The sequence below is a fragment of the Kocuria salsicia genome (assembly GCF_007681555.1).
In the GTDB taxonomy this organism is placed as follows: Bacteria; Actinomycetota; Actinomycetes; order Actinomycetales; family Micrococcaceae; genus Kocuria; species Kocuria salsicia.
Genome location: NZ_VELE01000010.1, coordinates 1 through 114375, shown reverse-complemented (window position 1 = coordinate 114375; position 114375 = coordinate 1). Strand labels below are relative to the sequence as shown.

Sequence of the window (114375 nt, the reverse complement as noted above, 5' to 3'; positions counted from 1 at the left end):
GGGGAGCTGGGGCTGCGTCCTGTCTGCCCTGCGGTTGCAACAACGGAGCAAACGCAGAAATGGCGGCGGATTTCTGCACTGACGGAGCAAACGCAGAGGGACAGGGTGACAGAAGGGGCAGAGGGGGAGCAGCGGAGCGGGGTCAGTCCCTGCCCGTGAAGGTCGGCTTCCGCTTCTCCTGGAAGGCCTTGAAGCCCTCCCGGTAGTCGGCGGTGGCGGTCAGCGCGGCCTGGACCGCGCTCTCGCTGGCGATGGAGTCCCACAGGCCCGCGCGCTCGTCGCGGACCTGCGCCACGAGACGTTTGGAGGCCACGAAGGACTGGGTGGCCCCCCGGGCGGCCTTCGCCACGCGCTCCTCGGTGAACGGGAGCAGCTCCTCCGCCGGCACCGCACGGGAGAACAGCCCGGCGGTCACGGCCTCGGTCCCGCTCATCATCTCCCCGGTGTAGATCAGGTCCAGGGTGCGGTGGGCCCCGAGACGCTCGGTGAACAGCGCGTGCCCCCCGGAGTCCAGGATGGCGCCAAGCGCGGCGAACGGTGAGCCGATCTTTGCGTCCTGCGCCACGTAGACCACGTCCGTGGCGATCGTCAGGCCTAGCCCCACACCCAGGCACGCGCCCTGCACCGCGGCGAACGTGGGAGCGGGGAAGCTCGACATCTGCTGCATGAGGGGCAGCAGGGTCCCGGTGAGGTAGCCCTCGGCGTCGTCGGTCGCGGGGTCCACGGCTGAGATGTCGCGACCGGCGCAGAACACGCGGCCCTCACCCGTGAGCAGCAGCGCGCGGACCCCGGCGGCCTCGGCCTCCGTGTACGCGGCGGCGAGCTCCTGCAGGGCGCCGAGGTCCAGTGAGTTCCGCTTCTCGGGCGCGTTGAGCACCACGCGGGCGATGTCATCCTCGATGGTCAGGTCGATCACGGTGTTCTCCTCGGGTTCGGGTCCACCGGGCGCAGTGCCGGCGGGAATCGGTGTGCTGCGGCGCCCGGGCGGACCGGCATGCCGTGCCAGCGACGGCGCGGCAGCCAGGTGCGTGGTGTCGCCGTGCGGAGCGCGGTCGTGCGATGTCGCGCGTTCGCCGCAAGCGGGCGCAGACGGCGACGACGCCGCCCGGGGCGGGTGCGGCGTCGTCGCCGTCCGGGTGGGTCAGGCGTCGAAGTCCACACTCAACCGGTCGGAGGTGGGGCGCGTCTGGCAGGTGAGGACGTATCCGGCGTCCAGTTCGTCCTTCTCGAGCGCGAAGTTCTCCTCCATCTCGAACTCGCCGGAGGTGACCTTGGCGCGGCACGTGCCGCACACCCCGCCGGCGCACGCGAAGGGGACGTCCGGGCGCACGCGCAGGGCGGCGTTGAGAACGGTCTCCGCGGCGGACTTGGGAGACTTCACCTGGGCGGAGGTGCCGTCCAGGTTGAAGATGATCTCGTAGTTCTCGCCCTTGGGGTCCGCCTTGACCACGCGGCCCTGCTGGCCCTGCGGGGTGGTGGGCTTGCCGGTGGTGAACAGCTCGAAGCGCACGCGGGACTCGTCCACGCCGCGCTCCTTGAGGACGTCCCGGCACAGCTGCACGAGTTCGAAGGGCCCGCACAGGAACCACTCGTCCGTGGAGTCCACCTGGACCACGTGGTCCAGCAGCTCCTCGAGCTTGTCGTGGTCGATCCGCCCGGACATCAGCGGCGAGATCCGCTGCTCCCGGGACAGCACGTGGTGCACGGCCAGGCGGGAGGGGTACTTGTCCTTGAGGTCGCCCAGCTCCGCCGCGAACATCACCTCCATGGACGAGCGGTTGGCGTAGATGACATCCATCGCGGCGGTGTCCGAGGCGCGCAACAGGGCGCGGGCGATCGCCATGATGGGGGTGATCCCGGAGCCGGCGGCGAAGGCCACCAGGTGCACGTTGCGCTTCTTGGCCACCTCCCGCTCGGCGAGCTTCTCGGGGTCGTTCATGGAGGTGATGTTGACCTTGGAGGTGAACGCGCCCTGCGGGTTCATCACGTCCAGGGTGTCCCCTGCGGCGAGCTGCTCGTTCGCCCACGTGGAGAACACGCCGCCCATGTCCTTCTTGATGGCCACACGGATCTCACCCGGGGTGGGGTCCGCGCAGATCGAGTAGGAGCGGCGCACCTCGTGCCCGTTGATCTGCGCGCGGATGGCCACGTACTGCCCGGGCAGGTAGTTGTAGTCCGCCATGAGGTCCTCGGGGACCTCGAACGTGACCTCCACGGAGTCGGCGGTCAGCGTGCGCACCTCGGAGACCGCGAGGGTGTTGAACGTGGCGCGGCGCTTGCCGTCACCCGCGCTGGCCTCGGTGGCTTCCTCCACGGCAGAGGTGTCCGGCGTTTCGCTCATGATCAGTGCACCTTGAAGTAGTCGAAGGGTTCTTTGCAGTCGTTGCAGGCCCACAGGGCCTTGCAGGACGTGGACCCGAAACGGGTCATCTCGCGGGTGTCCAGGGAACTGCAGTGCGGGCACTTCACGGCCAGGCTCAGTCGCACCGGCCCGGAGTTGTGCCCGGCGGCGGTGCGCCCGGTGGGAGGCGCGATGCCGTACTCGTTGAGCTTGGCGCGGCCCTCGGCGGACATCCAGTCCGTGGTCCACGCCGGGCGCAGCACCTGCACCACGCGCACGTTCTCGTAGCCGGCGGCGGTCACGGCCGCCTCGAGGTCCGCGGCCATGGTGTCCATGGCGGGGCACCCGGAGTAGGTGGGGGTGATGACGACGACGTTCTCGTTCTCCCGCGCCACGGCGTCCCGCAGCACCCCGAGGTCCTCGAGCGTGAGCACCGGGATCTCCGGGTCGCACACGGTGGCGGCGACGTCCCACAGGGCGGCGTCGCGCGCATCGTCCGGGCGCCGGGACGGCCCCAGGGGGACCTCCCGGGGCGCCACGCCGCCCGTGGGCGGTAGCGAACGGGGCGGAACGCGGGAGAACACGGTGCTCACCACGTGGCGCCGGGATGCTGGCGGGCGAGCCACTGCATCTCGGCGAGGATGTACCCGCGGTACTCGGAGTAGGAGCCGTCACGTGGTGCGGCGGAGAGTCGGGCCTGGGCCACGTTCGGGACATCGAGCTCGGCCTCCGCCAGCAGGGCGGTGACGCGGTCCACGGTCCGCTCGCGCAGGCTGGAGGGCCGCACGGCGGTGCCCTCGAGCTCGTCGTGCAGGGGCTCGTCCGCGAACAGCTCGTCCAGGTAGGGCCACATGTAGTAGAGGCCCTCCTGGATGCGCCGCCTGGACTCCTCGGTTCCGAGGCCCAGGCGCAGGATCCACTGGGCGGCGTGGTCCTGGTGGTACTCGACCTCCTTCAGCGCCTTGTCCGCGATCGCGGCCAGGGTCTGGTCCGTGGAAGACTGCAGCGCCGAGTAGAGCTCGTACTGGTAGAAGGAGAACAGCAGCTGACGCGCGATGGTCTGACCGAAGTCCCCGTTCTCCTGCTCCACGAGGCGCACTGAGCGGAACTCCTCCTCGTTGCGGAAGTACGCGAGCTCGTCCTCGGTCTTGCCCCACGCGGAGCCCGCGTAGGTCAGCAGGAAGCGCGCGTGGCCGATGAGGTCCAGCGCGATGTTGCCGAGGGCGATGTCCTCCTCGAGCTCGGGGGCCCGGGAGATCCACCAGCCCAGGCGCTGGGACAGCATCAGGGCGTCGTCGCCGAGACGCAGAGCGTACTGGGCCACGGCCTCCGAGGCCTTGCCGCCGGTCTCCGCGATCTCCTCGGCGGTGATCGCGTCACCCGCGGACTGCTTGGTGGCGGAGTCGTGGGAGGCGAACGCGCTCACAGGTGCTTCACCCCTTCGCTCTTGGTGTAGTACGTGGCGTGGCGGTAGCTCTTGCCCTGCGCCGACTCGAAGTAGCCGCCCTTGGAGTCCGGATCCGAGGCCGTGATGGCGTCCGCGGGGACCACCCACACGCTCGTGCCCTCGTTGCGCCGGGTGTAGAGGTCACGCGCGTTGCGCACGGCCATGGTGGCGTCCGGGGCGTGCAGGGAGCCCGCGTGCACGTGGGACAGCCCGCGCGACGAGCGCACGAAGACCTCCCACAGGGGCCAATTACCGTTCTGGTTCTCGCTCATGCTCACGCTCCGATCAGCTCGGCCGAGCCGCGGCCCGCCATCACAGTGGTCTCGTCGATCGCCACGGCGGCCTCGGGGGACGACGCCGCTGCCTCCACCTCGGCAGCCTCGCGCGCCTGCCGCTGGGCATAGGCCTCGGCCGCCTCGCGCACCCACGCGCCGTTGGCGTGCGCCTCGCGGCGGCGCTTCATGCGCTGGACGTTGCAGGGCCCGGAGCCCTTGATCACGGACATGAACTCGTTCCAGTCCAGCTGGCCGTAGTCGTAGTGCCCGCGCTCCTCGTTCCACTTCAGGTCCGGGTCCGGCAGGGTCAGGCCCAGGGCCTCGGCCTGCGGGACGATCATGTCCACGAAGCGCTGGCGCAGCTCGTCGTTGGAGAAGCGCTTGATGTTCCACTCCATGGACTGCTGGGAGTTGGGGGAGTCGGCGTCCGGGGGGCCGAACATCTGCAGGGCGGGGCCGTAGAAGCGGTTCACGGCGTCCTGCGCCATCTGCTTCTGGGCCTCGGTGCCGTGGGAGAGCTCGTAGAGGATCTCCCAGCCCTGGCGCTGGTGGAAGGACTCCTCCTTGCAGATGCGCACCATCGCGCGGCCGTAGGGGCCGTAGGAGGCACGGCACAGCGGGACCTGGTTGCAGATCGCGGCGCCGTCCACGAGCCAGCCGATCGCACCCATGTCGGCCCACGTGCGGGCCGGGTAGTTGAAGATTGAGGAGTACTTGGCCTTGCCGCTGAGCAGCTGCTCGTTGAGCACGGAGCGGGGAGTGCCCAGGGTCTCCGCGGCGGAGTAGAGGTACAGCCCGTGGCCGGCCTCGTCCTGGACCTTGGCCATCAGCACGGCCTTGCGCTTGAGGCTCGGGGCGCGGGTGATCCAGTTGGCCTCCGGCTGCATGCCGATGATCTCGGAGTGCGCGTGCTGGGAGACCTGGCGGGTCAGGCTCTTCCGGTAGGCCTCCGGCATCCAGTCCCGGGGCTCCACACGGGAGTCCTCGCTGAGGAGGTGCTCAAAGTGCTGCTGCTCGGCGGTGGGCTCCGCCTGGTCCGCAGAGGTGGTCTGCTCAGTCATGGTGTGTGTCCTCGGTTCGCGGGTGAGATGGGAGCGGAGGATGAACTCTGTACGCTGCCGGCAATAATAACTGACCGCTCGTTCAGAATATAGGCCCCCGGTGTGGTCGTCAACACATCTTCCGCCCGGGAGGCGGGGACCCGTCAATGGATGTGCAGGGGTGGCGACGCCGCGGCGGAGCCCTGGACTTGTTGACACACGTCACATTTCGCGGTTACCTACTGACCGATCGTTCTGAAAATCTGAGGAGCCCTCCCGTGCCACACCATCCCGTCCTCACTGGCGACCGTGCCTCCGAGTGGTTGGGGATCACCGTGCAGCGCGCGGACCCCGGGCACTGCGTGATCTCCCTGGCCGTGCGGGAGGAGATGCTCAACGGCTTCGGCATCGTGCACGGCGGGATGATCTTCGCGCTCGCGGACTCGTGCTTCGCCATGACGTGCAACGACCCGGAACCGGACGGCACCTCCATGACCGTGGCCCAGGGCGTGGACATCAACTTCCTCAGCTCGGCCCACCCGGGCCAGACCCTCGTCGCGGAGGGCCGTCAGATCGCCACCACCGGGCGCAGCGGCCTGTGCGACATCACCGTCTCCACTCAGGGCGGGGACGTCGTCGCCCAGTTCCGCGGCCGCAGCCGCACCGTGCCCCTTCGCCAGAAAGCGTGAACCCATGACGTCGTGCTCCGTGCCCAGCCCGTACCACCCCGTGGCCTCCGAGGGCTCCTCTCAGCCGGATCCCGAGGAGCTGATGAGCCGGGACCAGATCGAGGCGCTGCAGACGGAGCGCCTGAACTGGACCCTGCACTACGCGTACGAGAACGTGCCCGCCTACCAAGAGCTCTTCGACGAGCACGGGGTGCACCCGGACGACTTCCGGGAGCTCGAGGACCTCGCGAAGTTCCCTTACACGGACAAGGAATTCCTGCGCAAGGCCTACCCGTTCAAGTCCTTCGCCACGCCCATGTCCGAGATCCGACGCATCCACGCGTCGTCGGGCACCACCGGGCAGCCCACCGTGGTGGCCTACACGGAGGAGGACCTGCAGACGTGGGGGACCCTCGTGGCACGCTGCTTCCGGCTCTCGGGAATGAAGCCCGGGGACAAGGTGCACAACGCGTACGGCTACGGGCTGTTCACCGGCGGGCTGGGCGCCCACTACGGTGCGGAGCGCCTGGGATGCGCCGTGATCCCGATGTCCGGAGGGCAGACGGAAAAGCAGGTGCAGCTCATCCGAGACTTCGAGCCGCAGGCCATCCTCTCCACCCCCACCTACCTGCTCACCATCGCGGACGGCTTCCGCAAGCTCGGTCTCGACCCGCGCGAGACCTCCCTGCGGCACGCGGTACTCGGGGCGGAGCCGTGGACCGAGGAGATGCGCCACGAGATCGAAAAGACGTTCAACATCTCCGCGTGCGACATCTACGGACTCTCCGAGGTCATGGGCCCCGGCGTGGCCGGCGAGTCCTGCGAGACGAAGGATGGTTCGCACATCTGGGAGGACCACTTCCGCCCGGAGGTCATCGACCCGTTCGACGACACGGTGCTGCCCACCGGGCGCCCCGGCGAGCTCGTGTTCACCGCGCTGACCAAGCAGGCGCTGCCGATCATCCGCTACCGAACCCACGACCTCACCCGCCTGCTGCCGGGCACCGCCCGTCCGGGCCACCGGCGCATGGGCCGCATCACCGGGCGCTCGGACGACATGATCATCCTGCGCGGCGTGAACCTCTTCCCGTCCCAGATCGAGGAGCTCGCGCTGAAGATCCCCGCGCTCTCCCCGCACTTCACGCTGGAGATCACCCGGCCGCACCGCATGGACCAGATGACCATCCACATCGAGCGCCGCGAGGACGCCACCCGCGAGGAGGCGGGGGAGGGTGCTCGTCGGCTGCTGCACGAGATCAAGACGAAGATCGGCTCCAGCGCCACGATCGACATCGCCGAGCCGGACACCCTGGCCCGTTCCTCCGGGAAGCTGCGGCGCGTGTACGACCACCGCGACAAGTGAGTTCCGGCGTTGCCGGGGCCCGCTGTGGCGGTGGAGCCCAGGTGACGAGCCGGTAGCCTGAGGTTCTCCGTTCCCGACAGCCCGACAGAAGGTCGAGGTCCCCGTCCATGTCCCCCGCGAGCACTTCCCCCGCCTCCGACGGCGCCGCGGCGGCCCCCAAGCGGGGCCGTCCCGGGTACGACCGAGAGACCCTGCTGTCCGTGTGCGTGGACGTCTTCAACCGCTACGGCTACGACGCCACCTCCATGGGGACCCTCTCCAAGCACCTGGGGATCTCCAAGTCCGCGATCTACCACCACGTGGAGTCCAAGGAGGCGATTCTCGGCCAGGCACTGGACCGTGCGCTGGACTCGCTGGAGGCGGTCTTCGAGTCCGTCCTGGCCTCGGACCACGGGCCGGTCAACAAGCTCGAGGCGATCCTCGACGGCTCGGTGCGGGTGCTCGTGGACCAGATGCCCTACGTGACCCTGCTGCTGCGGCTGCGTGGGAACTCGGAGGTCGAGGAGGCCGCGCTGCAGCGTCGCCGCACCCTGACCCGCACGGTCGAGGACTTGGTGCGCGAGGCGCAGGAGCTGGGGGAGCTGCGCACGGACATCTCCGGGAAGTCCGCACCGCGTCTGATGCTGGGCATGGTCAACTCGATCGTGGACTGGTACCAGCCCGGCCGCTCGGGCACAGTGGACCAGCTCGCGGCGACCGTGGTGACGATGGTCTTCTCGGGCCTGCGGGCTTAGCCGTCCTCGCGGGTACCCCGAGGATCCGCGGGGATCCGCGCACCCGCTCACGATCGCGGGCGAACGGGCAGGCGCGCCCGAGGATCCCGTGCGACCCGGCAGTCTGGGACCCGCCCGGCGGCACCCGCGTCAGCTGCGGCGCGCGGAGAGGATGCAGAACTCGTTGTCCTCGGGGTCGGCGAGGACGGCGAACGTGGCGTCCTCCGGCTGGCCCACGTCCGCGCGGCGGGCTCCCGCGGCGAGGAAGCGCTCGACGATGGCGTTCCAGTCCTCCGTGACGTGCGGCGCGAAGTCCAGGTGGATCCGGTTCTTGACCGTTTTCGGCTCGGGCACCGGGACGAAGCAGATCCCCGTCTGCACGGCGTCGAACTCCCGACGGTCGTCGATGTCCCCGGTGGGGCTGCTGCGCGGGGCAATCGCCGCCTCGTCGGCGTCCTCGTACACCACCTCCCAGTCGAGCACCTGGGCCCACCAGTGCGCCTGGGCGTGGAGGTCGCGGCAGTCGATCACGGCGGTGTAGAGACGCATGGTGTGCTCCTTGAAGGGTGTGGCGCCAGTCCTGCAGACGGCGGCGGAAGGCGCCGGGGGCCGCCGCAGTCCCGGGAGCACCGGAGCCCCACGACGTCGTGCCACGGGGCTCCGGAGGTTCAGGTCGCCGTCAGACAGCACCGCCGTCAGACCGTGCTGCCGGCACCCCCGAACGGGCGGGGACTCACGCCTCCGGCACCGGCCACCGCTTGGCCACCAGCGTCAGGACGTCGTAGGTGGCCACGATCTCGTCGTTCTGGTTGGTCAGGCGGGCGTCCCACGCGACCTCGCCGTACTCGTCCGTCACGCGCGGGGTGATCTTCTTGGCAGTCAGGGTGACCCGGATGGCGTCATCATACGTCACGGGGGTGATGAACCGCAGGTTCTCCAGCCCGTAGTTGGCGAGAACGGGCCCGGGTGCGGGCTCCACGAACAGCCCTGCGGCCCAGGAGACCAGCAGGTAGCCGTGGGCCACGCGGCGCGGGAAGAACGGGTTGGCCGTGGCGGCCTCCTCGTCCGTGTGCGCGTAGAACGTGTCCCCGGTCTTCTCCGCGAACTCCAGGATGTCCTCGAGCGTCACGGTGCGCAGGTCCGAGACGAACTGGTCGCCGATCCGCAGCGTCTCCAGCGACTTGCGGAACGGGTGCTCGCCGGTGCCGTCCGCCACGTCCTCGCGGGTCACCGTGTTGGCGCTCGCGCCCCAGTGCCACTGGCCGGTGATGCCGGTCAGCAGGTCCGGGGAGCCCTGCACAGCGGTGCGCTGCATGTAGTGCTTGACCGCACGCACGCCGCCCAGCTCCTCGCCGCCGCCTGCGCGGCCGGGGCCGCCGTGGACCAGGTGCGGCACGGGCGAGCCGTGGCCCGTGGAGGTCTTGGCGTCGTCGCGGTCCAGGAAGAGCACGCGCCCGTGGTACGCGCCGATCCCGGAGGCGAACTGTGCCGCGAGCTCGGGGGAGTGGGTGCACACGGTGGCCACCAGGGAGCCGCCACCCATCGCAGCGATCTGCACGGCGTCCGCGACGTCCCCCGAGTAACCGAGCACGGAGGTGACCGGGCCGAACGCCTCGACCTCGTGCACGACGGGGGTGCGTGCGTCGTCGAACGAGAGCACGGTGACGGGGAAGAACGCGCCGTGCTGGGGTACGGAGGAGAGCTCCTCGGGTCCGCCCAGCTCCACGGTGGCACCGGCGTCGACCAGGGTGCGCACGGAGCGCAGCACCTCGAGGTACTGGTCCTCGGACGCGAGCGGGCCCACCGTGGTGGCGGCGTCCCGCGGGTCCCCGACGACGGCGCGCTGGGCCACCCGCTTGCGGATCGCCGTGACCACGGCGGCCTTGACCTGCTCCGGCACGACCACTCGGCGGATCGCGGTGCACTTCTGCCCGGCCTTGGCGGTGATCTCCAGGACCACGGACTTCACGAACGCCTCGAACTCGGGGGAGTCCTCGGTGACGTCCGGGGCCATGACCGCGGCGTTCAGGGAGTCGGTCTCCGCGGTGAAGCGCACACCGTTCTCCGCCACGTTGGTGTGGCCGCGCAGTGAGCGGGCCGTGGCTGCCGACCCCGTGAACGCCACGTGGTCGCGGGCGTCCAGGTGGTCGAGCAGGTCCCCGGCGGAGCCGGAGACCAGCTGCAGGGATCCCTCGGGCAGCAGCCCGGAGTCCAGCATGAGCCGCACGCACGCCTCGGTGACGTAGCCGGTGGGGGTTGCGGGCTTCACGATGGTGGGTACCCCGGCGATGAACGCGGGCGCAAACTTCTCGAGCATGCCCCACACGGGGAAGTTGAACGCGTTGATCTGCACGGCCACGCCAGGCAGGCGGGTGTAGACGTGCTCGCCCAGGAACGAGCCGTCCCGGGAGAGCTGCTCCACGGCGCCGTCCACGATCACGTTGGCATTGGGCAGCTCGCGGCGGCCCTTGGACGAGAACGTGAACAGGGTGCCGATGCCGCCGTCGACGTCGATCAGGTGGTCCTTCGCGGTGGAGCCGGTCGCGTAGGAGAGCTCGTACAGCTGCCCCTTGTGCTCCCCGAGGTGCTGCGCGAGCTGCTTGAGGATCAGCGCGCGGTCGTGGATGCGCAACTGCCCCAGCGAGGCCTGGCCCACGGTGCGGGCGTACTCCACGGCCCCGGCGGTGTCGAGGCCGTCCGTGCTCACGCGGGCCACCAGCTCGCCGGTGGCGGCGTCCTTCACGTCCGTGACCTTCTGCGGGTCGTCCGGGCGCCACCACTGGCCCCTCACGAAGCTGGGCAGGATCTGCGGGGCGCTGGTCTCGGGCGCCTGGGTCTGGGTGCTCACGCTGGGTCCTCCGGGTGTCGAGGCGGTAGCCGAACGATCGGTCAGTATTTGGACCAGGATAACCTAGGTCACACAGAGTCACCATGGCCGTTCGTCCCGCTCCACCGGGCCCGACGGCGCTGCGGCACCTTCCCCGCGCGGGCGCGCGGGCGGCGTCGTGCCACCACCACGAGGAGTGAACATGCACGAGGACCCGACCCCCGCGGACGCACGCGTGGAGAACCGGCGGCGCGCGGCGTCGTCCGACGAGCAGAAGGGCAAGCCCTTCGACGCCCTGAACCTCGAGCTGGGCGAGCTGGACCGCAAGATGGGCGTGGAGGTGGAAGAGCGTTCCGCCGAGCGCCTCGTCGCCACCATGCCCGTGGAGGGCAACCGGCAGTCCCTCGGGCTGCTGCACGGCGGCGCCTCCGTGGCGCTGGGCGAGATGCTCGGATCGTGGGCCGCCGTGATCCACGGCTCCACGATGGGCAAGGTGGCCGTGGGCGTGGACATCAATGCCACCCACCATGCCTCCGCCACGAGCGGCCGGGTGCGCGGCGTGGCCACGGCCATCCGCCTGGGCCGCACCATGACGAGCCACGAGGTGGTCATCACCCACATCGACACCGGCCGCCGGCTGTGCACGGTGCGGATCACCAACTACCTCAAGGACGCCCCCTCGCAGTAGCCGCGGCAGGCGTGCCCCGCGCACGGAAGAACCGCCCCGGCGGCCGCGTCATGGTGCGGTGCCGGGGCGGTTCTGTGTCCGCCAGAGGTCTGAGCAGACCCCTCCATCACCCGCGGATGAGGTGAACGCGGAGGCCGGGTGCCCGGAGTACTTTGGCCTCGGTGACCGTGCACCGGCCTCCGCGAATCTGTGTCAGCGCTGCCGCGCGGGGCGGGTCAGAACTGGGCGCTTTCGGTGGAGCCCTTGAGGGCGATGGTCGAGGAGTTCGGGTTGACCACCTGCGAGACCAGGTCGAAGTAGCCGGTGCCCACCTCGCGCTGGTGCTTGGTGGCGGTGTAGCCGCGCTCCTCGGCGGCGAACTCCCGCTCCTGGAGTTCCACGTAGGCGCTCATCTGGTTGCGGGCGTAGCCGTGTGCCAGGTCGAACATCGAGTAGTTCAGGGCGTGGAAGCCCGCCAGGGTGATGAACTGGAAGCGGAAGCCCATGGCGGCCAGCTCGCGCTGGAACTTGGCGATGGTGTCGTCGTCCAGGTGCTTCTTCCAGTTGAAGGACGGCGAGCAGTTGTACGCCAGCATCTGGTCCGGGAACTCCTCGTGCACGGCCTCCGCGAACTGCTTGGCGAGTTCGAGGTCCGGGGTGCCGGTCTCCATCCAGATGAGGTCGGAGTACGGCGCGTACGCCTTGGCTCGGGCGATGCAGGGCTCGATGCCGTTGCGGACCTTGTAGAAACCCTCCGCGGTGCGCTCGCCGGTGATGAACTCGGCGTCCTGCTCGTCGATGTCCGAGGTGATCAGGGTGGCCGCCTCGGCATCCGTGCGGGCGATGATGATGCTGGGCACGTCCTCCACGTCCGCCGCGAGGCGGGCCGCGTTGAGGGTGCGGATGTGCTGCTGGGTGGGGATCAGCACCTTGCCGCCCAGGTGGCCGCACTTCTTCTCGGAGGCCAGCTGGTCCTCCCAGTGCACGCCCGCCGCACCGGCGTCGATCATGGACTTCATGAGCTCGAACGCGTTGAGCGGTCCGCCGAAGCCGGCCTCCGCGTCCGCGACGATCGGCGCCATCCAGTTCTCCACGGTGTGGACGTCCTCGGCGTGCTCGATCTGGTCCGCACGCTTGAGCGCGTTGTTGATCCGGCGCACCACCTGGGGAACCGAGTTCGCCGGGTAGAGGGACTGGTCCGGGTAGGTCTGGCCCGCCAGGTTGGCGTCACCGGCCACCTGCCAGCCGGAGAGGTAGATGGCCTTCAGGCCCGCCTTGACCTGCTGGACCGCCTGGTTGCCCGTCAGAGCGCCCAGAGCATTGATGTAATCCTCCGAGTTGAGCAGGTACCAGAGGCGCTCCGCCCCGCGGCGGGCGTTGGTGTGCTCTTCTCGAAAGGAGCCCTGCAGACGCAGGACCTCCTCGGGCGCGTAGTCACGGGTCACACCCGCCCAGCGCGGGTTCTCCTCCCAGTCACGGGCCAGTTCAGCGGCGCTGCGGAGGTTGCTGTTCTCGTTGCTCATCTCGGTCTCCTTTGATCGTTCGAGCCGGCGGCCTCGGTGGAAGCTCCGCACGGGTAACTTGATGTGTTCCACTTTTGCCGCGATCTGCACCCTCGCATAGAGGTTTTTCGGATGAAGAATTGAATTTCTTCACGTTTGAGAAAAATCTGCCTAAACTCGGACTATGACCCTGGACACAGGACCCCGCAGGCACCGTCGCACCGTCGACGCCGCTCCCACCCATTCCACGACCGAGCGCACCGCTCCCGCGGGACACGGGAGGGCGGGCACCCGAGGTGGCCGCGCGGCGTCGTCGTCCTCCGAGGTGCCGCCCGAGGAGTCGGGGGACCCGGCGGACCCGATCGTGCTGGGCCGGCGCATCCGCTACCGCCGCAAGCGCCTGCGAATCACGCTGGAGGAATTGGCGCGCACCGCGGGAATGGCGCCGTCCGCGCTGTCACTGATCGAGAACGGCAAGCGCGAGCCCAAGCTCAGCGCGCTGTCCGCGATCGCTGCGGCCCTGGACATGGGGGTGGAGCAGCTGCTGGGCTCCAAGGCGCCCTCTCGGCGCATGGAACTGGAGATCCAGGTGGAGCGGGTCCAGCGCGGGCCCATGTACTCCGCGCTCGGGCTGCCCACGGTGCGGGTGGGGCCGGGGACGAGCACCGAGACCCTCGAGGCGCTCGCCGCACTGCAGCAGCAGCTCGGTCAGCGGCTCGAGGAGCAGGCCGCCACCCCGGAGGAGGCCCGGCGCGCCAACACCCAGCTGCGGGCGCGGATGCAGAGCGTGAACAACTACTTCGAGCGGATCGAGACCATGGCCGCGGAGCTGCTCGCCGCCATCCGGCACACCGGCGGGCCGCTGTCCGAGCACCACATCTCCCGGCTGGTGGAGCACGTGGGCTTCGAGATCCACCAGGTCCCGGACCTGCCGCACTCCACGCGCTCCGTCACGGACCTGCGCAACCGGCGCTTCTACCTGCCCGCCAGCACGGCCGGCGGATCCCCGTGGTCCGTGCTGCTGCAGGCGGTGGGCCACCACCTGCTGGGGCACGGACGGCCCGCAAGCTACGGCGAGTTCCTGGAGCAGCGGGTGGAGACCAACTACTTCGCCGCCGCGCTGATGGTTCCCGAGGCCTCGGCGGTGGACCTCCTGGCCCGGGCCAAGTCCCAACGGGAGCTGTCCGTGGACGACCTCCGGGACGCGTTCGCGGTCTCCCACGAGACGGCCGCGCACCGCATGACCAACCTGATGACCCACCATTTCGAGATCCCCACGCACTTCGAGAAGGTGCACTCCTCCGGGATCATCCACAAGGCCTGGCAGAACGACGGCCTCCAGTTCCCCACCGACCACAGCGGGGCGGTGGAGGGTCAGCGGGCGTGCCGTTTTTTCTCCGCGCGCCAGGCCTTCTCCGGGACCAACCGGCTGCTCTCGCACTTCCAGTACACGGACACCCCGCACGGCACGTTCTGGTGCTCCGCCCGCGTGGAGGGCTCCGAGCACGGCGAGTTCTCAATCTCCTTCGGGGTTCCCTACGAGCACGTCAAGTGGTTCCGGGGCCGGGCCACGAACTACCGGCGCACCTCCACCTGCCCGGACCCGGCGTGCTGCCAGCAGCCCTCGCCCGCGCTCTCGGAGCTGTGGGACGGACAGGCGTGGCCCTCCGCGCGCCCGGCCACCCACATGCTCGCCGCAATGCCCGCCGGCGCGTTCCCCGGGGTGGACGAGACCGAGGTGTACCGCTTCCTGCAGCGCCACGCGCCGGCCGTTGAACTCGATGCGGACCTCGCGTAACGTCCGTCACGTTCCTACTGCTGCGTAGGTTGTCGTTCTCGCGGCGCGGGGCGAGCTTCCGCAGTGCGCCGCCCACCCGACGACGACGCCGCGCGGCCCCCTTGTCCGCGACGAAAGGCCAGTGCCATGTCCATCTCCACGTGCGACCTCTACGACGAGCGCGGCGACGAGCTGCAGTCCGTGACCACCCAGTTCATCTCGGTGGGAGGCGCCCACCAGTTCGCCGGCCCCATCCGCACCGTGCGCTGCTTCGAGTCCAACGTGGACGTCAAGAAGCTCGTGGCCACCCCCGGTGACGGTGCCGTGCTGGTGGTGGACGGGCAGGGCTCCATGAACTGCGCGCTGCTCGGCGACAACGTGGCCCGCACCGCCATGGAGAACGGCTGGGCGGGGCTCGTCATCAACGCCCCGGTGCGCGATCGCGTGGAGCTCGGAACCCTGCAGATCGGCGTGAAGGCCCTGGGCACCAACCCCCGCAAGTCCTCGCCCAACGACTTCGGCGAGACGGACGTGATCCTCAACTTCGGAGGTGTCACCTTCCGTCCGGGCAAGACCCTGTGGGCGGACGAGGACGGGATCCTCGTGGAGCGCTGAGTCCGGCACGGCCCCATGAGGACAGCTCCGTGGCCGCACGGCTGACGCCGGGTGGCCGAACCGCTGGAGGTCCGGTTCACGGCCGGTCGAGCGCACGAGCACCAGAACACACAGGTATCGGACGTGAAGGGCGCGACCCCTCGGGGTCGCGCCCTTCACCGTTGCCCGCACGGCGTCGTGTCAGCTACTTTCCTGCGTGCCTACGTGCTCGGCACGAAGGTGGAACCGTCCCAGGTGTACTCCAGGGTCTTGCCCGTTGGGGCGCCGCCCGGGGCGACCTCCTTGACCAGGATGGTCGGTTCGCCGGAGGCTTCGATCCGCAGCCCGGCCGGATCGGACGGGTACGGCGGGATCAGGTTGGCCTCGGGAATGGTTCCGTTGGACGAGTAGCCCTCGTCGGCGGGGGAAATGACGGTGACGCCGCGGCTGCTGCTCAGGTAGAGGTTCCCGTACCTGTCCACGGGGCTGCTCCCGGCCACGTCCCACACCTGGTCCCCGATCACGGGGGCCGGTCCGAACGAGACCAGGTCCCCGGCGTCCACGTTCACCTCGTAGCGCACGGGCTCGTTCCCCTGATAGACGGCGAAGCTGGGCTGCTTGCCCTGGGGAGCGGTCTCCGGGTGCACGATCCGTTCGTGGGACACGATCTCCATGGGGCCGTAGGCGGGGTGATTCATCTGGAACCGTCCCGTGGCCGTGCAGACCCCCGCACAGGGGTCCTCCACCGCGGGGAGCGTGGAGTGGACGGCGGGTGCTGAACTGGAAGGCTCCGGTGGCGGCGTGGTGGTCTCTGCAGTCGCAGTCGGCTCCGTGGCCGGGGTCTCCGCGCTCTCGTCGGGGGGCGCCGCCTGGGTGCTCGGCGCCGTACTCGGGGTGCTGCTCGCCGCCGGGGCCGTGCTCGCGGCGGGCGACGACGCGGCGTCGGCGGCCTGCGAGGGCTCGGCGCTCTGCGCGCAACCCACGAGCAGCGGGACAGCCAGAACAGCGGCGGTCAGGGTCTTGGTCTTCGTGGAGCACATCTCGTTCACCTCGTCGGTTGGGGGAGATCTCTGAGATCACCAAGGCATCCACCCTCCCCCCCCCATCGCATTTGCGATTGCAACCAGGTGTGATCGAACCGCGACCCCAGTCTTCTGCCGGGCGGTCAGGCCCGCACCAGGATGGCCAGGCACGCACGAGGGCGGCTCCGCCGCAGCGGGGCCGCCCTCGTGGGACCGTGCGGTGGGACCGTGACCTACTTGCGGGCCGCGAACTTCGAGCTATCCCAGGTCCAGTCCACGGTCTCTCCGGTGTCCGCATTGCTGTCGTTCTTGTCCCTGACGTGCTGGACGACCGTCGGCTCACCGGAGGAGGCGATCCTCACGTCCGCGTTCTGGAAGGGGTGCTGCGGGTCCTCGGCTCCCGGCAAGGTGCCGTGGGAGTCGAAGCCCCCGCCTGAGGGGCTGATGACCGTGACGCCCGAGTTGGAGGGGAAGTGCACGTTGCCGTACCTGTCCACGGGGTTCTTCTGGTCCACCTCCCAGAGCTGGTCCCCGATGGCCGGGCCGTTGCCGAAGGTGATCACCGAGGAGCTCTCGGGGAAGGACACGGAGCCCACCGGGTTGCCGTTCTGGTGGACGGCATAGCTGGCCCGCTTGCCCTGCGGTGCGGTGTCCGGGGTGGTGGTCAGCGTGCAGGTCACCACCTCCATGGGCCCGTACTCCGGCGGTCTGCCTGCCCTGCCCGCAGACCGCGAGCAGGGGGGCGCCACAAGGGCAGTGGTCAGGGGCGGCGTTCGGGTGGAACGCATGTCGTTCACTTCTCCTGGACGAACGTGGTGTTCTCCCACGTCCAGTTCACGGTCCTGCCGGTCTCGGTGCCGTCCTTGTCCACGACCTTCTGCACCACCGTGGGCAACCCTGCGGCGTCGAGCTTCAGGCCCGCGTGGGAGAACGGGAACTTCGCGTCCTTGGCCGGAGGCATGGTGCCCTGGGAGTCGAAGCCCATCTCGGTGGGCGTCAGCACGGTCACGCCGGTGTCGTAGGAGATGTAGACGTTGCCGTACCGGTCCACGGGGTGTTCCTTGCCGACCTCCCACGTCTGTCCGGCCAGTGCCTTGCGGTCGGAGAAGTTGACCGCCTTGGTGCCCTCCGGGGAGGCGACGTAGCCCACCGCGTGGCCGTTCTGGTACACGGCGTAGCTCGGGACGCCCTCGGACGGGGCCGCGCCGCCCGAGGTGACGTGGAGGTACGTGACGATCTCGAGATCGCCGTACTTAGGGTGCTCCACCGGGATCCTCGAGGTCTCGGCCTCCGTGCCGGCCAGCGGGTCCGTCACCTCCGGCAGCGTGGTGCCCTCGCCGGCGGCAGCCTGCGTGCTGGCCTCACCGGTGGTCGTGGCCGCCGGGTCCGCGGTGCTCACCGCACTCGAGCCTGTCGCGGGTGCCTGCGAGCTCTGGGCCGATGCGGCCGTGCTCGCCGTCTGCCGCGTCTGTGCCGTCGTCTCGCCGGCCTCGGCAGTCTGGGAGGGCTGAGCGCTCTGTGCGCACCCCACCAGCAGCGGGGCGGCCACGGCCGCGGCGGTCAGGGTCAGGGTCTTCTTGGACTGCATCTCGATCACCTCTCGATGTGGGAGCCGTCTGTGCTCTGCAACACGCCCCACACTTCACGGGAGCCGTTTGCTAGTGCAACCCCCTGTGATCGAATTGTGATGGACGACGGCCCGCCACCCGGGGGTTCTGGGTGGCGGGCCGTCGGGGGAAACCTGTGCCGACCAGCTGTCATGCGGTCAGCGTCGAGCGGCAACTCTATGAATAGTCATAAAAACCCCTTCCGGACTTCTTGCCCAGCTCGCCGCGCTCCACCATGTCCCGCATGAGCTGTGGGGGCGTGAAGCGGGGTCCAAGCTCCTTCTCCAGGTACTCGGCGATGCCCAGGCGGACGTCCAGTCCCACAATGTCCGTGAGCGCCAGCGGACCCACAGGGTGCTTGTAGCCGAGCACCATGGCGTTGTCGATGTCCTCGGCGGAGGCCACACCCTCCTCGACCATGCGAATGGCCTCCAGGCCCAGGGCCACGCCCAGGCGGGACGAGGCGAACCCGGGGGCGTCCTTGACGGTCACGGGGGTCTTGCCGAGCCCCGCGACCCACTGCAGAGTGAGGTCCCGCAGCTCCTGCCCCGTGCGCTCGCCGATCACGATCTCCACGAGCTTGGAGGCGGGCACCGGGTTGAAGAAGTGCATGCCGCAGAAGCGCTCCGGGCGCTGCAGCTGCGCGGCGAGCCCGTCCACGGACAGCGAGGACGTGTTCGTGGCGAGCCAGGCGCCCTCGGACAGGTTCGCCTCGACCTCCCGGAGGGAGGAGACCTTGAGGTCCCAGATCTCCGGGACGGCCTCGACCACCAGCTCGCAGTTCGCAAAGTCCGCGTAGTCCACGCTGACCGCGAAGTTCTCGGCCCACACGTCCAGGTTGCCGTCGATCTTCCCGCGCTCCAGGGACTTGGCGAGGTCCGACTCCACGCGCTCCTTCGCGGCCTCCGCGGCCTGGGCGTCCACCTCCACCACGGTCACGTGCGCGCCGGAGATCAGGAACGCGTGGGCGATTCCCGCGCCCATGCGGCCCCCGCCCAGCACGCCCACGGTGGAGGGGACGGTTGACGTGGTGCTCTCGGTCATTTCTTGTGCTCCTTCTTGCGGTCCAGGAACGCCTGCATGCGGTCGAACTTGGCCTGGGACTCGAACAGGACGGCCTGCGCAAGCTCGTCCACGTGGGGGTGGGCCTCGCGCGGCATGGCGAAGACCCGCTTGGAGATCCGCACGGCCAGCGGATCCTGTGCGGCGATCCGGTCCGCGAGAGCGTCCGCGGCCGCCAGCAGCTCGGAGGGCTCGTGGATCTCCGTGATCAGCCGGGCCTCCAGGGCCTCCTGCGCGGAGAGGATGCGCCCGGCCATCAGGATGTCCTTGGCCAGGGCCTCACCGGCGAGCTCCTTGAGCCGCCACAGCGCACCGGCCGCGGCGATGATGCCGAGCCCGGTCTCGGGCTGGCCCACCTTCAGGCGGGGCGTGCCGATGCGGAAGTCCGCGGCCCACGCGAGCTCCGCGCCACCGCCCAGGGCGTAGCCGTCCAGGGCGGTAACGACGGGCATGGGCAGCTTGGCGATCCGGTCGAAGATCTGCGAGTTCACCCCGCGCAGGGCGTCCTCGCGGCGCCGCTCGCGCAGCTGGGCGATGTCCGCCCCGGAGGCGAAGATCCCCTTGCCCTTCACCTCGGTGCCGCTGAGCACCATGATCTTCGGCTCGCGCTCCAGGTGCCCGCACACCGTGTGCAGCTCGTCCACCATGACCTCGTCGATGGCGTTGCGCACGTCCGGGCGGTCCAGGGCCACGTGCAGCCGGTCCGGGCGCTCGGTGACGCGCAGGGCCGAGAAGTCCGCGGCCCAGGTGGGCGTCCGCCCGTTCTCGGGGAACGACGGCGCGGCGGCGCCGTCCGCGCGCGGGTCGCGGGCGGCGTCGTCGTGGCTGGGGTTCGTGTCCGTCACGGCCGGATCACACCCGCTCCACGAGCAGAGCCGCGCCCTGGCCCACGCCGATGCACATGGTGGCCAGGCCCTTGGCGGTGCGCTCGCGCTCCATACGACCCATCAGCGTGATCACGATGCGCGAGCCGGACGAGCCGAGCGGGTGCCCCAGGGCGATCGCGCCGCCGTCCCGGTTCACGATCTCCGGGTCCAGGCCGAGACGGCGGATGGAGCCGAGGGACTGGGTGGCGAAGGCCTCGTTGATCTCCACCGAACCGAGGTCGCCCACGTTCCACCCGGCCCGCTCCAGCACTTTCTGCGAGGCCGGGACCGGGCCGAGGCCCATGATCTCCGGGGCGAGACCGGCTGAGGCGCCGTCCACCACGCGCGCACGGGCGGTGAGACCGTACTTGGTCACGGCCCGCTCGCTCGCCACGATCACGGCCGAGGCGCCGTCGTTGAGGGAGGAGGAGTTGCCCGCGGTGACCACGGAGCCGCCCGCGACCACCGGGCGCAGCTTGGCGAGCACCTCGGTGGTGGAGCCCTCGCGGGGGCCCTCGTCCGTGTCCACCACGGTGACCGCGCCCTTGCGGCCCTTGACCTCCACAGGGACGATCTCCTTCTCGAAGTGCCCGGCGCGGATCGCTGCCAGCGCCTTCTCGTGGGACTGCGCGGCGAAGGCGTCCGCGTCCTCGCGCGTGATGCCGTCCACGCGCGCGACCTCCTCCGCGGTCTCCGGCATGGAGTAGGTCATCTTGCCGTCCCGGGACAGCGGCCCGTCCAGGAAGGCGGGGTTGGTGAAGCGCCAGCCGATCGAGGTGTCGAACGCGTCCCCGGGCTTGGCGAAGGCGGTGGTCGGCTTGGCCATGACCCACGGCGCGCGGGACATGGACTCCACACCGCCGGCCACCACGATCTCCGCGGCACCGGACTTCACCATCTGGGAGGCGATCGTGATCGCGGACATCCCGGAGGCGCAGAGCCTGTTGACCGTGATGCCGGGAACGGTGTCCGGGTAGCCGTTGAGCAGCCACGCCATGCGGGCCACGTTGCGGTTCTCCTCGCCCGCGCCGTTCGCGTTGCCCAGGATCACCTCGTCCACCAGCGCGGGGTCGATCCCGGCGTCCTCCACCACGGAGCGGATGCACAGGGCGGCCATGTCGTCCGGGCGGACCGAGGACAGCGCGCCGCCGTAGCGGCCCACGGGTGTCCGGGCGCCCCCGACGAGGAAGGCTTGCGGCAGAGAGGACATGGCAACTCCTAGTTGGAAAGGATTACTGACCGATCGTTCACTGCTCAGGTTCCCCGATCGTGTGAGCCACGTCAATCGGTGACGCCCGCTCGGGGGAGACGGGAAGGCCCGGCATCCGTGGGGATGCCGGGCCGGTTCTCGGGTGGCGTCCCGCGGCCCTCCGTCGAGGGCCGCGGGACGGTGGACGCAGGGGCGCGTCAGTGCCGGGGGCGGCGTGCGGAGGTGGTCTCCGGCTCGCCGGCGACGGCGGGGACGCTCTCCCCGGGGTGCGCCTGGACGTACTCCTGGTGCACCTCCGCCACGTGCAGGTCCTTGCCCTGGTCCGACTTCTTCACGAAGCACACCGCGATGAACGACACCAGGGACAGCAGCGAGATGTAGACGCCGATGGTCCACGCCTGGCCGGTGCGGGCGAGCAGCAGCTCGGCGATCATGGGCGCGAACGCACCGCCGATGATCGAGCCCAGCGCGTAGCCGATCGAGACGCCCGAGTAGCGCACGCGGGCCGGGAACATCTCCGCGTACATGGCCGACTGCGGTCCGTAGGACGGGCCCAGGCCGATGGTCAGCACGAAGATCGCCAGGGCGAACAGCGGCAGGGACGCCGTGTTGAGCAGCCACCACATGGGGATGGCCCACACAATGATGATGCCGTAGCCGATCATGAATGTGCGCCTGCGTCCCACCTTGTCCGACATCCAGCCGCCCAGCATGGTGAAGATCAGCCAGCCGATGCCGCCCACCAGGGAGGCGACCAGGGTCTCCGGCCGGGACATGTGCAGGACCTTCGTGCCGTAGGAGGCGAAGAACGCGATCACCAGGTAGCCCGCGGCGTTGTTGCCGGCGAAGATCAGCGCGGCGAGCAGGACCTCGCGGGGGTTCTTGCGGAAGAGCTGGCCGAGGGGCGCGGAGGACTCTTTGGCGCGCTGCTGCATCTCCAGGAACACCGGGGACTCGTCCACCGAGCGGCGGATGAGCCAGCCCACGAAGATCAGCACGATGGAGAACAGGAACGGCACGCGCCAACCCCAGGACTCGAACTGCTGGGGCGTCAGCCCCGTGCTCAGGCCGAACATGAACAGGGTGGCCATGAGCATGCCGATCGGCACGCCGATCTGCGGGTACGCGCCGAAGAGTCCGCGCTTGTTCACGGGGGCGTGCTCCACGGACATCAGGGCCGCGCCGCCCCACTCACCGCCGGCGGAGAAGCCCTGCAGGATGCGCAGCAGCACCAGCAGGATCGGAGCGGCAATGCCGATCTTCTCGTAGGTGGGCAGCAGGCCGATCAACGTGGTGGCCGCGCCCATGCCGAACAGGGTCATCACAAGCGTGACCTTGCGGCCGAAGCGGTCGCCGATGTGCCCCGCCACGATCGCGCCCAGTGGGCGGAACAGGAAGCTGATGCCCAGGGAGGCCCACGAGACAACCTGCGCGAGCTGCGCGTTCTCCGCCCCGAGCGGGTTGAAGAAGTGCGCGGCCAGGATGAACGCGGCGGCCTGGGCATAGATGAAGAAGTCGTACCACTCGATGGTGGTGCCCACGAGCGTGCCCGCGAGGACCTTGCGCTCCTCGCGGCTCATGGTGTGGCCCTGCGCGGGCGCTGTGGTGGTTGATGCCATGGTGGATCTCCAGAATCTTCGGACGGGCGTCCGTGGTGCCAGAGGCAGGGGCCTGAATGCAATAACCGACCGATTGGTCTTGAAACGGCAGTGTACGCATGCGTGTGAGCCCGGTCACGCATGTCGTGTATAAAATCGTATATGTTACGGCGTCGTCGCGAGGCTTCCCTGGCGGCACGTCCCCTCCGCGCACCGGCACGGCCACGCCCGCGACGTCCCGGCAGGGCGGGGTCACCATGCACCGCGGGCCCGGCACTCCGTGGAGGTGCCGGGCCCGCGGAACGGCGCGTGCGGCGTCGTCCTCGGCTCTGGAGGGGGGCTGGTCGTTCAGAAGAGGCGCTGCGAGGCGATCCGCGCGCCCTCCACGAGCGAGCCGAGCTTCGCGAGCGCGATCTGCGGGTGCAGCCGCCCGCCCAACCCGCAGTCCGTGGAGGCGATGACGTTCTCGCGGCCCACCACGGAGGCGTACTGCTCGATGCGCTGCGCCACGAGCTCCGGGTGCTCCACGCCGTTGGTCGAGTGGGAGACCATGCCGGGGTAGACCACCTTGCCCTCGGGCAGCGGGTGCTCTTCCCAGACCTTCCACTCGTGGCCGTGACGGGGGCTGGACGCCTCGAAGCTGTAGCCCTGCGCGTTGATGGTGAGCATGAGGTCCACGAGGTACTTCAGCTCCAGGTCCGTGGTGTGGGGCCCGTGCCACGAGCCCCAGCAGAGGTGGAAGCGGATCTGCTCCTGCGGCAGGTCGCGCAGGGCGTAGTTCAGGGCCTCGACGCGCAGCCGGGTGAAGTCCAGGTAGTCCTCCACCGTGGGCTCCGGGTTGATCTGGTCCCAGGACTCGGCGATCGAGGGGTCGTCGATCTGCACGGTCAGTCCGGCGTCCACGATGGCCTTGTACTCCTCGCGCATCACCTCCGCGCACGCGTAGACCAGTTCCTCGTCCGTGGCGTAGTACTCGTTCTTCACGCGTGCGCAGGAGCCGGGGGACAGCGCGGCGACGAAGCCCTGCGTGGCACCGTTCAGGGCCATCGCGTCCTTCACGCGGCGGATGTCCCCGGCCACCGCCTCCTGGCCCGTGTAGGTCAGCGGGCCCGTGATCTTGGGCTGGGAGACCGTGTTGCGGTGCGCGAGCACGCCCGCTGTGGGGTCCTCGTAGGCGTCCCGGAAGCGCTCCCGGTCGCGGCGGTCGGGGAAGCTCGTGAGCACGATGTGTCCCGGGCTGGAACGGTGCTTCTCCGCGTCGTTCCAGCGGTCCTCGTCCGTGGGGGTCAGCCCGCCCAGGCGGTGGAACGAGTAGTTCCACCAGGCCCCGTAGTCCACGGCGCCGGACGTGGTGTGACCGTACTCGCCGTCGTTGACGATGTCGATGCCGATCTCGCGCTGGGTGCGCACGATCTCCGTCACGCCCTCGTCGAGCGCCTCGCCCAGCTGGGAGAGGTCGATCTCGCCCGCCTGGAAACGGTTGTTGGCCTCCAGCAGCTCGGGCGTGCGGGGCAGGGAGCCCACGTGCGTGGTCTGGAAGCGGTCGGTGTTGTGGGGCATGGGGTGGTGCGTCCTTTCCATCGGTTCTGGCATTAGCACCGGGCGCGCCCCGGTTGCTGCGGCTTCGACGAGCCAGATCTCTCGGCCGCTCTGGATGGTTGCCCCTCCATCCAACAGCACATGGAGGGGGACGGGCGAATCATGGCGTCTATCGTGGGGCGCACGACCCGACGGCGAAGGAGCCAGAGCATGTCCCCAGCACCCCTTGACGGCAAGAAGGCAATCGTGACGGGTGGTGCGAGCGGCATCGGTGCCGCGGCGGTCCGCGCCCTGGCACGCGACGGCGCCCACGTGGTGGTCGCGGACATCGACTCCGCCGCCGCAAAGTGCCTCGCGGGCGAGGTGGCCGGTGAGGCGTGGGTCGTGGACCTCACGGACACCGCCGCGCTCGCCGAGCTCACCCTGGACGTGGACGTGCTCGTCAACAACGCCGGGATCCAGAAGGTGGCGCCCATCCAGGACTTCGACCCCGCAGACTTCCACCGGATCCTCATGCTCATGCTCGAGGCCCCGTTCCTGCTGATTCGCGCAGCCCTGCCGCACATGTACGAGCGGGGCTGGGGGCGGGTGGTCAACGTCTCCTCGGTCCACGGACTGCGCGCGTCCGAATTCAAGTCCGCGTACGTGGCCGCGAAGCACGGCCTGGAGGGGCTCTCCAAGACCGTGGCGCTGGAGGGTGCCGCGCACGGTGTCACGAGCAACTGCGTGAACCCCAGCTACGTGCGCACCCCGCTGGTGGACCGCCAGATCGCGGACCAGGCGGCCGCCCATGGCATCGCGGAGGAGGAGGTCGTGGAGAAGATCATGCTCACCGAGGCCGCGGTCAAGCGGCTCGTGGAGCCCGAGGAGGTGGGCGAGCTGATCGCCTTCCTGGCCGGGCCCTCCGCGGGGATGATGACCGGTGCGTCCTACACGATGGACGGCGGCTGGACGGCTTCCTGAGCGGGTGACGACGCCGTCGCCCACGGCCGTCCGGGACGCAGCGCGGGACGGACTACGACGCCGCACGGCCCGTGCGCAGTGCCGTGCTGAGCCGGTGGGCCTGCTCCAGCAGCGCGGTGCCCAGCTGGTGCTGCCGCGGTGGGCGGAAGCGGGACTCGATCCCCGTGAGGGACAGCGCGTAGCGGGGCTGGCCGGAGGCGTCGAAGACCGCCGCGGCCATGCCCCACGAGCCTTCCACGATCCGCCCCGGGTTCAGGGACCAGCCGTGCTCGCGAACGTGGGACACGAGATGACGGACGTGGGCGTCGTCGTGCTGGGGGCCGAGCTGACTGCGGCGCTCGCGGGTCGCGGCGAGCGCCGCCTCCAGCTGCTCGTCCGGGAGGTGGCCGAGGATTGCCAGACCTGCTGAGGCCACACCCAGGGGCAGTCGCAGGCCCTCGTGCAGGACGTGCGAGCGGACGGGGAACGAGCCCTCGGCGCGTTCGAGGCAGATCACCTCGTCCCCGCGGCGGGCTGAGAAGAACGCGGACTCGCCCGTGGCCTCGGCGAGACGCCGCAGGTGCGGAGTGGCGAGGTCCTGCGCCGGGTAGCGCTGCGCGGCCACCGCCCCCAGGAGGGTCAGCTCGAAGCCGAGCGCCCAGGAGCCGGTCCCGTCCCGGTCGAGCAGTCCCTCGTGGGCCAGCGCGGTGAGCAGGCGGTGGGCGGTGGGGCGGGTGAGTCCCGTGCTGCGGGCGATCTCGGCGGTGCGGGCCGTTCCCGCGGCGGCCACGGCCTGCAGCACCGCGGCGACCCGCCCAACCACCTGGGTGCCCGACGTCGCCGTGGCCCGCGACGAGGTCGACGGCGCCAGTTCCGCCCCGCCCGGCTGCTCCGCCGCTCCCGCCATCGCCGACTCCTCTGCCCGCCAGGTCCCGCTTGTCCACCATGTGGACGATCAACCGCCAGTTTTCCAGAATGTGGCTCGTTCCGCGACGCACCACGGATTTCTTTGACCAGGATGTGAACCCTTCCTAGGGTGAGAGGCAGATCACACGGAACAATCCGGAAAGGGCGGCCATGTCCAAACTCAGGGACGACGTCACCGGCCTGCTGGCCGAGACGCTGCGGGACGGCATGACCCTCGCGGTGGGAGGGTTCGGTCTCTCGGGCATTCCGCGGGACCTCATCGAGGCGGTGCGGGACAGCGGCGTCAAAGGCCTCACCGTGGTCTCCAACAACATGGGTGTGGACGGCAAGGGTCTCGGGCTGCTGCTCGAGAACCGGCAGGTCTCCACGGTGCTCGCCTCCTACGTGGGGGAGAACAGGGAGTTCGCGCGCCAGTTCCTGGAGGGCGAGCTGGAGGTGGAGTTCACTCCGCAGGGCACCCTCGCGGAGCGGCTGCGCGCCGGTGGGGCAGGGATCCCCGCGTTCTACACGGCCACCGGGGTGGGCACCCCCGTGGCGGAGGGCAAGCCCACCGCCGAGTTCGACGGGCGCACCTACGTGCAGGAGCGCGGGATCGTGGCGGACGTGGCGCTCGTGCACGCCTGGCGTGGGGACACGGACGGCAACCTGGTCTACCGGCGCACCTCCCGCAACTTCAACCCGGTGTGCGCGGCCTCCGGGAGAGTCACGTTCGCGGAGGTCGAGGAGGTGCTGGCTCCCGGCGAGCTGGACCCGGACCACATCGTGACCCCCGGCGTGTACGTGCAGCACGTGGTGCGGTACTCCGGGGCGCCCAAGGAGATCGAGCAGCGCACCACGCGGCCAAGGCCCGCGGGCGACGTCGTGCCCTCGGTGAAGGATCCGCGCTCGCCAGGCGGCGGGACAGAAGGGCGGCCCACCGCGGGCCGACGCACGGAAGGGGACGCGGCATGAGCTGGACGCGCGACGAGATGGCGGCCATCGCGGCGTCGGAACTGGCCGACGGCGACTACGTGAACCTGGGCATCGGCATCCCCACCCTGGTGGCGAACAACCTGCCGCCCGGGGTGAGCGTGGTGCTGCAGTCCGAGAACGGTGTGCTGGGCATGGGCCCGTTCCCGTACGAGGGGGACGAGGACCCGGACCTCATCAACGCGGGCAAGCAGACCATCACCCTGCAGCCGGGGGCGGCGATCTTCGACTCCGCCACGTCCTTCGGGATGATCCGCGGCGGGCACGTGAAGATGGCGATCCTGGGCGCCATGCAGGTCTCCGAGACGGGAGACCTGGCGAACTGGATGATTCCCGGCAAGATGGTCAAGGGCATGGGCGGCGCCATGGACCTCGTGGCCGGGACGCCGCGCGTGCTGGTGCTCACCGAGCACGTGGCCAAGGACGGCTCCGCGAAGCTCAAGCACGAGTGCGACCTCCCGCTCACCGGTGTGGGCGTGGTGGACCGCATCATCACGGACCTGTGCGTGTTCGACGTCGAGGACGCCGGACTCGTGCTGCGCACCCTGGCCCCAGGGGTGAGCGAAGCAGAAGTGGCCGAGAAGACCGAAGCGAACTACCGGGTGGATCTGGTGGACGTCACCCCCGATTCCGTACCCGTTCAGGAGGAACAGTGACCGAGAACGCCAACGACATCGTGATCGTCAACGGGGCCCGCACCCCGCAGGGAAAGCTGCTCGGGGCGCTCGCGTCCCAGAGCGCCGTCGACCTGGGAGCCCACGCCATCAAGCACGCGCTGCAGCGCGCCGGGGTGGCACCGGAGGACGTGGACTACGTCTACATGGGCAACGTGGTGCAGGCGGGCAACGGGCAGAACCCGGCGAAGCAGGCCGCCGTGGCCGCCGGGCTGCCCATGAGCGTGCCCGCCATGAGCCTCAACAAGGTGTGCCTCTCCGGGCTGGTGGCCGTCACGGAGGCTGCCCGGATGATTCGCGCGGGCGAGGCGGACGTGGTGGTGGCCGGTGGCATGGAGTCCATGACCAACGCGCCGCACCTGGCTCTGGGTGCCCGCAAGGGCACGTCCTACGGGGACATGACCCTCGCCGATTCCCTGGCCCACGACGGCCTGGTGGACTCCGCGCTGGGCGTGGCCATGGGTGAGCTGACGGAGACGGGCAACACGGAACGGCACATCGGGCGCCAGGAGCAGGACGAGGTGGCGGCGCGCAGCCACCAGCTCGCGGGCAAGGCCCAGCAGGACGGCGTGTTCGCGGAGGAGATCGCACCCATCGAGATCCCCCAGCGCAAGGGTGACCCCGTGACCGTCGCGGAGGACCAGGGCGTCCGTCCCGATTCCACGGCGGAGGGGCTCGGCAAGCTGCGCCCCGCGTTCACCAAGGACGGCACGATCACCGCGGGCAACTCGTCCCCCATCTCCGACGGCGCCGCGGCAGTGGTACTGACCACCCGCGGCTACGCGCAGGAGCACGGCCTGGAGTGGCTCGCCGTGGTGGGCAGTCCGGGCCAGGTGGCCGGCCCGGACACGTCCCTGCACTCCCAGCCCTCGCACGCGATCGAGCACGCGCTGTCCCGCTCCGGGTGGGACGTCTCCGAGCTGGACTTCATCGAGATCAACGAGGCCTTCGCGGCGGTGTCCGTGCAGTCCGTGAAGGACCTCGGCGTGGACATGGAGAAGGTCAACATCCACGGCGGAGCGATCGCCTTGGGCCACCCCATCGGTGCCTCCGGGGCACGGCTCGCGCTGCACGCGGCCATGGAGCTCGCCCGCCGCGGCTCCGGCAAGGCTGCCGTCTCGCTGTGCGGCGGCGGCGGCCAGGGCGAGGCCCTGCTGCTGAGCCGCTGAGCCACCCAGCAAGCACCAGCACGCCGTGACGAGGGGAGCCGGTTCGCCGGCTCCCCTCGTCGTACCCGAAGACTTCCCTCTCCGGCCGACACCCCGTGGCCGGGCATCCTTCATCCGCCATCCCTCGTCAATGAAGAAGAGGTCCCCGCCATGAACGCTCCGCAACGGTCCACGACGCCCACCGCGTCACCCGAACCCCCTCTCGCCCGGGCCATGAAGCCCGTGAACTACGTGGTGGAGCGGTTCATTCCCTCCGCGCTGATCTTCGCGATCGTCCTGACACTGGTGGTTGCGGTCATGGCGCTGATCCTGACGGACTCCGGTCCCGTGACCGTCATCAAGGGGTGGGGGACGGGGCTCTCGGGGCTGCTGGAGTTCATGACCCAGATGGCCCTGGTGCTGCTGCTGGGCCATGCACTCGCGAGCACCCGTCCGGTGCGGGCGCTCCTTGCGCGGCTCGCCAGCATTCCGCGCTCGCCGCTCGCGGCCTATGTGTTCGTGTTCGTGATCGCGGCGGTGGCGTCACTGATCACATGGGGCTTCGGCCTGGTGGTCGGCGGTCTGCTCGCGCGCGAGGTCGCCGCCGAGTTCTCGCGCCGCGGCAGGCCGGTGAGCTTCCCCATGCTCGTGGCCTCCGGCTTCTCCGGCTTCGTGGTGTGGCACATGGGCTACTCGGGCTCGGGGCCGCTGACCGCGGCAACTCCCGGCTCGTTCATCGAGAAGCAGGTGGGCCACGTCATCCCCATCTCGCAGACCACGTTCTCGTGGTGGAACATCACGGCTACGGTGGCCACCGTGGTGCTCGTCGCCTTCGCCCTGTGGCTCGTGGCGCCTCGGGCCGTGCCCGCGAGTCACGCGGTGACCGCAGACGCGCTCGCCGAGTCCGACCAGCGCATTGCCACCCCCGAGGTGGAAGTGCCCGCCGACCGCCTCGACGCCTCACGCATCCCCACCCTGCTCGTGGGCCTCGCCCTGGTGGCCTACCTGGTCATCCACTTCACCGGCGGCGGCACCGTGACCCTGAACATTGTGAACTGGATGTTCCTGGCGCTGATCTTCCTGCTCTCCCGCAACGCGTTCGAGGTCATGGCGCTCGTCAAGAACGCTGCATCCAACGTGGGAGACATCCTGCTGCAGTTCCCGCTCTACGCCGGGATCATGGGAATCATGACGGCCAGTGGGCTCATCCAGGTCCTCTCGGACTCCATCGTGGCGGTCGCCTCCCCCCAGACCCTCGGCTTCCTGGCCTTTCTCTCCGCGGGCCTCGTGAACTTCTTCGTCCCCTCCGGCGGCGGCCAGGTGGCCATCCAGGCGCCCATCCTCCTCGACGCCGCCGCCCGCCTGGGCGTGGACCCCTCCGTGATCATCATGTCCGTGGCGTACGGCGACCAGTGGACCAACATGATCCAGCCCTTCTGGGCCCTGCCCCTGCTGGCGATCGCCGGGCTGAAGATCCGGGACATCCTCGGCTACACCACCGTGGTGCTGGTGGTCTCCGGGGTGGTCTTCGGGGCGACCATGCTGATCGTGGGCGCGGGGGTCTGACGACGACGCCGCACGGTCCCGTGCCGCGCGTGGGCGGCGGGGAGCGACGTCGTCCGCGGTCTCACCGGACCATGCGGACCTCGCGCAGGTCCTCCAGCCCGGGATCGGTCAACGAGGCGCTGTCCGCCCGGAACCCGTTGCGCTCGTAGAAGCGGATGGCGCGTGGATTGGCCTCCGCGACCCACAGCTGCGCGGGCTCCCCGCCGAGAACGGCGTCGAGCAGGGCCTGTCCCGCGCCCGTGCCGTGGTGCTCGCGGAGCACATAGAGCAGGTGCAGGGCGTGCTCGCGGGCGGGGTCGTCTTCGCGGGGCTGCCCAGTGCCCGCGAAACCGATGATCGCCTCGCCCACCACGGCCACCCTAACCCGTACACGGCGGGACGGTTCTGCGAGCATCCGGGTCCACGTCTCCTCCCGACGGCGCAAGGCGTCGTCGTCGAAGAACCGCTCCGGCACGAGCCCGGTGTACGTTTCCCGCCACGACTGCGTGTGCACTCTCGCGATCCCCGGGGCGTCTTCGGGGACGGGTGTACGCACGGTGAAGGGGGTGCCGGTGGTCATGCAGACATTCTGGCCGCCGCCCGCACCGGCTGACACCCCCGGACGGCGGACCCGGCGGTGGAGAGGAGCGCGCACGCGTTCCCACCACCTGCAACAACGGAGCAAGTGCAGTTCCGGGGTCGCAGTTCTGCGTTTGCTCCGTAGTTGCAGGGGCGCCCCGTCTGGACCGGCGGCTTCAGCGAGAGCGGTGGCCCCGGCAGGCTCACTGAAGCCCCCTCCCGCCTCCTGCATTAACAGAGCAAGTGCGGTTTTGCGGCCGCAATTCGGCATCTGCTCAGTTGTTGCAGGGGTGCGGGCGGTGGAGGGGGGCGACGACGGCGCTACGCCAGGATCGCGCGCACGCCCGCCTCGAACTCGGCGGCCATCGTGGCGGTGGGGAGGTCCATCGACTCGCGGGTCTGCTGCGCGGTCACGGATCCCAGGGTGAAGCGGACCAGGGTGAGCGCGGCCGTCTCGGCCGGGGCGGGGTCCATGCCCGCGCGGGTCAGCGCCGCGGTGAGCAGGGGTGTGGGCTGCATGCCCGAGGGATTTAGCGCGTGAGCCACGCTCACCACGTCCGCGCCGTCTCGCACGGCGAGCACCGCGGAACGGAACCGGGCGATGAGGAGGGTGGCGTCGTCGTCGGCGACTGCCGGGGAAGTGCCCGCGGGAGAGGCTCCTGTGGTGGGAGCGCCTGTGGAGGAGGTGCTCAGCGGGGCGACCATGCGCTGCGCGAGGACTGCCAGCAGCTCCTGCTTGTTCGCCACGTGCCAGTACAGCGCGCCGGGCTGCACGCCCAGCTCGCGGGCGAGGCGGCGCATCGAGAGGTCCCCTAGCCCGTAGGTCTGCAGGATGTGCCACGCGGCCTCCACCACCTGGTCGCGGTCCAGTGCCACGGCGTCCCTCCCTGCTCTCGTGCCCGAGTACGGGCCCCGCGGAAACTCTACCGAGCGGGCGGGGTGGCCCGCGCTGGCGGGGGTGGGGCGCGACGTCGTCGTGGCCCGGACGGCGGCAGGGCGGCGGCCACCCGTGGGCCGCGTCCCGCAATGATGGCCCGGAGAATTGACAATCCTGAACACCGTTCAATAATTGAACAATGTTCAAGAACCCTGCCGAGCTGGCCGAGCGCGTCCTCGCCGGCGACCCAGTGACCCCGGACGAAGCCCTCGCGCTGCTGCACACCGACGACCCCGGCATGCTGGACCTCGTGGCCGCCGCCGCCCGGCTGCGCCGCGAGAACTTCGGGATGACCGTGAAGGTGAACTACCTGGTCAACCTGAAGTCCGGGCTGTGCGCCGAGGACTGCGGCTACTGCTCCCAGCGGCTGAACGCCGGGACAGACATCCTCAAGTACTCGTGGCTGAGCCCCGAAAAGGCGGTGGAGCAGGCCGAGTACGGCATCCGCGGTGGTGCGAGCCGCGTGTGCCTCGTGGCGAGCGGTCGCGGCCCGTCCAACCGCGAGGTGGGCAACGTGACCCGCACGGTCGAGGCGCTGAAGGAGCAGCACCCGGACGTGGAGGTCTGCGCGTGCCTCGGCCTGCTCAAGGACGGCCAGGCGGAAACGCTCAGCGGCGCCGGTGTGGACGCCTACAACCACAACCTCAACACCGCCGAGTCCAACTACGAGTCCATCTGCTCCACCCACACCTACCAGGACCGCGTGGACACCGTGGAGCGCGCGAAGGACGCCGGGCTCTCCCCGTGCTCCGGGCTGATCGTGGGCATGCGGGAGACGGACGAGCAGCTCGTTGAGGCGCTCTTCGCCCTGCGGGACCTGGGCTCGGACTCCGTGCCGGTGAACTTCCTCATGCCCTTCGACGGCACGCCCCTGGCCGGCACGTGGCAGCTGAGCCCGCAGAAGTGCCTGAAGATCCTCTCCGTGGTGCGCTTCGTGTGCCCGGACAAGGAGATCCGCATGGCCGGTGGCCGCGAGATGCACCTGCGCTCCCTGCAGCCGCTCGCCCTGCACGTGGTCAACTCCCTGTTCCTGGGCGACTACCTCACCTCCGAAGGGCAGGCGGCCAAGGCGGACCTGGACATGATCGCGGACGCCGGATTCACCGTCCTCGGCGCGGGTCCGTTGAGGGAGCACGACGACACGGTGCCCGCCGACACCTCGAACGGTGCGGCACCCGAGCAGGCCGCGGCGGGCCAGGCAGGTTCGACGGGCCCCGCGACCACGCCCTGCGGGTCCACGTGCGGAACCGGTGGACCTGCCGGTTCCGATGCCGCCTCGGGCGGCCGTCCGGACCCCTCCGACCCGGTCTCTTCCGGTCAGGGCGACGACGCCGCGGTGCCCTCCGCCGCCCCGGGCCCGGTTCCGACCCCGCCAGCTGCCCCCGCCCCCGTGTCTGCGGCGCTCGCCGCCCTGCTGAGCTCGGGCGAGGGGCCCGAGCGCGACGAGGACGACACCCGGGTGAGGATCGAGCTGAGCCCGACCGTGCGGCGTCGTGGTGCGGGGACCTCGGTGGCGCCGAATGCCTGAACCGGCACCGCAGATCACTCACGACACCGCGCCCGCCGAGAGCAGCGGGGAAGCTTCTTGCCCCACCGCGGGTGCCGTGGCAGATACGGCAGAACAGGGTGACGACGCCGCGCAGCCCACCCGCCTCGCCGCTCGTGACCGCGGGCTGCTCTGGCACCCCTACGCACCGCTGGACGGACCCGCACCCCACGCGGTGCTGGCCGCGGAGGGCGTGACCCTGACCCTGGAGACCCCGGAGGGGGAGCGGGTCCGGGCGATCGACGGCATGGCCTCGTGGTGGTGCGCGGTGCACGGCTACCGCAACCCGGAGCTGGACCGCGCCGCCGTGGACCAGATCACCGAGTTCTCCCACGTGATGTTCGGCGGTCTCACGCACCGCCCGGCCGTAGAACTCGCGGAGCTGCTGGTGGAGGTCACCCCGCCCGAGCTGCAGCACGTGTTCTTCGCAGACTCGGGTTCCGTGAGCGTGGAGGTCGCGCTGAAGCTCGCCGTGCAGTACCAGGCGGCCCTCGGGCGGCCGGAGCGCCGTCGCATCCTGACCGTGCGCGGCGGCTACCACGGGGACACCACTGGCGCCATGAGCGTGTGCGACCCCGAGGGCGGAATGCACGCCGAATTCTCCGGGCTGGTGGCGGAGCAGCTGTTCGTGGCACCGCCTCCCGCGGCGCACCCCCGGCGTAGGTCCGGGTACGAGGATCCCGAGGGGGTGCGGTCCCCGGAGAACCTCGGTGCGGCGGCCTCGGACACCGCTGGTTTCGTGCCTTCCGGGGACACCGAGGGGCCAGGTGGGAGCGGCGCGCAGGGTGCGGGAGCGCCGTCGTCGTCCGGGGCCGTGGACTGGGACGCCGACGACGCCGCCGTTGAGGCGTGGATCGCGGACGTGCGCGACGTCGCCCGCGCCCACCGGGACGAGCTCGCCGGGATCATCGTGGAACCCGTGCTGCAGGGCGCGGGCGGGATGCGCACGTACGACCCGCGGTGCCTGCGGGTGCTGCGAGAGCTGGCGGACGAGCTGGACCTGGTGTTCGTCGTGGACGAGATCGCCACGGGCTTCGGCCGCACCGGGAAGTGGTTCGCCAGTGAGTGGGCGGACGTGGTCCCGGACGTGATGTGCGTGGGCAAGGCGCTGACCGGCGGATACATGTCCCTGGCGGCGGTGCTCGTGTCCGAGGCCGTGGGAGCGGTCATCACGGCGTCGGAGCAGCGCGCGCTGATGCACGGGCCCACGTTCATGGCGAACCCGCTCGCGTGCGCCGTGGCCCTGCAGTCCGTGCGGATGCTGCGGGACTCCTGGTGGGCGAACGTCTCCCGGATCGAGGAGACCCTGCGGGAGATCCTGCCCGTGGCGGCGGAGCTGCGCGTCGTGAAGGACGTGCGGGTCATCGGCGCCGTGGGGGTCGTGGAGTTCCACGAGGCCCCGGACCCGGAGCTGCTCACCCGCGCGGCTCTGGAACAGGGGGTGTGGTTCCGCCCGTTCGGACGCCTGCTCTACACCATGCCCCCGTACGTCTGCACGGACGAGGAGGTCCGCACCATCGCCTACGCCCTGCTGCGGGCCGCGCAGGAAGTGGAGCTGACGGGCGGGGGATGGGCATGACGGTCGGTCCCCTTGACGACTGGCTCCGCGCTCGCGGCGAGCAGCGCGCGGAGGCGGGACTGCGACGTCGGCTGCGGACGCCGCCCCGGGCGTGCGTGGACCTGGCCTCGAACGACTACCTGGGGCTCTCCCGGGACCCGCGCGTGGTGGCCGCCGCCCAGCACGCGCTGGGGGAGCACGGCACAGGCTCTCGGGCCTCCCGGCTGGTGACCGGAACCCTGGGGGTCCACGAGGTGCTGGAGCGCGAACTGTGCGAGCTCACTGACCAGCCCGTCGCGCTCGCGTTCTCCAGCGGGTACGCCGCGAACACCGGGGTGCTGACGGCGCTGGGGGACGCGGACACGCTGATCGTCTCGGACGCCCACGCGCACGCGTCCCTGGTGGACGGGGCACGGCTGTCCCAGTCGCCGGTGCGGATCGCGCGGCACTCGGACGTCGCGCACGTGGCGCAGCTGCTGGCGGAGCGCGCGGAGGCGCGCGCCGTCGTGGTCGTGGAGTCCGTGTACTCGGTGTGGGGCGACCACGCGCCGCTCGCGGAGCTGGCCGCGCTCTGCCGCGCCGAGAACGCGCTGCTGCTCGTGGACGAGGCGCACGGGATCGGGGTAGCGGGCGGCGGCCGGGGGCTCGTGCACGAGCTTGGTCTTGCGGGATCGCCGCACGTGGCCGTGACCATGACGCTGTCCAAGGCGCTCGGCGCGCAGGGCGGCGCGGTGCTCGGGTCCGAGGCGCTGCGCGAGCACCTGGTGAACACGGCGCGCCCGTTCATCTTCGACACCGCCCTCGCGCCCGCCTCTGCCGCTGCGGCCACGGAGGCCGCGCGGATCGTGCGGGCGCACCCCGAACTGGTGGAGACCCTGCACGAGCGGGCGCGGTTCGTGGCCTCCGCGCTGGGCACCCCGCCGGCCCGCGCGGCGGTGCAGTCCCTCCCGGTGGCCTCCGCGGAGTCGGCCGCGCGGGCAGCGGAGGTGATCCGTTCCCGGGGCGTGGTGGTGGGGTGCTTCCGCCCGCCCTCGGTCCCGGACGGCATCAGTCGCCTGCGCATCACGGCTCCCGCGGACATGGAACTACACGTTCTGGCCCGGGCGTTGGACACCGTCCGGGACGTGGTGGGGGACGAACCGCAGGGCGTGTGAGGGGCCGCTCACCCTGCGGAGGAACTGCCCGCCGCCGCGTCAGCCACGTCCAGCGCACGTGGCCGCACTGCTTTCACTCTGACAGGAGAGACCATGACCACCAATCCCCTGGGCGACCTCGTCGCCTCCCTGGGCCACGCCGTCGTCGTGACGGGAACCGACACGGACGTGGGCAAGACGTACGCCACGGCGGCGCTCACGGTCTCCGGGTGGAACGTGGGCCGGCGGCGGATCGCGGTCTACAAGCCGCAGCAGACCGGGATGCGGGGCGGGGAACCGGGGGACGTTGACGACGTCGCCCGGCTGGCTCGCGCCGCCGGCGTGCCTTCCGAGGCACTCACCACCGCCGAGGGCCAGCGTCTCACCGAGCCGATGGCCCCGCCTCCCGCGGCGGCGATCGACGGGGTGGAGCTGCTCCCGCTCTCGGAGCACGTGATGAAAATTGTGGAATTACAAGAATCCCACGACCTCGTGATCGTGGAGGGCAGCGGGGGTGTGCTCGTGGAGCTGGACGGGGACCGGCGCACGATTGCGGACCTGGCAGTGGCGTTGCAGGAGGCTTGTGGGGAGCCAGGCGGGGCGGCCCAAACGGGCCGAGCGGCGGCCGAAACCAGCGGCCAGTTGAGTTCTCCCGAGACGTCCGAGCCCGTGAACGCGGTGGAACGTGACGGGGGGACGGTGAGCACTGTGCTGGTGGCGCGCCCGGACCTCGGGACGCTGAACCACACGCTGCTGAGTCTGGAGGCGCTGCTGCACCGCGGCGTCGAGGTGGCCGGGGTGGTGCTGGGCAGCTGGCCCGCCGACCCCGACCGCCTGGCGACCTCCAACAGGGAGTACCTCGCGGACCTGCCACCCGTCGCGGGCCGACGCGTTCCCCTCCTGGGCGCGGTTCCGCGTGGTTGGGGCGGGGCCGCATAGGAGCGGACGGGCGAAAAGAGGGGGACCGCCGTCGTCGTCCTAGCCACTCCGCCCACCCGAGCAGGCACCGGCTGCAAAAACTGAGCAAGTGCAGATCCGGGGCCCCAAAACTGCACTAGCGGAGCAAATGCAGGCCCGGCGGCGCAGGTGTGCACTAGCGGAGCAAACGCAGCAGGGCGGGCAGGGCCAACGGCGGAGCGGGGTCAGCGGCCCGCCACCAGCGCGTCGTAGAGGTGCTCGAAGCGCTCGTGGACTCCCCGGTAGTAGTCCTGCGTCTGCTCGCGGGGCTCGTAGGTGCCCGCCGGCTTCGGGTGGGAGCGCTCCACGTCCGGGGCGAGGGACTCCAGCATGAGCAGCGCGTTGCCGCGGCACGTGGAGCGCTTGATCGTCTGGTGGATCACCGGCTTGCCCAGGTAGTCGCCGAGGATCTGCAGCCAGGACGGCAGCTCCTGCGTGACCCGCCCGGCCGCCACGATCCGCTCCACGCTGTGGGCTGCGGCCTCCAACTCGTCGGAGACCCTGCGGTAGGACCCGGCGATCCCCTCGAGCATCCCGCGGGCCATGGCGGGTGCGTCCGTGGCGGCGGAGACGTCCGAGAACACCGCCCGCGCGCTGCCGGCCCAGCCCGTGGAGCGCTCTCCGGTGAGGAAAGGAAGTACCCCGGGGGTGTCGGTGGAAACGGGAAGGGCGGCGATGTCGTTCAGCACGGCGTCGTCCAGGGAGAGCGTGTCGATCAGCCAGCTCACGGCCCGGCCGACGTCGTTGAGGGCCCCGCCCAGCAGGCACCGCGAATCGTCGATCCGGTAGCACCACAGACCCGCGGGGATCTCCTGCGGCTGGTGGTGCAGCAGCACGCGCATCGCCCCGGAGGTCGCGGCGGAGACCACGATGGTGTCCTCGCCTGCACCGCCCACGCCCAGGTTGGCGCACAGTCCGTCCGCGACCGGCGCGAACCAGTTTGCCTCCGAGAGCCCTCGCCACCGCTGCACGCGGGAGGGGTCCACGTCCCGCAGCGGCTCGTGCGGATCGAGCACGGGGGACAGCACGTCCTCGGTGATCCCGGCCGCCTTGAGCATCCGCCGGTCCCAGTTGCCGGAGCGCCGGTTGAGCAGCCCGGTCCACGCGGCGGTCGCGGTGCCGGCGGCGGTGGTCCCGAGCAGCCGCAGCCACACGTACTCGCCGATGCTCAGCCAGCGCTCGGCCGCAGCGAACTGCTCGGGCCGGGTCTCGCGCAGCCACCGGAAGCGCGGCGCCAGGTAGCTGGTGTGCAGCCGCGCGCCCATCTTCTGCTGCACGTCCCGCTCGTCCAGCTCCTCGCGCAGCTCCGCGAGCTGGGGTGCGCAGCGGGAGTCCCCGTAGGTGAAGCACTCGGTCACGGCGTCCCCGTTGGCATCCACGCCCACCAGGGAGGACGCGAACGAGTCGAGCCCGACGCCGCGCACCCGCCCCGCGAGCTCCTCCCGGTCGCACACGCGGTCCAGGATCTCGGCGATTTCCCCGGCCACCTGGTCCGGGTCGATCACGGAGGTGCCGTCCGCGCCCGTGGTGAAGGCGTGCGGGATCTTGTGGCGGTAGCCGCGCACGAGGGTCCCGGCGGCGTCGTGCAGGGAGCCTCGCGTGGCGGTGGAGCCGATGTCCAGCGTCATCACCAGCGGGTCCTGCGCCTGGGCCAGGTCCACCGCGAAGTCCGTGGAGTCGTCCCGGTGGGGCGTGTGCCTGTGCTTGCTCATGTCTCTCCTGCTCCTTCGCGGGGTGGCGCGTGACGTCCGCCCAGTCTAGGGACGGCCTCCGTCACGCGGCTCGGCGGACCGGCAATGGCGGGCAGGCGGGACGGCCCGACGGCGCACGGCGGGGCAGGTGGGCCCGCCCCGGTCCGCGCTGGGTATCGACGCCGCGCGGCGGGTTCGTGGGTCGGGCGCCGGCAGGGCGCGGGCCAGGGCGTCAGCGGAGCTGCAGGCCGGCGACGGTACGGCTGACCAGGCGACGGCGGGCAGGGAACCGGGCGATGCGGCGTCGTCGTCACCGGGCGCAAGATGCTGTCCGCCATGTGAGACCGGTGCCCGGCATGTGAACAGCGGCGGGGGCCGCGCGTATTCTGGGTGGAATGCGTTCTGCCGGGGCGCGGCACCCATGACCCGCCCGTCCCGGCCCAGACAAGGGGAAGGCAAGACAGTGCCGCAGCTGCGTTCAGCGACGTCCACCACCGGCCGCAACATGGCGGGAGCGCGTGCCCTCTGGCGCGCCACCGGTATGGGCAGCGAGGACTTCGGCAAGCCCATCATCGCCATCGCGAACTCGTTCACCCAGTTCGTGCCGGGCCACGTGCACCTGAAGAACATGGGGGACCTCGTGGCCTCCGCGGTCCGCGAGGCGGGCGGCGTCGCCAAGGAGTTCAACACCATCGCGGTGGACGACGGCATCGCCATGGGCCACGACGGCATGCTCTACTCGCTGCCGTCCCGCGACATCATCGCGGACTCCGTGGAGTACATGGTCAACGCGCACTGCGCGGACGCGCTCGTGTGCATCTCCAACTGCGACAAGATCACCCCGGGTATGCTCATGGCGGCGCTGCGGCTGAACATCCCGGTGGTGTTCGTCTCCGGCGGCCCCATGGAGTCCGGTGAGGGCGTGGAGGGCGTGGTGGAGCACCGCGTGGACCTGGTGGACGCCATGGCCCTGGCCGTGGACGAGTCGGTCACGGACGCGCAGCTCGCCCAGATCGAGGAGAACGCGTGCCCCACGTGCGGCTCGTGCTCCGGGATGTTCACGGCGAACTCGATGAACTGCCTGACCGAGGCGCTGGGACTGTCCCTGCCCGGCAACGGCACCACGCTGGCCACCCACGTCAACCGCAAGCGGCTGTTCCTGGAGGCCGGTCGCCGTGCGGTGGAGTCCGCCAAGAAGTACTACGAGCAGGACGACGAGTCCGTGCTGCCCCGCAGCATCGCCACGAAGGCCGCGTTCGAGAACGCCATGGCTCTGGACATCGCGATGGGCGGCTCCACCAACACCGTGCTGCACATCCTCGCCGCCGCGCAGGAGGCGGAGGTGGACTTCAACCTCTCGGACATCGACGCACTCTCCCGCCAGGTCCCGTGCCTGGCCAAGGTGGCGCCGAACTCCACGACGTTCCACATCGAGCACGTGCACCGCGCCGGCGGCATCCCCGCGATCCTGGGGGAGCTGCGCCGCGGCGGGCTGCTGAACGAGGACGTCCACACCGTGCACTCGCAGACCATGGGCGAGTGGCTGGACGAGTGGGACATCCGCTCGGGCAAGGCATCCGACGCCGCCAAGGAGTTCTTCCTGGCGGCACCGGGCGGCGTGCGCACCACCCAGGCGTTCTCGCAGGCCAACGAGTACGAGGACCACGACGTGGACGCCGCTGGGGGCTGCATCCGCTCCGTGGAGCACGCCTACACGAAGGAGGGCGGGCTGTGCGTACTCTTCGGCAACATCGCCGAGGACGGCGCCGTCATCAAGACGGCGGGCATCGACCCGGAGCTGTTCCACTTCGTGGGCAGGGCGTTCGTGGTGGAGTCCCAGGACGAGGCCGTGCACGAGATCCTCTCCAAGAACGTGAAGGAGGGGGACATCGTGGTGATCGCGTACGAGGGCCCCAAGGGAGGCCCCGGCATGCAGGAGATGCTCTACCCCACGAGCTACCTCAAGGGCCTGGGACTGGGCAAGAAGTGCGCGCTGATCACGGACGGCCGCTTCTCCGGTGGCACCTCCGGGATCTCGATCGGCCACATCTCCCCGGAGGCCGCCGCGGGCGGCGCGGTGGGCCTGATCCAGCACGGTGACGAGATCGAGATCGACGTGGAGAACCGCGTGCTGCGCGTCAACGTGGACGACGCCGAGCTGGCCCGCCGTCGCCAGGAGAAGGGTGAGGCGCCCTGGAAGCCCACCAGGCCGCGCGAGCGCAAGGTCTCCAAGGCCCTGCGCGCGTACGCATCGATGGTGACGTCCGCGGACAAGGGCGCGGTGCGGGTGGTCGAGGACTGAGCCGACGGCGACGTCGCTCTGCCGGACTCCACGGGGGCGCTCACCGGGGCCGCGTGCCCGGGTGAGCGCCCCTGCGGCGTGCACGCGTGCGTTGCGTGCCGTGACGCGGTGAGCGGCGTGGCACCGGGTGTGGTCCGCGCGACGCCGTAGGCTCACCAGGAGCGGAGCAGCACGTCCCCACGGCGTGTCTCGGGTTTCTGGAAGGAGACGGTGTGATGGCCACACATGGACGGGACGCGGCGCGGGAACTGCCCGCGGCACGGCAGTTCCAGGAGGAGGCCTCCGGTTTCCGGAAGGGCCTGGGGCAGCGGCAGCTGCAGATGATCGCGATCGGCAGCGCGATCGGCACGGGACTGTTCCTGGGTGCCGGCGGCCGCCTCCGGGAGGCCGGGCCGTCCCTGTTCGTGCTCTACGCGGTCTGCGGGTTCTTCGGCTACCTCATCCTCCGTGCGCTGGGGGAGCTGGTGGTGCACCGGCCGTCGTCGGGCTCCTTCGTCTCCTACTGCCGCGAGTTCTTCGGGGAGAAGGCCGCGTTCGTCTCCGGGTGGCTCTACTGGCTGAACTGGGCGATGACGGCGGTCGCGGACGCCACGGCCATCGCCATCTACATCGCGTGGTTCGGGCAGTACAGCGAGTTCATCGCGGGGATCCCGCAGTGGGCGCTGGCCCTGGTGGTCGTGGTGCTCGTGCTGGCGCTGAACCTGGTCTCGGTGAAGATCTTCGGGGAGCTCGAGTTCTGGTTCGCCCTGGTCAAGGTGCTCGCACTGCTGGTGTTCCTGGTGATCGGCACGCTCTTCGTGGTCTTCGGGACCCCCACCGGCTCGCAGGTGGGTTTCTCGCTCATCACCGAGAACGGGGGCCTGCTGCCCACGGGCGTGCTGCCCGCGCTGATCGTGGTGCAGGGTGTGGTGTTCGCGTACGCGGGCATCGAACTGGTGGGCACCACCTCGGGCGAGACGCGGGACGCCGAGCGCGTCATCCCGCGCGCCATCAACCTGGTGATCCTGCGGATCGCCGTTTTCTACGTGGGCTCCGTGCTGCTGCTGTGCCTGCTGCTGCCCTACACCGCGTACAGCGCCACGGAGAGCCCGTTCGTCACGTTCTTCGAGTCGATCGACGTGGCTGCGGCGGCCCCTCTGATGCAGCTCGTGGTGATCACGGCCGCGCTGTCCTCGCTCAACGCCGGGCTCTACTCGACCGGGCGGATCGTGCACTCGATGGCCATGGCCGGCTCCGCGCCGCGATTCGCGGGGAGGCTGACGGCGTCCGGGGTGCCCTACGGTGGGATCCTGCTGACCGCCGTCGTCGCCCTGCTGGGGGTGGGCCTGAACCTGGTGGTGCCGGAGGAGGCCTTCGAGATCGTGCTGAACCTGGCCGCCCTCGGGACCATGGCCGGGTGGGCGGCCATCACGATGTCCCACATGAAGTTCGTCGCCCTGGCCAAGCGCGGGCTCTACCACCGGCCGCCGTACCGCGCGCCGCTGTCCCCGTTCACGGACTGGCTCACGCTCGCGTTCCTGGCCGGGGTGCTCGTGCTCATGGCCGTGGACTACCCGGTGGGCACGTGGACGCTTGTCTCCTCGCTCGCTCTCGTCCCGTGCCTGGTGCTCGGGTGGTACCTGGTGCGCGGGCGGGTCCACGAGATCGCCCGGCAGCGCCAGGGCTTCACGGGCGCCTTCCCCGTGGTGGCGGGCCCGGGGCCGATCCCCGGCCGCCGTGACGAGCGACCGTAGCGCACGACGTCGCCAGGGCGGGTTTCACGGGTGCCCGTCGGGCGGTGCGGCTCCGTCACAGCCCGCCGCTCCCGGGGCTGATCCCGGGCAACCCGCCGGGGATGCACTACTGTGTCCTCAATCGGTGCCGCAGCGTGCCGCTCATCCTTCCCGGCTCCGCCCGCTCGAGCAGCGGCGGGACCGGAACCTTCCCAGCCGCACAACACGGAGTTTCCATGGAATCACTGACAGAGCTCGTCGCAACGGTGGGTGGCTACGTCTGGTACGTGGTCTTCGCCATCCTCATCGGCGTGGGCTTGTACCTGACCATCCGTACCAAGGCCATCCAGTTCAGCGGCATCCCTGAGATGTTCCGTGTGCTGACCGATCCTGCGGGTGAGGAGGACGGGCGCAAGGGCATCTCCTCGTTCCGCGCTTTCACCGTCTCCGCCGCCGCGCGCGTGGGCACGGGCAATATTGCAGGCGTGGCCATCGCGATCACCCTGGGCGGGCCCGGCGCCGTGTTCTGGATGTGGGCCATCGCGGTCATCGGCGCCGCGAGCGCCTTCGTGGAGTCCCTGCTGGGCCAGCTGTACAAGGTGAAGACCGCGGACGGCTACGTGGGCGGTCCCGCGTACTACATGGAGCGCGGGCTCAACAAGCGGTGGATGGGTCTGCTGTTCGCGGTCATCATCACCGTCACCTACGGCTTCGTGTTCAACTCCGTGCAGTCCAACTCGATCGTGGACGCCGTGAGCGGCTCCTTCGGCGTGGACATCACCAACGGGCAGGGCCTGTGGCTGCGCGTGGTGCTCGGTCTCGCCCTCGTGGTGCTCACCGCGGCCGTGATCTTCGGCGGCATCCGCTCCATCTCCTCTGTGACGCAGGTGCTGGTGCCCGTCATGGCCGTGCTGTACCTGATCCTGGGCCTGCTGGTTCTGGTCCTGAACATCACCGAGGTCCCCACAATGTTCGCCATGATCATCCAGGGTGCCTTCGGCATGCGGGAGTTCATCACGGGCGGTCTGATCGGCGTGATCATCCAGGGCATGAAGCGCGGCCTGTTCTCCAACGAGGCCGGCATGGGCTCCGCTCCGAACGCCGGTGCCACCGCGTCCATCTCCCACCCTGCCAAGCAGGGCTTCGTGCAGTCCCTGGGCGTCTTCTTCGACACCATGCTGGTCTGCTCGATCACCGCGTTCATCGTGCTGCTCTCCAACCCGTCGTTCGGGGATGAGCGTCAGGGTGCTGGCCTGACCCAGAGCGCCCTCGGAATGCAGCTGGGCGACTGGGCCGTGCACTTCCTGACCGTGGCGATCTTCCTGTTCGCGTGGTCCTCGGTGATCGGCAACTACTACTACGGCGAGTCCAACGTCCGCTTCATGACCAAGTCCCGCACGGCCATGGGCGTCTACCGCTTCGCGGTGCTCGTGTGCGTGTTCATGGGTGCGATCCTCGCCCTGGACCTCGTGTGGTCCCTGGCGGACCTGTTCATGGCGTTCATGGCCACCCTGAACCTGATCGCTTTGGTGATGCTCGCCGGCGTGGCCGCCAAGGTGCTGCAGAACTACATGGAGCAGCGCAAGGCCGGCGTGGAGCCCGTCTTCAAGGCCGGTGACATCCCCGGTCTGCACGGGCTCTCCGCGTGGGACGGCACGGACACCGTGACGCTGCCGATCTTCTGGGAGCAGCGCGGCCGCGACAAGGACGGGGCGCGCCGCTGATCCCGCGGGCGCGCGGCGTCGTCGTCCCGAGCCCCTGACGACGACGCCCGCGCCCTTCCACGACGAAGCCCCCGGCAGCTGCCGGGGGCTTCGTCTGTTCGCAACCTATCGACTACGTGAGCGCGACGAACACCTTGTCACCGCCCAAGAGATCGGTCTGCACCGCGAGAACGCCCTTGTCCGCGTTCGAGGACGGCACCTCAAACACCACGTTCCCCGTTTCGGTGGCGCCTTCGTAGAGCGTTGACGACGGGTCGAACGCGTCGGGGGCGACCACGGCCTTGTCGAAGCTGTTGATCGTGTTTCCCTCGGGGGTCACATAGGCCACGGTGGAGCCCAGCGCGGCTTGGCCATCGGGGTCCTTGCCCAGGTAGGTCACGGAGTAGTTGACCATCATGTACTGCTTCCCTGATGCGGGGGCGTCGTTGTACGGGTTCTCGGCCTGCGCCGAAGCGTTGGCATCGGGCTCCACCGAGTTCACCACCACGCGCCAGTCTCCCGACTCGATGGTGGACCCCACCGGGTACGGATTGGCGCGGGTGCCTGCCGCCGAGCCTGCGGCCTGCGCTCCATCCGCGCTCGTGCTGTCCCCAGGCTGCGTGACCGTGGGATCGTCCCCGCTGAACGCGTCGTCGAAGGCCGAGCCCACCAGGAAGATGAAGACAAGCACGCCCACGAGGGTTCCCACCACCGACAGCACGAGGGCTGTGATGCCCATCCACTTGCTCTTGCCCTGGAGAAACAGGGACACCAGGCTCAGAACGAATGCGATGGGCAGCAGCACCCACCCGATGATGAGTGCGCCGGGCACACACGCGAAGATGAAGCCGAGAGCAGCGATCACCAGGGCGATCAGGCCCACGGCGTTCATGCCTCGGCGCGGCGCCCCCTGCTGGGGCGGGAAGGGTTGGCCCCGTCCGTGAGGAGGCAGGGGCTGTCCAGCGGGAGACGGCGGGGGCGTGTAGGCGCTGGAACCGTGGGGGTGAGATGAGTCCATGGGTTGATGGTGACAGAAATCCATGAAATGGCATGTTTATTGCAATCACTGCGGCTGGCGCCGTGGGTAGACGAAACCCGGGCCGCACCTCAGAAGAGGTACGGCCCGGGTTCATGCAGTCAGGACGATGCGGATCAGGAGGAGGACGAGTCCTTCTCCGCATCCTGGTCCCGCTTGATGAGGGCGTCGATGGCGCCGGTGAGGGTGTCGTTGTCCGCGGGGGAGCCCTCGGTGGCGTCGCGGAGCTGGTTCTCGTTGTACTCGGAGAACTCCTGGCTGTCGTCGCCGCGCTTGGTGAGCAGCGCACGGATGCGGATGCGACGCCCGGCCTCCGCGCTGATCTTGTCCCGGTTGCGGAACCACCACACGAACATCACGACCATCAGCACCAGGCCCACGTAGCCGATCACCGGGTACACCACGCTCATGAGCGTGCCGAAGCCCACCAGGCTGATTGCGTAGCCCACGAGGCAGGTGACCAGGAAGATGGGGACGTAGCGGCTGCGGTGGTTGACCGTCATACGGCGGCCCAGAGCGTAGAACATGCTGATGCAGGTGTTGTAGATCATCACGAACGTCACGAACACCATGGCCATGGCCGCGACGGGGTGCATGGTCTCGAAGAGCCTGAGCATGGGAACGTCCGCCTCTCCCACGCTCGGGTAGTTCACCAGCAGGGCGAACGCATTCATGGTCAGCAGAACGGTGTAGACCACGCCGCCGATCAGACCGCCACGGCCGGCGTCGCGCGGGTCCAGGGTGTTGCCGCCGATCACCAGGGACATGGACACGCCCAGCATGAGCGCCATGGAGGTGTAGTTGATCGCGGAGAGCCACCACGGGGAGACCGGCGAGTCCGCCTGGACGGCGAGCTCGTGCGCGGCACCCAGGTCCACGGGCAGCTGGAACAGGGTGTAGACGAACGCCACGATCACGGCCACGAAGATCGTGGGCGTCACTGCGGAGATGATGTTCGTGACCTTGTTGACGTCCAGCAGGCCGGTGACCATCACAATGGCCACCATGATGGCCGAGCCGATCCACGCCGGCAGCCCGAACTGCTGCTCCAGCGTGGAGCCCGCGCCCGCGAGCATCACGATGCCCATGGCGAACAGCGTGAGCGACACTGCGTAGTCCAGGAAGTGGGAGATCCACGGGGAGGACACGGAGCTGAAGACCTGACGGTGCTCGTCCGCCATGAAGTAGCTGCCGATGTTGATGATCACGGCACCGGCGGTGATCATCAGCACCCCGGCCACGATCGCCCCGGCGAGACCCCACGCACCGAACGAGATGAAGTACTGGATGACCTCTTGACCGGTCGCGAAACCGGCACCGACCATCAGGCCCACGAAGGCCAGTGAGACTTGCATGGTTTTCTTGACGGACACAGGTGGGACTCCTCGCAGGTGTGGTGGGGTGGCGAAGGCGCGGCCCGGTCGGGGCGCACCCCGCCGAGCATTCATCCGCCAAGCATAGAGACATGACCGGGCGCGTGCGTGCGCCGCCCCCGGCACCGGGTGCCGCAGCCCCTCCGGCGACCGGCCGCGGTGGCATACTCGTGAGGGACGTTTTCCGCGGAAGGAGCAGCTCATGACGCAGCAGTGGCAGTCGGACCTCGATGCCTGGGCGGGCGGATGGGCCGCCATCCGCGAGGACGAGACCGCACAGGGCGTTCGGGCGTGGAACGGTTCCCTCCCGCAGGACACGGTGGCCGGCGTGGAGCTGGTCCTGGTGTGTGAGCCCTCGGACGCGGGTACGGTCCGGGATGCCGTCGTGGCGGCGGGCAGCGACGTCCTCTCCACCGACGTGCTGCTCTGCGGCGCGGTGCAGGACCTCGACCGCGGCCTGGGCTTCCCCGGGGACGCCGGACTCTTCGATGCACCAATGGGCGACTGGTCGCGCTTCGAGGTGGACGAGTGGGGTCAGCCCGTGGCTCACTCGGCCATGTCCGTGCAGGAGGGCGTCGCGTTCGTGGGCGCGCTGCACGCGGACTCGTCGCAGGACCGCGATCCTGCCGAGGTGCTGGACCCGCTCGTCTCCGCCATGGCCAACGAGGCCTTCCTCGCGGACGCCGAGCGCCTGTACACGGTCGTGCCGGAGAGTGAGCTCCCCGCCCGCGAGGCGCAGGGCTGGCAGCGGGTGGCCGCGGTGGTGCGCTGCCTGAGGCGCTGACCGGCAGGGGCACGTTCCAGCTGAGGTGCGCACCAGCCGAGGCCCGTGCCGCGCAGCAGAGGGTGCGGCGTCGTCGTCGTGGCACTGCGCGGCCCGGACATGAATCCGAGGTGTAGAGGTACCCGGTCCCGTGCAGGAAATCCGGGTGTCCCTACACCTCAGAGGGCCGCCGTCCCGGTTACGCGAGAACCTGGCGCTTCGCGGAGACCACTCCCGTGTTGAAGCCCGCGAGGTGCAGGCCGCCGTGGAAGCGTGCGTGCTCGATCTTCACGCAGCGGTCCATGACCACGTTCAGTCCGGCGTCCTCCGCGATCCTCGCGGCTTCCTCGTTCCAGGAGCCGAGCTGCAGCCACAGCGTCTTCGCGCCCGCATCGACCGCTTCCTGCGCCACCCCGGGCAGGTCAGCGTCCTTGCGGAACACGTCCACGAGGTCCGGGGGCTCCGGCAGGTGCTCGAGGGACGGGTAGACCTTCTCGCCGAGCACCTCGTCCAGCACCGGGTTCACGAAGTACACGCGGTACGGGCTCGAGGAGCGCAGGTAGGTGGCCACGAAGTAGCTCGCGCGCGAGGGCTTGTTGGACATCCCCACGATCGCCACGGAGCGGGTGCTCCTCAGGATGCCCAGCCGTTCGGGGGCGCTGGGGCCCACCCAGGTGCGTTCGGTGCTCATGCCCGTCCTCCTTCGTGCGCGCCTGTGGCGCTGGTGTCCTGCTCAAGGATCTGCCGTGCGGCGTCCTCGAGGATGGCCTCGGGGCCGACGACGCCGCCCTCCCGGTTCCTGCCACTGGCCGCGGTGAGCGCCTGGTCCAGGTCCCAGATGATGTCCGCCGCGTCCTCCAGCCCCACGGAGATGCGGATGAGGTCCCCCTTCACACCGCCGGCCGCGAGCTGCTCGGAGCTCAGCTGCTGGTGCGTGGTGGAGGCGGGGTGCAGCACGAGGGTGCGGGCATCTCCGATGTTGGCCAGATGGGAGGCGAGCTGCAGGGCGCCGATGAACCGGGCGCCCACCTCGCGCCCGCTCAGCTCGTCCGTTCCGGCGACCCCGAACGCGAAGACCGAGCCCACACCGTGCGGGAGATACTTCTGCGCGCGGTCGTGGTGAGGGTGGTCCTCCAGCCCGGCGTAGTTGACGTAGGAGATGCGGGGGTCGCTGTGCAGCCACTGCACCACCTCGCGCGCGTTGCCCACGTGGGCGTCCATGCGCTGGGGAAGAGTCTCCACACCCTGAAGCAGGTTCCACGCTGCCTGCGGGGTCAGGGCGGGCCCGATGTCCCGCAGCTGCTCCGAACGCAGCTTGGTCAGGAACCCGTACTCACCGAAGTTCCCCCACCACGTCACGTTGTTGTAGGAGGGGACCGGTTCGGTCATGGCCGGGAAGTTCCCGTTGCCCCAGTCGAAGCGGCCGGATTCGACCACCACGCCACCCAGGGTATTGCCGTGCCCGCCCAGGAACTTGGTGATCGAGTGGATCACGATGTCCGCGCCGTGCTCGAACGGGCGGCACAGGTACGGGGTGTTCAGGGTGGCATCGACGACCAGCGGCACACCGGCCTCGTGGGCGACCTCCGCAAGACCCTCCAGGTCCGCGATCTCCCCGGACGGGTTGGCCACGAGCTCCGTGTAGACAGCCTTGGTGTTCCCGGTCAGCGCCGCGCGGTAGTCCGCCGGGTCCGTACCGGGCACGAACGTGGTCTCCACCCCGAAGCGGCGCAGGGTCACGTCCAGCTGGGTGACCGTGCCTCCGTAGAGCTGGGACGAGGCCACCACGTGGTCACCCTGCCCGCACAGCGCGGCGAACGTGATGAACTCGGCGGCCATGCCCGAAGCGGTGGCCACCGCACCGATCCCGCCCTCCAGGGACGCGATCCTCTCCTCCAGGGCCGCCACCGTGGGGTTGCCGATCCGGGAGTAGATGTTGCCGTACTTCTGCAGCGCGAACAGGTTGGCGGCGTCGTCTGCGTCCTTGAACACGAACGAGCTGGTCTGATAGATCGGCACGGAGCGCGCGCCGTGCTCGGCGTCCGGGGTGCCGCCCGCGTGCAGGGCCCGGGTGCGGAAACCGAACTGGTGCTCGGCCATGGATCCTCCTGAACGGCCTGCGCAGTGGGTCCCGCGGTGAAACTGTTGCAGCGAGTGCGAACGCTCCATCGGTCCTGGCGGTAGCACCGTGCAGCGGGCCGGGCGCTGCGGGTTGCTGCGGCGTCGTCGATCCAGGTCCCTCGGCCGCTCGGGATGGTCCGTCCATTGTGGGGTGCGTCCTGGGCGGCTCACAAACCGGTGTGACGCCGCGCGGCTTCAACGGTCGCCCGGCGCGCCCAGGGGAACCCGGACGCGGGCGCCGGGGCTTCCTGGCCCGACGCCGCGCGGTTACTTCTTCTCCGCGCCCGCGCCCTCCGAACCCTCATCCTCCGGACCCTGCGGCGCGGGGTAGCGGTCCGGGAACTTGCGGTGCAGGTTTTCGCGCGTGACGGAGGTGAGGTTCTGCAGCGGCAGCCCGGCGGGGCACACCTCGGTGCAGTCGCCCAGCAGGGAGCACGGGCCGAACTCCTGGTCGGCGGCGTCGAGCACCTTGGCGGCGCGTTCGTCGCGCTCCTCGGGGGTCTTGGCCAGCGGCGGCAGGTGCTTGAGCATGGTGCCCACGAACAGCTGGCCGGAGCCGTTGGGGCACGCGGCGATGCACGCGCCGCAGCTGATGCAGCCCGCGGTGTTCAGGGCCTTCATGGCCACCGGGAACTTGGCCTCCTTGGAGACCCGCCGCAGGGACTTCTTGTCCACGGAGAGGTCCTTCTTGACCGGCAGGGCACCGGCGCGCATGGGCTCGACGAAGATCTCGTCCCCGTCCCGGTAGGCGTTCAGGGACTGCATGCACGAGGCCCTGTTGCGGTCCGGACCGTGCGGGACACCGTCCACGGTCACGCCGCACTTGCCGCAGATGCCCTCGCGGCAACCGTCGTCGAAGCTCACGGGCTCGTCCCCCTGGCGCTCCAGGGTCTCGTTGACGGCGTCCAGCAGCTCGAGGACGCTCATCTCCTCGCGCGCCTCCACGGGATGGACGGTCTCGAAGCCGCCCTGGGTCTCGGCGTCCGGCTGTCGCCAGACGTGCACGGTCAGCAGCATCAGCGCACCACCTTGATTTGTACGGCTACAGGAATGCTCACGTTGCCAATCGCGACGACGGCGCCCACGGCCTTCGCGGCCACGTCCACCCGGTGCACACGCTGGGCGGTCCCGGTGAGCCCGGTGTCCAGCGCGGCGGTGCGCAGCCCGTGGACCATGTGCCCGGCCAGGGCGGCCATCGACGCCGCGTAGAACGCCGCGACCACCGGCCGGGACAGGCTCGAGACCAGGTTTCCGTAGGCGTCACCGTGCTCGAAGGAGCGCGCGGCCGCCGGGCGGGTTCCGGTGGTGAGGTCCATCACGTGGTAGCCCACGAACAGGCCCAGGACCGCGCCCGTGGAGCGCATTGACCGGGCGACGAGCTGGGGGAGTGTGCGACGTCGTCCCCGGGGGCGCCTGCGGGGGGCGCCGGAGCGGTCGGGGAGGAAGGCGCCGGCAAACGGCGCGCGGCGGGAGGCCTTCGGCGTGCCCGTGGGTGCACCCGTTGGCTGTTCGGGTGCGCTCGTCGGGACGCCCAGGGGCCGCCCGGGCAGCGCAGGGCGGGGACGCGAGCCCACCACCGTGGCGATCCGGAGCGTGACCTGCCGCGCTGTGACCGCGACCGTTCGGCCCTCCCGGCGCATGCTGCGCAGCGTGAGCTCGGTGCCCGCGAGCACGTGCACACCGGCGCTCGCGAGCAGACCGGCCCGCGCGACCCACAGCAGGGTGTTCGGCGGCAGCACTGGGGCGCCCGCGCGGCGCAGCATCCGGGCGTACTCGTTGAACCGCTCACGGCCCGCGTAGACCTGCATGTTCCCGGCCATGTGCCCCACGGTGAACAGGCTCAGCGCGGTGCCTGAGGCCGCCATGGCGAGCTTCAGGTCCGGGTTCGACGCCGCTCCCAGGGTGCGCTGCCACGCGTTCGAGCGCGGGGCGGCGTCGTCGGGCGCGTCCGAGGGGACGGCAGCCGGCGCGGCGGGGCGTGACGCGCGCGCGGCGGGCTCTCGCGGGGAGGGATCGGAGAAAGTCATCACTGCCCAATCCTAGAAGGTGGCGCGGGAGGGACCAGTTCCGAGGGTCACACGCGGTCACGCCTGCCGGTGCACTCAGCTCCCTCGGACCCCTCGACCTCCGGCGGGCCCACCAGGTGGTTCAGGTCTGCGGCGGTGACACCCTGCGGACCGCCGCCTCCACGTCCGCCCGGAGGGAGGGAAGCACGGGCGCCATCCTGACCACCAGTGGGGCTGCAACCCCGCAGCGATCGCCCGCTGCTGCTCCTCGGTGGCGGTCACCTCGCGGGGCAGCAGCAACCGTGCAGGGCCGACCGCGGGGACCTGGTCGGAGGGAGGCGTCTGCGGGAGGGTTGTCCATGGGTGCAGGCTACAAGGACGTACGACGGCGACGGCGGTCCGGGCCCTGGCCGACCTGCCCCCGTGCCGCCAGGACGTCCGCGATCGCGTCCAGCGCCTCCTCGTTCTGCAGCGAGGAGCGGTCACCCAGCGGTGCGCCCTCGTAGAGCTGGCCGAGCAGGCGGCGGGTGATCTTGCCGGAGCGCGTCTTGGGCAGGTCCGGCACCGCAACGACCTCCCGTGGTTTGGCGATCGGGCCGATCTCCCTGGCCACGTGGGCGCGAAGCTCGTCCCGCACCTCGTCCGGGGGCAGGGACAGCGCCGCACGGCTGAGCACCACGTAAGCGAGCACCGCGTGCCCGGCCACCGGGTCCGTCACCGGAGTGGCCCCGGCCTCGACCACATGCGGGTGGGTGACCAGCGCGGACTCGATCTCGATGGTCGACAGCCGGTGCCCGGAGACGTTGATGACGTCGTCCACGCGTCCCAGGATGTAGAGGTCCCCTTCCTCGTCAACACGGGCGCCGTCCCCGGCCAGGAACCAGCCGCGCTCGCCGTAGGCCTCCCAGTAGGAGGCGAGAAAGCGCTGCGGGTCCCTCCACACCGTCCGCGCCATGGACGGGCCGATCTTGTCGACCACCGCAAAGCCCTGCAGCCCCGGTGCCACGTCCTCGCCGGACTCGTCCACCACTCGCAGGGACACCCCCGGCACGGCGCGCGTGACGCAACCGGGCTTCGGGGAGGTGAGCGGAGCGTCGTCGTCGAACGTGCCGGGAGGCGCGAACTGCGGATCGTGCGGGCGCGGCGACGCCACGCACGAACCCGTCTCGGACTGCCACCACGTGTCCACGAACGGCACCTCGTCCCGGCCCACCTGTGCGCGCAGCCAGCGCCAGGCCTCGGGGTTGATGGACTCGCCCACCGAGCCGAGCAGTCGGATGGAGGAAAGGTTGTAGACCGGCGGCAGGCCCTTGGGGAACGCGCCCATGAGCGAGCGGATCAGAGTGGGCGCGGTGTAGTAGTTGGTCACGCCGTAGCGCTCGATGACCTCGAAGTGCCGGCCGTAGTCAGGGGTGTTCGGGGTGCCCTCGTAGATCACCTCCGACACGCCGTTGACCAGCGGTCCGTAGATCTCGTAGGTGTGGGCGGTGACCCACGCGAGGTCCGCGGTGCACCAGTGGACGGTCGAGTCCACCTTGGCCGGATCGTTCACGGTCGAGAGCTCGTCCGGGCGCACAGTTCCGTCCGCGTCCGGGACGTCCGGCAGGAGATCGAACATCAGCGCGTGGGTGTATGCCGTCTGCACCAGGTACCCGCCCATGGTGTGGACCAGGCCCTTGGGTTTCCCGGTGGTGCCGGACGTGTAGATGATGAACAGCGGCGTCTCGGCGTCGAACGCCTCGGGTTCGTGGACCTCGGAGGCCTGCGCGGTGAGCTCGTGCCACCACACGTCCCGTCCGGGCGTCCACGGCACGAGCTCCTGGTCCTTGGACCGCAGCCCGCGCGTGCCCCGCGGCAGGTCCGTGCGGCCGGGGCGTGAGGTGCGGCGCACCACCACCACGTGCTCGATCGCGTTCTCCCCGTTGCACGCTTCGTCCGCCGCGGCTTTCACGGGCACGACGACGCCGCGCCGGTTCTGCCCGTCCGTGGTCACCAGCACCTTCGCGCCGGTGTCCTCCACACGGAACTTCAGCGCCTCGGCTGAGAACCCGCCGAAGACCAGTGAGTGCACCGCGCCGATCCGGGCGCACGCCAGCGTGATGATGACCGTCTCGGGGATCACGGGCAGGTAGACCACCACGCGGTCGCCCTTCTCCACACCGAGGTCCAGCAGGGCGTTGGCGGCCTTGCAGACCTCCCGCTGCAGGTCCGCGTACGTGTAGACCGCACGGTCCCCGGGCTCGCCCTCGAAGTACAGGGCCACGTGGTTGCCGCGCCCCGCTGCCACGTGGCGGTCCACGCAGTTGTAGGACACGTTGAGCGTGCCGCCCTCGAACCACGCGATCTCCGGGACCGTGTAGGTGGGATTGCCGTCCTCGTCCTCCCCGGTGCGCCGCGGCTTCTCGAAGCGGTGGGTCGTGTGCCACGGCTCGGCCCAGTCCAGCCGGCCGGCCTGCTCCGCCCAGAACTCGATCCGCGCCTCGTCCGAGATGAGCGCGGGGTTCGGGGTGGGGGCGTGGGGGTCCGTGTATGCGAACGCGGTCATCGTGGTGTCTCCTGGTTCATGGTCCGTCGGAGGTCAGGGGGCGGCGGCCGTGGGGCTCGCGCCTCGGGTGGGTGGCGTGCTCAGGGGTGCGGGCGTCGTCGTCGGGTGCCGACGCCGCCCGGACGAGAAACCGGGCTCAGGTGGCGGGGGCCGAGCCCCACCGGTGCTGTGTCCAGCGCTCGAAGACCCCGATCAGCGCATCTGTCAGCTTGCCCAGCACGGCGAGCAGCACGATCGCGAGCAGGAGCCGGTCCGTGCGACCGTTGTTCTGCGAGTCGGTGAGCAGAAATCCGAGCCCCATGGAGGAGCCGAGCAGCTCGGCGGCCACGAGGAACAGCCACGCCTGGGCCAGCGCGAGACGCAGCCCGGAGATCACGGCGGGCAGCACGGCGGGCAGCTGCACGGTGGTGAACAGCCGGACGCCCCGGATGCCGAACGAGCGGGCCGCCTCGACGATCTGCCCGTCCACGTGCTGCAGCGCCGCGGAGACCGTGGTGTACACGGGGAAGAACGCGCCGATGGCCACCAGGGTCACCTTGGAGTTCTCCCCAATCCCGATCCACAGCAGCAGCAGCGGAACCCAGGCCAGGGACGGTACCGCGCGCAGGGCTCCGACGGTGGGCCCGGCGAGGATCCGCGCCCACGGGGAGAGTCCCACCAGGGCGCCGACGGCGAGGCCCAGGGCGCTGCCGAGCATGAATCCTACGACCACGCGCTGGGTGGAGATCCCCACGTGCACCCACAGGTCACCGCTGCGCAGCAGCTCCCACCCGGCGCCGAGGACGGCCGAGGGCTGCGGGAGCTGCACAGGGGAGTAGAAGCCGTTTGTGGACAGGAGGTGCCACACGAGCAGCAGCAGGACGGGCAGCACCAGTCCGAGCAGGGCGACCGTGAGCCGGGTGCGCGGCACGGAACCTGCCCGTCGACGTCGTGGGGGCAGCGGACCGGAGCCTTCGTGCTCGGCGGCGGGCACCGTGCTCGCGTTCGCGCCGCCGAGGGGTTCGCCGGTCACCTCGTCCAGGGTCGTGCTTCCGGAGGTGGAGTGCGTGCTCATGGGGCGTTCCCTTCGATGGCCCGGGCCGCGGCGTCGGCGTCCGCGCTCTGTGCGTAGTGCTGCTCGACAATCCCCGCGAGGGCGTCGTCCACATCCTGCTGCGAGGGCACGTCCCCCGAGTCGACGAGGATCGGGCCCACCTCCCGCAGCACGGCGAGCTGCTTCTCGCCGGGGACGGGGTCGATGTCCAGGTGGGTGCGGTGCCACACACGGGTGGCGGTGTCGAGGTCGATCTTCGCCGCTTCCGCGAGGACCTCGATCCCCTCGTCACGGTGCCGCGCCGCCCAGGAGCGGGCATAGGCGTAGGTGTTCACCACGTCCTGGGCGCCGGTGGGGTTCAGCCGCAGGAAGACCTCGCGGACGTTGAGGAAGCCGTAGGTGTTGTACTCGAGTTTGCGGTGGAACAGCACGTCGCCGTTCTGCTCGGACGCCGCCATGATCGGGTCCAGCCCGGACCAGGCGTCCACCCGGCCGGAGTCCAGGGCCGTGCGCCCGTCCGCGTGCTGGAGGTTCGTCACGGTGACGTCCTCCGCGCTCATCCCCGCAGCCTTCAGGGACTGCAGCAGGAAGAAGTAGGGGTCCGTCCCCTTGGTGACGGCCACGCTCTTGCCTGCGAGGTCAGCGATGGCGCGCACGGGCGAGGCCGCCGTGCGCACCAGGGCAGACCACTCGGGCTGGGAGAAGAGGCTGATGGTCTTGATCGGGGAGCCGTTGGCCCGTGCCAGCAGCGCGGCCGAGCCGGCGGTGGAGCCGACATCGACCACGCCCGCGCGCAGGGACTCGTTCGCCTTGTTCGACCCGGCCGAGTAGACCCAGGTGACGCTCTGGCCGTGCTCGGCGGCAACCTTCTCGAGCCACCCCTTGGACTTGATGATCAGTGACAGCGGGTTGTACGTGGCGTAGTCCAGGTAGATCTCGTCCGCGGAGCCGCCGGCCACGCCGCGTCCGGGGCCCTCCCCGGCCATGACGCAGCCGCTCAACGGCAGCGCCAGGGAGGAGAGGGCGGCGGCACGCAGCACGCCCCGGCGTGAGACGACGGGCACCCCTCAGCGCTCCACACCGAGCAGGCGCAGCAGGTGGGTGCGCATGGCGGTGAGGCGGGTGTCGTCCCGGGAGCGCGGGCGGGCCAGATCCGGGGCGAGCACCTCCGCCACCGTGGCCGGGCTCGTGGGGGTCTCTCGGGTCAGGACGACCACGCGGTCGGAGAGGACGAGCGCCTCCTCGACGTCGTGCGTGACCATCAGGACCGTTGTCGGATCCGCCCGGTGCACCTGCAGCAGGAGGTCCTGCATGCGGATCCGGGTGAGGGCGTCCAGCGCGCCGAAGGGTTCGTCCAGCAGCAGCACCCGGGGGTTGCGGGCCAGCGCACGGGCCAGCGACGCGCGCTGCGCCATGCCGCCCGAGACCTCTCCGGGGCGGTGGCCCGCGTGGTGGGTCAGCCCCACGAGATCCAGCAGCTCGGCCACCCGGCGTCGGCCAGTGCCGCTCGGGGTTCTCGCGGGCAGGCCGAGTTCCACGTTCTTCGTGATCGTGCGCCAGGGCAGCAGCCGCGGCTCCTGAAAGCCGACGGCGCAGCGCGGGTCGATCCCGGAGACGACGTCGTCGTCGATCCGTACCGCGCCGGACGTGGGGGCGCTGAGGCCGCCCACCGCGCGCAGCAGCGTCGACTTCCCGCAGCCCGAGGGGCCCAGGACGGTGACGATCTCTCCCGGCTCGACCCGGAAGGAGACGTCCGTCAGGACGGGCTGCTCGTACCGACCGTCGCGGGAGGGGAAGGACTTGCCCAGGTTCTCGAACGAGACCGCCGCGGCGTCGAGGGCGGTGTCCGGGCGTGTGAGGACATGACGCAACTCATCAACTCCATCGTTCCTGGCATTAGCACCTTGCCCGCGTGGGGCCGGTTGCTGCGACGTCGACGAGCCAGGTCTCTCAGCCGCTCCGGATGGGAACGCCCTCATTCAACGGTTGCCCGGAGCGGTGATGCAAGTCGGTGTGAGACAGCCCACGGGGATCGGTGGTGCGCGGGGTCACGCGGCGTCACGTGGAGCTTCGCCTGCTGAGGGAGCGTGGTTAGACTCTGGATCGAGACGATCACGAGTTCCGACGTTCAGCCCTGGCTTGTCGGACGGCAACCCTCTCCCGTAGCGGGGTGCCCCAGGTGAGGATCGGGCCGCATGGCACACCGCATGCGGCAAGTACGGCGCCGCGCACGCGCGCGCTGGACCCGCAGATGGCCGCCGCGGGCGGTGCACGGGGTGCGGGTTGCGTCAACTTCAAGGAACCGGCACATGAGCAAGCGGATCTCCGTCAACGCATTTGACATGACCTGTGTGGACCACCAGAGCTTTGGCCTGTGGCGGCACCCGCGGTCCCGGGCCACCGAGTACAACACGCTCGAGTACTGGACGAATCTGGCCCGGCTGCTGGAGAAGGGGAAGTTCGACGCACTCTTCCTGGCGGACGTCGTCGGGATCTACGACATCTACCGCAACTCCGCGGCACCGGCCGTGCGGGACGGCGCGCAGGTCCCGGTCAACGACCCGTTCATGCAGGTCTCGGCCATGGCCGCCGTGACGGAGCACCTGGGCTTCGGCGTCACGAGCGCAGTGACCTACGAGCAGCCCTACACCCTCGCCCGGAAGTTCGCCACGCTGGACCACCTCACGCGCGGGCGCGTGGGCTTCAACGTGGTCACCTCCTACCTGCCCTCCGCCGCTGAGAACCAGGGGCTGCCGCGCCAGATCGAGCACGACCAGCGCTACGAGATCGCGGAGGAGTTCCTGGACGTGTGCTACAAGCTCTGGGAGGGCTCGTGGGAGGACGACGCCGTGGTGAAGGACCGCGAATCCGGGGTCTACGCGGACCCCACCAAGGTGCACCCCATCCGGCACGCCGGCGAGCACTTCACGGTTCCCGGGGCCGGGCTGACCGAGCCGTCCCCGCAGCGCACGCCGCTGATCTTCCAGGCGGGTGCGTCCTCGCGCGGGCAGGCGTTCGCCGGGCGGCACGCGGAGGCGGTGTTCATCGGCGGCACCCGCCCGGACCTCACCCGGTACATGACGGACAAGATCCGCGAGCAGGCGCAGGCCCAGGGCCGGGACCCGGAGGACGTGAAGATCTACGCGATGCTCTCCGTGGTGGTCGCGGACACGGATGAGGAGGCCGCGGAGAAGTACCGTGACTACCTGCAGTACGTGGACCTGGAGGCGTCCCAGGCGATCATCGGCGGCTGGTCCGGCGTGGACCTCTCCCAGTTCCCGGAGGACGAGGCCCTGAACTACATCAAGACCGACTCCATCCAGTCCTTCCTCACCCCGTTCACCCTCCAGGCGAAGGACAAGCGGTGGACGCGCGAGGAGATCGCCAAGCACTGCGCCCTGGGCGGGATGGGCGCCGTGATCGTGGGCTCTCCGTCCACCGTGGCGGACGAGCTGGAGCGCTGGGTGGACGAGGGCGGCCTGGACGGCATCAACCTGGCCTACCACGTGAGCCCGGGCTCCTTCGAGGACTTCGTGGAGTACGTGGTCCCCGAACTGCAGGCCCGCGGCCGCTACCGCACCGAGTACGAGGGCTCCACCCTGCGCGAGTCCCTCTACGGAGCCGGCCAGGACCGCGTGAAGGACACTCACCCCGCCGCGGCCTACCGGGGCGCGTTCGCGGACGCGTGCTCCGTGGCCACGGCCAGTTCCCGCTGAGCGGCGGCCCGGGACGCAGGGAGGACGACGCCGCACGGCCGGGTTGCCGGGGCACCCCACTCGGGTGGGACAACGGCCCGTTTCCCGCCCGGGGTCCGCGCCGCCGGGGCCCTGTTCCGGACGGCACTAGTTCCGGACGGTGCCGCAGCGGGCGGTGCAGGGTGGCGGGCGTGCGCGCGGACCGGGCAGAGCGGATGCCGGAGGGCGGCGTGGTGATGCTCGCGTTCCAGGCGATGGACCGCGGTCGGGCGGTCGTCTCCTTTGACCACGCCGTGGGCCCGGCCTGGCGCTGGCACCCCGAGGTGATGGCGGACCACCTCCTGCGGGCCGGCTTCCGCGAGGTCTGGCACACCATGAGCCGCCCGGACGAGGGCCACCGCTTCCCAGAGTGTCACCTGCTGGCGGTACGCAGCCTGGAACCGATCCCACAGGATCCGGTGAGCTGCGGCTGCCGAGTGGAGTGACGGTGGCCCGCCCGGCTCGTGACTGACCCGTGCGACCGCCATCCCGACACCGAGTGGCGTGGCCCGGGCTCGTGGGTCGGCCCAGGCGCCGTCGGTCGCAAGGACCTCACTCCCCGACGGCGCCATCGATCGCCTCCCGCAGCAGGTCTGCGTGGCCGCAGTGGCGCGCGTACTCCTCGACCATGTGCGTGAGCACCCACCGGGCGTTCATGTCCCCGCGGAGGGGACGGGCCACGAGCGCGTCCATCGGGTGAGCGTGCTCCGCGGCGAAGTTCTCCCACCGCTGCCGGGACTGCTCCACAGCGGCGGCCCAGTGCGTTCGCAGGGCGTCCCCGCCCGCCTCGGAGGCGGAGTCCCAGTCCCAGTCCGGGCCCTTCTCCCACTCCACGGCGTCCCACGGGGAGCACTGCCGCTGCCCGCTGAGCACGTAGCAGAACCAGTGGTCCTCCACGTAGGTGAGGTGGCGGAGCATGCCGCCCAGGGTCATGGTGCTGGGCAGGGGACGTTCGTGCAGCTGCGCCGTGCTGAGCCCCTCGGTCTTCCACGCGACCGTAGCGCGCAGGTATTCCAGAAACCCCAGCAGGGTGGCGGTCTCGTCGCCCTGCTGGGGTGGTTCGGATCGGTGGGTCGTGTCCGTGGGTGTCTCGTCCATGGGGTCACGCTAGACCTTCCCGTAGCTCGGTCTGCCGGAAGGCCCACCACGGGCCGGCGGGTGCGACGTCGTCGTGCGGGCCCCGGTGGCCCGTCACCTGGCAGTGCGGCGAGCCCCGGCGCACCGGTTCGGCATCCGGGTGGTGCGGCCTACAATTATGGTGAGGCTCACACTGCGAGTCGCACGAACGCAACTGCTACGAAGGAGTAGCCATGAAGGTTTTCGCCCATGCCGAGCCCGGTGCCCCGGCGGAGGAGATCGAGCTGGAGAAGCCCCAGCTCACGGGTTCCGAGGTGCTGATCCGCGTCACGAACTCGGGGGTGTGCCACTCGGACGTCCACGCTCAGGACGGGTACTTCGACCTGGGCAGCGCGGGGCGTCGCGAGCTGACCGCCTCGGGCGCGCAGTACCCGGTGGTGCTGGGCCACGAGATTGTGGGAGAGGTGGTGGAGGTGGGCCCGCAGGCCACGGTGCAGCCGGGGGACACCAAGTACATCGTCTACCCCTGGGTCGGGTGCGGTGAGTGCCAGGCCTGCCAGGAGGACCGCGAGAACTACTGCAGCGGCGCCAAGCGCAACCTCTCGGTGGCACTCAACGGCGGCTACGCGGAGGAGGTCCTGGTCCCAGGGGACCGCTACCTGGTGCCGCTCGGGGACATCGAGCCTTCCTTCGGTGCCACGCTGGCCTGCTCTGGGCTGACGTCCTACTCGGCCATCCAGAAGATCATCCCGGTCCCCGCGGACAAGCCGGTTGCGGTCATCGGCGCCGGTGGTGTGGGGCTCATGACCATTGCGCTGCTCAAGGCACTGGGCCACGAGAACATCGTGGCGGTGGACATGAGTGAGAAGGCACTGGAGAACGCCACCGCAATGGGTGCCACGGCAACCGTGGTAGCGGGTGGCGAGGCCCTCCACAAGGACATCGTGGCGGCCGGCGGGGAGAAGATCGCCGCGGCCATCGACCTGGTCAACAACGGGGACACCTCCAGCGCCGCCCTGTTCGCCCTGGCCAACGGCGGCACCCTGGTGAGCGTGGGGCTGTTCGGCGGCCAGTTCACGTTCCCCACCGCGCTCGTGGCGTTCAACCTGCTGAACATCCGCGGCAACTTCGTGGGCAGCCTGCCCGAGCTCAAGGAGCTTGTGAAGCTCGCCCAGGACACGGATCTGCCCAGGCCGCCCATCACGGAGCTCCCGCTCACCGCACAGGAGGTCAACTCCGCGCTGGACGGCCTGCGCAACCGCACGTTCAACGGCCGCACGGTGCTCGTGGCCTCCTGAGCCGTCGCGGCGCGGGCGCCGCACTACGAGGACAACGACGCCGCCGCCACCCGGCTACCCCGGGTGGCGGCGTCGTCGTACCACCTCAGAGCAGCCCGGAGGTGAGGCGGCAGACGTTCTCCACGAACTTGCCGCCCAGGGGCCGCTTCTCCCAGACGCCGAGGTCCAGGCGCGTGGAGTGCGCGGTGAACTGCTCCACGATCCGCTCCATCCGCTCGCGGAACCCGTGGTCCACGATCATCACGGAGACCTCGAGGTCCAGCGCGAACGAGCGCTCGTCCATGTTGGAGGAGCCGATCACCGAGACAATGTCGTCCACCAGCACGAACTTGGCGTGCAGCACGGTGGGGGAGCTGTAGCGGTGGATCTGCACCCCGGCGCGCGCGAGCTCCGAGTAGTAGGAGTTCTGGGCGTGCTGCGCGAGGAACTGGTCCGAGGTCTCACCCACGAACAGTTGGATCCGCACCCCCGCCTGGGCCTCCGTGGTGAGCGCGTGCAGCAGGGACTCGTCCGGTACGAAATACGGGCTGGAGATCACCACGCGGTGGTTGGCGTTGTAGATCAGGTGGTTGAACAGCCGCAGGTTGTTCTCGGTCTCGAATCCGGGCCCGGAGGGCACCACCTGCGCGAACATGGGCCCGGAGGCCTGCTCCAGGGCGGCGGGGGACTCGTCCAGCAGCAGGTCGTCGGTCTCCGAGTACCAGTCCGAGACGAACACCGCGTTGAGCTCTGTGACCACGGCGCCGGTACCCCGGATCATGAGGTCCTTCCACTGCCGTCCCTTCCGCACGTTCTTCGACTTGTTGTACGAGCGGTGGATGATGTTCTGCGAACCGGTGTAGGCCACCTGCCCGTCCACGACCAGGATCTTGCGGTGGTTGCGCAGGTCCGGGCGCTGCCACTCCCCGCGCCACGGGCGGATGGGGAGCATCCGCCGCCACGGCACCCCGGATCGGTCGAACTCGCGGACCAGCTCCGCGTACCCGGGGTAGCCCAGGGACCCCACGTGGTCGATGAGGATGCGCACCCGCACGCCGCGCTCGTGGGCACGGATCAGGGCGTTGAGCAGGTCCCTGGAGACCTCGTCCACGGCCACGATGTAGAACTCGAAGTGCACGTAGTCCGTGGCGGCGTCCACGTCCGCCGCCATCCGGGCCATGTTTCGGTGGTTGTCCGGGAGGATCTCGAAGTCATTGCCGCCCACCATGGGAAGCGCCCCGAGGTTCTGGTTGAGCGCCGCGGTGGTGCGCACCCACTCCGGGTACCGGTCGAACTCTGGGCCCAGGGCCACGCCCTCCGGGGTGTTCTCCTGGATCACGTGGTTCATCCGGGCCTGCTTGTCCATGCGGCGCCGCGACAGCCGGGAGGAGCCCAGCACCAGGAAGAGCACGAGGCCCGCGTAGGGCAGCAGGAACACGGCCAGCAGCCAGGCCAGCGCTACGGAGGGGCGGCGCTGGTGGGGGATCCAGCCCAGCGCCACGAGTTTCGCCACGAGGTCCAGCACCGCGAGGGCGACCAGAATCCACTCGGGCACGGTGTCCGCGGGCAGCAGGTTGAAGGGGATCCAGGGGTTCATGCTTGCGGTTCCATCAGGGGTGGGGGAGGTGGTACGAGACCCCGGCGGCGCCGGTCGGCGACCAGCGAACCCTCCAGCTCCAGCTCCGCGTTCATCGCGGGGCCCGAGAAGCCGCCCGTGCCCACGATCCCGCCGGTGACGAGCTCGACCCCCGCGAAGCGCGAGTACGGGGACTCGGTGGCGAAGTGCGCGCCGGCCTCGCTGGCACCGCGCGCCCAGTCCCGGTCCGCCGCGGCGGGGAACCCGGGGGCGAAGCGGGGCAGCGTGCGCCCGTCCGCCACGGCCTCGAGCTCCTCGCACATGAACGGACGCAGCTCCAGCCGCTCGGTGCGCGGCGGCCGGGGCCCGTCCAGCTCGGGCAGTTCGTCCATCATGGCCACACCCAACGGGCTCCGCCCCCGTGCCTCAGCCGAAGTGGCGGGGCAGCGTGGCCTCGTGGGCCTCCCGCAGGGCGTCCAGCGCCACGGCGAACTCCCCCTGGAAGTCCAGCGTGCCGCTTACGGCGTCCACCACGCCGATTCGCGCGAAGGGGTAGTTGCGCACGGTGCACATGTCGCTGAAGCGGACCTCCTCGGAGCGGGGCACGGCCACGACGGCGCGGCCCTGGGACTCGGAGAACAGCAGCGTGAACAGGTCCACACCGTCGCGCTCCGCGACCTCGCCCAGCCCGATCCGCGCGCCCACGCCGAAGCGCAGCGCCATCTCGGCGAGCGTGGCACCCAGCCCGCCCTCCGCGACGTCGTGCGCGGCGTCGATCATGCCGTCCCGGGACATGTTGATGAGCATGTCCCCGAGGGTGCGCTCACGGCCCAGGTCCACGCGCGGGGGCGTGCCGCCCAGGTGGCCGCGCACGCGCGCCCACTCGGAGCCGTCCAGCTCGTCCGCGGTCTCGCCGAGCAGGTAGATGGCCTGGCCGTCCTCCCGCCAGCCCGACGGCGTGCGGCGGGTGACGTCGTCCAGCACGCCCATCATGGCGACCACCGGCGTGGGGTTGATGGCGACGCCGCCGGTCTGGTTGTAGAGCGAGACGTTGCCGCCGGTCACGGGCACGCCCATCTCCTGGCAGCCGTCCGAGAGTCCGCGCACGGCCTCCGCGAACTGCCACATCACGTCGGGGTCCTCGGGGGAGCCGAAATTGAGGCAGTCGGAGACGGCCACGGGGCGGGCCCCGGCGGTGGCCACGTTGCGGTAGGCCTGCGCGAGCGCGAGCCGGGCGCCTTCGTACGGGTCCAGCCGCGTGTAGCGGCCGTTGGAGTCCGTGGACAGGGCCACTCCCAGGTTGGTGCTCTCGTCCACGCGGAGCACACCGGCGTCGTCCGGCATGGCCATGGCGGTGTTGCCCTGGACGTAGCGGTCGTACTGGCTGGTGACCCACGCCTTGGAGCACAGGTTCGGGGAGCCCATCAGCTCGAGAAGGGCCGGGCCCAGCTCGGCGCCCGAGGGCCGCGCCGCGTCCTCCGGGGAGCCCGTGAAGTGCGCCGCCTGCAGGGCGTCCTGGGACTCCGGTCGGGCGAAGGGCCGCTCGTAGACGGGGCCGTCGTGGGCCACTGTGCGCGGATCCACGTCCACGATCACCTCGCCCTGGTAGTTGATCACCAGCCGGCCGGTGTCCGTGACCTCGCCGATCCACGAGTGCTCGACGTCCCACTTGGCCATGACGGCCTCGAAGTCCGCCACCTTCTCCGGCGTGACCACGGCCATCATCCGCTCCTGGGACTCCGACATCAGGATCTCGCCCGGGGTCAGGGACGGGTCGCGCAGCAGCACCTCGGTCAGGTCCACCCGCATGCCGCCGTCACCGTTGGACGCCAGCTCGGACGTGGCGCACGAGATGCCCGCCGCGCCGAGGTCCTGGATGCCCTCCACCAGCGAGGACTTGAACAGCTCCAGGCAGCACTCGATGAGCACCTTCTCCGCGAAGGGGTCACCCACCTGCACGGCGGGGCGCTTGGAAGGCTTGGAGTCGTCGAAGGACTCGGACGCCAGCACGGACGCACCACCGATGCCGTCGCCGCCGGTGCGCGCACCGAAGAGCACCACCCTGTTGCCCGTACCGGAGGCATTGGCCAGGCGGATGTCCTCGTGGCGCATCACGCCCACCGCCAGGGCGTTGACCAGCGGGTTGCCCTGGTAGCAGGGGTCGAACTCCACCTCACCGCCGATGTTCGGCAGGCCCAGCGAGTTCCCGTAGCCGCCCACGCCGGCCACGATCCCGTGCACCACGCGCTGGGTGTCCGGGTGGTCGATCGCGCCGAAGCGCAGGGGGTCCATCACGGCCACCGGGCGCGCGCCCATGGAGATGATGTCCCGCACGATCCCGCCCACGCCCGTGGCCGCCCCCTGGTAGGGCTCCACATAGGACGGGTGGTTGTGGGACTCGATCTTGAAGGTCACGGCCCAGCCGTCCCCGATGTCCGTGACACCCGCGTTCTCCCCGATGCCCACCATCAGGTTCTTGCGCATCTCCTCCGTGACCTTCTCGCCGAACTGGCTCAGGTGCACCTTGGAGGACTTGTAGGAGCAGTGCTCGGACCACATGACCGAGTACATGGCCAGCTCCGCGGCGGTGGGACGGCGGCCCAGGATGTCCTTGACCCGCCCGAACTCGGCCTCCGAGAGCCCCAGCTCCGCCCAGGGCAGCTCGGTGTCCGGGGTCGAGGCGGCGTGCTCGACGGTGTCCAGGTTGAAGTGCGTTTCACTCATGACGTGTGCGGTGTCCCTTACGTGAAGGAGGTGGGGCGAGCGGGGAGAGATGGAGGGGGACGACGAGGACGCCGGGCTCGCGGCGTCCTTGTGCCGTCAGCGGGTCAGGCGTTCCAGGACCGAGACGAACACGTCCAGGCCGTCGGTGCCCTCGCGCATGCCCACGGTGCCCGCGCCGGAGAGGTCCGCGCCGAAGCCCGGTTCCACTGCGTGCTCCGGGTGCGGCATGAGACCCACCACATTGCCCCGGGCGTTCGTGATCCCGGCGATGTCGTTGCGCGAGCCGTTGGGGTTGCCGCCCACGTAGCGGAAGGCCACACGGTGCTCGGCTTCCAGCTCGTCCAGGGTGCGCTGGTCCGCCACGTACTGGCCGTCCTGGTTCTTCAGCGGCACCACGATCTCCTGGCCCGCCGTGAAGCGCCCGGCCCAGGAGGTCTCGGCGTTCTCCACGCGCAGGCGCTGGTCCCGGCAGATGAACTTCAGCTGCTCGTTCTTGATCATGGACCCGGGCAGCAGGTGGGCCTCGGTGAGCACCTGGAAGCCGTTGCAGATGCCCAGAACGGGCATCCCACCATCCCCGCTCGCGGCGTCCACGATCCGGCCCATGAGCGGGGCGAAGCGTGCGATCGCCCCGGCGCGCAGGTAGTCCCCGTAGGAGAACCCGCCCGGCAGGATCACGGCGTCCACGCCCTGCAGGTCCTCGTCCGCGTACCACAGCGGCACGGAGGTGCCGCCGGCGATGTCCACGGCGCGGGCGGCGTCGCGGTCGTCCAGGGTGCCCGGGAACGTCACCACGCCCACACGGACGTCCGCGAGCCGGGCGTCCGGGGCGGGCTGGTCCAGGTCCGCGACCAGCGGGGTCTGCTCGGCGGTGAGGTGCTGCGCCACGCTCAGTTCTCCTCGGCCAGCTCGGAGACGCTGACGACGTCCTCGATCACCGGGTTGGAGAGCAGCTTCTCGGCCGCCTCGCGCGCCTGGGCCAGGACCTCGTCCGTGACCTCGCCCGCCACGGTGAGCTCGAAGCGGCGGCCCTGCCGGACCCCGGTGAACCCGGTCAGGCCGATGCGGGGAAGTTCGTTCGCGATCGCCTTGCCCTGCGGGTCGAGGATCTCGGGCTTGGGCATGACGTCAACAATGATGCGGGGCATCGGCGCTCCTGTACGCGGTGCGAAGGGATGGGCGCGGAGAGTGCCGGTTCGGGTGCCGTCTCACGGGCCCGACGCCGTGGCGTCGAGACCCGCTCCGCGAGCTTGCCCCACCAGTCTAGCGGCCGGGGGCGGGCCCGGGCGTACGCTGGGGGCCGTCCCACGGCTCTGCCCCGCGGTGCCGTTCGGCGGCACCGTTGCGCGGTGGTCACCCGCGACCCTGTCCCGCAATCCAGTCCCGCACGCCCTCCCCGAGAAGCCCCAGGAGTCTTCCCATGCCCGACGCACCCGAACCCGTCCTCCTGGACCTGTGGGCGGACATCGTCTGCCCCTGGTGCTACGTGGGCCGCGTGGCCCTGGAGCGCGCGATCAGCGAGGAGGGCCTGGAGGGGCGCGTGCACCGCACCCTGCACTCCTTCGAGCTGGACCCGGACGCCCCCGTCGCAGGCCCGGACGGTGGCGCCGGGCTGCCCACCAACACCGAGTACCTGCGGGAGAAGGTGGGGTTGAGTCCCGAGCAGATCGCTGAGGGTGAGGACCGGCTGCGCGCCCTCGCGGACTCCCTGGGCGTGCCCTACGTGGACGTGCGCCCCAGCGGCAGCACCCGCTCCCTGCACCGGTTCCTGCAGGCGGTGCAGGCCACCGTGGGCCACGGTGCCGCTGCGGCCTTCTTTGCCACCCTGCAGGACGGCTACTTCTCCGGCACCCTCGACATCTTCGACCCCGTGGTGCTCGCCGAGCAGGCCCGCGCCGTGGGACTTCCCGCCGGCGACGCCGCGCTGCTGGCCGCCGAGCCCACCTCACCCGTGGGGGAGAAGGCGGAGAACGTGGTGTCCCACGACATCGCCACTGCCCGGCAGATCGGTGTGCGTGGCGTGCCGTACCTCGTGGTGGACCGCCAGTTCGCGGCCCCGGGTGCGCAGGACGTGGCCGCCTACCGGCAGCTGCTGCGACGTTTCGCGGACTGAGCCCGCACCACGTCCGGGAGGGTGCCTGCCGCTGCCCCGCCGCGCAGGTCTCTCCCCGCGGCTCGTCCGGCGGGCGGCCCACGGGCAACGGAAAACGCCCCGTGGCTCCGGAAGGTTCCGGAGGCACGGGGCGTTTCGTGGTTGCGGGGCGCGGGGAAGGCGTCCCTCGCGGGCTACTTCTTCAGCTGGGTCTCGAGCTTGTCGAGCACGTTGTTGGCGGAGTAGTAGTCCAGGCGGAAGGAGTCCTGGCCCAGGGCGTACACGGCCTTGTTCTTCACGGCCTCGGTGTTCGCCACCAGGCTGTCCTTCAGGTAGGCGTCCTTGCCATCGTCGTCGGAGGCGAAGAGGAACACGGTCTTGCCGGTTGCGGCCTTGGACAGGTTTTCGCCGGTGATCGGCTTGATGTCGCTGCGCTGGCCCATCTGGGAGTTCTTGTCCACGGCGTCCTCGGGGATGTCGGCCAGCTTGAAGCCGAGCTTCTCGAGCAGCTTTCCCTGCGCGGACTCGGAGGTCCAGATGTTGGCGCCGGAGTCGTCCTTGAAGGAGCCGGCGTTGTAGACCATGCCGGTCACGGGCTGCTCGGGCTCCTTGATGTTGTCCTTGACCTCGTTCACGCGTTCGCCGAAGGACTTCACGAGCTCGTCGGCCTTCTGCTGCTTGCCGGTCAGCTCACCCAGCTGCTGGGAGACCTCTTCCCAGTCCTTGTCGCTGTAGTCCATGACGTAGACGGGGACACCCGTCTCCTTGAGCTGGTCGTAGATGTCCATGGCGGAGTCCGCGCCGCTCTTGGAGACGACGATCAGGTCCGGGTTCTCGGCGAGGATCTTCTCGGCGCTCGGGTCACCGGTGTAGAGGGACTTGACGTTCTTCTCGGTGGCCTTGTCACCCCACTGGGTGAAGAATCCCTGGCTGTCGGAGATGGAGGTGTTGGCGGAGGTGCCGCCGGAGGCGATCACGGGGGCGTCGATGGCGAGCAGCGAGCCGGTGAGGGTCACGGAGGTGGAGACGATCTTCTCGGGCTTCGACTCCAGTTTCACCTCCTGGTCGTTGTCGTCCTTGACGGTCTTGGGCCAGGTCTCGTCGGAGGCCGACGCCGAGGCGCTGGAGTCCGAGGACGAGCTCTGCGAACCACCGCAGGCGGTGAGTGCGAAGACGGCGCACAGGCCGACGACGAGCGCCGCGAGCAGGCGACGCAGGCTGGATGTCTGGGACACGAGTTTCCTCCGTGAGATCGGGACGGGGTCCTGGGTTCGGCGGGCCAGATGGACAAGCCTGTTAGGAAGCTTAGGCTAACCTAAACTCTGTCTGGGGGTGACACGCGGACCGTGGCGCGACAGTTCCCCCGCGGCGCGCCCGCGGGCCCCCAGCCACCGGTTCTGCTCCGCTGCCGCGGCGTCGGCGAGGATGCCCGTCCCCGGCCTGAACGAGGGACTCAGCGGGGGACGACCAGCGGCCCGCCGGTGGCCGGGTCCGGGACCACCAGGGCGTCCAGACCGAAGACCTCGTGCAGCAGCTCGGGCGTGACCACGTCCTGCGGGGTGCCCTGCGCGGCGACGACGCCGTCCCCCAGCACCACCAGGTGGTCGGAGAAGCGGATGGCCAGGTTGAGGTCGTGCAGCACCATGACCACGGTCTTGCCCTGCTCGCTCTGCAGCCGGCGCACCAGGCTCAGCACCTCGATGCTGTAGGCGAGGTCCAGGTAGGTGGTGGGCTCGTCCAGCAGCAGCGTGGGGGTGTCCTGGGCGAGTGCCATGGCGATCCACACCCGCTGGCGCTGGCCCCCGGACAGAGCGGAGATGGGCCGGGTGCCCAGGTGGGACAGCCCCGTGGCCCGCAGTGCGCGGCGCACCTCCTTCTCGTCCTGCGCGGACCAGCGGCTCATCCAGGACTGGTAGGGGTGGCGGCCGCGGGCCACCAGCCCGGCCACGGTCAGTCCCTCCGGGGCCACGGGGGCCTGGGGGAGCATGGTCAGCAACCGGGCCCGGTCCGGGCGGCGGACGCCGTGCAGGTCCCGGCCCTCCAGCTCCACGGTGCCTTCGTAGGGCAGCAGCCCGCACAGGGACTTCAGCAGGGTGGACTTCCCGCAGCCGTTGGGGCCGATCAGGGTGGTCACCGCACCGGCGGGGACCTCCAGGTCCAGGTCGCAAAGCACGGGTTCCTGGCCGTACCCCGCGGTGAGGGAGCGGGCGGCGAGACGGGCGGGGCTCATGCGCTGGCCTTTCGGTTGGTCTTCACGACCAGGTAGATCAGGGCGGGTGCACCGCAGAAGGCGGTCACGATGCCGACCGGCAGCTCCCAGGGCAGGACGGTGCGGGCGAGGAGGTCCGCTCCGGAGACGAGCAGGGCGCCGCTGAGCGCGGAGCACAGCAGCGGCGGGGTGGGAGTTCCGGCGAGGCGCTGGGCGATCTGCGGGGCCACGAAGGCGACGAACGGCACCGGCCCGGCCGCCGACACGGCCACGGCCACGAGGACGACGCCGAAGAGCAGCTGCACGGCCTGCGCCACCCGGATGCCGTGGCCCAGCACCTGGGCGACGTCCGGGCCCAGGGCGAGGGCGTCCAGGCGGAAGGCGAGCCAGCCGGCGAACGCCACGGCCACGACCACGCACGCGAGCACGGGCCAGGCCTCACCCCAGCCCCTCCCGTTGAGCGAGCCGGTGAGCCACAGCTTGGCGGTGGCGGCCTGGTCCACGTTCGTGGTGGCCATGAGCCACGTGGAGATCGCGCCCAGGAACATGGAGGTGCCCACGCCGATCAGTACCAGGCGGATCATGGAGTCGCGGTCCTTCCCCGCCACGAACCACACGGCCAGGGCGGTCAGCGTCGCCCCGATCACTGCGACCACCGGGACTCCCAGGACGTTGTCGCCGAAGCCCGCGACCGCCCCCACGATCCCGGTGCCTCCGGACGCGGTGATCACGAAGACCGCGGCGGTGGACGCCCCGCTGGTGATGCCGAGGACGTCCGGGCTCGCCAGGGGGTTGCGCGCCACCGACTGGGTCAGGGCACCGGCGAAGGCGAGGGCCGCGCCCACGAGCAGACCCAGGACGGCCCGCCCCATGCGCCATTTGAAAACCACGGTCTCCTCGATGTGGCTGCCGCCCCCGGCGAGAGTCCGCAGCACCTGCGGCACGCTCAGCCGGTAGTCCCCCATGCCAATGCCGAGGGTGAACGCCAGAGCGCACAGCAGCACGAGCACGAGGCCCACGAGGAACCGGCGGAGGCTGAACGGGACGGACCAGGGTCCCACGCGCAGGGCGGAGATGCCGAGGTCCGGTGCTGTGGTGTGCGCCCGGGCGCGGGGCCCGGCCAGGAGGCGGCTCACAGCGAGGTCACCTTCCCCCGGCGGATCAGGACCACGAAGAACGGCACGCCCACCAGGGCCATGACGATGCCCATCTGCAGCTCTCCGGGACGCCCGATGACACGCCCGAGGACGTCCGCGCCGAGGGCCAGGGCCGCGCCGAGCAACGCGGAGTAGGGCACCAGCAGGCGGTAGTCGGGGCCGAGCAGGCCGCGCACCATGTGCGGAGCAGCGAGACCGATGAAGGCCACGGGCCCGGCGGCAGCGGTGGCCGCCCCACCCAGCAGCGCCACGGCCAGCAGGCCGAGCACGCGCTGGCGGGTCACGTTCAACCCCAGCGACTCCGCCACGGCCTCGCCCAGTGCCAGCAGGTTCAGACCGGGCCCCTGGGCCATGGCCAGCACGGCGCCCACCAGCACGAACGGCACGGTGACCGCGGCGACCTCCAGGGTCACGCCGGAGACGGAACCGGTGGCCCACTGGCGCATGCGGTCCAGGGTGTTCTGGTCGGAGAGCACCAGCGCGTTGACCACGGCCATCAGGATCGCGGACAGTGCCGCTCCGGCCAGGATGATGCTCAGGGGGTTGGCCGCGCTGGAGCCCGTGGAGGACAGCGCGAAGACCGCGGCCGTGACCAGCGCGCAGCCGATGAGCGCGGGCCACACATAACCCAGGGGGGAGGACACCCACCCCCACACGATGCTCAGAACCACGGCGGCGGCCGCACCGGCGTTGATTCCCAGGATGCCAGGATCGGTGAGGGGGTTGCGCGTGTGGCCCTGGATCACGGTACCGGCCATGCCCAGCGCCGCGCCCACGAGCAGTGCCCCGAGGGTGCGCGGCAGGCGCAGCAGACCCATCACGGTCACGAGGTCGTCGGCCTGGGCATCCGGGTTAAGCCGCTGCGGCGCGAACGCATAGGTGAAGGCCTGGGGGATGCGCTGCCATCCCTCGGCCAGGGTGTTCAGCCGCCCGCCCACGAGCAGGCTCAGCAGGAAGAGTCCCGCGATCGCCGCGATCAGGAGGACGGGCAACCAGAAGACGACGCCGCGGCGTCGGGCGGGTGCCACGGGGTCGGTGGCCTCGAGGTCGGCCGCGCCCGCTCCGGCTGCGTCCGGATCGGCCGGTGCGGAGGCGGCAGGGGCATCGGCCGGGACCGAGGGGCGCGAAGTCACCCAGCAAGGATAGGCATACCTTAGTGAAGCGCCAAAGCCCGTGAGGGGGATGACGGTAGCCGCTCTGTACTGCCCAGGGGCGGCTTCGACGGTGTCAGCGGACGTCGATGCCCAGGTGCCGGGCGAGCACCGGGGCCAGTGCCATGAGCTGCTGCTCGTCGAGCACCGTGCCGCGCAGCGCGGCGAGCCCGTCCACGCGGGTGAACTCCAGCCCGCGCAGGTCCACGGCGTCGAACTGGGCGAAGCGCACGTCCAGCGTCTCGGCGCGGCAGTCGCGGAAGGCCACGCGGGTGGCGCGGGCGTTGACGAGGTCCACGTCCCGGAACGAGCAGTTCTCGAAGACCACGTCCTGCAGCGTGGTGTCCCGCAGGTTGAGGAAGTCGATCTTGCACCCGGTGACGAGCACCGAGCGCCAGTCGCCGCCGTGCAGCACCGCCGCCCCGATCCGCGAGTCCCGCACCGACGCGGTGCACCACGAGGACTCCGGCGCGGCGAGGGAGGGCTCGCTGATCTCTGCCAGTTCGGTGTCGTGGATCCGTGCGCCCTTGAGGTTCGCGCCGTCCAGCTCTGCACCCTGCAGGGTGCAGTCCAGCAGGGTGAGGCCGTGGAGGTCGCGGTCCGCCCATGCGGCGGCGCGGATCATGAGGCCCTCCAGGCTCTCCTCGGCGTACACGTCCCCGCAGAAGGTCTCGACGGTGCGCGGTCGGCACAGGGCCAGGCGTGGCTCCGTGCGCGCGGCCGCGCGGGAGGAGGCTGCGTCCTCAGAGCCCCGCCGCGAGGTGCCGGGCGAGGAGCCGGGTGCCGCGGAACCGGCGGCGCGAGCCGTGTCGCGACGTCGGGCGGAAGGAGTGGCGGGGCTCATGATGGGCAAATCTACCGGCACCCTCCGGCACGGAGAACGGGCCCACCCCGTGGAGGTGGACCCGCTGGCCGAGGGTGGTGCGACGTCGTCAGCCGATGGCCACCGCGCCCACCAGGACGCCCACCACGAGCATGACCAGCGAGACCACCAGGGCGCGCCAGAGCACCTTCTTGTGGTGGTCGCCCAGCTGCACGCCCGCCAGGGAGACGAGCAGCAGGATCGCGGGGACCAGCGGGGACTGCATGTGCACGGGCTGGCCCGTGATGGAGGCGCGGGCCATGTCCACGGCGGGGATCCCGTAGTGCGCGCCGGTCTCCGTGAGCACCGGCAGGACGCCGAAGTAAAAGGCGTCATTGCTCATGAAGAACGTGGCCGGGATGCTGATGAGCCCGGTCAGCACGGCCATGTACGGACCCATGCTGGAGGGGATCACGGCCACGAGCCACTGGGACATGGCGTCCACCATGCCGGTGCCGGAGAGGATGCCGGTGAGGACAGCGGCGGCCATCACCATGGAGACCACGGCGATGATCGAGGAGGAGTGGGAGACCACCATCTTGGCCTGGTCCGTCATCCTGGGAAAGTTCACCAGCAGGGCGATCGCGCTGCCCACCATGAACAGGTAGGGCAGGGGGACCACGTCCACCACGAGCAGGACCATGATGGCCACGGTGAGCACCAGGTTGAACCAGAACAGCTTGGGACGCAGGGACTCGCGATTCGGGTCCAGGGCGGTGTCGGTGAGGCCCATGTTCACGGGCGCGGGTGAGCCTGTGGCAACCGCGGTACCCGCGCTGCCGGAGCCCGCGCCCACGGTGGTACCGGCGCCCCAGCGGGCGGGGTCGGCCACGGCCAGGCGGCGTCGTTCGGAGCGCCCGAGCATCACGGCGAAGACGAAGATGACCACGAGACCCGCGCCGAGGGAGGGGAGCATGGGCAGGAAGATGTCCGTGGCCTCGACCTTCAGGGCGGCCGAGGCGCGCGCGGTGGGTCCGCCCCACGGGACGATGTTCAGCGCGCCGTTGGTCAGGCCGGCCACGCACGTGAGCACCACGGGACTCAGGCCCAGGCGCTGGTAGACCGGCAGCATGGCCGCGGTGACCACGATGTAGGTGGTGGAGCCGTCCCCGTCCAGTGAGACCAGGGCCGTGAGGATCATGGTTCCCACCACCACCTTGGCGGGGTCGTGGCCGGTGGCGCGCACGATCAGGTTCACGAGCTTGTCGAAGAGTCCCACGTCGATCATCAGCCCGAAGTAGATGATCGCGAACATCAGCAGGGCGGCGGTGGAGGACATGTCCTTGACCGAGTCCATGACCATGTCGCCGAGGCCCAAACCCGCGCCCGTGAAGAGGCCGAACACCGTGGGGACGATGATTAGGGCGAGCAGGGGTGTGAGGCGTTTGCTCATGATGAGCCCCATGAAGGTGGCGATCATCAGGAACCCGAGTACGACGAGCATGGGCGTCTCCTGGGGAGTGTGGGTGGACGACGGCGTGTGGGCCGGAGCCAAAGATGGCGTGTGCTGCATCACACGCTAGGGGCGGGAGGGCTCGTGGGAGCCGTTGTGCTCATTGCCGCTGAATGCGCTCGTTGCGCTGTTTGTGCGCATTGTGCTCAGGAGGTGTTCCGAGACCTAGGATGACCCCATGACCACCGGACGCACCCCCGCGGGAACGTTCACCACCCGCATGCTGGTGGTGCTGTTCGGGATCGTGGCCGGAATCGTCGTGCTGTGTCTCGCCGCGGTGCTCGTGCTGAGCGTGGAGCGGGTGTACGACCAGGCGGAGCGGGAGGCCCTGGGGATCGGGCGCACACTCGCCGCCGACCCCGCCGTCGTCGACGCCGCACGGGAGAGTTCCGGGGCCACCTCCCTGGACGCAGCGACTCTCGCGGACGGGCCCGTGCAGCAGCGTGCGGAAGCGGTGCGCCAGCGCACCGGGGCGCTGTTCGTGGTGGTGACCAACGACCACGGTCTGCGTCTCTCCCACCCGGACACCGCCGAGCTCGGCCAGGAGGTCAGCACGTCCCCGGACGCACTGGGCGGGCGGGAGTCCGTCTCGCGCGAGGCCGGAACGCTCGGCGAGTCCGTGCGCGCGAAGGTGCCCGTGCGGGACGGCCAGCGCGTGGTCGGTGAGGTCAGCGTGGGCGTTCCCGTCTCGGCCGTGACCGGGCAGGTGCGCCAGGCGGCCGTGTCCATCGCGATCATCGCCGTGCTCGCCATGGCGCTCGCCGCGGGCGCCGCGGCGCTGCTTGTGCGGTGGCTGCGCCGCACCACCCTGGGACTCGAGCCGGAGGAGATGGCGCAGCTCGTGCGGGACCAGGAAGCGGTGCTCTACGGCGTGGAGGACGGCGTGATCGGCATCGGTCCGGACGGGCGGATCAGCATTCGCAACAAGGCGGCGCGCATGATGCTCGACCTCCCACGGCGCTCCGAGGCCGCGGACGTGGTGGGCAGGCCGTACACGCAGGCAGGATTCGACGACGCCCTCACCCAGGCCATCACCGGGCAGCGTTCCGGGGAGGGTGCCGAGGCGTCGATCATCCGCCTGGACACCTCCCACCGCTCCATCCGCGCCCAGGTGCAGGGCGTGCACCGGGACGGCGTGGACCTCGGCCAGGTGGTGCTGCTGCGGGACCTCACCGCCGTGGAGGACCTGCGCAGCCGGCTCTCCGCCATGCGCGCGATCACCGATGCCCTGCGCGCCCAGCGCCACGAGTTCGCCAACCGGCTGCACACCATCTCCGGGCTGCTCGCCAACGGGGAGAACGAGCACGCCCGGACCTACGTCGCGCAGATCATGGCCTCCGGGCCCGTACGGGATCCCGTTGCGAACATCTCCGCCGTGACGGACCCGTTCCTGCGCGCGTTCATCGGCGCCAAGGGGGTCCAGTCCCACGAGCGCGGCGTCGACCTGCGGGTGGGGCCGGAGACGGTGCTGGAGGGCCAGCTCGTGGAGGCGCAGGACGTGACGGCGATCCTGGGCAACCTGATCGACAACGCTCTGACAGCGGTCATCGAGGCGCCCGAGGGGCCCGCCGTTTCGGCGGCGGCCGGGGACAGCGGGCGCTGGGTGGAGGTGGACCTCATCGGGGAGGGCTCCACGCTCCACCTCGCGGTGGCGGACTCCGGCGCGGGCGTGGCACTCGGGCTGGACATCTTCGCCTCCGGGGTCAGCACCCGCGCCGAACCGGGCCTGGACGCCCACGGCCACGGGGTGGGGCTCAGCCTCTCCCGGCGGCTGGCCCGCACGATGGGCGGGGACGTGTGGCTCGCGGACCCCGGCGGGGCGGAGGAGGGGCAGGGCGCGGTCTTCGTCGCGCGGCTGCCGGGCGTGCTGGCAGTGGGAACGGACACGGAGCAGGGGGACTCATGAGCGACTTCAGGGTGCTGGTGATCGACGACGACTTCCACGTGGCCGCGCTGCACGTGGGCTACGTGGACGCCGTCCCGGGGTTCACGGCGCTGCCGCCGGTGCACGACCTGCGGGCCGTGAGCAGGGCGGTGGCCGAGACGTCACCGGACCTCATGCTCGTGGACATGTACTTCCCCCAGGGCTCCGGGCTGGACGTGCTGCGCGCCGTGGACGTGGACGCCTTCGTGCTCTCGGCCGCGTCTGAGCGTGCCACCGTCACGGCGGCGTTCCGGCGCGGGGCGCTCGCCTACCTGCTCAAGCCCTTTGAGCCGGAGGCGCTGCAGTCCAGGCTGCGCGGCTACGCCCGCTACCGTCGCCAGCTGGACGCTCCCGGGCCCCTGGACCAGGCGGCGATCGACCGGGCCCGGCGCGCGGTGACGGGTGCGGAGGAGACGTCCTCAGGGCCGAGCGCGTCCGCCACGGAGAGCTCGGTGCTGGCCGCCGTGGTGGAGGGCGGTGAGGTCACGGTGATGGACGTGGCCCGGGCCGTGGGGATCTCCCGGGCCACGGCTCAGCGCTACCTCTCGGCCATGGTCCAGCGCGGGGCGCTGCGCCTGGAGCTGCGCTACGGCAGCCGGGGACGCCCCGAGCACCGCTACGTGCACCTGGCCTGACGCGACGGACCCGCAGCCACCTCGACGCTCACGGCTGTGCTTCGGGACTCACAGCCGCACCTCGACGACGCCGGCGACCTCCCGGCACGGGCGCTCCGCGAGGTTCTTGGCAGGGTCCGGAGGTGCGGTGCGTCCGGCATCCAGTGCCAGACGCGAACCCTCGAACGTCCCCGCGAGGTCGAAGACCCAGAAGTGGTTGGGGCACTCCAGATGGTCCGCCCCGGAGCTCGGGCTCCGGCACACCGTGGCGCCCTGGTGGGGGCACTCGTTCGCGAGGGCGCGCAGCTGCCCGGCTCCGTCCCTGGTGAGCACCAGCGCCCGCCCGGCCACGCGCACCGGCACCGCGCTGAGCGGTTCCGCGAGCGCCCGGGCGACCGCGGCGGCGTCGGGAACCTCGTGCCAGCTCACGCCGCGACCGCCAGCAGCCGGTCCGTGGCGGCCACCAGCCGGGGGCGCAGGGCGGCACCGCGCGCGGCGAAGGCCCGCTGTCGGCGCACGTACTCCGCCTTGCCCTCCGGGGTCTCGATGCGCACGGGCTCCACGTCCCAGTCCTGGAGGTCGTAGGGGGAGGCCGCCATGTCCGTGGCGCGGACGTCCCACGCGAGCTCGAAGCAGTCGGCCAGCAGGTCCGAGTCCACGACCGGCAGCAGCTTGTACGCCCACTTGTAGAGGTCCATGGTGGCGTGCAGGCAGCCGGGCTGCTCCATCCTGCGCTGCGTCTCGCGGGTGGGCTGCAGCTGGTTGCGCTCCACCGCCTGCGGCTGGAAGAAGCGGAACGCGTCGTAGTGGGAGCAGCGGATCCTGTGGGTCTCCACCACCTCGTCCGTGCCCTCGGCTCCCAGCCGCAGGGGTGCGTCCTCGTGGCGCACCCCGTTGCTCTCGGCCCGGTACGCCATGGCCCACTCGTGCAGCCCGAAGCAGTCGAAGGTCGCGGGGTTGGCTGCTGTTCTGCCGAGCAGCTCGCGGGTGAACCGCACCGCCGTCTCGCGCTTGGCGAGGAAGGCCTCGGCCGCCACGACGACGCCGCTCGCGCCCTCGGGCGCGCCCGCCGCCGTCAGCTCCGCGGACGTGGCGGCACGGTAGAACGTCCACTCCTCGCGCTCCGGGGCGTCCAGGAGGACCACCCCGGGGCCCGGGTGCCAGCGCGTGAACTGGCCGGGGGAGAGTGTGTAGTAGGTGAAGAGGAAGTCCTCCACCGGGTGCTTCTCCCCGCGGAACCGCCGGTCCAGGAAGGGCTGGGTCCACGGCCTCACGCGCGCCTCGTGCGCCTCTGCACGGCGGGTCCACTCCTCGCGGGGCATGCACGTGAGCAGGTTGGCTGCGCCTGAGGTGGGCTCAGGCATCGCCGAGGTCCCGGGCGCTGGTGATGAGCCGGTGCATCTGCTCGTTGAGGGCGTGCACCTGGTCCGGGCCGATGTTCAGCCGCTGCATCATGCGCAGCGGGACCTCCCGTGCCCGCTCCCGCAGGGCCGTGCCCTCCGGGGTGAGGGCAACGGCCAGTGCGCGCTCGTTGTGGGGATCGCGCTCGCGCGTCACGTACCCCCGGGCCTCGAGCCGTTTGAGCAGCGGCGAGATGGTGGCGGAGTCCTGGTTCAGCTGCTCCGCGAGGTCCTTCACCGTGCGCGGGGCGGAGCCCCACAGCGCGAGCATCACCAGGTACTGGGGGTGCGTGAGCCCCAGCGGTTCCAGGACCGGGCGGTAGCTCTGCACCACCGTGCGCGAGGCCACCGACAGCGAGAAGCACAGCTGGTTGGCCAGGGCCAGCGGGTCCTCGACGGCGCCCTGCGCCGGTTCTGGGCATGCGTCAGGTGCCCGGGCGGCGTCGTGCCCCTGCGTGGGGTGCAGCTCCGCGGCGGCCACGGGCACCGGGGCGCCATCGGGTTCTCGAACGGCCTCGGACCCCGAGGTGCCAGGGGCGCCCGTGCTCTCGGGGATGCCGGAGGTCGCGCGGTCGGAGGTGTCAGAGGCCATGGGTGGAAGCCCGGGTCAGCGTCCCGTGCCGCCGTAGACCGTGGCGGTCTCGTCCGAGTCCAGGCCGAAGGCGGTGTGGACGGCTCGCACGGCGTCGTCGAGCCTGTCCACGCCGGTGACGATCGAGATGCGCACCTCGGAGGTGGAGATCATGTCCACGTTGACGTTCGCGTCCGCCAGGGCCTCGAAGAACGTGAACGCCACGCCCGTGTTGGTCTTCATGCCCGCGCCCACCAGGGAGAGCTTGCCCACCTCGCTGTTGTAGTCCAGGCGGGTGTAGCCGATCTTCTCCTCGGCGGCGCGCAGCAGGTTCATGGCCAGCTCACCCTGGGACTCGTCCAGGGTGAAGGACACGTCCGTGAGGGGGTGCTCGCCCGTGGAGACGTTCTGCACGATCATGTCCACGTTGACCTTGGAGTCCGCCAGCAGGCGGAAGATCCGGGAGGCGATGCCCGGGTGATCCGGCGCTCCGACGATCGTGATCTTGGCCTGGCTGCGATCATGCGCGAGACCGGCGATCAACGGCTGTTCCAAGGGAATCTCCTTCTGGGGCGTGGGCATCTCATCGGGGCTGGGAATCACCCAGGTGCCCTGGTTGTGGGTGAAGGACGAGCGGACGTGCAGCCGCACGCCGAAACGGCGGGCGTACTCCACGCAGCGCAGGTGCAGGATCTTGGCGCCGTTGGCCGCGAGCTCGAGCATCTCCTCGGAGGAGACCTGGTCCAGCTTCCTGGCGGAGGGCACGATGCGCGGGTCCGCGGAGTAGACCCCGTCCACGTCCGAGTAGATCTCGCACACGTCCGCGTCCAGCGCGGCGGCCAGAGCCACGGCGGTGGTGTCCGAACCGCCACGGCCGAGCGTGGTGATGTCCTTGGAGGTGCGGTTCATGCCCTGGAAGCCGGCGATGATGGCCACGTTGCCGGCCTCGAGCGCCTCGCTCACGCGCAGCGGGCTGACCTCCACGAGCTTCGCGGCACCGTGGGCGCCGTCCGTGATCATCCCGGCCTGGGAGCCGGTGAACGACTGCGCGGGAACGCCCAGGGCCGAGATGGCCATGGCCAGCAGCGCCATGGAGATCCGCTCCCCGGAGGTCAGCAGCATGTCCAACTCGCGGGCCGGTGGCTTGCGGGCGACCTCGTTGGCGAGGTCCAGCAGGTCGTCCGTGGTGTCGCCCATGGCGGAGACCACCACCACCACCTGGTGTCCGGCGTTCCGGGTCTCGGCGACCCGCCGGGCGACCCGACGCACGCCGTCGGCATCGGCGACGGACGAACCGCCGTACTTCTGGACAATGAGGCTCATGCATTCCTCTCACGGGCAGGCACGCATCCCGACGGGCGGGTGGTGACGGGGATCAGTGCCCATGCTATCGGCTCACCCGCCGCGGCCCCGAGCCGGTGGGACGGCGCAGGTCACACACGTCGGCGGTGACTTCCGGGCCCGACGCCGCGTGTCAGCCGGCCTCGGAGACCACCGTTCTTCCCTCGAACGCGCGGCCCAGCGTGACCTCGTCCGCGTACTCGAGGTCACCGCCCACGGGCAGTCCGGACGCCAGGCGGGTCACGCGAATGCCGAGGGTCTTCAGCAGCCGGGACAGGTAGGTGGCGGTCGCCTCACCCTCCAGGTTGGGGTCCGTGGCCAGGACGATCTCCTGCACGGTCTCGTCCGACAGGCGGGTCATCAGCTCACGGATGCGCAACTGGTCCGGGCCCACGCCCTGCAGCGGGGAGATGGCACCGCCGAGCACGTGGTAGAGGCCCCGGAAGCTGCGGGTGCGTTCGATGGCCATGACGTCCTTGGACTCCTCGACCACGCAGATCACACTGCGGTCCCGGCGGGCGTCACGACAGATGGCGCACTCCTCCTGCTCGGTGACGTTGCCGCAGATCACGCAGAAGGACACGGAGGTCTTCACCGTGGTGATTGCGTCCACGAGCTGCTGGACCTCATCCTTGTCCGCGTCCAGCAGGTGGAACGCGATGCGCTGGGCGGACTTCGGGCCCACGCCGGGCAGCCTGCCCAGCTCGTCGATCAGGTCTTGAACCGGTCCTTCGTACACCCTGCTCCTTCAGTAGTCTGCGGTGCGGGAGTCGCCCGCTCGATGACGCCGCCCCGTTCGCTCGCCCCAGGCTCTGCGCTCCGGGATCCGGGCTCCGCGTGCTGGATCGTGGAATTTGTGCTGTGTGCCCTGTGCCCTGTGCCCTCTGCCCGGTGCGCGGGTGCAACTTGTCTGCTCCGGAGGGCCGGACCACGTCCTGTCCCCGGGCTGGCGCGCTCCGGGGACAGGACCGGGATCCCATCCCGCTGCGGCCTGTGCGCTCGGCACACGGGGACGGGGCGCACGGTTCACTGGTTCGCGTCGTGTGCTCGTTCGTCGATCAGCATGCCACCCAGGATCCGCTCGATCGCGGCCCGACCGTACAGGGCTGAGTCCTCGAGGGACTCGTCGTCCGCACCGGGGACGAAGTTCTCGTCCTCGACGCCGCTGCCGGAACCATCGCCGCGCTGTCCGCCGTGGTGGTCCGCAGCCCCGGGGTTGGTGCCACCTGCCGCGGCGATCGCGGCCGCGTGGCGTTCGCGCCAGCTGGGGCGGCTCCCCGGGGGCCTGACCTGCGAGCCCGCAGATGCGGTATCGCCACCCTGGTTGCCGTTGCCGTTGCCGCTGCTGGGGCCGGTGCCCCGTCCAATGCCGGTGGCACCGGGGCTGCGGCTGTCACTGTCACTGCCTTCGCCGGTGCCAGGAGCGTCGTTCATTCCGGGGCGGGGGGAAGGGCCAGCGCCGGAGCCCGACCCTGCGCCGCCAACACCGGTGCTCGCCGATACCTGGGCTCCGGATCCGAGGGCCGCCGCCTGATCTGCTGCCGAGGTGCCCCGGCGCGGGACCGGTCGTGTCCGACTGAGCGGGGCGTCGTACATGTCCGCGGGCGGCTCGTCCTCCGGGGGAGGCGGGGTTTCGTCCGGGCTCCAGTACTCTGGCCCGCGGTCCGCGTGACGATCTGTCCCGCGCGATGACTGAGGCGAGGACTGGCGCGGGAATCCGGAGGAGGAAGAATCCACGGACTGACCGGTCCGAGACGAGGCTCCGGTCGCGGCAGAGCCCCCGGGCTGAGACCATCCTCCGGACCGTTGCGAGGACTCGGACTGTGATGACGGTGGGGCCGACGACATCGGACCGGGCACGGACGTCCCCGGCGCTGCCAGCCCGGGGTCCTCGGTTACCGCCTCTGCGGACTCTCCCTCAGCCAGCTCCCCCGCAGGGGATCCCGGCACGTCCGGCTGTGCGGCCACCGCGGGGGGATCTGTGGGATCCCCGTGGTCAGAAGGTTCCGAGCCGACAGCGTTGGGCGTGATGGCCGCACTCCGCTCGGGCCCACCGCGCTCCCGCCGGGGGCGCTCCGACGTGGAATCTTCGCCCCCCGGGGGGCCGGACGTAGCCGCAGCGTCAGCAGCGTGGGCCACGTCGGGCGCGTCGGAGGTGGCGCCGGGGCCCGTGCTCGGCGTCGTGGTGGAACCCGGCTGCGGGATGGCGGCGACGGACCAGGACGTGACGGGCTCGTCGTCCTCCGCGGGAGCGGTGGCGGTCCGCGACGGAGCGGTGTCCCGATTCTGCGGGCTACGGCGGCGGTTGACACCGAATCCCTCGGGCTCGCGGAAGTAGTCGGGCTGATCGCGGGAGCCTCCGCCGGTGGGTGCCCGTGCGGCCGGCACTCCTCCTGACGGGCCGCGGCCACGCGAGGAACCCTGAGTGCCGGATGGACTCTGCCCGTTCGGCCGGTTGGGGGACCCGTTCGACCCGCCGGGGGCGGTGGTTGGACGGGGGCCCGGGTCTCCGGGTTCCTGGCTCCGGGAGCGGCCCTGTGTGTCTCCGGGGCGCACGGCTTCCACGGCGCAGTCCAGGCCCACGACGGTCTGGATGGCGGTGCGGACGTCCGCCTCGAAGCGGGGGAAGTTGAGGATGTCGCCGTCGCCCTCGAACGCGATCCGCAGCGTGCCGTTCTCGTACGAGATGGGTGTCCCGCGCACGGTGATGGCCCAGGCGACACGACGGATCTCCGCCAGGGCGGAGACGATCTCGGGCCACGAGGAGCGCAGCAGCTCGAGCTCCCCGCTGGTGACGTCGCTCGGCGCGCTCTGCTCGTCTGGAACCTGCGGCGGCTGCGGGGCGGCCTCCCGGGAGGCGGTGCGCTCGGAGACGTCGTCCGTGGTGGAGGCACCGACGGGTGCCGACGTGCTGGACGTGGACCTGTCGGATGCGGGGGCGCCGGTCGAGGGTGTGGCGGGTGCGTCGTCCTGGGGGCGCGCAGTGCCGGGTCCGGAGCCCGAGTCCGACGGCGCGGCGGGTGCGTGCGGCTGCGCTGGACGGGACGGCCCCTCCTGCGCCCCGGAACCGGAGCGCGAGGACGGCTGCGAGACGTCGACGGTGCCATCGGCCGGGGGATGCTGCGCCTGGGGTCCGCGGGCCTGCTCCGGCACGGGCTCACCCGCCGCGGGGTGGGCGCTGCCCTCCGTCTCCTCGGACTCGTCCTGCGGGTCGGTGGGCTCCTGGGCATCCGGGGTCTGCTCAGCGGGCCGTCCCTCGGCCGAGCCGTTCCCGCCCGCGCCGGCCGGTGCTGAGCCGTCCGGGGCAACCGGCAGCGAGGGCCCGTCCTGCTCTTCGCGGCGTGGCTGCTCGACGACCGGCGAGGAGGTCCCGGGGACCGCTGTCACCGTGGGAGGGGGCGCGGCCGCAGCGGGTTCCGGCGCTGCAGATTCGGGCGCCGCGGTCCCGGCGGACGACGACGCCGTGTGCCCCGTTCCCTGCCGGATCCCGGCTCCGCGCGGAATGCTCAGGCGCCGCTCCAGCCGGTCCACGCGGGAGGTGATGCCGCGCGTGGTGTGGTCCGCGGCGGGCAGCAGGATCCGCGCGCACAGCAGCTCCAGGTGCAGCTGCGGGGAGGTGGCGCCCGTCATCTCGTTGAGCGCCTCGTTGATGATGTCCGCGGACCGGGACAGCTCCGCCGCGCCCAGCTGGGTGCTCTGGTTGCGCAGCCGGTTGATCTGGTCCGTGGGCATGCCATGCAGGATGTTGTCCGCGGAGTCCGGCACCGCGTTGACAACTACAAGGTCCCGGAAGCGTTCCAGCAGGTCCTCCACGAAGCGGCGGGGGTCCTGGCCCGTCTGGATCACCCGGTCCACGGAGGAGAAGACCGTGGCGGCGTCCCCGGCGGCGAAGGCATCCACGACGTCGTCGAGCAGCGCGGCGTGGGTGTAGCCGAGCAGGGCGACGGCGAGGTCGTAGCTGATCCCGCGCTCGTCCGAGCCCGCCATGAGCTGGTCCAGCACCGAGAGCGAGTCGCGCACGGACCCGCCGCCGGCGCGGACCACCAGGGAGAGCACACCCGGCTCGGTGCTGACGCCCTCCTCCTGGCACAGCTGCTCCAGGTAGCGCATGAGCGGCTCGGGCGGCACCAGCCGGAAGGGGTAGTGGTGTGTGCGGGAGCGGATGGTGGTGAGCACCTTGGAGGGCTCGGTGGTGGCGAAGATGAACTTCACGTGCTCCGGAGGTTCCTCCACGATCTTCAGCAGGGCGTTGAAGCCCTCGCGCGTGACCATGTGGGCCTCGTCGATGATGAAGATCTTGTAGCGGTCCCGCACGGGCGCGAAGGTGGCGCGTTCGCGCAGGTCACGCGCGTGGTCCACGCCGCCGTGGGAGGCGGCGTCCATCTCGATGACGTCCAGGGAGCCGGCGCCGTCCCGGGCGAGGTCCCTGCAGGACTCGCAGCGCCCGCACGGCGTGGCGGTGGGCCCCTCCGCGCAGTTGAGGCAGCGGGCCAGGATGCGCGCGGACGTGGTCTTGCCGCAGCCGCGGGGGCCCGAGAAGAGGTAGGCGTGGTTGACCCTGTTCTTGCGCAGCGCGGTCATCAGGGGCTCGGTCACGTGCTCCTGACCGATGACGTCCTCGAAGGTCTCCGGGCGGTAGCGGCGGTACAGGGCGGTAGTCACACCGAAGACTCTAGCGGGGGTCTCAGACGCCCTCAGCGGGCCCGCGAGCACGGGGAGCCAGGAACGTGAAGACCCCCCGTGCACCCGCCAGAGCCCATATACCCTTGCTGCCTTCCGGCCCTGGGGGAGTTTTACGAGATGGCGCCACACGAGGGGCTGCCCCATACTTTAGCTCAAGCCGGCGAGGAGTTCGAACCGAGCGGTGCCGTCGAGGATCGTGCGATGAAGTGGGCCCGATGCAGTTCGTGGCCGGCGGTGACCGGTTCCCCGGCTAACTGGCGCAGGAGCAGCTGCGCGGCGCGGGTGCCCTGATGGTGGGCTTGCTGGTCGATGGTGGTCAGCCCGAAGGCCTCACCAAGGGGATGGGCGTCGATGCCGATCACGGACAGATCCCGGGGGATCTCGAGGCCCAGGTCCCTCGCTGCGAGAATGGCGCCGGCCGCCATTTCGTCCGTCGCGGCGAATACGGCGGTGGGCCGTTGCTCTGGCTCGGCGAGCAGATTCTTAACCTGCTGATAGGCGCCCAGGAATGTGAAGTCCGAGACGAGTTGGTCCCTCTCGTGGATCGGCAGTCCCGCAGTTGACATCGCTCGTTCGAAACCGCGGCGTCGATCACTGGACATGGGGAAGGAACGGCCGGCCTCGGGGGGCCCTCCGATGAAGGCGATACGGCAATGTCCCAACTGGATCAGGTGATTGGTCGCGCGCAGTCCCGCATTCAGATCGTCCACGCTGATCGTGGGGGCACCCTCGAGGGAGCCCCCGATTCCTACCAGCGGAATGCCGGCGGATAACAACTGTTCGGTCTCTCCGGGTGCCAATCGCAGCGAGACCACGGCGGCCGCGTCCAGCCGTTTGCGGAGCAGGAAATCGGTGAGCACGCTCTCGCGGAAGTTCTCGCCCTGCAAGTTGTACAGGGCGGCGTCGTACCCGGCTGCTGTCAGTGTGCTCGCGATGCCGTCGAGGACCGTGGCGAAGAACCAGCGATCCACGTAGGGCAGGACGACGCCGATGTTCCGGCTGCGCCCGCTCGCGAGACTCGATGCGTGGTAGGACGCCACGAACCCGAGTTCTTTGGCTGCGGCCTCGATGCGGCGTTTCGTCCCCGGGGAGACGGGCCCCCGGCCCGTGAGCGCGCGTGAGACGGTGGCCGTGGACATCCCCACCTTGGAGGCCACGTCCTTCAAGCGGGGTGGCCCCTGCGGCCGACGCGTTGCCGACAGTTCTCGGGCGATCATGGGCGTGCCTCCGCATCAAGGGGTGGGTACCAGCGTGATCCCGCACAGAACACGTGGCGGGGCGGTGGATGAGCTGCGATGCGGGCCGCCACCGCCGCATGCGCCAATTATGGCCCGAAACCTTCCACGGCGGACCGGCCTCCGGCCAACCCGTGCTCCCTCTCCTCTGCGGGTCTCACCCCATTTCTGGAAACGCTTGCTCCTTCCTTCCGACATGTCAACGCAACAAAGTGCCGATCCTGCCTCCCACTGATGGAATCGCTTACACTAGTGAGGTCCATCACTATCGCATGGTGGTGGTGGCGCCCGGCAGTCTCCTCGTGACATGTCGGAATTTCCCCGTGACGGGGACTCTGAAAGGAAGCTCAGCCCATGGCCGCCGTGACCTTCGACCACATCACCTGTCAGTACCCGGGAGCCGAGCGCCCCTCCGTGACCGATCTGAACCTCGACATCGCCGACGGGGAGTTCCTGGTCCTGGTCGGCCCTTCCGGGTGTGGCAAATCGACGACCCTGCGCATGCTGGCCGGACTCGAGGAGGTCACGGACGGCACGATCCTGATCGGCGACCGTGATGTCACGGATGTCCCGTCCCGTGATCGGGACATCGCCATGGTCTTCCAGAACTACGCCCTCTATCCACACATGACGGTGGCGGAGAACATGGGCTTCGCGCTCAAGATCGCCAAGGTCAATCCCGAGGAACGGCGTCGGCGGGTCGAAGAGGCCGCGAAGATCTTGGACCTGACGCAGTATCTCGATCGCAAACCGAAAGCCCTCTCCGGCGGCCAGCGGCAGCGCGTCGCCATGGGACGCGCGATCGTCCGTTCACCGCAGGTGTTTCTCATGGACGAGCCACTGTCCAACTTGGATGCCAAGCTGCGTGTCCAGACGCGGACCCAGATCGCGTCCCTGACCCGTCGGCTGGGTGTGACCACGGTGTACGTGACCCACGATCAGGTGGAGGCCATGACCATGGGTGACCGGGTGGCTGTGCTCAAGGACGGGGTGCTCATGCAAGTGGACACCCCTCACAACCTGTACGACCGACCGAACAGCGAATTCGTGGCGGGCTTCATCGGGTCCCCGGCCATGAACCTGTTCCGAGCCCCGGTTTCCGCCGGTCATGTGGAGTTGGGCACGCTTTCTCTGCAGTTGTCCTCCGCCCAGCAGGAGGCGGTGACCGATCATCAGGTCACCGTCGGAATCCGCCCGGAGGACCTGTCACCCGCAGCGGAAGGGACGGGGGTCCCGATCACGGTGGAGGTCGTTGAGGAACTCGGCGCCGATGCATACGTGTACGGCCAACTCGCCCCGCTGACAGCCGCCACGTCGGTGGTACGGGTGGATCCGTCCGCACACGCCGCGGACCACTCCATCGATTCCGAGGAGGAAGGGGCCGATGGGGGCGCCAGCCCCATCGTGGTTCGGACGGACGGCCGCACGCCGCCGAGCGCCGGGAGCACCCTGTGGGTCGCTCCCGATCCCGAGCGCATCCACCTTTTCGATGCCGCGACCGGAAACCGGTTGCCCTCGTGAGCCCCGTGCGACCCGGTGGGCGTGCCGGACGACGGACCCGAACGAGAGATGAGGACAAGCCCATGAGACGCACGCGGTGGGCAGCCGCTCTGGCTGGTTGCGCTCTGCTACTGGCCGGGTGTTCGAGCGTACCCACAACAGGGGTGGCGGGGCTGGGCGGAGGGCCGGGGGAGGTCACCATCCAGGCCGGTGACGACGAGATCCCCGCGCTGCGTGAGATCGCGCAGGAATACACGGCCGACACGGGTGTGAACGTCCGGTTCATCGAGCGCGAGATCAACGCCCAGGCCATCTCGAACTTCATCTCCCAGAGCCCCACGGGTCAAGCTCCGGACATCATCGTGTCACCGCACGACAACCTCGGACAGTTGGCGGCCAACGGGGTGGTCGCCCCCGTGGAGCTGGGGGACCGGGGTGAGGAATTCACGAAGAACGCGCGGGACGCCGTCGTCTACAACGGAGTCAGCTACGGGGTGCCCTACGCCGTGGAAAGCGTGGCCCTGGTGCGCAACAATGCCTTGACCACTGATGATCCCGCGACCTTCGACGAACTGCGCGCCGAGGGCCATCGGCTCATGGACGAACGCGGCATCAAATACCCCTTCACGGTGAGCCAGTCACCCGATGCCGGGGATCCCTATCACCTCTACCCCCTTCAGACCTCGTTCGGTGTGGAAGTGTTCCAGCGGGGCGCGGACGGTGAGTACTCGAACGAGCTGGCCATGGGTGGACAAAATGGTCACGAGTTCGCCCGCTACCTGGCGGAGCTGGGGCGCAGCGGTGACCTCAGGACGTCCATGACACCGGACATCGCAAAAGAGTCCTTCATCTCCGGGCAATCCGCCTTCCACATCGCGGGCCCGTGGGAGCTCGGCGACATCGAAGCCGCGGGCATGGACGTGACCGTTCTTCCCGTCCCGTCCGCGGGTGGGAAGGAAGCACGCCCGTTCGCCGGAGTCCAGGCGTTCTTCGTCAATGCGAACGCGGCGAATCCCGTGGCCGCGCAGGACTTCGCGACCAACTACCTGACACGCTCGGAATCACAGACTGCGCTCTACAAGAGCACGGGGCGGCCACCGGCCAGCAAAGTGGCCATTGACGGTATGCAGGGTGACCCGCTGCGTTCCGCCTACGCAGAGATCGCCACCAAGGCACTACCCATGCCCACCATCCCCGCGATGGGCGCAGTGTGGTCCTTCTGGGGAACCACCGAGAACGGAATCGTCAACGGCAACGGGGACCCGATCGAGCTGTGGGATCGCATGATCGCCAATATCGAAGGACAGATCCAATGAGCACGACCCCCGCCCGTCCAGTGATCTCTCCGACGGAGAGGGACTCAGCAGGTGACGGCCGGCCGGAGTCACCTCCGAGCATCCGGCATTCCCACTCGCGCGGCTTCGGCATGGGGTTCGTGATCAAGCTCGTGCTCATGGCCTTGATCAACGCCTTCGGGCTGCTCGGCATCCTGTCCGCATGGGCGGCCGAGAGCTGGGGCATCCTGGTGTTCCTGCTCCTGGCCCTGATCGCGGCGGACCTCGTGTACTTCCTACCGACCCGCAGGATGCTCCCGGCTAAGTACCTCTATCCCGGGCTGATCTTCCTACTGGTCTTCCAGATCTTCGTGGTCCTCTATACCGCGGCTACCGCGTTCACCAATTACGGTGATGGTCACAATTCCACAAAACAAGCGGCCGTCAATCAGCTGACCCGTACGTACGAACAGCGGGTGGCGGGTGGTCAGGAATATCCGGTCTCGGTGCTCAATGCGGACGGTGACCTGGCTTTGGCGACCGTGCAGGACGGCCGGGTTCTCGTCGGCTCCGCACACCAGGCGCTCAGCCCGGTCGAGGGTGCGACCGTGACGAACGGTGCCATCGATGCGGTCCCCGGTTACGACATCCTCGATTACGGGCAGGTCACCGCGGCGCACGAAGCGGTCATGGACCTGCGAGTCCCGGTCTCCGATGATCCGGCCGTGGGCGCGCTGCGCACCGATGACGGCCGCACTGCGTATCCCTATACGCCCACGTTGGTCTACGACGAGCAGGCCAATGCCATGGTCTCGGACGACGGGACCGTGTACGCGGATAACGGGCAGGGAGCCTTCGTCGGCCCGGCGGGAGAAGAGCTGCGTCCCGGGTGGCGGGTTTTCGTGGGGCTGGACAACTTCGCGGCCATTTTCGATCCCGGGATCCTCGGTGGGCCGTTCATCTCCGTCACCCTCTGGACCTTCGCTTTCGCGATCCTCTCGGTAGCCCTGACGTTCTTCCTCGGTCTGCTTCTGGCCATGCTGTTCAACGACAAGAACCTCAAGTTCCGTAACGTCTACCGGGCCATCATCTTCCTGCCTTACGCGTTTCCCGCATTCCTCTCCATCCTGATCTGGGCGGGGTTACTAAACGCTGATTTCGGTTACATCAACCAGGTGCTGCTGGGCGGGACGAACATCCCTTGGTTGGACAATCCGTGGCTGGCCAAGGTCTCGCTGTTGCTGGTAAACCTGTGGTTGGGGTTCCCCTACATGTTTTTGGTAACTACCGGCGCGCTCCAGTCCATCCCGTCGGAACTCTATGAATCCGCGGACATGGACGGTGCGGGAGCCGTCCAGAAGTTCCGCTCGATCACTCTGCCGATGCTCATGGTGGCTGTGGGGCCCCTTCTGATCGCTTCCTTCGCCATGAACTTCAACAATTTCAATGTCATCTATCTGCTCACCGGCGGCGGGCCCCAGGACTTAGAATCCACGACGGGAGTGGGGGCCACGGACATCCTGATCTCGTTCGTCTACAAGATCGCCTTCGCCGGCGGTGCCAACGACTACGGAGTTGCCTCCGCGCTGTCGATCCTCATCTTCATCATGGTGGCGGTGGTCTCGGCACTGACCTTCCGCCGCAGCAGGGCACTCGAGGAGATCAACTGACATGTCCACATCACGAGTCTCGAACGTCGCCTCCAGGAAGCCAGGGTCCCGGTCACGGCTCAGTGTCGGACAACGGTTCGCCCGTGGGGGATGGAAACACGTGGCCGCAGTCATCGCGTGCGTCTTCGCCCTGTTCCCCCTGGTCTACGCGCTATCGGCCTCGTTGTCGCCCACGGGGTCCTTGTTGGGATCCAATGACCTCTTCGCGGAGATCACCGGCGCCAACTACCGAAACCTTCTTAACGATCCACAGAACCCGTTCTTGAGATGGTTCGGAAACTCCATGTTGATCTCGTCCATCACGGCTGTGGGCACGGTTCTCATGGGCGCGGCAGCTGCATACGCCTTCTCCCGGTTCAGGTTTAGGTTCCGCAGGGGCGGTCTGATGTCCCTGTTGATCATTCAGATGTTCCCGCAGTTGCTGGCCTTTGTGGCAATCTTCTTGTTGCTCTTCAGTATTTCCGAGGTGTATCCGTTCCTGGGGCTCAATTCCCGCATGGGTCTGGTCGCGGTCTACCTGGGGGGCGCGTTGGGGGCGAACACCTTCTTGATGTACGGCTTCTTTAACACCATTCCGCGTGACCTGGACGAAGCCGCGACACTGGACGGCGCGTCACACTCGCAGATCTACTGGACGATCATCCTTCCCCTGGTCACACCCATCCTCGTGGTCGTGGGCATGCTGTCGTTCATCGCGTCCTTCTCGGACTTCCTGTTGGCTCAAATCGTGTTGCAGGACCCGCAGAAGTACACCTTGGCCGTGGGCTTGTACCAATTCGTCTCCGTACAGTTCGGTGAGAACTGGGGAGTGTTCACCGCCGGCGCCATCCTGTCGGCGATCCCCGTGGTGCTGCTGTTCCTTTTCCTGCAGCGCTACATCGTCTCTGGTCTCACCGGAGGGGCCGTCAAGGGGTAACTCGAAGGGTGACGACGTCGCTCGGCCAGGCATGTCCGGGCCGCCCACCGTCCCGATTCGCGTCCGCCCGCCCAGTTTTGTTATGCTGATGGCCGCACGTTGCCCACGTCTGTGGTGCACGTGCTTGCTTGGAGGATTCGCCTAGCGGCCTATGGCGCACGCCTGGAACGCGTGTTGGGTTAACGCCCTCGGGGGTTCAAATCCCCCATCCTCCGCCGCAGGAAATACCCCCTGACCCGCAGAAATGCCGGTCAGGGGGTATTTTCGTACGCCCCGGGACCCCTGGACTCCCGGGGTTGCGGAGGTGCCGGGGCTCCGATCCCCGACTCTCCAGGCCCTCGGGCGCCGTCGTCCCCCGACCCGGGCCCGTAGGTTCACATCCCGCCGCAGACCCGGGCCACAGGAGCCCCCGTGCGTATCCTTGACCGTGAGCCAGGACACAGTCGATGATCGGGGAACCATGACACCACGGCCGCACGACGCCGCCGCACCGCGCGCGCAGGATTCCCGGGGGATCTCCGCCCGCCCGGCCCCCATGGAGCGCGACCCCGGGATGCCGGTGTCCACGTGGCGGCTGCGCAGCGACTGCTGGGAGTATCTGGGGTTCGCGGTCAAGCGACTGGCCACGGACCACGACCACGCGGAGGCGCTCGCGGGCGACGGCGAGATCCAGCGCAACCTCCGGGCGCTGGAGACCATCGAGCTCTACTGGGGCGGCTTCGGGCAGCGCTACGTGATGGCCATCCGCGACCTGCTCGAGGCGGGCGACTACCCTACCGCCCAGGACCGCATCCGGCGCGTGGTCCGGCGGCTGCGCAGGGACTCCCTCCCGGAGGAGCCCCGGGACGACTTCCTCGACGAGCAGGAGCGCGCGGAGCAGCTCAACGACGAGGAGACCCGGCCGCGCTTCGAGGTCCTGGTGGTCGACCAGATCCGGCCGCAGGACAGGGACGCCCTGCGGGTCGAGACGCTGCGGTTGCGCAACCCCGCGGACGACTTCGTCTACGACTACGTGATCGTCCCGTCCGCGGACGACGCCGTGGCAGCGGTCCTCACGAACCCGCACATCCTTGCGTGCGTGCTGCGCCCCGGTTTCAGTGAGCACACGCGGGAGAAGTTCAGCAAGGACCTGACGGAGACCGTCCGCCTGGCGCGCGAGCAGGTGGTCCCGGGGGCCGCGTCCGGGCGCAGCTCGCTCGCGTCAGTGCAGCGGGTGCTCGGGCTGGCGGACACTCTCTCAGGGCTGCGTCCGGAACTCGACCTCTACCTGGTGGCGGGCGCGCACATCGAGGACCTGGCCGGGGCGCTGACCCGGCGGTTCCGGCGGGTTTTCCGGCGCGAGGACCAGCTGGAGCTGCACCTGTCTCTGCTGCGCCGGGTCTCGCACCTCTACGACACGCCCTTCTTCTCAGCCATCCAGGAGCACGCCCGGCGCCCCGTGGGGGTGTTCCACGCGCTGCCGGTGGCTCGTGGTGGCTCGGTGATGTCCTCCCCGTGGATCCGTGACCTCTCGGACTTCTACGGACTGAACCTGCTGCTCGCGGAGACGAGCGCGACGTCGGGCGGGCTGGACTCGCTGCTCGCACCCACCGGGGCGATCAAGAAGGCGCAGGACCTGGCCACCCGCGCATACGGGGCCAAGCACACGTTTTTCGTCACGAACGGCACGTCCACGGCCAACAAGATCGTGCACCAGGCGCTCACGGCGCCGAACGACGTGGTGCTGGTGGACCGCAACTGTCACAAGTCCCACCACCACGCCGTGATGCTCACCGGCGCCCGACCGGCCTACCTAGAGGCGTACCCGCTCAACGACTTCGCGTTCTACGGGGCCGTCCCACTGAGCCGGATCAAGCAGCTGCTGCTGGACTACCGTGCGCAGGGCCGCCTGGACGAGGTCCGCATGATCACGCTGACCAACTGCACCTTCGACGGCATCGTCTACGACCCCGAGCGGGTCATGGCGGAGTGTCTGGCCATCAAGCCCGACCTCGTGTTCCTGTGGGACGAGGCGTGGTTTGCGTTCGCCGCGTTCCACCCCGTGACACGACGGCGTACGGCCATGGCCTCAGCCCGCAGGCTCGAGCGCCGGCTCGGCACCCGCGCCCACGAGGCCGCCCACCGGCAGCAGCAGGAGCGGCTCTACGCCCCGGACGGCACCCCCGCACCGGACGAGGTCTGGCTTGCCGAGCGGCTCGTGCCCGCCCCGGACGCCCAGATCCGGGTGTACGCCACGCAGTCCACGCACAAGACCCTCACCGCGCTGCGGCAGGGATCCATGATCCACGTCTACGACCAGGAGTGGTTCCGGGAGGCGGAGGACCCCTTCCACGAGGCGTTCATGACGCACACTTCGACCTCCCCGAACTACCAGATTCTCGCGTCCCTGGACATCGGGCGCCGGCAGGTGGAGCTCGAGGGCTACGAGCTCGTGCAGAAGCAGCTGGACCTCGCCACGAGTCTTGCCCAGGCGATTGCCCGGCACCCGCTGCTGCGCAGGACCTTCACGGTGCTCACGGCACACCACCTGATCCCGCCGGAGAACCGGCAGACCCAGCGGCCCATGCCCATGCGGGACGGCACGGCGTCCATGTGGAAGGCGTGGGCCGAGGACGAGTTCGTGGTGGACCCCTCACGCATCACCATCGAGATCAGCCGCACGGGTGTGGACGGGGACACGTTCAAGCACGAGTACCTCATGGACCGCTACGGGATCCAGGTCAACAAGACGAGCCGCAACACCGTGCTGTTCATGACGAACATCGGCACCTCCCGCAGCGCGATCGCCTACCTCATCGAGGTGCTGGTGAAGCTCGCGGAACGCTTCGAGGAGGACTGGGCGCAGAGCGCCCCGAGCGTCGTCGCCCGGGACGAGCGGGAGATGCCGCCTCTGCCGGACTTCAGCTCCTTCGCCCCGCCCTACGCCACGGACGGCGTGCTGCCGGACGGGGACATGCGCGCCGCCTTCTACCGAGGTCAGCGCGGGGCCGTGGAGTACGTGCTGGGAGACACGCTGCGCGAGCGGGTGGCGCGCGGCGAGGAACCCGTCTCGGCCGCCTTCGTGACGCCGTACCCGCCCGGTTTCCCGATCCTGGTGCCGGGCCAGGCCATCACGGCGGAGGTCCTCGCGTTCATGGCTGTGCTCGACACTCGCGAGGTCCACGGCTACGACCCCCGCCGCGGCTACCGCATCATGCGCCGATGACCCGCTCCGTGCCTACTTGCGGCGCGGCGTGAACGTGGTGGAGCACTTCCAGGTGGTGCCCCCGCCGGTGGCGACGACGTCCACGCGCACCGTGCGACCCGGCGTTGCCCCCGCAATGGGATAGCGCACGGCGGCCGTGCCACGGGTGGAGGCCTTGGTGGACTTGGCGTTTGTGGTCGTCTTGTAGCGGGCGCTCGTCGTGACCTTCGCGCCGTTGCCCACCTTGGACACGTGGACCACGGTGGTCGTGTACTGGCGCGGCTGCTTGACGGAGACGCTTGCCTGGCAGGGCCGCACAGTGGCGGCCTCCGCGGGAGCGGCTCCGGCAACGGAGAGGCCCGCCGTCAGCACGAGCGCCGCGAGGGCGGTGGCGGATGAGCGGCGAAGGGTGGAGACAGTGACCATGAGAGGGTCCTTTGTTCCGGACGACCGCGGCACCCAGCCCGATGCACAGGGGGACCGGCAGCCCGCCGCTGCGCGCCGTCGTCGTCACGTCCGATGGGGATGGCAGAACTGTAGCCCGGCCAGTGACCACCCGGTACGTTTGCGCATGAAAACGGCCCCCGCGACGGATTGTGACGCGAGGGCCGGTGCTTCGGGGAGGTCGCTCAGGAGACCGCGCTGAGCACCGGGGGCTGGACGGGCAGGCGCACGGGGTGGAAATCGGCGTCGAACTGGGCGCCGAGACCACGCTGGATGAAGCGGACGGTGGCCTGCGTGCGCTCGTTCTGGGCGCGGGTGCTCTCCACGCTCTTGCTGCGGTCCGCCGTGGCGGTCAGGGAGCCATGCACCAGCTGGGACAGCTCGGCGGTGTCGCCCTGCGGCAGGTAGCCCTCGTCCATGGCGCGCTGCAGGATCTCCGAGAGCACGGCCTGCAGCTGGGCCACGTGCTTGCCCAGCTTGGCGAAGTCCTCCGGGGAGAGCACAGTGCGCATGGCCTGGCCGGGGGGCAGGTGGCGGCGGCTGAGGTCCTCGATCTGAACGCGGATGTACACGCCCAGCTGGTCCACCGGGTTCTCCACGGCGGCGAGCTCCCGGTTCAGATCTGAGACGAAGCGCTCGGTCTTGTCCAAGGCGTAGGCCACGAGCAGCTCGCCCATGTCCGCGAAGTAGTTGTAGACCGCCGTGCGGCCCACACCGGCAGTCTTGGCCACGCGGGTCATCGTGAGGTCCGTCAGTCCGTTGCTGTAGAGCAGCTCTCCGAACGCGTCGAGAATGGAGCGCTGCGTGCGCTCACGCTGTGCGGCGTTGCTGGAGGCTGAGATGCGGGGCATAACGACACCTTATCCGATTCTGTCAGCAAAATGGAGGGCTTGCCGACTGCCGTGGGTTCTTGCCTCCATTCCACCCCACCCGAGCCGGGAATGCCCTGCGCAACAGGGCATTCCCGGCAGGCTTACAGGAATCTCAGTGCCGGTGTTCTGTCACACCTCAGCGGCAAGCCCGCCCTGCCACAGGGAGTCGAAGGGCAGGCGCGAGCTCAACCGGTGCCGGATCCCGGCGGTGACGAAGCGCTTGGCGGTCCGGGCGGCGTCCAGGGGAGCGGCACCCTTGGCGAGTTCGGCAGTGATGGCGGCGGCCAGGGAGCACCCGGCGCCGGAGACCGGCACCTCGCTGACCTTGGGCTCGCTGAGCACCTCGAGGGTGGAGCCGTCGTAGAACACGTCCACGGCGTCCGTTCCTGCCAGGCGCACTCCACCCTTGGCAAGCACCGCGGCGCCCGAGGAGTCGTGGATGCGCTGCGCGGCCTCCTTGAGGTCCTCCACCGAGTCGATGGACTCCATCCCGGACAGCGAGAGGGACTCGAAGTGGTTGGGGGTCACGAACGTGGCCAGCGGCAGCACCTCCGCCTTCAGCGCCTGGTCCGTGTCCAGGGCGGCACCAGGCTCCTGGCCCTTGCAGATCAGCACGGGGTCCAGCACCAGGTGCTTCGGCCGGAGCTCCTTCATGGCGGTGGCCACGGTGCGGATGGTGTCCGGGTGGCCGAGCATGCCGATCTTCACGGCGTCCAGGTCGAATGCCGCGGTGATGGTCTGCAGCTGGTTCGCCAGGGTCTGCTGGTCCACGGGGGTCACGCGGTGGTCCCACCCGTTCTCCGGGTCGAACGCCACGATGCACGTGAGTGCGAGGGAGCCGAAGACCCCCAGCGAGGTGAAGGTCTTGATGTCCGCGAGCGCGCCGGCACCGCCGGTGGCCTCGGAGCCCGCGACGGTCATGGCGACGGGCGGCTGGTTTCGTGTGGTTTCACTCATGGACAGTATTGTGCTCCGCCCCGCACCGGCCCCGCGAGTTCCCCACGCCCCACTACACTGGGTGCGACGTCGGGTGGCAGGCGACGTCCCCTCGACGTCCCTCGACTCCAAGGACATCTGTGTCTTCCCACGCCACCCCGCCGCGCCCTTCTGCCGCCCCGCCTCCCGCACGCGGGGCCGCCTTAGCGAGCCGCCCCCGCACGTACTTCGACCTCGTCCTCGCGGGCTACTGCGTGATTCTCGTGCTCTCCAACATCGGGGCCACGAAGGGCGTGCAGTTCGGGCCGGTCATCACGGACGGCGGCTTCTTCCTCTTCCCCCTGGCCTACGTGCTGGGGGACGTGGTCTCTGAGGTCTACGGCTTCCGCGCGGCCCGCCGGGCGATCCTCACGTCGTTCTTCTTCGGTGCGTTCTCGTCCCTGGTGTTCTGGATCGTGATCGCCCTCCCGGCCGCCCCGTTCTACGAGAACCAGTCCGCGTTCGAGGCGGTGCTGGGCCCGGTGCCGCTGATCGTGGCCGGCTCGCTGCTGGGCTACCTGGTGGGGCAGCTGCTCAACGCCTACGTGATGGTCAAGGTCAAGGAGCGCACCAGCGAGAAGCACCTGTGGGCGCGGCTGATCTCCTCGACACTGGTGGGGGAGCTCGTGGACACGTTGATCTTCTGCGCGGTGGCCGCACCCGTGATCGGGATCGACTCGTGGTCCGCGTTCGTGAACTACGCCGTGGTGGGCTACGTGTACAAGTGCCTCGTGGAGGTCGTGATCATGCCCGTGACATACGCGGCTATCGCCTGGATCAAGCGCCGGGAGCCCGGCTACGCGCAGTCCGCCACGAGCCAGGGGTGAGGCTGGCGGGCACCGGCGGCAGCGGCCTCGTCGTGCCCAGGAGGAGCGCTCAGCGGTCCAGGTGGGCGAGCTGCGCGGCGATCGAGTGCTCGGCCGCGCGGCGCGCGCCGCCGGGCACGTCCGGGTAGACCACGTCCGTGACCGCCTCGACGCTGGCCCCGGAGCCGAGCCTGTTCACGACGTCGCGCACCTCCTCGAGGCGCGCGCGCCGGTGCCGCAGCAGCTCCAGGCACGTCTCGCGCAGGTCCGGCAACGGGTCCCCGTGGGCGGGCAGGCCCACGACACCGGCGCGCTGCGAGAGACGCTCGAGGGAGGCGAGGTAGTCGGTCAGGGAGCCGTCCGGGTGATCGATCATGGTGGTGCCGCGGCCCAGCACGGTGTCCCCCGTCAGCACCGTCTCCGGGACGTCGTGGGGCAGACGCAGGCATACCGAGTCCGAGGTGTGCCCGGGGGTGGCCATCACGCGGATGCTCACGCCGGCGGCCAGGACGGAGTCCCCGTCCCGCAGCGGTTCGCCGCTGTCCCGGCAGAACTGCGGCAGCGCGGCGCGCACGGGGGCACCGGTGATCTCGTGGAGCCGGTCGATGCCGTCCGTGTGGTCCCCGTGGCGATGCGTCACGAGGATCAGCACCACGGTGCCCGTGGCCGCGACGGCCTGCAGATGCTCCTCGTCCGCGGGGCCCGGGTCCACGACGACGACGTCGGGGCCGGGCCACTCGCCGCGACCCTGCGCTGACGGGTGGTTGCCGTAGTGCGGGTGCTCCGGGCCCTCACCCCGGCCCGAGAGGATCCAGGTGTTGGTCCCGTCCAGCGTCATGGGGCCGGAGTTCGGGGCGAGCACCACGCCCGCCGAGCTGCTCACGCGGTGCAGCTTGCCGGGGACGGCCTCGTAGGGGCGGGCCAGGCTCACAGGCGGCCTTCCTGCACCGCCGCCGCGATCGTGTCGAAGGCCGTGATGGTGCTCAGCAGCATCCACGCGTCCTGCGGAACCGGCCAGCTGGAGAGCTTCACGGCGACCACGCGGGCCGGGCGGTTCACGTAGATCATCTGGCCGTGGATGCCCAGGGCGAGCACCACGTCCGAGCCCTCACGGGGAATCCAGAACTGGTTGCGGTACATGCCGCCGGGCATCCGGGTGTCCGTGGGGGAGTCTGCGAAGACCTGCCGGGAGTCCGGTGCACCGGTGAGCGTGTCGTGGATCCACTCGGCCGGGGTGACCCGCGCGCCCGTCATGGACACGCCGTCGCCCAGCACCACGCGGCCCACACGGGCCATGTCCCGCAGGGAGGCAGAGATGCCGCCGTCGAACATGCCTGTGCCGGTGGAGTCCACGCCGATGTTGGCGTCCTCCTCCGCGCCGATGCGGCTCCACAGCAGACGGGACATCAGCTGAGGCATGCGCGCGCCGCCGGCGGCCTCGCAGATCCATCCGAGCACGTCGGTCTCCGCCGAGCGGTACTCGAACAGCCCGCCGTGCTCCCGGACCTTCTGCAGACCCAGGAGGAACTCGTACATGCTGCGCGGGCCCGGGTGGGTCCACGCCTTCCAGCCGATGGCTTCCTCGAGCTGGCGCACCTCGGCGTCCGGATCCGTGTACTCCTCGGAGAACCGCACGCCGGTGCGCATGTCCAGCAGCTGGCGCACGGTGGCGCCGGCGTAGCCGGAGTACGCGAGCTGCGGCACGTACGCGGTCACGGGCGCGTCCGGGTGCAGCAGGCCCGCGCCCCACAGGGAGCCGGACACCAGGCTGACCAGGGACTTGCTCACGGACATCAGCAGATGACGGGTGCCCGGGGCCATGCCGCTCGGGTAGTGCTCCGCGAGCAGGCGGCCGTCGTGCTCCACGAGCCAGCCGTCCGTGTACGTCCAGTCCATGACCTCCCGCACCGTCAGGAACCGGCCATCCACTGTGACGAGGGGCAGCTCATCCACGGGGGCGGGTGCGCTCTCGAACGGGGCGGTGGGTGCCGCGGCGCGGGAGATCACGGCGGTGGGCAGGATGTCCGCGATGTGCTGGAAAGACCACGCGAGCTGCTCGGGCGTCTGCCAGTTGTTGAGAGTGACCCCCGCGCCAGGAGAGCTACTGGTTTCGCTCAGCAAGTCAGGCCTTCAAACCTGCGGATCCCCTGGCCCCTGCCGGGCGAACCAGGGGAGTCACGGCGTACATGTTCCGGAAGGACTCGATCAGGTGCTTGGCCCTGATGCTCAGGCCGAGCCCGTCCCGTGCGGCGCGCTGCAGCCGTCCCACCGAGACGATGATGCCGAGGTCTGCGCCCTTCCAGCGGAACTCGCCGGGACCGTAGATCCGCATGAAAAAGACTTCCGACGAGTTCTGGAGCTGGTGCCAGTCTAGTGCCGCGCGGCGGAAGACCAGTTCGCCGTCCGCGTTCACGAAGTACTGGCCGGTGCGGGGCGCCTTGTCGATCCGGGCCACCCCGGGACCGGTCTCCTTGACCACTGCCTGGCTCCACACGTCCACGGCCGCGAGCTCGGCCCAGCGCTCGTTGATCTCGTCCACGTCCAGCTGCACCTCGACGTCCATGTACTGCAGCAGGTGGAACAGGAACAGTGGGATGTCCGCGTATGCGCCTGCCGTGACCTGCGTGATGGCCGTGGCGCCGGAGATGCGCGGGTTCAGCTCGCCCAGGTAGACGTCCTTGGTGTCCGTGTCCACAAGCACGTCCACCTCGAAGAAGCCCTTGTAACCCTCCTGGCCCAGGCGGTCGCCCAGCCGGCGCACCATGCCTGCGGCCACGGCCCGAGTCTCGTCGTCCAGGACATCTGGGAAGGTCTCGTTGCCGCACCAGCCGCCGCGGTAAGGGGTGAGTTCCGCATAGCCTGTGAGCTCGGTCATGAACGGGCCCACGATGGTGCCGGCGCTCGTCTGCACCGCCTCCACCGCCACGGGCACGTTGTTGATGCGCTTCATGACCTTGACCTCGTGGCCCACGATCTCACCCGAGTGCTTCTCCCAGTCCTCCTCCGAGGCGATGAAGAACGTGGTCTTGCCGGAGTCCCCGTAGGCGGTCTGCACCACCAGGTCCGTGCCCAGCCCGTAGTCCTCGGACTGCTCGCGCAGGTCGTCCCATGAGTCCACGGTGGTGAGGACGTTCGGCACGGACGGCACGCCCACCTCGTTGCCGAGGCGCGTGGTCACGAGTTTCGAGTCGAGCATCTCGCGCAGCTCCGCCTTGGGCAGGATCAGGTCGTAGCCGAGCTCCTCGCAGATCTCCTCCGTCTCCTCATTGAAGAAGACCAGGGCGATCTTGGGCCGGTTGCCGTGCGGCGTGCGGGACTCGATGTGCGCGCGCACCTCGTGGTGGCGCAGCAGCCAGTTGTTGATGTCCTCGCCAGACTCGAACTCGCGGGCCGGCTTGTCCTTGGGCGTGAAGATGCGCGGGTGGGCTCCGTCCCAGCCGTCGTAGTACGAGACGTAGGACAGGTTGCGGACCCAGCGGTCCAGGCCCAGCAGGTTGAACGGCGTGGCGCCCACGAAGAACACTGGGACGTCGTTGACGCGGAAGAAGTGGCGCACCTCGGACATGTTGCGCAGCACCCGGCGGGTGGGGCCGACGACGTCGAACGGCACGTACTTGGCGTCCGCCGCCACCCCGTAGCCTCCCGCGGAGGTCTCCGGCGAGTCGTCCACGGAGCCCGGGCGGCCGGTCTCCGGCTCGGCAGGCACGTCCTCCGGCAGTGATTCGACGGGGGGAGTGGCGAGGTCTGGCCCCGCGGCGTCGTCGACGGCGGGCGTGGCGGCCATGGTCTGCGAGACCTGCGCGCGCAGCAGCTCCTCCTCCGACGCACCCCGTCCTGAAGTCCCCTGAGTTTCCGAACGACCTGCGGTGTCGGTCACGATGACCACTCCTCTGCATCGGTGTGAGTTCCGTTTATACAGGCCGCCGTTTGTGAGGAGCAACACAGAGGAGCCGAGCACGGGTAATTGCGCACAACGTGTCGTGATGTGGAGAGCCCGCGCGGCGATCAGGACCAGACCGATCATGAGTTCGGATGATATCCGCCGTGGTCATGGGGACGTCGCGTGCGACGTGCGGGGGTGGGCCCCGCGGCGTCGTCGTCCTCAGATGTTCGGCTGGGTCGTGCCGTAGTAGCTGCCCAGAAACTCGTCCCGGTACTCGAAGTAGGTGCCGTCGTCGATGGCCGCGCGGGCCCCGGCCACGAGGTCCAGGACGAAGCGCTCGTTGTGGATGGACGCCAGGGTGGCGGCGTTGCGCTCCTTGGACTTGAACAGGTGCCGCAGGTAGGCACGCGTGTAGTGCGTGCACGTGTAGCAGGGGCACGTGTCCGAGATGGGGGTGAAGTCCCGCTTGAAGCGGATGTTCGTGAGGTTGACCCGGCCCGTGGGCGAGTAGACGGCCGAGGAGCGGGCCACGCGGGTGGGGGAGACGCAGTCGAAGGTGTCCACGCCGTTGTCGATCGCGGTGAAGATGTCGTCCGGCTCGGAGATGCCCAGCAGGTGCTTGGGGGTGTTCTCCGGCAGCTCCTCGGTGCACCAGCGCACGATCGTGCCCAGTTGCGACTTCTCCAGTGCGCCGCCGATGCCGAAGCCGTCGAAACCCATCCCGGACAGGTCCCGGCAGGCCCGGCGGCGCAGGTCCTCGTACTGCGCGCCCTGGACCACGCCGAACAGCGCCTGGTAGGGCTTGTGGGTGCGCTCCTCCGTGAGCCGGTGGTGCTCGGAGACGCAGCGCAGCGCCCACGTCCGGGTGCGCTCCAGGGCGACCTCCTGGTACTCGCGGGAGTTGTGGAGGGTGGTGAGCTCGTCGAAGGCGAACATGATGTCCGCGCCGATGTTGTGCTGCACCCGCATGGAGACCTCGGGGGTGAACCGGTGCAGGTCACCGTTGAGGTAGGAGCGGAACCACACGCCGTCGTCGTCCACGCGCGCCATGCGCTTCTGGCCGGGCGCCATCTGGGAGTCCCCCAGGGGGTTGGCCACGGTGGACATGTCGATGACCTTGCCCAGACCCGAGCCCAGGGACATCACCTGGAACCCGCCGGAGTCCGTGAAGGTGGGGCCCGGCCAGTTCATGAAGGTGCTGAGCCCGCCGGCCTCGTCCAGGACGTCGTCCCCGGGTTCGAGGAACAGGTGGTAGGCGTTCGCGAGCATCGCCTGCGCGCCCTCCGCCGCCATGGACTCGGGCAGCACGGCCTTCATCGCGGCCTGGGTGGCCACGGGGATGAACGCGGGCGTCTGGATCTGACCGTGCGGCGTGATGATGGTTCCGGTGCGCGCCTGGAACTGCCCGCCGTTCTCGCGGATCCGCGCCTCCGGCACACCCTTGCCGTCACGCAGACGGGTGTGGAACTGGAAGCTGAACGCGGGAACGGAGTCTGGGGAAGGCACCTCACCATTGTGCCGGACCGCGGAATCCCCATGGTGCCGCTTCCGGCGTGACGACGCTGATCCCGCAGAACAATCCCTGGTGCATTGCCGGTGCGTCCCGTCACCGGCCTCCCATCGCTGTCCCTCGCACGGCCGCTGAGGGCACTCCACGAACACCCCCGAGTCGATTTCCTGACGGATTCGCCGCCCTACACGCAGGTCGGCCTTGAAACTCTCAGGGGCCGTCGTCAGGTCACGGACGAATACCTCGTCACACTGGCCGCACTTGCCGGGGTGGAGCTCGCAACCTTTGACCGGGCGCTGGGCGCGAGTCATCCGGAGCACGTCCCCCGTCTGGACTGACTGCGGGCCACCCGGTCTGTGCGGGGCACCGGATCGTGGCCAGCCGGGCAAGGGTGTCAGCCGCCGTGCGATGCGTGTCCCAGCCGCTGGGACACCTCGTCCGCCGCGGCGGTGCACGTTGCCGCGATCTGCTCCACCTGGTCCTCCGTGACGCGGTAGCGCGGCGCCGCGATGATCACGGCGGCCACGAGCTCGTCCCGGTGGTCGAAGACGGGCGCGGCCACGCCCACCTCGTCCACGCGGGTCTTGCCGTAGTTCACGGCCACCCCGGCGGCGCGCACCTCGGTGAGGGCCTCCAGGTAGCGGGCGACGGCGTCGTCGGCCGCGGAGTGGTGGGTCACGGTCCCCGCGAGCAGCAGGGCGCGGACCCGCTCCGCGGGCTGGTGGGCCAGGAAGATCTGCACGGACGAGCTCAGGGCGGTGTCGTACCGGGTGCCGAGTGGAATCGTGTGCCGGATCTCCTGCGGACTGGGGATCTGCTCCACGCACACGGTCTCGGAGCCGTTCCAGACCACCAGGGCACTGGTCTCGCCGGTCTGCTCGGTCAGCTCCTGCAGCACTGGGTAGGCCACGCGGCGCTCGTCCAGATCGGCCAGCAGCGGCCCGGCCAGGGTGATCAGCCCGAGCCCCAGACGGTAGCGGCGGCTCTGGGGGTCACGCTCCACCAGGTGCTCCTGCTCGAGGGTCGCCAGGATGCGGGAAACGGTGGACTTGTGCAGCCCCACCCGCCCGGCGATGTCGGTGACACCCAACAGGGGATCGTCGTGGGAGAAGCAGCGCAGCACGCTGACTGCGTTGGCGATGACGGGGGTGGTGCGGGAGTCGGCTGCGGACTCGGATCTCGGGGGTGCCATAGGACTTTACATTCTTGCGCAGATGGGGCCGGAGCCACGGCAGGCCTCGGGGGTGGCGCCGTGCGGACACGGTGCCACCCCCGCGGTGCTGCGACTGACTAGGCCGGGATGATGTTGTGCTCAGGACCGTAGGGGAACTTGGTGATGTCCTCCGTGGTGTCCTCCCCGATCACCACGATGTCGTGCTCGCGGTAGCCTCCGGCACCGGGCTCGCCCTCCGGGATGGTGATCATCGGCTCCATGGATACCACCATGCCCGGTTCCAGGACGGTGTCGATGTCCTCGCGCAACTCCAGTCCCGCCTCGCGGCCGTAGTAGTGGGAGAGCACGCCGAAGGAGTGCCCGTAACCGAACGTGCGGTTGGCGAGCAGCCCGTGGGAGATGTAGATCTCGTTGAGCTCCGCGGCGATGTCCTTGCACACCGCACCCGGTTTGATGAGCTCCAGGCCCCGTTCGTGCACCTGCACGTTGATCTCCCACAGCTCGCGCGAGCGGGCGTCCGGCTCACCCAGGAACAGGGTGCGCTCCAGGGCCGTGTAGTAGCCGGAGGTCATGGGGAAGCAGTTCAGGGACAGGATGTCCCCGCGCCGCAGCTTCCTGGTGGTGGCCCAGTTGTGGGCGCCGTCCGTGTTGAGCCCGGACTGGAACCACACCCAGGTGTCCCGAACCTCGCGCAGGGGGAACGTCCGCGCGATCTCGTGCACCATGGCCTCCGTGCCGGCCAGTGCCACCTCGTACTCGCTCACCCCCTCGCGGATAGCCTCCCGGATGGCCTCGCCGCCGAGGTCCGCGATACGCGCACCGTGGGTGATGACCGCGATCTCCTCCGCGGACTTGATCATGCGCTGGCGCATGGCGTCCAGGGAGACGTCCACCAGCTCGGCGTCCGGGAACGCATCCTGGATGCGTTGACGGTTGAGCAGGGGCAGGGCGTCGTCCTCCACACCGATCCGCCGCGCTGTCACGTTGCGCTGGCGCAGCACCTCCTGCAGTGCGAAGTAGTAGTTGTCCCGGCGCCAGTCCGTGTAGATCACGTTCTCGCCGTAGCTGGTGCGCCACGGCATGCCGGCGTCGATGTTCGCGGTCACCGTGACCGAGTCCAGTGCGGTCACCACGAGCGCGTAGCTGCGGCCGAACGTGGTGAACAGGAAGTCCGAATAGTACTTGATGCCGTGGTAGCTGGTGAGGATCACGGCGTCGATCTGCCGGGCGGCCATGATCGCGCGCAGTCCGGCCAGGCGGCGCTCGAACTCGGCGTCCGAGAAGGTCAGCTGCTCCTTCTCGCCGTTGTGCATGACCTTCAGGCGGGCCAGCTCGGAGACGTCGGTGGCTTCCGTCGTGCGCGTGGCTTCGGTGGCGGGTGAGGTGTTCATGATCCTCCTTGGTGGTGTGCTGTCGTGTTCTGGTGGGGTGGTCGTTCTCGTCTGGACGGGGGACTTCTCGGGCGGGGTGGCGGGTGAGGCGGGGGACGACGACGCCGCGCGGCGTCGCCCCCGGTATGGCGGTCAGTCGGTCAGGGGCTTGTCGCACGTCTCGTGGGAGAAGGCGACGGCGACGAGCGAGACTGCGGCGGCGACCATGAGGTACCAGGCCGGCGCGAGATCCGAGTCGAAGGCTGAGATCAGCAGCGTGGCCATGAAGGGGGCGGTGCCGCCGAAGACCGCGTTGGACAGGTTGAAGCTGACCGCGAAGCCGCTGTAGCGGATCCGGGTGGGGAACTGCTCGGCCAGGAAGCTGGGCAGAGTGCCGTCGTTGAGCGTGAGCATGGCCCCGAGGAGCACCTGCACGAGCAGCACCACCGCGAACGTGCCCTGGTCCAGGAGCATGAACAGCGGCACCGTGAAGAGGATGAAACAGATCCCTGCGGCCAGAAGCATCTTCTTGCGGCCGAAGCGGTCCGAGGCCAGGCCCGTGAGGAAGATGAAACCGATGTAGGACAGCAGTGCCAGGGACGTGGCCAGGAAGGATTCCGTCTTGCCGAATCCGATCTCCTCGGAAAGGTACGTGGGCATGTAGCTGAGCAGCATGTAGAAGCCGACGGCGTTGAGCAGCACCGCGCCGCACGCCCGCAGCAGGGTGGCCCAGTGGTGGCGGAACATGTCCCTCACCGGGGCCGGGATGACCTCGTCATCCTTGGCGAGCTCCTGGAAGACCGGAGTGTCCTCGAGCTTGGTGCGCACGTAGCGCCCGATCAGGCCCATGGGGGCGGCCAGCAGGAACGGGATGCGCCAGCCCCACGAGTTCATCTGGTCCCCGGAGAGCAGCGCGGACAGTGCGGCCACGAACAGCGAGCCGAACAGCAGACCGGCTGCGGTGCTGGCCGGAACCACGGCGGCGTAGATTCCGCGCCGGTTGGACGGGGCGTACTCGACCAGGAACGCGGAGGCGCCAGCGTACTCGCCCGCCGCGGAGAAGCCCTGGACGATGCGCACGATCAGCAGCAGGATCGGGGCGAAGATGCCGATGCTCGCATGGCCGGGGATCAGGGCCATGCAGAACGTGGCGCCCGTCATGATCAGGATGGACAGCGAGAGCGCGGTGCGCCGGCCCAGCTTGTCGCCCAGGTGGCCCCAGAAGAAGCCACCCAGGGGCCGCACGAAGAATGAGATGGCGAACAGCGCGAACGTGGCCAGAAGCGCCGTCTGCGGATCGGAGTCCGGGAAGAACACGACGGCGATGGTCGCGGCCAGGTAGCCGTAGATCGCGTAGTCGAACCACTCCACGAAGTTGCCGATGAAGCTCGCGGAGATCACGCGGCGTCGGGTGGCGGCCGAGACCGGGGCAGACGGCGCCTCGGGACTCCCCGCCGCGGGCGCGGGTTGGGCTGTGGCTTCGTGGGTCATGGGTCCCCCAGGGTGTGATGTTGCAATGTCTGCAACGCGGTTGCTTCAAAGTAGTAGTGGCCGATCGTTCCGTCAAGGGGTAGAGCTCTGTCTGCTTGCCGGATCGAGAGCGGGTGAGCGGCCTACTCCTCACAGAACACGCGTGTCGTTACGGTCGTGTTGCAACACCGTTGCGAGCGAGGGAACGATTTCCTGGGTGGGTGCGGACGGGGGGACGCATCTGAGGGAGAATGGGGCGTCCCCGTGTCACCCCGTGGAAAGGCGCTCCAGCACACGTGAGTCAGATTTCCGAGTTCTTCACGATCCAGCCGTCCCAGCGCGACCACGTCCCGGCGGCGCGGATCGCCCTGTCGGTGGCGATCCCCCTGCTGGTGCTGCTGCTCGTGGACCGTACGGACCTGGCCATCTACGCGGCGTTCGGGGCCTTCACCTCCATCTACGCGCGCAACGAACCCGCCCGCGCACGTGCGGCACACCAGTCCTGGGCGGGTCTGCTGGTGGTGCTGTGCGTGATGCTGGGTGCTCTGCTGTCGGACGTGGGGGCACCGGAGCCTGCGGTGCTGGCCGTCACGGCGGTCGTGGCCGGGGTGGGTGCGCTGCTTGCGGCATACCTCACGCTCAAGCCGGCGGGCTCGCTGTTCTTCATCTTCGCGACGGGGGCGATCGGCACGCTGCCCGACGCGGCCCCCGTGTGGCAGGCCGGTGCGGTGGCCGCCGTCTCCGCAGCACTGTCCGTGGGCCTCGGTGCCGCTTTCACCCTCGTGGGCGAGGGCGTGCGGGGCCCCGTCGCACCCGTTCCTGCGCACCACGGCCTGAGCTGGGCGCAGCTGTGGGCCCACGCCGGGCGGTTCTTCGTAGCCACGGGCCTGGCCGCGGTGCTGGGCAGCCTGAGCGGACTCTCCCACAGCTACTGGGCCATGGTGGCGGCCGCGGCCCCAATTGCCGCGCCGGACCTCACCGCCCGCACCCTGCGCGCGGTGCACCGCGTGATTGGCACCCTGGGAGGTGTGGGGGTCACCGCGTTCCTGCTGTCCCTGCAACTGCAGAGCTGGCACATCGTGGTGTTCGTGATCCTGCTGCAGTTCCTCGCGGAGCTGTTCGTGGGGCGCAACTACTCCGTGGCGCTTCTGTTCATCACCCCGCTGGCCCTGCTGATGACCGAGCTCGCGAACCCTGGCGGGGCGTCCTCGCTGCTGCAGGCACGCGCGGTGGAGACGGTCATCGGTGCCGCGTGCGGACTCGCTGTGGTCTACGTGTTCCGATCACGCGAGGAGCGCATCGCGGACACGCAGGCCCTGCCGCTCATCCGGCAGGCCACTGGAATGATGCCCAGGGTCCCGACGCGGGACGAAGACTGAGAAGGCCTCAGCGGCCCCAGCCGGCGTGGGCGATGGCCTGGCGGATGAGGTCCTCGCGGCCGCCCTCGAACTCATCCTGGACGTCCAGCGAGAGGGCCTCGTCCGGGGTCATCCACGAGAGCTGCAGCGCGTCCTGGCGGGGCTCGCACTCACCGCGCACGGGGATGATGTAGCTCAGCGCCACGGCGTGCTGGCGGTCGTCGGTCAACCCCGTCTCGGACGGGGACGGGAAGAACTCCGAGACCGCGAACGGCACCGTGGTGGAGGGCATCTGCGGCATCGCCAGGCGCCCGAGGTCCTTCTCCAGGTGGCGCAGCAGCGCGGCGCGCACCGTCTCTCGGTACATCACACGCCCGGAGACGAACGTGCGCACCATGCGGCCTTCGTCGTTGGCGGTGAGCAGCAGCCCGATCTCAGAGAGACACCCCAGTGGGTCCAGGCGCACGGGAATGGCCTGGACGTACACGATGGGCAGCGTGGCGCGTGCTCGGTTGAGGTCCTCTTCGCTGAGCCAACCAGGGTTCGGGTCCGGTGTGCGTACTGAACTCATGAGTCGTTTCTACCCTCGTCACACCCTTTCGGGCCAGAGCGGATTCGCGTGCCGCGCCGGGTTCAGCGGTCAGCCGAAAGCGCCGCGGCCTCGAGGACCGTCCACGCCTGCACCTGGGTGCTCAGCTCCACGGGGGCTCCGGTGCGCTGGGTGTCGTTCGCGTGGCGGGAGGGCTCCGGGGAGAACACGGCCACCGTCTCGTGATCCACGGTCTGCGCGGTGACGCCGGGCCGGGAGAAGTCCACGTCCGGGTCGAACTCACGGCGGCCGTCCCACAGGGCGTCGGCGGTGGCGGCGACGAGCGCGCGAGCAGTCATGCGCGCTGTCGGCTCCAGCTGCGACGACGCCGCCGCCTCGCCCAGGTAACGCGCCAGGATCCCGGTGAACAGCCCGGCGTCTCCACCGCCCTGGCCCTTCAGGACGGGCAGGCCGTGCGGTCCCTCGACGGTGAACTCGCGGGCCGCCCCGTGGACGAGGCGTGCCGCACGGTCCAACCACAGCTTCCGCTGCGCCGGGTCCGTCACGTGCTGCGCGAGTTCGAGCGCCGCACCCAGGACCGGTCCACTGTTGTACGTGTACACGTGCGGGTCCACGGCGGTCGTCTCCGTGCCGGAGCCCGCCGCGATCAGCCGGACACCGTCCAGGAACACGCCGCGCTCGGCGTCGAAGAGCGTGTCGAAGAGCCACATCAGCAGGGCGTGGGCCTCCTCGACGCGGTGCATCCGCAGGAAGCTCAGCGCCACCGGCGCCGTGGACGCGGTGTTCTTGTAGTCGCGGGTCGTGTTCCACCACGAGCCGCCGCCCAGATTCTCGTCGCACCCCGCCTCGAGTCGCCTGGCCAGCGCCACGCCGTCGTCCTTCACCGTGCGCGTGGTGCGGCCCGTGGCCGCGACGTCCTCGTGGCGCAGCCTGCCCAGCGCGAGGGACAGCCAGGCCATGTCGTCGAAGAACACGTTGTTCGTCACCCGGCCGCCGCTGTGCACGGCGATGCCCCGCAGCAGCTGGTGCGCGCGGGAGCGGGCCAAGGCGGCGGCGTCGGCGTGAGCGGCACGGCGCTCGCGGGCGGCGGCGTCCAGGAACGCCTCCATGAGGTGCGCCTGCCACCAGTAGTGCCAGGGGCCGCGACGCGGGTGCGGGAATGCGACGGCGCCCAGGTACGTGCCCGGCACGCGGAACGCCCGGGAGCCGAAGAGGTGGTCCACGGAGTGGGCGGCCTTGGCGGCCCGGTGGGCGGGGGACTCGGACATGGCGGGGCTCCTGCGACGGCGGACGGGGTGTCCCAGAAGCCTACCGGGCGCCGCTGCGGGGGGGGGGGGGGTGCCTCTATGGTTTTCGTCAAGCCGCTAGGTGTAGTGACCGGGGACGTTGGTTGAGCTGCTTGCGGCGTGAGCCTGCATGATTTGGGCGGCGAGGTCGTGGAACCGAGCGGCCGCTTCGGTCGGGTTCAGGATGCGGATGTGGTCGCCGAACTGGAGGAGCTGTCGCACCGATTCGACGTCGGGGTAGTGAACGACGATTGGGGTCCACTCGTCCTCAGTATTGGTGATGTTGACCAGGCGTGTTCCGAGGATTCGCTGGGCCAGGTCCAGACGGGTCGAACGCAGCAGCGCGTGCACCTCGACACCGGGCTCCGAGTGGAAGCTGGCCAGCAGGTCCCGCCACACCGACCGGAGATCGCAGTCTGGTCGCAGTGCCGCGGTGTCCGTGAGGGACTCACAATCTTCGATGCGGCTGGTGTTGAACAGGCGGGGTTGCCCGTCAACGTCAGCCACGAGGTACCAAGAGCTGGCCTTGTTCACGAGCCCGTAGGGGTCTGCAGTGAGCCACTGCCCGATTGCCTCCCCGCTGCGTCGATATCGGAGGAGGATGCGTCGTCGTTCGCGCGCTGCGGCCAGCAGGTCGGTCAGGTCGAGTTCCTGCCCGGTCGTGAACCACCCCGATGGGTCGATGAGGAGCACCTCGGACATGGGCGAGGTGGTAGGAGCCTGCCTTCGCGTGGCGACGGCCGCCAGCTTCTCCCGGGCGCTGGTGTGAACTGCCTGCAGCCCGACCTGCTCGAAGAAGTTGGCCTCCAGTCCTGCGACGGTCAGCAACTGCAGCTCGGCAGGATCGAGACGCGCCACATCGAGACGGGATCGGCGGTCCAGCACAATCGCCCCGCCCCGGCCCTGCTCCGTATGGACCGGGACGCCAGCGGCCGACAGCGCCTCGACATCACGCAGGATCGTGCGCGGCGATACTTCGAACCGCCGGGCCAGCTCCTTGCTCGTCATCCGCTCATGGGTCTGCAGGAGCAGCAGGATCGACAAGAGCCTCGAGGACTTCATGGCCCGATCCTCACAGAAAACATGACAGTAGATGTCGTATTTGACTGATCGGATGAAGCCACCTGATCCACCGATCCGAAGGAGACATCCATGCCGGCACCCAACCTGTTCCTGACCTACGTCAGCGACGCCGAACGGTCCACCGCCTTCTACAGCAGCCTGTTCGACATCGAGCCCACTTTCACCAGCCCGCGCTACGTCGCTTTCGAGGTGGCACCCGGGGTGCTGTTCGCCATCTGGACCGGCGGCAACGAGAACACCACTCCTGAGACACCTCGCACAAGCGAGATCGGACTCATGGTCCCCGGTCCTGCCTCGGCCATCGACGCCGTCTACCAGGATTGGACTGCCAAGGGCGTGCGCGTTGTCGAGGAACCCCATGACGACGTGTTCGGTCGCACCTTCGTGATCGCCGACCCCGACGGCAACCTCATCCGAGTCAGCCCCATCGATTGACCCGACAAGAGGCCCTACGTGGCGGCGAGCACTCCCGCGTCGCGTACGCCGAGATCCATGACGACAAGACTGCCGTCACCTCCATCGCCGTGCTCGTGCGCGCTGTCGAGTGGTTCAACGCCCGCGGAGTCACCGTCGAGCGGGTCCTCTCCGACAATGGCGGCGCTTACCGCTCACACCTGTGGCGCGACACCTGCGCCGACTTGGGGATCACGCACAAGCGCACTCGGCCGTGTCGGCCGCAGACCAACGGGGAGATCGAGCGGTTCCACCGCACCATGGCTGATGGGTGGGCCTACGCCCGTTGCTGCACCAGCGAGCAAGAACGCCGAGACGCCCTGCCCGCCTGGCTGCACCAGTACAACGAGCACCGTCCGCACACGGCCTGCGGGAACCAGCCGCTGTTCTCACGTTTGATCAACGTCCCCGGTCAGTACACCTAGAAGACAAAACCAGCCGGTGTCGAGACGCTGCGAAGCTTGCACACGCGACGCTTTCGTTCTTGTGCAGGCATGGGCGCTCAATCCCGCTCAAGAGAGCGATCCATGACCAATAGGACGCCAACCCCGCCGTCGAACTCGATGCCCGCGAAGCGTGGACCCGTGGCAAGAACCCTGAAGTCGCAGGCTTCATGCAGGGCGAGGGAGGCTTGATTGCGCGCGTTGATGACGCTGTGGAGCGGTCCGCCCTCTGCCGACGCGGTGGCATCCCCCACCGCGCGCAGCAGTAGGCGACCGATCCCTGCGCGGCGGGCCTCCGGGATGACGGTCAGGCCTGCAGTCAGCCACCGCGCCGGATCCCCTGGCTGGAGAGGGACCCGGGTGGCCCCGGACCACCCAACGACTTTGGGCGGGGCGGTGCCGGTGTCCTCAGAAACCAGGAGGACAGGAGCGGTAGAGAGCAAGCGCACGGCAGCCGACCGATGATCTTCTGGGGTGCCCCCACGGCTGGCCATAACCGCGGCAAGGGCTGAGAGATCACGGGGCCCAGCGGGACGCACCCGTACGGCAGGGCGGGGGACGCCTCGGGCGCCGGGAGCCCAGGGAGCCCAGGCGCCGCTCATCGTGGGGCGTCGTTCGGAGCCAGTCGCTGCCAGAGCTCGTGGTCCTGCCAGGCCCCGGCGATCTTCAGGTACTGCGGGGCCAGTCCGTATCGCTGGAATCCATGGTGTTCGAGCACGCGACGGGAGGCCTGGTTGTGGGGAAGGGTCTCCGCCTGCACGCGATGGAGGCCGAAGTCCTCGAAGGCAATCCGCAGGGCCTGCTTGACTGCGGTGGTCGCCACGCCCCGGCCAGTCTGCTCGCGGGCGACCCAGTAGCCGAGGGAGCAGAACTGGCCGGCTCCGCGCACCACACTGGCGAGGTTCAGACGTCCGATGAGGGCGCAGGAGCCGTCGGTAATGACGAAGGCGTGAGAGCGGCCCGCTGCGCGGTCCGCGTCCGCCTGCTCCAAGACTTCCCGCTGGCCCTCCGCAGTGAACCAGGACTCCGGCCGGGCCGGCTCCCACGGGACGAGGTGCTCCCGCTGGGAGACGATCAGCGTCGCGAGGGCGGGGGCGTCGTCGGGAGAGGTGGGGCGGAGTCGGGTGGTCATGTGTCGCGCCCGGGGTGAGGGGTGCTGTCCTGCGGGCCGTCGAGGGGCTTCATGGCGGCCTCGACGCGCTCCGGCGTCATGTGGATCTGCGGGGTCAGCTCCTGGGGAGGGAAGTCGGGGTCGATGACGTCTCGCCAGAACTCAAGGTGCTTCTTGTCCAACCAGTGCTGCGACTCCTGGACAGAGGCGCGGTCTCCACCCTGCACGGAGTACCAGTAAAGGTAGGTGATGCCGTCGCGAACCTCACTGAGGATCGTCTCGACGTACATCTGCTCGGGCTCGAGGGTCTCGCGGAACGCCTTGGGATTGGCGCGGAGGAAGTCCATCCACGCGGCCGCGCGCTCCTCGGCGCCGGCGCGGACGCGGAATCGGGTCAGTTCGATGATCACGGCAACACCTTAAGTCACCTTGGTATGAGGTCCGGCCGCTGCCGGCCTAGAACACCGTGCGGCGGTCTAGCGGCCGGACCTAGGATGGACATTTGCCCACGCGAGATAACGGGAATTTATCGGCGCACTTCACAAGTTAGCCCCACCTACTCGGAGAGGGCGTAGCAAAAACGACCGTTTACGGCACAGTGTCCGCGTCGGCGTTGGAGAGCCGCTCATTACGATGAGGTGGTGA

100 protein-coding genes, 1 tRNA gene, 1 other RNA gene, 1 pseudogene and 3 riboswitches are annotated in these 114375 nt (G+C 69.8%); of the genes and pseudogenes, 36 read left to right on the top strand and 67 right to left on the bottom strand.

Features of this window, described 5'->3' with window-relative positions; genetic code table 11:
* Window positions 1-142: 142 nt before the first annotated feature.
* The 6 genes from FS770_RS12055 to paaA all read right to left on the bottom strand — a co-directional run bounded on the left by FS770_RS12055 (window position 143) and on the right by paaA (window position 5124).
* On the bottom strand, window positions 143-916 hold the full coding sequence (locus tag FS770_RS12055) for an enoyl-CoA hydratase/isomerase family protein (protein WP_145012152.1): 774 nt from the start codon (window positions 914-916) through the stop codon (window positions 143-145).
* Window positions 917-1141: 225 nt separating this feature from the next.
* On the bottom strand, window positions 1142-2341 hold the full coding sequence (gene paaE / locus FS770_RS12050) for a 1,2-phenylacetyl-CoA epoxidase subunit PaaE (RefSeq protein WP_145012149.1): 1200 nt from the start codon (window positions 2339-2341) through the stop codon (window positions 1142-1144).
* A 2-nt stretch (window positions 2342-2343) separates the two neighbouring features.
* A complete protein-coding gene (gene paaD, locus FS770_RS12045) occupies window positions 2344-2859 on the bottom strand; it encodes a 1,2-phenylacetyl-CoA epoxidase subunit PaaD (protein WP_145012194.1) in 516 nt (171 codons plus the stop codon).
* 71 nt (window positions 2860-2930) lie between these two features.
* Window positions 2931-3767: a 1,2-phenylacetyl-CoA epoxidase subunit PaaC gene (gene paaC / locus FS770_RS12040; protein ID WP_145012146.1), complete on the bottom strand. Its 837-nt coding sequence runs from the start codon at window positions 3765-3767 to the stop codon at window positions 2931-2933.
* Window positions 3764-4060 carry a 1,2-phenylacetyl-CoA epoxidase subunit PaaB gene (paaB, locus tag FS770_RS12035; protein WP_012397288.1) on the bottom strand — a complete coding sequence of 99 codons (297 nt, stop codon included), beginning with the start codon at window positions 4058-4060 and terminating at the stop codon, window positions 3764-3766. Before paaB ends, paaC begins: the two co-directional genes overlap by 4 nt.
* 2 nt (window positions 4061-4062) lie before the next feature.
* Window positions 4063-5124: a 1,2-phenylacetyl-CoA epoxidase subunit PaaA gene (gene paaA / locus FS770_RS12030; protein WP_145012143.1), complete on the bottom strand. Its 1062-nt coding sequence runs from the start codon at window positions 5122-5124 to the stop codon at window positions 4063-4065.
* A gap of 257 nt (window positions 5125-5381) precedes the next feature.
* Between paaA and FS770_RS12025 the strand changes: the two genes are divergently transcribed.
* From FS770_RS12025 to FS770_RS12015, 3 genes are all read left to right on the top strand, one after another.
* On the top strand, window positions 5382-5792 hold the full coding sequence (locus FS770_RS12025; protein WP_145012140.1) for a PaaI family thioesterase: 411 nt from the start codon (window positions 5382-5384) through the stop codon (window positions 5790-5792).
* Window positions 5793-5796: 4 nt separating this feature from the next.
* The gene (locus FS770_RS12020; protein WP_145012138.1) at window positions 5797-7134 is read left to right on the top strand and encodes a phenylacetate--CoA ligase family protein; all 1338 of its coding nucleotides are present in this window, start codon (window positions 5797-5799) and stop codon (window positions 7132-7134) included.
* 107 nt (window positions 7135-7241) lie between these two features.
* A complete protein-coding gene (locus tag FS770_RS12015) occupies window positions 7242-7868 on the top strand; it encodes a TetR/AcrR family transcriptional regulator (protein WP_144941226.1) in 627 nt (208 codons plus the stop codon).
* Between the two features lie 129 nt (window positions 7869-7997).
* On the opposite strand, the gene FS770_RS12010 is transcribed toward FS770_RS12015, so the two are convergent.
* Both FS770_RS12010 and paaZ read right to left on the bottom strand, forming a co-directional pair.
* A complete protein-coding gene (locus FS770_RS12010) occupies window positions 7998-8396 on the bottom strand; it encodes a VOC family protein (protein WP_144941224.1) in 399 nt (132 codons plus the stop codon).
* 184 nt (window positions 8397-8580) lie between these two features.
* Window positions 8581-10695, bottom strand: a complete 2115-nt coding sequence (gene paaZ / locus FS770_RS12005) for a phenylacetic acid degradation bifunctional protein PaaZ (protein WP_145012135.1) — start codon at window positions 10693-10695, stop codon at window positions 8581-8583.
* A gap of 181 nt (window positions 10696-10876) precedes the next feature.
* On the opposite strand from paaZ, the gene FS770_RS12000 reads away from it, so the two are divergent.
* Complete coding sequence (locus tag FS770_RS12000; RefSeq protein WP_222126518.1) at window positions 10877-11362, top strand: hotdog fold thioesterase; 486 nt, start codon at window positions 10877-10879, stop codon at window positions 11360-11362.
* A gap of 215 nt (window positions 11363-11577) precedes the next feature.
* On the opposite strand, the gene aceA is transcribed toward FS770_RS12000, so the two are convergent.
* Window positions 11578-12864 carry an isocitrate lyase gene (gene aceA, locus FS770_RS11995; RefSeq protein ID WP_012397296.1) on the bottom strand — a complete coding sequence of 429 codons (1287 nt, stop codon included), beginning with the start codon at window positions 12862-12864 and terminating at the stop codon, window positions 11578-11580.
* A 304-nt stretch (window positions 12865-13168) separates the two neighbouring features.
* Between aceA and FS770_RS11990 the strand changes: the two genes are divergently transcribed.
* The gene (locus FS770_RS11990; RefSeq protein ID WP_145012188.1) at window positions 13169-14641 is read left to right on the top strand and encodes a helix-turn-helix domain-containing protein; all 1473 of its coding nucleotides are present in this window, start codon (window positions 13169-13171) and stop codon (window positions 14639-14641) included.
* Window positions 14642-14767: 126 nt separating this feature from the next.
* Window positions 14768-15235: a ribonuclease E activity regulator RraA gene (gene rraA / locus FS770_RS11985; protein ID WP_145012132.1), complete on the top strand. Its 468-nt coding sequence runs from the start codon at window positions 14768-14770 to the stop codon at window positions 15233-15235.
* 200 nt (window positions 15236-15435) lie between these two features.
* Here rraA and FS770_RS14150 read toward each other — a convergent pair whose 3' ends face one another.
* Window positions 15436-15912 carry a hypothetical protein gene (locus FS770_RS14150; RefSeq protein ID WP_145012129.1) on the bottom strand — a complete coding sequence of 159 codons (477 nt, stop codon included), beginning with the start codon at window positions 15910-15912 and terminating at the stop codon, window positions 15436-15438.
* A gap of 13 nt (window positions 15913-15925) precedes the next feature.
* On the opposite strand from FS770_RS14150, the gene FS770_RS14145 reads away from it, so the two are divergent.
* Entirely contained in the window at window positions 15926-16288 is a 363-nt protein-coding gene (locus FS770_RS14145) for a hypothetical protein (protein ID WP_244944912.1), read from the top strand.
* Window positions 16289-16469: 181 nt separating this feature from the next.
* On the opposite strand, the gene FS770_RS11970 is transcribed toward FS770_RS14145, so the two are convergent.
* From FS770_RS11970 to FS770_RS11940, 7 genes are all read right to left on the bottom strand, one after another.
* Window positions 16470-16925 (bottom strand): hypothetical protein, encoded by a 456-nt coding sequence (locus FS770_RS11970; protein WP_145012126.1) that lies wholly within the window; start codon window positions 16923-16925, stop codon window positions 16470-16472.
* 104 nt (window positions 16926-17029) lie between these two features.
* Window positions 17030-17824, bottom strand: coding sequence for a hypothetical protein (locus FS770_RS11965; protein ID WP_145012123.1), 795 nt, complete (start codon window positions 17822-17824; stop codon window positions 17030-17032).
* 196 nt (window positions 17825-18020) lie between these two features.
* Window positions 18021-18887: a 3-hydroxyacyl-CoA dehydrogenase family protein gene (locus tag FS770_RS11960; RefSeq protein ID WP_145012120.1), complete on the bottom strand. Its 867-nt coding sequence runs from the start codon at window positions 18885-18887 to the stop codon at window positions 18021-18023.
* Window positions 18884-19750 (bottom strand): enoyl-CoA hydratase/isomerase family protein, encoded by an 867-nt coding sequence (locus FS770_RS11955; protein WP_232300279.1) that lies wholly within the window; start codon window positions 19748-19750, stop codon window positions 18884-18886. Before FS770_RS11955 ends, FS770_RS11960 begins: the two co-directional genes overlap by 4 nt.
* Before the next feature lie 7 nt (window positions 19751-19757).
* The gene (locus FS770_RS11950) at window positions 19758-20981 is read right to left on the bottom strand and encodes a thiolase family protein (protein WP_126874227.1); all 1224 of its coding nucleotides are present in this window, start codon (window positions 20979-20981) and stop codon (window positions 19758-19760) included.
* 197 nt (window positions 20982-21178) lie between these two features.
* Window positions 21179-22600, bottom strand: a complete 1422-nt coding sequence (locus tag FS770_RS11945) for an MFS transporter (protein WP_145012117.1) — start codon at window positions 22598-22600, stop codon at window positions 21179-21181.
* A gap of 327 nt (window positions 22601-22927) precedes the next feature.
* Window positions 22928-24139 carry a cobalamin-independent methionine synthase II family protein gene (locus FS770_RS11940; RefSeq protein ID WP_145012114.1) on the bottom strand — a complete coding sequence of 404 codons (1212 nt, stop codon included), beginning with the start codon at window positions 24137-24139 and terminating at the stop codon, window positions 22928-22930.
* Window positions 24140-24153: 14 nt separating this feature from the next.
* A riboswitch (SAM riboswitch) is annotated at window positions 24154-24240 on the bottom strand.
* A gap of 88 nt (window positions 24241-24328) precedes the next feature.
* Here FS770_RS11940 and FS770_RS11935 point away from each other — a divergent pair.
* Window positions 24329-25081 carry a 3-hydroxybutyrate dehydrogenase gene (locus tag FS770_RS11935; RefSeq protein WP_145012111.1) on the top strand — a complete coding sequence of 251 codons (753 nt, stop codon included), beginning with the start codon at window positions 24329-24331 and terminating at the stop codon, window positions 25079-25081.
* A gap of 52 nt (window positions 25082-25133) precedes the next feature.
* Here the strand turns inward: FS770_RS11935 and FS770_RS11930 are convergent, their stop codons facing one another.
* Window positions 25134-25967 (bottom strand): IclR family transcriptional regulator, encoded by an 834-nt coding sequence (locus FS770_RS11930; RefSeq protein ID WP_145012109.1) that lies wholly within the window; start codon window positions 25965-25967, stop codon window positions 25134-25136.
* A 170-nt stretch (window positions 25968-26137) separates the two neighbouring features.
* On the opposite strand from FS770_RS11930, the gene FS770_RS11925 reads away from it, so the two are divergent.
* From FS770_RS11925 to FS770_RS11910, 4 genes are all read left to right on the top strand, one after another.
* Window positions 26138-26938, top strand: coding sequence for a CoA transferase subunit A (locus FS770_RS11925; RefSeq protein ID WP_222126517.1), 801 nt, complete (start codon window positions 26138-26140; stop codon window positions 26936-26938).
* On the top strand, window positions 26935-27612 hold the full coding sequence (locus FS770_RS11920; RefSeq protein ID WP_055084258.1) for a CoA transferase subunit B: 678 nt from the start codon (window positions 26935-26937) through the stop codon (window positions 27610-27612). The genes FS770_RS11925 and FS770_RS11920 overlap by 4 nt, the downstream gene beginning before the upstream one ends.
* Window positions 27609-28799, top strand: coding sequence for an acetyl-CoA C-acetyltransferase (locus FS770_RS11915; RefSeq protein WP_145012107.1), 1191 nt, complete (start codon window positions 27609-27611; stop codon window positions 28797-28799). The genes FS770_RS11920 and FS770_RS11915 overlap by 4 nt, the downstream gene beginning before the upstream one ends.
* A 150-nt stretch (window positions 28800-28949) precedes the next feature.
* Window positions 28950-30344, top strand: a complete 1395-nt coding sequence (locus FS770_RS11910) for a short-chain fatty acid transporter (RefSeq protein ID WP_145012105.1) — start codon at window positions 28950-28952, stop codon at window positions 30342-30344.
* 61 nt (window positions 30345-30405) lie between these two features.
* On the opposite strand, the gene FS770_RS11905 is transcribed toward FS770_RS11910, so the two are convergent.
* Both FS770_RS11905 and FS770_RS11900 read right to left on the bottom strand, forming a co-directional pair.
* Window positions 30406-30903 carry a GNAT family N-acetyltransferase gene (locus tag FS770_RS11905; RefSeq protein WP_145012103.1) on the bottom strand — a complete coding sequence of 166 codons (498 nt, stop codon included), beginning with the start codon at window positions 30901-30903 and terminating at the stop codon, window positions 30406-30408.
* 320 nt (window positions 30904-31223) lie between these two features.
* Window positions 31224-31778 carry a TetR family transcriptional regulator gene (locus tag FS770_RS11900; protein ID WP_145012102.1) on the bottom strand — a complete coding sequence of 185 codons (555 nt, stop codon included), beginning with the start codon at window positions 31776-31778 and terminating at the stop codon, window positions 31224-31226.
* Window positions 31779-31978: 200 nt separating this feature from the next.
* On the opposite strand from FS770_RS11900, the gene bioB reads away from it, so the two are divergent.
* The 4 genes from bioB (at window position 31979) to bioD (ending at window position 37015) form a co-directional block, all read left to right on the top strand.
* The gene (gene bioB / locus FS770_RS11895) at window positions 31979-33367 is read left to right on the top strand and encodes a biotin synthase BioB (protein WP_145012100.1); all 1389 of its coding nucleotides are present in this window, start codon (window positions 31979-31981) and stop codon (window positions 33365-33367) included.
* On the top strand, window positions 33360-34964 hold the full coding sequence (locus FS770_RS11890; protein ID WP_244944911.1) for an aspartate aminotransferase family protein: 1605 nt from the start codon (window positions 33360-33362) through the stop codon (window positions 34962-34964). Before bioB ends, FS770_RS11890 begins: the two co-directional genes overlap by 8 nt.
* Window positions 34961-36097 (top strand): aminotransferase class I/II-fold pyridoxal phosphate-dependent enzyme, encoded by a 1137-nt coding sequence (locus FS770_RS11885; protein WP_186366777.1) that lies wholly within the window; start codon window positions 34961-34963, stop codon window positions 36095-36097. The genes FS770_RS11890 and FS770_RS11885 overlap by 4 nt, the downstream gene beginning before the upstream one ends.
* A gap of 93 nt (window positions 36098-36190) precedes the next feature.
* On the top strand, window positions 36191-37015 hold the full coding sequence (bioD, locus tag FS770_RS11880) for an ATP-dependent dethiobiotin synthetase BioD (RefSeq protein WP_144828391.1): 825 nt from the start codon (window positions 36191-36193) through the stop codon (window positions 37013-37015).
* A gap of 203 nt (window positions 37016-37218) precedes the next feature.
* On the opposite strand, the gene FS770_RS11875 is transcribed toward bioD, so the two are convergent.
* Entirely contained in the window at window positions 37219-38745 is a 1527-nt protein-coding gene (locus FS770_RS11875; RefSeq protein WP_145012098.1) for a gluconokinase, read from the bottom strand.
* Window positions 38746-39187: 442 nt separating this feature from the next.
* On the opposite strand from FS770_RS11875, the gene ilvD reads away from it, so the two are divergent.
* The 3 genes from ilvD to FS770_RS11860 all read left to right on the top strand — a co-directional run bounded on the left by ilvD (window position 39188) and on the right by FS770_RS11860 (window position 44462).
* Window positions 39188-41026, top strand: coding sequence for a dihydroxy-acid dehydratase (gene ilvD / locus FS770_RS11870; protein ID WP_145012096.1), 1839 nt, complete (start codon window positions 39188-39190; stop codon window positions 41024-41026).
* Window positions 41027-41241: 215 nt separating this feature from the next.
* A complete protein-coding gene (locus tag FS770_RS11865) occupies window positions 41242-42759 on the top strand; it encodes an amino acid permease (protein ID WP_145012094.1) in 1518 nt (505 codons plus the stop codon).
* Window positions 42760-42974: 215 nt separating this feature from the next.
* Window positions 42975-44462: an alanine/glycine:cation symporter family protein gene (locus tag FS770_RS11860; protein WP_145012092.1), complete on the top strand. Its 1488-nt coding sequence runs from the start codon at window positions 42975-42977 to the stop codon at window positions 44460-44462.
* A 112-nt stretch (window positions 44463-44574) separates the two neighbouring features.
* Here FS770_RS11860 and FS770_RS11855 read toward each other — a convergent pair whose 3' ends face one another.
* Both FS770_RS11855 and FS770_RS11850 read right to left on the bottom strand, forming a co-directional pair.
* The gene (locus FS770_RS11855; protein ID WP_094393131.1) at window positions 44575-45333 is read right to left on the bottom strand and encodes a DUF4352 domain-containing protein; all 759 of its coding nucleotides are present in this window, start codon (window positions 45331-45333) and stop codon (window positions 44575-44577) included.
* 260 nt (window positions 45334-45593) lie between these two features.
* Window positions 45594-46850, bottom strand: a complete 1257-nt coding sequence (locus FS770_RS11850) for a YkvI family membrane protein (RefSeq protein ID WP_145012090.1) — start codon at window positions 46848-46850, stop codon at window positions 45594-45596.
* A 202-nt stretch (window positions 46851-47052) separates the two neighbouring features.
* Here FS770_RS11850 and FS770_RS11845 point away from each other — a divergent pair, with 202 nt between their 5' ends.
* On the top strand, window positions 47053-47634 hold the full coding sequence (locus FS770_RS11845) for a hypothetical protein (protein WP_144941197.1): 582 nt from the start codon (window positions 47053-47055) through the stop codon (window positions 47632-47634).
* 178 nt (window positions 47635-47812) lie between these two features.
* Here the strand turns inward: FS770_RS11845 and FS770_RS11840 are convergent, their stop codons facing one another.
* From FS770_RS11840 to FS770_RS11805, 8 genes are all read right to left on the bottom strand, one after another.
* Complete coding sequence (locus tag FS770_RS11840) at window positions 47813-48304, bottom strand: CoA-binding protein (protein ID WP_145012088.1); 492 nt, start codon at window positions 48302-48304, stop codon at window positions 47813-47815.
* Window positions 48301-49713 (bottom strand): O-acetylhomoserine aminocarboxypropyltransferase/cysteine synthase family protein, encoded by a 1413-nt coding sequence (locus tag FS770_RS11835; protein WP_145012086.1) that lies wholly within the window; start codon window positions 49711-49713, stop codon window positions 48301-48303. The genes FS770_RS11840 and FS770_RS11835 overlap by 4 nt, the downstream gene beginning before the upstream one ends.
* A gap of 288 nt (window positions 49714-50001) precedes the next feature.
* A complete protein-coding gene (locus FS770_RS11830; protein ID WP_145012083.1) occupies window positions 50002-50751 on the bottom strand; it encodes a succinate dehydrogenase/fumarate reductase iron-sulfur subunit in 750 nt (249 codons plus the stop codon).
* On the bottom strand, window positions 50751-51761 hold the full coding sequence (locus FS770_RS11825) for a succinate dehydrogenase/fumarate reductase transmembrane subunit (RefSeq protein WP_145012080.1): 1011 nt from the start codon (window positions 51759-51761) through the stop codon (window positions 50751-50753). Before FS770_RS11825 ends, FS770_RS11830 begins: the two co-directional genes overlap by 1 nt.
* A 349-nt stretch (window positions 51762-52110) precedes the next feature.
* Complete coding sequence (locus FS770_RS11820) at window positions 52111-54285, bottom strand: AMP-binding protein (protein ID WP_145012078.1); 2175 nt, start codon at window positions 54283-54285, stop codon at window positions 52111-52113.
* A 136-nt stretch (window positions 54286-54421) separates the two neighbouring features.
* Entirely contained in the window at window positions 54422-55339 is a 918-nt protein-coding gene (locus FS770_RS11815; protein WP_145012075.1) for an ABC transporter permease, read from the bottom strand.
* Window positions 55336-56382 (bottom strand): aliphatic sulfonate ABC transporter substrate-binding protein, encoded by a 1047-nt coding sequence (locus FS770_RS11810; protein WP_244944910.1) that lies wholly within the window; start codon window positions 56380-56382, stop codon window positions 55336-55338. The genes FS770_RS11815 and FS770_RS11810 overlap by 4 nt, the downstream gene beginning before the upstream one ends.
* A 3-nt stretch (window positions 56383-56385) precedes the next feature.
* Window positions 56386-57189: an ABC transporter ATP-binding protein gene (locus FS770_RS11805; protein ID WP_145012072.1), complete on the bottom strand. Its 804-nt coding sequence runs from the start codon at window positions 57187-57189 to the stop codon at window positions 56386-56388.
* Window positions 57190-57196: 7 nt separating this feature from the next.
* Window positions 57197-57288: riboswitch (SAM riboswitch) on the bottom strand.
* A gap of 140 nt (window positions 57289-57428) precedes the next feature.
* Window positions 57429-57543: riboswitch (SAM riboswitch) on the top strand.
* Window positions 57544-57627: 84 nt separating this feature from the next.
* Between FS770_RS11805 and FS770_RS11800 the strand changes: the two genes are divergently transcribed.
* Entirely contained in the window at window positions 57628-59034 is a 1407-nt protein-coding gene (locus FS770_RS11800; RefSeq protein ID WP_145012069.1) for an LLM class flavin-dependent oxidoreductase, read from the top strand.
* Between the two features lie 170 nt (window positions 59035-59204).
* A complete protein-coding gene (locus FS770_RS11795; RefSeq protein ID WP_145012066.1) occupies window positions 59205-59498 on the top strand; it encodes a hypothetical protein in 294 nt (97 codons plus the stop codon).
* 106 nt (window positions 59499-59604) lie between these two features.
* On the opposite strand, the gene FS770_RS11790 is transcribed toward FS770_RS11795, so the two are convergent.
* Window positions 59605-60150 carry a DinB family protein gene (locus tag FS770_RS11790; RefSeq protein ID WP_145012063.1) on the bottom strand — a complete coding sequence of 182 codons (546 nt, stop codon included), beginning with the start codon at window positions 60148-60150 and terminating at the stop codon, window positions 59605-59607.
* Window positions 60151-60362: 212 nt separating this feature from the next.
* Between FS770_RS11790 and FS770_RS11785 the strand changes: the two genes are divergently transcribed.
* On the top strand, window positions 60363-61427 hold the full coding sequence (locus FS770_RS11785; RefSeq protein ID WP_145012060.1) for an alcohol dehydrogenase: 1065 nt from the start codon (window positions 60363-60365) through the stop codon (window positions 61425-61427).
* A gap of 85 nt (window positions 61428-61512) precedes the next feature.
* Here FS770_RS11785 and cls read toward each other — a convergent pair whose 3' ends face one another.
* From cls to purS, 5 genes are all read right to left on the bottom strand, one after another.
* Window positions 61513-63003 carry a cardiolipin synthase gene (gene cls / locus FS770_RS11780; protein WP_145012057.1) on the bottom strand — a complete coding sequence of 497 codons (1491 nt, stop codon included), beginning with the start codon at window positions 63001-63003 and terminating at the stop codon, window positions 61513-61515.
* Complete coding sequence (locus FS770_RS11775; RefSeq protein WP_144941182.1) at window positions 63000-63377, bottom strand: hypothetical protein; 378 nt, start codon at window positions 63375-63377, stop codon at window positions 63000-63002. Before FS770_RS11775 ends, cls begins: the two co-directional genes overlap by 4 nt.
* Before the next feature lie 31 nt (window positions 63378-63408).
* Window positions 63409-65706, bottom strand: a complete 2298-nt coding sequence (purL, locus tag FS770_RS11770) for a phosphoribosylformylglycinamidine synthase subunit PurL (protein WP_144941180.1) — start codon at window positions 65704-65706, stop codon at window positions 63409-63411.
* A 96-nt stretch (window positions 65707-65802) separates the two neighbouring features.
* Complete coding sequence (gene purQ / locus FS770_RS11765; RefSeq protein ID WP_145012054.1) at window positions 65803-66594, bottom strand: phosphoribosylformylglycinamidine synthase subunit PurQ; 792 nt, start codon at window positions 66592-66594, stop codon at window positions 65803-65805.
* Between the two features lie 2 nt (window positions 66595-66596).
* Complete coding sequence (purS, locus tag FS770_RS11760) at window positions 66597-66854, bottom strand: phosphoribosylformylglycinamidine synthase subunit PurS (protein ID WP_144941176.1); 258 nt, start codon at window positions 66852-66854, stop codon at window positions 66597-66599.
* Window positions 66855-67126: 272 nt separating this feature from the next.
* Here purS and FS770_RS11755 point away from each other — a divergent pair, with 272 nt between their 5' ends.
* Entirely contained in the window at window positions 67127-67819 is a 693-nt protein-coding gene (locus FS770_RS11755; protein WP_144941174.1) for a DsbA family oxidoreductase, read from the top strand.
* 173 nt (window positions 67820-67992) lie between these two features.
* Here the strand turns inward: FS770_RS11755 and fepB are convergent, their stop codons facing one another.
* The 6 genes from fepB to FS770_RS11725 form a co-directional block, all read right to left on the bottom strand.
* Entirely contained in the window at window positions 67993-69033 is a 1041-nt protein-coding gene (gene fepB / locus FS770_RS11750) for a Fe2+-enterobactin ABC transporter substrate-binding protein (protein ID WP_145012051.1), read from the bottom strand.
* Between the two features lie 218 nt (window positions 69034-69251).
* Window positions 69252-70028, bottom strand: a complete 777-nt coding sequence (locus tag FS770_RS11745; protein ID WP_144941171.1) for an ABC transporter ATP-binding protein — start codon at window positions 70026-70028, stop codon at window positions 69252-69254.
* The gene (locus FS770_RS11740; RefSeq protein ID WP_222126516.1) at window positions 70025-71143 is read right to left on the bottom strand and encodes a FecCD family ABC transporter permease; all 1119 of its coding nucleotides are present in this window, start codon (window positions 71141-71143) and stop codon (window positions 70025-70027) included. The genes FS770_RS11745 and FS770_RS11740 overlap by 4 nt, the downstream gene beginning before the upstream one ends.
* The gene (locus tag FS770_RS11735; RefSeq protein ID WP_222126515.1) at window positions 71140-72297 is read right to left on the bottom strand and encodes a FecCD family ABC transporter permease; all 1158 of its coding nucleotides are present in this window, start codon (window positions 72295-72297) and stop codon (window positions 71140-71142) included. Before FS770_RS11735 ends, FS770_RS11740 begins: the two co-directional genes overlap by 4 nt.
* Window positions 72298-72391: 94 nt before the next feature.
* A complete protein-coding gene (locus FS770_RS11730; RefSeq protein ID WP_145012048.1) occupies window positions 72392-73159 on the bottom strand; it encodes a pentapeptide repeat-containing protein in 768 nt (255 codons plus the stop codon).
* 88 nt (window positions 73160-73247) lie between these two features.
* Window positions 73248-74621 carry a CitMHS family transporter gene (locus FS770_RS11725; protein ID WP_145012045.1) on the bottom strand — a complete coding sequence of 458 codons (1374 nt, stop codon included), beginning with the start codon at window positions 74619-74621 and terminating at the stop codon, window positions 73248-73250.
* Window positions 74622-74808: 187 nt separating this feature from the next.
* On the opposite strand from FS770_RS11725, the gene FS770_RS11720 reads away from it, so the two are divergent.
* Complete coding sequence (locus FS770_RS11720; RefSeq protein WP_145012042.1) at window positions 74809-76536, top strand: sensor histidine kinase; 1728 nt, start codon at window positions 74809-74811, stop codon at window positions 76534-76536.
* Complete coding sequence (locus FS770_RS11715) at window positions 76533-77189, top strand: response regulator (RefSeq protein ID WP_145012039.1); 657 nt, start codon at window positions 76533-76535, stop codon at window positions 77187-77189. Before FS770_RS11720 ends, FS770_RS11715 begins: the two co-directional genes overlap by 4 nt.
* Window positions 77190-77237: 48 nt before the next feature.
* On the opposite strand, the gene FS770_RS11710 is transcribed toward FS770_RS11715, so the two are convergent.
* The 8 genes from FS770_RS11710 to FS770_RS11675 form a co-directional block, all read right to left on the bottom strand.
* Window positions 77238-77597, bottom strand: coding sequence for a Rieske 2Fe-2S domain-containing protein (locus FS770_RS11710; RefSeq protein WP_145012036.1), 360 nt, complete (start codon window positions 77595-77597; stop codon window positions 77238-77240).
* Entirely contained in the window at window positions 77594-78532 is a 939-nt protein-coding gene (locus FS770_RS11705; RefSeq protein WP_425323839.1) for a 3-methyladenine DNA glycosylase, read from the bottom strand. Before FS770_RS11705 ends, FS770_RS11710 begins: the two co-directional genes overlap by 4 nt.
* Window positions 78525-79160, bottom strand: a complete 636-nt coding sequence (locus tag FS770_RS11700) for a MarR family transcriptional regulator (protein WP_145012033.1) — start codon at window positions 79158-79160, stop codon at window positions 78525-78527. Before FS770_RS11700 ends, FS770_RS11705 begins: the two co-directional genes overlap by 8 nt.
* A gap of 15 nt (window positions 79161-79175) precedes the next feature.
* A complete protein-coding gene (locus FS770_RS11695; RefSeq protein ID WP_145012030.1) occupies window positions 79176-80462 on the bottom strand; it encodes an aspartate kinase in 1287 nt (428 codons plus the stop codon).
* A gap of 151 nt (window positions 80463-80613) precedes the next feature.
* Window positions 80614-81219 (bottom strand): recombination mediator RecR, encoded by a 606-nt coding sequence (gene recR, locus FS770_RS11690; RefSeq protein WP_144941157.1) that lies wholly within the window; start codon window positions 81217-81219, stop codon window positions 80614-80616.
* A gap of 287 nt (window positions 81220-81506) precedes the next feature.
* Complete coding sequence (locus tag FS770_RS11685) at window positions 81507-85142, bottom strand: DNA polymerase III subunit gamma and tau (RefSeq protein WP_145012027.1); 3636 nt, start codon at window positions 85140-85142, stop codon at window positions 81507-81509.
* 64 nt (window positions 85143-85206) lie between these two features.
* An RNA gene (ffs, locus tag FS770_RS11680) (signal recognition particle sRNA small type) lies at window positions 85207-85303 on the bottom strand.
* A 12-nt stretch (window positions 85304-85315) separates the two neighbouring features.
* Window positions 85316-86380: a LacI family DNA-binding transcriptional regulator gene (locus tag FS770_RS11675; protein ID WP_145012024.1), complete on the bottom strand. Its 1065-nt coding sequence runs from the start codon at window positions 86378-86380 to the stop codon at window positions 85316-85318.
* A 372-nt stretch (window positions 86381-86752) separates the two neighbouring features.
* Between FS770_RS11675 and FS770_RS11670 the strand changes: the two genes are divergently transcribed.
* From FS770_RS11670 to FS770_RS11645, 6 genes are all read left to right on the top strand, one after another.
* Window positions 86753-87919 (top strand): ABC transporter ATP-binding protein, encoded by a 1167-nt coding sequence (locus FS770_RS11670; protein ID WP_144941151.1) that lies wholly within the window; start codon window positions 86753-86755, stop codon window positions 87917-87919.
* Between the two features lie 62 nt (window positions 87920-87981).
* Complete coding sequence (locus FS770_RS11665) at window positions 87982-89214, top strand: sugar ABC transporter substrate-binding protein (RefSeq protein WP_144941149.1); 1233 nt, start codon at window positions 87982-87984, stop codon at window positions 89212-89214.
* 110 nt (window positions 89215-89324) lie between these two features.
* Window positions 89325-90842 carry an ABC transporter permease subunit gene (locus FS770_RS11660; RefSeq protein WP_244944916.1) on the top strand — a complete coding sequence of 506 codons (1518 nt, stop codon included), beginning with the start codon at window positions 89325-89327 and terminating at the stop codon, window positions 90840-90842.
* A 100-nt stretch (window positions 90843-90942) separates the two neighbouring features.
* Window positions 90943-91758, top strand: coding sequence for a sugar ABC transporter permease (locus FS770_RS11655; protein WP_186366776.1), 816 nt, complete (start codon window positions 90943-90945; stop codon window positions 91756-91758).
* Between the two features lie 130 nt (window positions 91759-91888).
* Window positions 91889-91973 (top strand) — tRNA-Ser (locus FS770_RS11650).
* 245 nt (window positions 91974-92218) lie between these two features.
* Window positions 92219-94963 (top strand): aminotransferase class I/II-fold pyridoxal phosphate-dependent enzyme, encoded by a 2745-nt coding sequence (locus tag FS770_RS11645; RefSeq protein WP_145012164.1) that lies wholly within the window; start codon window positions 92219-92221, stop codon window positions 94961-94963.
* 12 nt (window positions 94964-94975) lie between these two features.
* Here the strand turns inward: FS770_RS11645 and FS770_RS11640 are convergent, their stop codons facing one another.
* From FS770_RS11640 to FS770_RS11630, 3 genes are all read right to left on the bottom strand, one after another.
* The gene (locus FS770_RS11640; protein ID WP_145012021.1) at window positions 94976-95368 is read right to left on the bottom strand and encodes a hypothetical protein; all 393 of its coding nucleotides are present in this window, start codon (window positions 95366-95368) and stop codon (window positions 94976-94978) included.
* Between the two features lie 203 nt (window positions 95369-95571).
* Window positions 95572-96237 carry a TetR/AcrR family transcriptional regulator gene (locus tag FS770_RS11635; RefSeq protein ID WP_145012018.1) on the bottom strand — a complete coding sequence of 222 codons (666 nt, stop codon included), beginning with the start codon at window positions 96235-96237 and terminating at the stop codon, window positions 95572-95574.
* A 150-nt stretch (window positions 96238-96387) separates the two neighbouring features.
* The gene (locus FS770_RS11630) at window positions 96388-97215 is read right to left on the bottom strand and encodes a hydroxymethylpyrimidine/phosphomethylpyrimidine kinase (protein ID WP_145012015.1); all 828 of its coding nucleotides are present in this window, start codon (window positions 97213-97215) and stop codon (window positions 96388-96390) included.
* A gap of 119 nt (window positions 97216-97334) precedes the next feature.
* Here FS770_RS11630 and FS770_RS11625 point away from each other — a divergent pair, with 119 nt between their 5' ends.
* Window positions 97335-98060, top strand: a complete 726-nt coding sequence (locus FS770_RS11625; protein ID WP_145012012.1) for a queuosine precursor transporter — start codon at window positions 97335-97337, stop codon at window positions 98058-98060.
* A 49-nt stretch (window positions 98061-98109) separates the two neighbouring features.
* On the opposite strand, the gene FS770_RS11620 is transcribed toward FS770_RS11625, so the two are convergent.
* The 7 genes from FS770_RS11620 to FS770_RS11590 form a co-directional block, all read right to left on the bottom strand.
* Window positions 98110-98964 (bottom strand): MBL fold metallo-hydrolase, encoded by an 855-nt coding sequence (locus FS770_RS11620; RefSeq protein WP_145012161.1) that lies wholly within the window; start codon window positions 98962-98964, stop codon window positions 98110-98112.
* A 2-nt stretch (window positions 98965-98966) separates the two neighbouring features.
* A complete protein-coding gene (locus tag FS770_RS11615) occupies window positions 98967-100160 on the bottom strand; it encodes a serine hydrolase domain-containing protein (RefSeq protein ID WP_145012008.1) in 1194 nt (397 codons plus the stop codon).
* Window position 100161: 1 nt separating this feature from the next.
* Window positions 100162-101916 carry a biotin carboxylase gene (locus FS770_RS11610; RefSeq protein WP_244944906.1) on the bottom strand — a complete coding sequence of 585 codons (1755 nt, stop codon included), beginning with the start codon at window positions 101914-101916 and terminating at the stop codon, window positions 100162-100164.
* Between the two features lie 225 nt (window positions 101917-102141).
* Window positions 102142-103428: a tRNA guanosine(34) transglycosylase Tgt gene (gene tgt, locus FS770_RS11605; protein WP_145012005.1), complete on the bottom strand. Its 1287-nt coding sequence runs from the start codon at window positions 103426-103428 to the stop codon at window positions 102142-102144.
* Window positions 103429-103826: 398 nt separating this feature from the next.
* Window positions 103827-104624: an IclR family transcriptional regulator gene (locus FS770_RS11600; RefSeq protein ID WP_055086268.1), complete on the bottom strand. Its 798-nt coding sequence runs from the start codon at window positions 104622-104624 to the stop codon at window positions 103827-103829.
* A gap of 98 nt (window positions 104625-104722) precedes the next feature.
* Entirely contained in the window at window positions 104723-105997 is a 1275-nt protein-coding gene (locus tag FS770_RS11595) for a M24 family metallopeptidase (protein WP_055086270.1), read from the bottom strand.
* 132 nt (window positions 105998-106129) lie between these two features.
* Complete coding sequence (locus tag FS770_RS11590) at window positions 106130-107467, bottom strand: MFS transporter (protein WP_144941135.1); 1338 nt, start codon at window positions 107465-107467, stop codon at window positions 106130-106132.
* 275 nt (window positions 107468-107742) lie between these two features.
* On the opposite strand from FS770_RS11590, the gene FS770_RS11585 reads away from it, so the two are divergent.
* Window positions 107743-108825 carry an FUSC family protein gene (locus FS770_RS11585; protein ID WP_144828292.1) on the top strand — a complete coding sequence of 361 codons (1083 nt, stop codon included), beginning with the start codon at window positions 107743-107745 and terminating at the stop codon, window positions 108823-108825.
* 7 nt (window positions 108826-108832) lie between these two features.
* Here the strand turns inward: FS770_RS11585 and FS770_RS11580 are convergent, their stop codons facing one another.
* From FS770_RS11580 to FS770_RS13910, 3 genes are all read right to left on the bottom strand, one after another.
* Entirely contained in the window at window positions 108833-109375 is a 543-nt protein-coding gene (locus FS770_RS11580) for an NUDIX hydrolase family protein (protein ID WP_055086277.1), read from the bottom strand.
* A 62-nt stretch (window positions 109376-109437) separates the two neighbouring features.
* Entirely contained in the window at window positions 109438-110622 is a 1185-nt protein-coding gene (locus FS770_RS11575) for a glycoside hydrolase family 76 protein (RefSeq protein WP_145011999.1), read from the bottom strand.
* Between the two features lie 96 nt (window positions 110623-110718).
* Entirely contained in the window at window positions 110719-111702 is a 984-nt protein-coding gene (locus tag FS770_RS13910; protein WP_222126513.1) for a helix-turn-helix transcriptional regulator, read from the bottom strand.
* Between the two features lie 90 nt (window positions 111703-111792).
* Between FS770_RS13910 and FS770_RS11560 the strand changes: the two genes are divergently transcribed.
* A complete protein-coding gene (locus FS770_RS11560) occupies window positions 111793-112158 on the top strand; it encodes a VOC family protein (RefSeq protein WP_145011993.1) in 366 nt (121 codons plus the stop codon).
* 26 nt (window positions 112159-112184) lie between these two features.
* Window positions 112185-112601 (top strand): annotated as a pseudogene (locus FS770_RS11555) (integrase core domain-containing protein); the annotation flags it as partial.
* 77 nt (window positions 112602-112678) lie between these two features.
* Here the strand turns inward: FS770_RS11555 and FS770_RS14335 are convergent.
* From FS770_RS14335 to FS770_RS11540, 3 genes are all read right to left on the bottom strand, one after another.
* A complete protein-coding gene (locus FS770_RS14335) occupies window positions 112679-113113 on the bottom strand; it encodes a GNAT family N-acetyltransferase (RefSeq protein WP_425323838.1) in 435 nt (144 codons plus the stop codon).
* Between the two features lie 104 nt (window positions 113114-113217).
* Window positions 113218-113751: a GNAT family N-acetyltransferase gene (locus tag FS770_RS11545; protein ID WP_145011986.1), complete on the bottom strand. Its 534-nt coding sequence runs from the start codon at window positions 113749-113751 to the stop codon at window positions 113218-113220.
* A complete protein-coding gene (locus FS770_RS11540) occupies window positions 113748-114140 on the bottom strand; it encodes a DUF6176 family protein (protein ID WP_145011983.1) in 393 nt (130 codons plus the stop codon). Before FS770_RS11540 ends, FS770_RS11545 begins: the two co-directional genes overlap by 4 nt.
* Window positions 114141-114375: the final 235 nt, after the last annotated feature.

Excerpts from the sequence above, each read along its gene's own strand:
- paaE (WP_145012149.1), bottom strand. The coding sequence starts at position 2,341 with ATGAGCGAAACGCCGGACACCTCTGCCGTGGAGGAAGCCACCGAGGCC.
- paaB (WP_012397288.1), bottom strand. The coding sequence starts at position 4,060 with ATGAGCGAGAACCAGAACGGTAATTGGCCCCTGTGGGAGGTCTTCGTG.
- paaA (WP_145012143.1), bottom strand. The coding sequence starts at position 5,124 with ATGACTGAGCAGACCACCTCTGCGGACCAGGCGGAGCCCACCGCCGAG.
- FS770_RS12020 (WP_145012138.1), top strand. The coding sequence starts at position 5,797 with ATGACGTCGTGCTCCGTGCCCAGCCCGTACCACCCCGTGGCCTCCGAG.
- FS770_RS12015 (WP_144941226.1), top strand. The coding sequence starts at position 7,242 with ATGTCCCCCGCGAGCACTTCCCCCGCCTCCGACGGCGCCGCGGCGGCC.
- FS770_RS12010 (WP_144941224.1), bottom strand. The coding sequence starts at position 8,396 with ATGCGTCTCTACACCGCCGTGATCGACTGCCGCGACCTCCACGCCCAG.
- FS770_RS12000 (WP_222126518.1), top strand. The coding sequence starts at position 10,877 with ATGCACGAGGACCCGACCCCCGCGGACGCACGCGTGGAGAACCGGCGG.
- aceA (WP_012397296.1), bottom strand. The coding sequence starts at position 12,864 with ATGAGCAACGAGAACAGCAACCTCCGCAGCGCCGCTGAACTGGCCCGT.
- rraA (WP_145012132.1), top strand. The coding sequence starts at position 14,768 with ATGTCCATCTCCACGTGCGACCTCTACGACGAGCGCGGCGACGAGCTG.
- FS770_RS14150 (WP_145012129.1), bottom strand. The coding sequence starts at position 15,912 with ATGAATCACCCCGCCTACGGCCCCATGGAGATCGTGTCCCACGAACGG.
- FS770_RS11970 (WP_145012126.1), bottom strand. The coding sequence starts at position 16,925 with ATGGAGGTGGTGACCTGCACGCTGACCACCACCCCGGACACCGCACCG.
- FS770_RS11965 (WP_145012123.1), bottom strand. The coding sequence starts at position 17,824 with ATGCAGTCCAAGAAGACCCTGACCCTGACCGCCGCGGCCGTGGCCGCC.
- FS770_RS11960 (WP_145012120.1), bottom strand. The coding sequence starts at position 18,887 with ATGACCGAGAGCACCACGTCAACCGTCCCCTCCACCGTGGGCGTGCTG.
- FS770_RS11950 (WP_126874227.1), bottom strand. The coding sequence starts at position 20,981 with ATGTCCTCTCTGCCGCAAGCCTTCCTCGTCGGGGGCGCCCGGACACCC.
- FS770_RS11945 (WP_145012117.1), bottom strand. The coding sequence starts at position 22,600 with ATGGCATCAACCACCACAGCGCCCGCGCAGGGCCACACCATGAGCCGC.
- FS770_RS11940 (WP_145012114.1), bottom strand. The coding sequence starts at position 24,139 with ATGCCCCACAACACCGACCGCTTCCAGACCACGCACGTGGGCTCCCTG.
- FS770_RS11935 (WP_145012111.1), top strand. The coding sequence starts at position 24,329 with ATGTCCCCAGCACCCCTTGACGGCAAGAAGGCAATCGTGACGGGTGGT.
- FS770_RS11930 (WP_145012109.1), bottom strand. The coding sequence starts at position 25,967 with ATGGCGGGAGCGGCGGAGCAGCCGGGCGGGGCGGAACTGGCGCCGTCG.
- FS770_RS11925 (WP_222126517.1), top strand. The coding sequence starts at position 26,138 with ATGTCCAAACTCAGGGACGACGTCACCGGCCTGCTGGCCGAGACGCTG.
- FS770_RS11920 (WP_055084258.1), top strand. The coding sequence starts at position 26,935 with ATGAGCTGGACGCGCGACGAGATGGCGGCCATCGCGGCGTCGGAACTG.
- FS770_RS11910 (WP_145012105.1), top strand. The coding sequence starts at position 28,950 with ATGAACGCTCCGCAACGGTCCACGACGCCCACCGCGTCACCCGAACCC.
- FS770_RS11905 (WP_145012103.1), bottom strand. The coding sequence starts at position 30,903 with ATGACCACCGGCACCCCCTTCACCGTGCGTACACCCGTCCCCGAAGAC.
- bioB (WP_145012100.1), top strand. The coding sequence starts at position 31,979 with ATGTTCAAGAACCCTGCCGAGCTGGCCGAGCGCGTCCTCGCCGGCGAC.
- FS770_RS11890 (WP_244944911.1), top strand. The coding sequence starts at position 33,360 with ATGCCTGAACCGGCACCGCAGATCACTCACGACACCGCGCCCGCCGAG.
- FS770_RS11885 (WP_186366777.1), top strand. The coding sequence starts at position 34,961 with ATGACGGTCGGTCCCCTTGACGACTGGCTCCGCGCTCGCGGCGAGCAG.
- bioD (WP_144828391.1), top strand. The coding sequence starts at position 36,191 with ATGACCACCAATCCCCTGGGCGACCTCGTCGCCTCCCTGGGCCACGCC.
- FS770_RS11875 (WP_145012098.1), bottom strand. The coding sequence starts at position 38,745 with ATGAGCAAGCACAGGCACACGCCCCACCGGGACGACTCCACGGACTTC.
- FS770_RS11865 (WP_145012094.1), top strand. The coding sequence starts at position 41,242 with ATGGCCACACATGGACGGGACGCGGCGCGGGAACTGCCCGCGGCACGG.
- FS770_RS11860 (WP_145012092.1), top strand. The coding sequence starts at position 42,975 with ATGGAATCACTGACAGAGCTCGTCGCAACGGTGGGTGGCTACGTCTGG.
- FS770_RS11855 (WP_094393131.1), bottom strand. The coding sequence starts at position 45,333 with ATGAACGCCGTGGGCCTGATCGCCCTGGTGATCGCTGCTCTCGGCTTC.
- FS770_RS11845 (WP_144941197.1), top strand. The coding sequence starts at position 47,053 with ATGACGCAGCAGTGGCAGTCGGACCTCGATGCCTGGGCGGGCGGATGG.
- FS770_RS11840 (WP_145012088.1), bottom strand. The coding sequence starts at position 48,304 with ATGAGCACCGAACGCACCTGGGTGGGCCCCAGCGCCCCCGAACGGCTG.
- FS770_RS11835 (WP_145012086.1), bottom strand. The coding sequence starts at position 49,713 with ATGGCCGAGCACCAGTTCGGTTTCCGCACCCGGGCCCTGCACGCGGGC.
- FS770_RS11830 (WP_145012083.1), bottom strand. The coding sequence starts at position 50,751 with ATGCTGCTGACCGTGCACGTCTGGCGACAGCCGGACGCCGAGACCCAG.
- FS770_RS11825 (WP_145012080.1), bottom strand. The coding sequence starts at position 51,761 with ATGACTTTCTCCGATCCCTCCCCGCGAGAGCCCGCCGCGCGCGCGTCA.
- FS770_RS11820 (WP_145012078.1), bottom strand. The coding sequence starts at position 54,285 with ATGACCGCGTTCGCATACACGGACCCCCACGCCCCCACCCCGAACCCC.
- FS770_RS11815 (WP_145012075.1), bottom strand. The coding sequence starts at position 55,339 with ATGAGCACGCACTCCACCTCCGGAAGCACGACCCTGGACGAGGTGACC.
- FS770_RS11800 (WP_145012069.1), top strand. The coding sequence starts at position 57,628 with ATGAGCAAGCGGATCTCCGTCAACGCATTTGACATGACCTGTGTGGAC.
- FS770_RS11790 (WP_145012063.1), bottom strand. The coding sequence starts at position 60,150 with ATGGACGAGACACCCACGGACACGACCCACCGATCCGAACCACCCCAG.
- FS770_RS11785 (WP_145012060.1), top strand. The coding sequence starts at position 60,363 with ATGAAGGTTTTCGCCCATGCCGAGCCCGGTGCCCCGGCGGAGGAGATC.
- cls (WP_145012057.1), bottom strand. The coding sequence starts at position 63,003 with ATGAACCCCTGGATCCCCTTCAACCTGCTGCCCGCGGACACCGTGCCC.
- FS770_RS11775 (WP_144941182.1), bottom strand. The coding sequence starts at position 63,377 with ATGATGGACGAACTGCCCGAGCTGGACGGGCCCCGGCCGCCGCGCACC.
- purL (WP_144941180.1), bottom strand. The coding sequence starts at position 65,706 with ATGAGTGAAACGCACTTCAACCTGGACACCGTCGAGCACGCCGCCTCG.
- purS (WP_144941176.1), bottom strand. The coding sequence starts at position 66,854 with ATGCCCCGCATCATTGTTGACGTCATGCCCAAGCCCGAGATCCTCGAC.
- FS770_RS11755 (WP_144941174.1), top strand. The coding sequence starts at position 67,127 with ATGCCCGACGCACCCGAACCCGTCCTCCTGGACCTGTGGGCGGACATC.
- FS770_RS11745 (WP_144941171.1), bottom strand. The coding sequence starts at position 70,028 with ATGAGCCCCGCCCGTCTCGCCGCCCGCTCCCTCACCGCGGGGTACGGC.
- FS770_RS11730 (WP_145012048.1), bottom strand. The coding sequence starts at position 73,159 with ATGAGCCCCGCCACTCCTTCCGCCCGACGTCGCGACACGGCTCGCGCC.
- FS770_RS11725 (WP_145012045.1), bottom strand. The coding sequence starts at position 74,621 with ATGCTCGTCGTACTCGGGTTCCTGATGATCGCCACCTTCATGGGGCTC.
- FS770_RS11720 (WP_145012042.1), top strand. The coding sequence starts at position 74,809 with ATGACCACCGGACGCACCCCCGCGGGAACGTTCACCACCCGCATGCTG.
- FS770_RS11715 (WP_145012039.1), top strand. The coding sequence starts at position 76,533 with ATGAGCGACTTCAGGGTGCTGGTGATCGACGACGACTTCCACGTGGCC.
- FS770_RS11705 (WP_425323839.1), bottom strand. The coding sequence starts at position 78,532 with ATGCCTGAGCCCACCTCAGGCGCAGCCAACCTGCTCACGTGCATGCCC.
- FS770_RS11700 (WP_145012033.1), bottom strand. The coding sequence starts at position 79,160 with ATGGCCTCTGACACCTCCGACCGCGCGACCTCCGGCATCCCCGAGAGC.
- FS770_RS11695 (WP_145012030.1), bottom strand. The coding sequence starts at position 80,462 with ATGAGCCTCATTGTCCAGAAGTACGGCGGTTCGTCCGTCGCCGATGCC.
- FS770_RS11675 (WP_145012024.1), bottom strand. The coding sequence starts at position 86,380 with ATGATCGCCCGAGAACTGTCGGCAACGCGTCGGCCGCAGGGGCCACCC.
- FS770_RS11670 (WP_144941151.1), top strand. The coding sequence starts at position 86,753 with ATGGCCGCCGTGACCTTCGACCACATCACCTGTCAGTACCCGGGAGCC.
- FS770_RS11665 (WP_144941149.1), top strand. The coding sequence starts at position 87,982 with ATGAGACGCACGCGGTGGGCAGCCGCTCTGGCTGGTTGCGCTCTGCTA.
- FS770_RS11660 (WP_244944916.1), top strand. The coding sequence starts at position 89,325 with ATGGGGTTCGTGATCAAGCTCGTGCTCATGGCCTTGATCAACGCCTTC.
- FS770_RS11645 (WP_145012164.1), top strand. The coding sequence starts at position 92,219 with ATGACACCACGGCCGCACGACGCCGCCGCACCGCGCGCGCAGGATTCC.
- FS770_RS11640 (WP_145012021.1), bottom strand. The coding sequence starts at position 95,368 with ATGGTCACTGTCTCCACCCTTCGCCGCTCATCCGCCACCGCCCTCGCG.
- FS770_RS11635 (WP_145012018.1), bottom strand. The coding sequence starts at position 96,237 with ATGCCCCGCATCTCAGCCTCCAGCAACGCCGCACAGCGTGAGCGCACG.
- FS770_RS11630 (WP_145012015.1), bottom strand. The coding sequence starts at position 97,215 with ATGAGTGAAACCACACGAAACCAGCCGCCCGTCGCCATGACCGTCGCG.
- FS770_RS11600 (WP_055086268.1), bottom strand. The coding sequence starts at position 104,624 with ATGGCACCCCCGAGATCCGAGTCCGCAGCCGACTCCCGCACCACCCCC.
- FS770_RS11595 (WP_055086270.1), bottom strand. The coding sequence starts at position 105,997 with ATGAACACCTCACCCGCCACCGAAGCCACGCGCACGACGGAAGCCACC.
- FS770_RS11590 (WP_144941135.1), bottom strand. The coding sequence starts at position 107,467 with ATGACCCACGAAGCCACAGCCCAACCCGCGCCCGCGGCGGGGAGTCCC.
- FS770_RS11580 (WP_055086277.1), bottom strand. The coding sequence starts at position 109,375 with ATGAGTTCAGTACGCACACCGGACCCGAACCCTGGTTGGCTCAGCGAA.
- FS770_RS11575 (WP_145011999.1), bottom strand. The coding sequence starts at position 110,622 with ATGTCCGAGTCCCCCGCCCACCGGGCCGCCAAGGCCGCCCACTCCGTG.
- FS770_RS13910 (WP_222126513.1), bottom strand. The coding sequence starts at position 111,702 with ATGAAGTCCTCGAGGCTCTTGTCGATCCTGCTGCTCCTGCAGACCCAT.
- FS770_RS11560 (WP_145011993.1), top strand. The coding sequence starts at position 111,793 with ATGCCGGCACCCAACCTGTTCCTGACCTACGTCAGCGACGCCGAACGG.
- FS770_RS14335 (WP_425323838.1), bottom strand. The coding sequence starts at position 113,113 with ATGGCCAGCCGTGGGGGCACCCCAGAAGATCATCGGTCGGCTGCCGTG.
- FS770_RS11545 (WP_145011986.1), bottom strand. The coding sequence starts at position 113,751 with ATGACCACCCGACTCCGCCCCACCTCTCCCGACGACGCCCCCGCCCTC.